General features: G+C 43.0%; 84 protein-coding genes and 2 pseudogenes. 36 read left to right on the top strand and 50 right to left on the bottom strand.

Features of this window, described 5'->3' with window-relative positions; all coding sequences use genetic code 11:
* Positions 1–101: 101 nt before the first annotated feature.
* The 9 genes and pseudogenes from ELZ11_RS19170 to ELZ11_RS19205 form a co-directional block, all read right to left on the bottom strand.
* Entirely contained in the window at positions 102–1,160 is a 1,059-nt protein-coding gene (locus tag ELZ11_RS19170) for a glycosyltransferase family 4 protein (protein WP_137358987.1), read from the bottom strand.
* Positions 1,141–1,338 (bottom strand): annotated as a pseudogene (locus tag ELZ11_RS24120) (helix-turn-helix domain-containing protein); the annotation flags it as partial. The pseudogene ELZ11_RS24120 and the gene ELZ11_RS19170, both read right to left, overlap by 20 nt.
* A gap of 119 nt (positions 1,339–1,457) precedes the next feature.
* A pseudogene (locus ELZ11_RS19175) lies at positions 1,458–2,628 on the bottom strand (sigma-54-dependent transcriptional regulator); the annotation flags it as partial.
* Positions 2,629–2,764: 136 nt separating this feature from the next.
* Positions 2,765–5,047 (bottom strand): ATP-binding protein, encoded by a 2,283-nt coding sequence (locus tag ELZ11_RS19180; RefSeq protein WP_137358989.1) that lies wholly within the window; start codon positions 5,045–5,047, stop codon positions 2,765–2,767.
* Between the two features lie 18 nt (positions 5,048–5,065).
* Positions 5,066–5,875, bottom strand: coding sequence for a phosphate/phosphite/phosphonate ABC transporter substrate-binding protein (locus ELZ11_RS19185; RefSeq protein WP_137358990.1), 810 nt, complete (start codon positions 5,873–5,875; stop codon positions 5,066–5,068).
* A gap of 33 nt (positions 5,876–5,908) precedes the next feature.
* The gene (locus ELZ11_RS19190; RefSeq protein WP_137358991.1) at positions 5,909–6,598 is read right to left on the bottom strand and encodes a CpsD/CapB family tyrosine-protein kinase; all 690 of its coding nucleotides are present in this window, start codon (positions 6,596–6,598) and stop codon (positions 5,909–5,911) included.
* Complete coding sequence (locus tag ELZ11_RS19195) at positions 6,598–8,697, bottom strand: SLBB domain-containing protein (RefSeq protein ID WP_137358992.1); 2,100 nt, start codon at positions 8,695–8,697, stop codon at positions 6,598–6,600. Before ELZ11_RS19195 ends, ELZ11_RS19190 begins: the two co-directional genes overlap by 1 nt.
* Entirely contained in the window at positions 8,694–9,530 is an 837-nt protein-coding gene (locus tag ELZ11_RS19200) for an OmpA family protein (RefSeq protein ID WP_137358993.1), read from the bottom strand. Before ELZ11_RS19200 ends, ELZ11_RS19195 begins: the two co-directional genes overlap by 4 nt.
* A 69-nt stretch (positions 9,531–9,599) precedes the next feature.
* Entirely contained in the window at positions 9,600–9,920 is a 321-nt protein-coding gene (locus tag ELZ11_RS19205) for an STAS domain-containing protein (protein WP_137358994.1), read from the bottom strand.
* 306 nt (positions 9,921–10,226) lie between these two features.
* Between ELZ11_RS19205 and ELZ11_RS19210 the strand changes: the two genes are divergently transcribed.
* The gene (locus ELZ11_RS19210; RefSeq protein WP_208746725.1) at positions 10,227–11,069 is read left to right on the top strand and encodes a DNA ligase; all 843 of its coding nucleotides are present in this window, start codon (positions 10,227–10,229) and stop codon (positions 11,067–11,069) included.
* Positions 11,070–11,109: 40 nt separating this feature from the next.
* Here the strand turns inward: ELZ11_RS19210 and ELZ11_RS19215 are convergent, their stop codons facing one another.
* On the bottom strand, positions 11,110–12,480 hold the full coding sequence (locus ELZ11_RS19215; RefSeq protein ID WP_137358996.1) for an MATE family efflux transporter: 1,371 nt from the start codon (positions 12,478–12,480) through the stop codon (positions 11,110–11,112).
* Positions 12,481–12,618: 138 nt separating this feature from the next.
* Here ELZ11_RS19215 and ELZ11_RS19220 point away from each other — a divergent pair, with 138 nt between their 5' ends.
* On the top strand, positions 12,619–13,227 hold the full coding sequence (locus ELZ11_RS19220) for a riboflavin synthase subunit alpha (protein ID WP_137358997.1): 609 nt from the start codon (positions 12,619–12,621) through the stop codon (positions 13,225–13,227).
* 51 nt (positions 13,228–13,278) lie between these two features.
* Here the strand turns inward: ELZ11_RS19220 and ELZ11_RS19225 are convergent, their stop codons facing one another.
* Positions 13,279–13,482 (bottom strand): CPXCG motif-containing cysteine-rich protein, encoded by a 204-nt coding sequence (locus tag ELZ11_RS19225; RefSeq protein WP_137358998.1) that lies wholly within the window; start codon positions 13,480–13,482, stop codon positions 13,279–13,281.
* Between the two features lie 43 nt (positions 13,483–13,525).
* Complete coding sequence (locus tag ELZ11_RS19230) at positions 13,526–14,392, bottom strand: fructosamine kinase family protein (RefSeq protein WP_137358999.1); 867 nt, start codon at positions 14,390–14,392, stop codon at positions 13,526–13,528.
* A 225-nt stretch (positions 14,393–14,617) separates the two neighbouring features.
* Between ELZ11_RS19230 and ELZ11_RS19235 the strand changes: the two genes are divergently transcribed.
* The 3 genes from ELZ11_RS19235 (at position 14,618) to ELZ11_RS19245 (ending at position 17,083) form a co-directional block, all read left to right on the top strand.
* Complete coding sequence (locus ELZ11_RS19235) at positions 14,618–15,586, top strand: response regulator (RefSeq protein ID WP_137359000.1); 969 nt, start codon at positions 14,618–14,620, stop codon at positions 15,584–15,586.
* Positions 15,586–16,554 (top strand): sensor domain-containing diguanylate cyclase, encoded by a 969-nt coding sequence (locus ELZ11_RS19240; RefSeq protein WP_137359001.1) that lies wholly within the window; start codon positions 15,586–15,588, stop codon positions 16,552–16,554. The genes ELZ11_RS19235 and ELZ11_RS19240 overlap by 1 nt, the downstream gene beginning before the upstream one ends.
* A 184-nt stretch (positions 16,555–16,738) precedes the next feature.
* Positions 16,739–17,083 (top strand): DUF3802 family protein, encoded by a 345-nt coding sequence (locus ELZ11_RS19245; RefSeq protein WP_137359076.1) that lies wholly within the window; start codon positions 16,739–16,741, stop codon positions 17,081–17,083.
* Between the two features lie 62 nt (positions 17,084–17,145).
* Here the strand turns inward: ELZ11_RS19245 and ELZ11_RS19250 are convergent, their stop codons facing one another.
* Positions 17,146–17,637, bottom strand: a complete 492-nt coding sequence (locus ELZ11_RS19250; protein ID WP_137359002.1) for a C40 family peptidase — start codon at positions 17,635–17,637, stop codon at positions 17,146–17,148.
* Between the two features lie 104 nt (positions 17,638–17,741).
* On the opposite strand from ELZ11_RS19250, the gene ELZ11_RS19255 reads away from it, so the two are divergent.
* Positions 17,742–19,775, top strand: a complete 2,034-nt coding sequence (locus ELZ11_RS19255) for a methyl-accepting chemotaxis protein (protein ID WP_137359003.1) — start codon at positions 17,742–17,744, stop codon at positions 19,773–19,775.
* Between the two features lie 64 nt (positions 19,776–19,839).
* Here ELZ11_RS19255 and ELZ11_RS19260 read toward each other — a convergent pair whose 3' ends face one another.
* Positions 19,840–20,655 carry a sterol desaturase family protein gene (locus tag ELZ11_RS19260; protein ID WP_137359004.1) on the bottom strand — a complete coding sequence of 272 codons (816 nt, stop codon included), beginning with the start codon at positions 20,653–20,655 and terminating at the stop codon, positions 19,840–19,842.
* A gap of 75 nt (positions 20,656–20,730) precedes the next feature.
* Here ELZ11_RS19260 and ELZ11_RS19265 point away from each other — a divergent pair, with 75 nt between their 5' ends.
* Complete coding sequence (locus tag ELZ11_RS19265; protein ID WP_137359005.1) at positions 20,731–21,471, top strand: tRNA-uridine aminocarboxypropyltransferase; 741 nt, start codon at positions 20,731–20,733, stop codon at positions 21,469–21,471.
* 153 nt (positions 21,472–21,624) lie between these two features.
* Entirely contained in the window at positions 21,625–22,533 is a 909-nt protein-coding gene (nagK, locus tag ELZ11_RS19270) for an N-acetylglucosamine kinase (RefSeq protein ID WP_137359006.1), read from the top strand.
* A gap of 105 nt (positions 22,534–22,638) precedes the next feature.
* Here the strand turns inward: nagK and ELZ11_RS19275 are convergent, their stop codons facing one another.
* The 6 genes from ELZ11_RS19275 to ELZ11_RS19300 form a co-directional block, all read right to left on the bottom strand.
* Entirely contained in the window at positions 22,639–22,902 is a 264-nt protein-coding gene (locus ELZ11_RS19275; RefSeq protein WP_137359007.1) for a DUF2960 domain-containing protein, read from the bottom strand.
* 68 nt (positions 22,903–22,970) lie between these two features.
* Entirely contained in the window at positions 22,971–24,752 is a 1,782-nt protein-coding gene (locus ELZ11_RS19280) for a bifunctional molybdopterin-guanine dinucleotide biosynthesis adaptor protein MobB/molybdopterin molybdotransferase MoeA (protein WP_137359008.1), read from the bottom strand.
* Positions 24,752–25,336 carry a molybdenum cofactor guanylyltransferase MobA gene (gene mobA, locus ELZ11_RS19285; RefSeq protein WP_137359009.1) on the bottom strand — a complete coding sequence of 195 codons (585 nt, stop codon included), beginning with the start codon at positions 25,334–25,336 and terminating at the stop codon, positions 24,752–24,754. Before mobA ends, ELZ11_RS19280 begins: the two co-directional genes overlap by 1 nt.
* Positions 25,314–26,033 carry an energy-coupling factor ABC transporter ATP-binding protein gene (locus ELZ11_RS19290; protein WP_137359010.1) on the bottom strand — a complete coding sequence of 240 codons (720 nt, stop codon included), beginning with the start codon at positions 26,031–26,033 and terminating at the stop codon, positions 25,314–25,316. The genes mobA and ELZ11_RS19290 overlap by 23 nt, the downstream gene beginning before the upstream one ends.
* A 9-nt stretch (positions 26,034–26,042) precedes the next feature.
* Positions 26,043–26,741, bottom strand: a complete 699-nt coding sequence (locus ELZ11_RS19295) for an ABC transporter permease (protein WP_137359011.1) — start codon at positions 26,739–26,741, stop codon at positions 26,043–26,045.
* A 32-nt stretch (positions 26,742–26,773) separates the two neighbouring features.
* A complete protein-coding gene (locus tag ELZ11_RS19300) occupies positions 26,774–27,580 on the bottom strand; it encodes an ABC transporter substrate-binding protein (RefSeq protein WP_137359012.1) in 807 nt (268 codons plus the stop codon).
* A gap of 301 nt (positions 27,581–27,881) precedes the next feature.
* Here ELZ11_RS19300 and ELZ11_RS19305 point away from each other — a divergent pair, with 301 nt between their 5' ends.
* The gene (locus ELZ11_RS19305; RefSeq protein WP_137359013.1) at positions 27,882–29,348 is read left to right on the top strand and encodes a sigma-54-dependent transcriptional regulator; all 1,467 of its coding nucleotides are present in this window, start codon (positions 27,882–27,884) and stop codon (positions 29,346–29,348) included.
* Positions 29,335–31,359, top strand: a complete 2,025-nt coding sequence (locus tag ELZ11_RS19310) for a sensor histidine kinase (protein ID WP_137359014.1) — start codon at positions 29,335–29,337, stop codon at positions 31,357–31,359. Before ELZ11_RS19305 ends, ELZ11_RS19310 begins: the two co-directional genes overlap by 14 nt.
* A 65-nt stretch (positions 31,360–31,424) precedes the next feature.
* Here the strand turns inward: ELZ11_RS19310 and ELZ11_RS19315 are convergent, their stop codons facing one another.
* From ELZ11_RS19315 to ELZ11_RS19325, 3 genes are all read right to left on the bottom strand, one after another.
* Positions 31,425–32,345, bottom strand: coding sequence for a LysR family transcriptional regulator (locus tag ELZ11_RS19315; RefSeq protein WP_137359015.1), 921 nt, complete (start codon positions 32,343–32,345; stop codon positions 31,425–31,427).
* Positions 32,346–32,493: 148 nt separating this feature from the next.
* A complete protein-coding gene (locus tag ELZ11_RS19320; protein WP_137359016.1) occupies positions 32,494–33,375 on the bottom strand; it encodes a mechanosensitive ion channel family protein in 882 nt (293 codons plus the stop codon).
* 1 nt (position 33,376) lies between these two features.
* Positions 33,377–35,722 (bottom strand): ATP-binding protein, encoded by a 2,346-nt coding sequence (locus tag ELZ11_RS19325; protein WP_137359017.1) that lies wholly within the window; start codon positions 35,720–35,722, stop codon positions 33,377–33,379.
* Positions 35,723–36,020: 298 nt separating this feature from the next.
* Here ELZ11_RS19325 and ELZ11_RS19330 point away from each other — a divergent pair, with 298 nt between their 5' ends.
* A complete protein-coding gene (locus ELZ11_RS19330; protein ID WP_137359018.1) occupies positions 36,021–37,613 on the top strand; it encodes an ABC-F family ATPase in 1,593 nt (530 codons plus the stop codon).
* Positions 37,614–37,704: 91 nt separating this feature from the next.
* On the opposite strand, the gene ELZ11_RS19335 is transcribed toward ELZ11_RS19330, so the two are convergent.
* A complete protein-coding gene (locus tag ELZ11_RS19335; RefSeq protein ID WP_137359019.1) occupies positions 37,705–39,591 on the bottom strand; it encodes a methyl-accepting chemotaxis protein in 1,887 nt (628 codons plus the stop codon).
* Between the two features lie 412 nt (positions 39,592–40,003).
* Here ELZ11_RS19335 and ELZ11_RS19340 point away from each other — a divergent pair, with 412 nt between their 5' ends.
* A complete protein-coding gene (locus ELZ11_RS19340; protein WP_137359020.1) occupies positions 40,004–40,822 on the top strand; it encodes a glycerophosphodiester phosphodiesterase in 819 nt (272 codons plus the stop codon).
* Entirely contained in the window at positions 40,800–42,446 is a 1,647-nt protein-coding gene (locus ELZ11_RS19345; protein WP_137359021.1) for a phosphoethanolamine transferase, read from the top strand. The genes ELZ11_RS19340 and ELZ11_RS19345 overlap by 23 nt, the downstream gene beginning before the upstream one ends.
* 99 nt (positions 42,447–42,545) lie before the next feature.
* On the opposite strand, the gene fdhD is transcribed toward ELZ11_RS19345, so the two are convergent.
* Positions 42,546–43,379 carry a formate dehydrogenase accessory sulfurtransferase FdhD gene (fdhD, locus tag ELZ11_RS19350; protein WP_137359022.1) on the bottom strand — a complete coding sequence of 278 codons (834 nt, stop codon included), beginning with the start codon at positions 43,377–43,379 and terminating at the stop codon, positions 42,546–42,548.
* A gap of 196 nt (positions 43,380–43,575) precedes the next feature.
* Between fdhD and ELZ11_RS19355 the strand changes: the two genes are divergently transcribed.
* Positions 43,576–44,055 (top strand): DUF3305 domain-containing protein, encoded by a 480-nt coding sequence (locus ELZ11_RS19355; RefSeq protein ID WP_137359023.1) that lies wholly within the window; start codon positions 43,576–43,578, stop codon positions 44,053–44,055.
* On the top strand, positions 44,045–44,665 hold the full coding sequence (locus ELZ11_RS19360; protein WP_137359024.1) for a DUF3306 domain-containing protein: 621 nt from the start codon (positions 44,045–44,047) through the stop codon (positions 44,663–44,665). The genes ELZ11_RS19355 and ELZ11_RS19360 overlap by 11 nt, the downstream gene beginning before the upstream one ends.
* Before the next feature lie 244 nt (positions 44,666–44,909).
* On the opposite strand, the gene cydX is transcribed toward ELZ11_RS19360, so the two are convergent.
* The 8 genes from cydX to ELZ11_RS19400 all read right to left on the bottom strand — a co-directional run bounded on the left by cydX (position 44,910) and on the right by ELZ11_RS19400 (position 51,418).
* Entirely contained in the window at positions 44,910–45,011 is a 102-nt protein-coding gene (gene cydX / locus ELZ11_RS19365; protein WP_137359025.1) for a cytochrome bd-I oxidase subunit CydX, read from the bottom strand.
* A gap of 10 nt (positions 45,012–45,021) precedes the next feature.
* Positions 45,022–46,158 (bottom strand): cytochrome d ubiquinol oxidase subunit II, encoded by a 1,137-nt coding sequence (gene cydB / locus ELZ11_RS19370; RefSeq protein WP_137359026.1) that lies wholly within the window; start codon positions 46,156–46,158, stop codon positions 45,022–45,024.
* A 10-nt stretch (positions 46,159–46,168) separates the two neighbouring features.
* Positions 46,169–47,749 carry a cytochrome ubiquinol oxidase subunit I gene (locus ELZ11_RS19375; RefSeq protein WP_137359027.1) on the bottom strand — a complete coding sequence of 527 codons (1,581 nt, stop codon included), beginning with the start codon at positions 47,747–47,749 and terminating at the stop codon, positions 46,169–46,171.
* Between the two features lie 108 nt (positions 47,750–47,857).
* Positions 47,858–48,466: an HvfX family Cu-binding RiPP maturation protein gene (locus ELZ11_RS19380; protein WP_137359028.1), complete on the bottom strand. Its 609-nt coding sequence runs from the start codon at positions 48,464–48,466 to the stop codon at positions 47,858–47,860.
* Entirely contained in the window at positions 48,463–49,233 is a 771-nt protein-coding gene (locus ELZ11_RS19385) for an HvfC/BufC family peptide modification chaperone (RefSeq protein ID WP_137359029.1), read from the bottom strand. The genes ELZ11_RS19380 and ELZ11_RS19385 overlap by 4 nt, the downstream gene beginning before the upstream one ends.
* Positions 49,226–50,128: an MbnB/TglH/ChrH family RiPP precursor modification enzyme gene (locus ELZ11_RS19390; protein ID WP_137359077.1), complete on the bottom strand. Its 903-nt coding sequence runs from the start codon at positions 50,126–50,128 to the stop codon at positions 49,226–49,228. The genes ELZ11_RS19385 and ELZ11_RS19390 overlap by 8 nt, the downstream gene beginning before the upstream one ends.
* A 14-nt stretch (positions 50,129–50,142) precedes the next feature.
* The gene (locus ELZ11_RS19395) at positions 50,143–50,457 is read right to left on the bottom strand and encodes a hypothetical protein (protein ID WP_137359030.1); all 315 of its coding nucleotides are present in this window, start codon (positions 50,455–50,457) and stop codon (positions 50,143–50,145) included.
* Positions 50,447–51,418, bottom strand: a complete 972-nt coding sequence (locus ELZ11_RS19400; RefSeq protein WP_137359031.1) for an MBL fold metallo-hydrolase — start codon at positions 51,416–51,418, stop codon at positions 50,447–50,449. Before ELZ11_RS19400 ends, ELZ11_RS19395 begins: the two co-directional genes overlap by 11 nt.
* 491 nt (positions 51,419–51,909) lie before the next feature.
* Between ELZ11_RS19400 and ELZ11_RS19405 the strand changes: the two genes are divergently transcribed.
* The 9 genes from ELZ11_RS19405 (at position 51,910) to cobB (ending at position 61,949) form a co-directional block, all read left to right on the top strand.
* Positions 51,910–53,571 carry a 4Fe-4S binding protein gene (locus ELZ11_RS19405; RefSeq protein ID WP_137359032.1) on the top strand — a complete coding sequence of 554 codons (1,662 nt, stop codon included), beginning with the start codon at positions 51,910–51,912 and terminating at the stop codon, positions 53,569–53,571.
* 12 nt (positions 53,572–53,583) lie between these two features.
* Positions 53,584–54,225 (top strand): TorD/DmsD family molecular chaperone, encoded by a 642-nt coding sequence (locus tag ELZ11_RS19410; protein ID WP_137359033.1) that lies wholly within the window; start codon positions 53,584–53,586, stop codon positions 54,223–54,225.
* A gap of 46 nt (positions 54,226–54,271) precedes the next feature.
* The gene (locus ELZ11_RS19415; protein ID WP_137359034.1) at positions 54,272–54,472 is read left to right on the top strand and encodes a twin-arginine translocation signal domain-containing protein; all 201 of its coding nucleotides are present in this window, start codon (positions 54,272–54,274) and stop codon (positions 54,470–54,472) included.
* A 9-nt stretch (positions 54,473–54,481) separates the two neighbouring features.
* A complete protein-coding gene (locus ELZ11_RS19420; RefSeq protein ID WP_137359035.1) occupies positions 54,482–57,337 on the top strand; it encodes a formate dehydrogenase subunit alpha in 2,856 nt (951 codons plus the stop codon).
* A gap of 11 nt (positions 57,338–57,348) precedes the next feature.
* Positions 57,349–57,957 (top strand): formate dehydrogenase FDH3 subunit beta, encoded by a 609-nt coding sequence (fdh3B, locus tag ELZ11_RS19425; RefSeq protein WP_137359036.1) that lies wholly within the window; start codon positions 57,349–57,351, stop codon positions 57,955–57,957.
* A gap of 14 nt (positions 57,958–57,971) precedes the next feature.
* Positions 57,972–59,003: a formate dehydrogenase subunit gamma gene (locus ELZ11_RS19430; RefSeq protein ID WP_137359037.1), complete on the top strand. Its 1,032-nt coding sequence runs from the start codon at positions 57,972–57,974 to the stop codon at positions 59,001–59,003.
* Positions 58,987–59,403, top strand: coding sequence for a hypothetical protein (locus ELZ11_RS19435; RefSeq protein WP_137359038.1), 417 nt, complete (start codon positions 58,987–58,989; stop codon positions 59,401–59,403). Before ELZ11_RS19430 ends, ELZ11_RS19435 begins: the two co-directional genes overlap by 17 nt.
* 403 nt (positions 59,404–59,806) lie before the next feature.
* A complete protein-coding gene (locus ELZ11_RS19440; RefSeq protein WP_137359039.1) occupies positions 59,807–61,027 on the top strand; it encodes an ammonium transporter in 1,221 nt (406 codons plus the stop codon).
* A 187-nt stretch (positions 61,028–61,214) separates the two neighbouring features.
* Complete coding sequence (gene cobB / locus ELZ11_RS19445) at positions 61,215–61,949, top strand: Sir2 family NAD+-dependent deacetylase (protein ID WP_137359040.1); 735 nt, start codon at positions 61,215–61,217, stop codon at positions 61,947–61,949.
* A gap of 52 nt (positions 61,950–62,001) precedes the next feature.
* On the opposite strand, the gene ELZ11_RS19450 is transcribed toward cobB, so the two are convergent.
* From ELZ11_RS19450 to potA, 6 genes are all read right to left on the bottom strand, one after another.
* Positions 62,002–62,799 carry a GGDEF domain-containing protein gene (locus tag ELZ11_RS19450; protein WP_244291686.1) on the bottom strand — a complete coding sequence of 266 codons (798 nt, stop codon included), beginning with the start codon at positions 62,797–62,799 and terminating at the stop codon, positions 62,002–62,004.
* Positions 62,800–62,897: 98 nt separating this feature from the next.
* The gene (locus tag ELZ11_RS19455) at positions 62,898–63,935 is read right to left on the bottom strand and encodes an extracellular solute-binding protein (RefSeq protein ID WP_137359041.1); all 1,038 of its coding nucleotides are present in this window, start codon (positions 63,933–63,935) and stop codon (positions 62,898–62,900) included.
* A gap of 144 nt (positions 63,936–64,079) precedes the next feature.
* Positions 64,080–65,114 (bottom strand): extracellular solute-binding protein, encoded by a 1,035-nt coding sequence (locus ELZ11_RS19460; protein ID WP_137359042.1) that lies wholly within the window; start codon positions 65,112–65,114, stop codon positions 64,080–64,082.
* Between the two features lie 94 nt (positions 65,115–65,208).
* Positions 65,209–65,979: a spermidine/putrescine ABC transporter permease PotC gene (potC, locus tag ELZ11_RS19465; RefSeq protein ID WP_137359043.1), complete on the bottom strand. Its 771-nt coding sequence runs from the start codon at positions 65,977–65,979 to the stop codon at positions 65,209–65,211.
* Positions 65,979–66,836: a spermidine/putrescine ABC transporter permease PotB gene (gene potB / locus ELZ11_RS19470; protein WP_137359044.1), complete on the bottom strand. Its 858-nt coding sequence runs from the start codon at positions 66,834–66,836 to the stop codon at positions 65,979–65,981. The genes potC and potB overlap by 1 nt, the downstream gene beginning before the upstream one ends.
* Positions 66,820–67,935, bottom strand: a complete 1,116-nt coding sequence (gene potA, locus ELZ11_RS19475) for a spermidine/putrescine ABC transporter ATP-binding protein PotA (RefSeq protein ID WP_137359045.1) — start codon at positions 67,933–67,935, stop codon at positions 66,820–66,822. Before potA ends, potB begins: the two co-directional genes overlap by 17 nt.
* Positions 67,936–68,267: 332 nt before the next feature.
* Between potA and ELZ11_RS19480 the strand changes: the two genes are divergently transcribed.
* From ELZ11_RS19480 to ttcA, 4 genes are all read left to right on the top strand, one after another.
* Positions 68,268–69,071, top strand: a complete 804-nt coding sequence (locus ELZ11_RS19480) for a DUF2189 domain-containing protein (RefSeq protein WP_137359046.1) — start codon at positions 68,268–68,270, stop codon at positions 69,069–69,071.
* Positions 69,064–69,906 carry a glucosaminidase domain-containing protein gene (locus tag ELZ11_RS19485; protein WP_137359047.1) on the top strand — a complete coding sequence of 281 codons (843 nt, stop codon included), beginning with the start codon at positions 69,064–69,066 and terminating at the stop codon, positions 69,904–69,906. The genes ELZ11_RS19480 and ELZ11_RS19485 overlap by 8 nt, the downstream gene beginning before the upstream one ends.
* Before the next feature lie 19 nt (positions 69,907–69,925).
* Positions 69,926–70,579, top strand: a complete 654-nt coding sequence (locus ELZ11_RS19490; protein ID WP_137359048.1) for a DUF2987 domain-containing protein — start codon at positions 69,926–69,928, stop codon at positions 70,577–70,579.
* Between the two features lie 212 nt (positions 70,580–70,791).
* Complete coding sequence (ttcA, locus tag ELZ11_RS19495; protein WP_137359049.1) at positions 70,792–71,685, top strand: tRNA 2-thiocytidine(32) synthetase TtcA; 894 nt, start codon at positions 70,792–70,794, stop codon at positions 71,683–71,685.
* An 89-nt stretch (positions 71,686–71,774) separates the two neighbouring features.
* Here the strand turns inward: ttcA and uspE are convergent, their stop codons facing one another.
* From uspE to ccoN, 10 genes are all read right to left on the bottom strand, one after another.
* Positions 71,775–72,722: a universal stress protein UspE gene (gene uspE, locus ELZ11_RS19500; protein ID WP_137359050.1), complete on the bottom strand. Its 948-nt coding sequence runs from the start codon at positions 72,720–72,722 to the stop codon at positions 71,775–71,777.
* 133 nt (positions 72,723–72,855) lie between these two features.
* The gene (locus tag ELZ11_RS19505) at positions 72,856–73,602 is read right to left on the bottom strand and encodes an FNR family transcription factor (protein ID WP_137359051.1); all 747 of its coding nucleotides are present in this window, start codon (positions 73,600–73,602) and stop codon (positions 72,856–72,858) included.
* Between the two features lie 86 nt (positions 73,603–73,688).
* Positions 73,689–74,369: a sulfite exporter TauE/SafE family protein gene (locus ELZ11_RS19510; protein WP_137359052.1), complete on the bottom strand. Its 681-nt coding sequence runs from the start codon at positions 74,367–74,369 to the stop codon at positions 73,689–73,691.
* Positions 74,366–74,539 carry a cbb3-type cytochrome oxidase assembly protein CcoS gene (gene ccoS / locus ELZ11_RS19515; protein ID WP_137359053.1) on the bottom strand — a complete coding sequence of 58 codons (174 nt, stop codon included), beginning with the start codon at positions 74,537–74,539 and terminating at the stop codon, positions 74,366–74,368. Before ccoS ends, ELZ11_RS19510 begins: the two co-directional genes overlap by 4 nt.
* Positions 74,539–76,911, bottom strand: coding sequence for a heavy metal translocating P-type ATPase (locus tag ELZ11_RS19520; RefSeq protein ID WP_137359054.1), 2,373 nt, complete (start codon positions 76,909–76,911; stop codon positions 74,539–74,541). Before ELZ11_RS19520 ends, ccoS begins: the two co-directional genes overlap by 1 nt.
* A gap of 2 nt (positions 76,912–76,913) precedes the next feature.
* A complete protein-coding gene (locus ELZ11_RS19525) occupies positions 76,914–77,393 on the bottom strand; it encodes a FixH family protein (RefSeq protein ID WP_137359055.1) in 480 nt (159 codons plus the stop codon).
* Positions 77,394–77,476: 83 nt separating this feature from the next.
* Positions 77,477–78,451, bottom strand: coding sequence for a cytochrome-c oxidase, cbb3-type subunit III (gene ccoP, locus ELZ11_RS19530; RefSeq protein ID WP_137359056.1), 975 nt, complete (start codon positions 78,449–78,451; stop codon positions 77,477–77,479).
* Positions 78,451–78,624 (bottom strand): cbb3-type cytochrome oxidase subunit 3, encoded by a 174-nt coding sequence (locus tag ELZ11_RS19535; RefSeq protein WP_137359057.1) that lies wholly within the window; start codon positions 78,622–78,624, stop codon positions 78,451–78,453. Before ELZ11_RS19535 ends, ccoP begins: the two co-directional genes overlap by 1 nt.
* Positions 78,625–78,633: 9 nt before the next feature.
* Positions 78,634–79,254, bottom strand: coding sequence for a cytochrome-c oxidase, cbb3-type subunit II (ccoO, locus tag ELZ11_RS19540; RefSeq protein ID WP_137359058.1), 621 nt, complete (start codon positions 79,252–79,254; stop codon positions 78,634–78,636).
* Positions 79,255–79,266: 12 nt separating this feature from the next.
* On the bottom strand, positions 79,267–80,694 hold the full coding sequence (ccoN, locus tag ELZ11_RS19545; RefSeq protein ID WP_167494725.1) for a cytochrome-c oxidase, cbb3-type subunit I: 1,428 nt from the start codon (positions 80,692–80,694) through the stop codon (positions 79,267–79,269).
* 258 nt (positions 80,695–80,952) lie between these two features.
* On the opposite strand from ccoN, the gene ELZ11_RS19550 reads away from it, so the two are divergent.
* The 3 genes from ELZ11_RS19550 (at position 80,953) to ELZ11_RS19560 (ending at position 84,311) form a co-directional block, all read left to right on the top strand.
* The gene (locus ELZ11_RS19550) at positions 80,953–81,333 is read left to right on the top strand and encodes a hypothetical protein (protein ID WP_137359060.1); all 381 of its coding nucleotides are present in this window, start codon (positions 80,953–80,955) and stop codon (positions 81,331–81,333) included.
* A 73-nt stretch (positions 81,334–81,406) separates the two neighbouring features.
* Positions 81,407–82,588 (top strand): FIST signal transduction protein, encoded by a 1,182-nt coding sequence (locus ELZ11_RS19555; protein ID WP_137359061.1) that lies wholly within the window; start codon positions 81,407–81,409, stop codon positions 82,586–82,588.
* A gap of 1 nt (position 82,589) precedes the next feature.
* On the top strand, positions 82,590–84,311 hold the full coding sequence (locus tag ELZ11_RS19560; RefSeq protein ID WP_137359062.1) for a response regulator: 1,722 nt from the start codon (positions 82,590–82,592) through the stop codon (positions 84,309–84,311).
* 144 nt (positions 84,312–84,455) lie between these two features.
* Here ELZ11_RS19560 and ELZ11_RS19565 read toward each other — a convergent pair whose 3' ends face one another.
* Positions 84,456–84,824, bottom strand: a complete 369-nt coding sequence (locus ELZ11_RS19565) for a DUF3693 domain-containing protein (protein WP_137359063.1) — start codon at positions 84,822–84,824, stop codon at positions 84,456–84,458.
* A gap of 135 nt (positions 84,825–84,959) precedes the next feature.
* Here ELZ11_RS19565 and ELZ11_RS19570 point away from each other — a divergent pair, with 135 nt between their 5' ends.
* Genes ELZ11_RS19570 through ELZ11_RS19590 form a run of 5 tightly spaced genes read left to right on the top strand, consistent with a single transcriptional unit; the run spans position 84,960 to position 87,502 of the window.
* A complete protein-coding gene (locus ELZ11_RS19570) occupies positions 84,960–85,547 on the top strand; it encodes a 3'-5' exonuclease (RefSeq protein WP_137359064.1) in 588 nt (195 codons plus the stop codon).
* A 2-nt stretch (positions 85,548–85,549) separates the two neighbouring features.
* Complete coding sequence (locus tag ELZ11_RS19575; RefSeq protein WP_137359065.1) at positions 85,550–85,750, top strand: hypothetical protein; 201 nt, start codon at positions 85,550–85,552, stop codon at positions 85,748–85,750.
* A complete protein-coding gene (locus ELZ11_RS19580) occupies positions 85,740–86,855 on the top strand; it encodes a replication initiation factor domain-containing protein (RefSeq protein WP_137359066.1) in 1,116 nt (371 codons plus the stop codon). The genes ELZ11_RS19575 and ELZ11_RS19580 overlap by 11 nt, the downstream gene beginning before the upstream one ends.
* Positions 86,843–87,181: a DUF1293 family protein gene (locus tag ELZ11_RS19585; RefSeq protein WP_137357505.1), complete on the top strand. Its 339-nt coding sequence runs from the start codon at positions 86,843–86,845 to the stop codon at positions 87,179–87,181. The genes ELZ11_RS19580 and ELZ11_RS19585 overlap by 13 nt, the downstream gene beginning before the upstream one ends.
* 3 nt (positions 87,182–87,184) lie before the next feature.
* Positions 87,185–87,502 carry a hypothetical protein gene (locus tag ELZ11_RS19590; protein WP_137359067.1) on the top strand — a complete coding sequence of 106 codons (318 nt, stop codon included), beginning with the start codon at positions 87,185–87,187 and terminating at the stop codon, positions 87,500–87,502.
* The last annotated feature ends 128 nt before the right edge of the window (positions 87,503–87,630 follow it).

Here is an 87,630-nt window from a genome sequence, read left to right on the forward strand (position 1 = left end):
TTACAAGGTAAATGAATTTTTAAAATGAGAATCAGAATGGAAAGGCATTACGTGGTGGAATTTTCGGTCATTCATAGGATTGAACAAAAAAGATTCAAAGTTCAATGGCTAGGGAAGTAGCATTCAACGAGCTTGGGGATAACAGCTTGTGGCGAATATTCTGAGTGGATGGTTTTTATCGCATTTTGCCTAATATTACATTGGTCATGTTCAGGTAGTTGTAACCAGTATTCGACCCAATGTTTCAGTTCGTCCATGTTATTCGCGAGAAAACCGTTCTCCTTATGATCAATTAGATTAGGTAGGTTACCAACCGAAAGCGATATAACTGGTATTCCTCGTCCCATCGCTTCAAGTGCGGCCATTGGTAGGCCTTCAAAGCGAGACGTAATAATCAGCACTCCAATATTATGCCAAACATCAGCCATATTACTTTGATGTCCGTGGCAGCGCAGGTTAGATGTTGCTTGTTCTTGAACTGCGGATAGCTCAGGGCCGTCTCCATATATATCAAAGGTGTAATCTGTAAAAACATTGGCTAGCGCAACGAACCTATCTGGTCCTTTTTCATGACTCAACCGGCCCACGAAGCCTATGTGGTCTGAATACTTGCCCGGCGTTGAGCATTGGGCGACGAAGTTATTGAGTAACGTAGATTGAGTGGGGATCTTAGCGCGGATCTTTTCACTGACGACTAGCGAGTGGTTAGAAATAAAACTCGTGTAGCGGTCACACCAGTCGTATACCCAAACTCTTCCTGTTGGCGTTTCACCAGCATGATAAGTTGAAACTTGCTTGGTTTGCTTTAACACTCCCATCACTTTTGCCACTTTACTGTATAAGCTAGCCTTGTAGCCATGGGCATGCACGAGTGTTGGGCGGTAGCGGTAAACGGCACTAGTAAATCGTTTGAAGGAACTTTGACTGTGTGGTGACAGGTCATTTAAGTAACTGTAGGGAAGATCAGCTTGAACCAATCTGTCCAAAATAGGGGGAGTGGGGTGGTATCGGTTGATCAATATAATTCGAACGGGAAACTGATGGGAAATTAAGCCGAGCGCTAACTCAAGAACGTGCGACTCAATCCCACCGTAGATTTGGCTGTCCAATAACAGCCAAATCTCATTGGTGTCGGGAAGATCAGGCTTGGCTGCACTCATCTTCTGATTCCCACGCTTGCTTCTTCCTATAAACGGTCGAAGGGCTTAGTTCTAAAAGAACCGCAGCGTTCAATACGTTGCCATCACAGTAACTGATCGCGTTTTGAATGGCTTCACGTTCGATTTTCCACATAGGTCGAATAGAACCATCAGGATTGGTAAACGCTGAAGTGCTAGGAGTGCTGGCTTGACTTAACTCACTAACTTCTACTTGTGGTTGCACTTGAGCCTGAATTGCTTCCGCCGCTGGTGGAGGAGTATCCACACGCGGTTTTGATGATGCAGTGCCGGATGCTTTCGCGCTATTTATTGGAGGTGGAAGCATATCTTTCGTAACGCTAGATTCATTATTCAGCACCACGATATTGCGAATAATGTTTTGCAGTTGTCTTACATTACCTGGCCAAGGGTAACGTTTCAGTAGAGCTTGAGTTTCTCTGTCTATTGCATTGAAACGTTTTTTATCTTGTTTAGCGTAAGACTTTAAGAAATGCGTTGCTAGGGTGACAATGTCACTTCCTCGCTCTCGTAATGGTGGCATTTCAATTGGTACAACGTGAACTCGGTAGTAGAGGTCTTCTCTAAAGCGACCTTCTTCAACTTCGACTAATGGATCTCGGTTAGTCGCACAAATAATACGAACGTCGACCTTAATTTCTTTATTGCCGCCAAGTGGAGTGAAAGTCCCTGTTTGCAAAAAGCGTAGCAGCTTCTTCTGCATCTCCAGTTCCATTTCACAGAGTTCGTCGAGAAACAGAGTACCGCCATGAGCTTGCATCGCGGCACCTTTACGGTCTGTTGTCGCGCCGGTGAATGCCCCTTTTACATGGCCAAATATCTCACTTTCCATTAAATCGCGAGGAATAGCGCCGCAGTTAATTGCGACAAATGGCTTGTCGCGGCGTTGGCTTTCCTGGTGAATGGCTTCAGCACAGACTTCTTTACCCGTACCGCTTTCACCGTTGATAAAGACACTTGCCGTAGTAGGGGCAACTGAATCGATAGTTTTGTACACGGCTTGCATTGGTAAGCAAGAACCAATGAAGTTATGAAAGCGCTCACGGTCAAACTTTGTTTGAATATCATCTACCAAGTGTTCGAGTTTCGCGCGCTTAAGGTGAAGGCGAACGGAGGTTTTTAAGCGATCGGCTTGGATAGGCTTTTCTAAGAAATCTTCAGCACCCCGCTGAATTAGATCAACCGCAATATCCACAGAACCATGTGCCGTAGCAATAACCACTGCCGTTGGGATTTCATTTTCTGTGATCCAATCTAAAACTTCTTCACCAGACATATCTGGCAGCTTTAGATCCAGTATCACTAGCTGAGGCGCGTGTCTTTCTATAAAGCTTTGTGCTTCTTTACCTGTTTCTACATGGAAGATATCGTAGGGCTCATCTTTCACGTACTGCTTATATAGAATCGCGAGCGAGGTTGAATCTTCTACTAATAAAACTTTTGGTCGCATGTACAATTCCTTTTGAAACCAATAACTAAACAACAAATAGCATAAGCGAGCGGTGGCAGCAATATTTAGAGTCCGTAGTTGCTGTGTTCTACATAAATTGCTACCAAATTAGAGAACGCTCTTAATTCTCAGCAAACTAAGCAGGTGACTCAAAACCAATTTCTTTTCGATCTAAAATCGCTCTTAAAGACGTGTCCGCTAGCGGTTGTAACTCTTCGACCAATAGGAAAGCTTGCTCAGATTCACCACTTTGACAAAGCTTTTCAATTTTACGCGCAAGAGTAGACAAAGAACGATTACCTAGCGCAAGTGCAGAACTGCCAAGCGTATGTGATTCAAATTCTAAAGCATCAGCATCGTGGTCCTTAAAGGCGGTTTGGATCTTGTCCATCCTTTTCTTGGTTTCATCAACGTAATGGTCGATAAGCACCGGAATGATCTCTACGCAGGTGTCTTCAATCATTTGCTGTAGGATTTGCTCGTCCACTAACTGGGATAAGCTTTCTAGGTCTACCGAACTCACTGAGTGTTGCGTTTCTTGAGTTTGGCTCATATCAGGCACATCCTTATGTTCTTCATTGTCGATATATTTACTAAGCATGGACACGATTTGAGACATTCGCATTGGTTTCGACAAGTAATCGGTCATTCCCGCGTTAATGAACTTTTCTTTATCGCCGGTTAGGGCATGAGCGGTCAACGCGATAATTGGGATAGAGGCCTTGTCGGTATCGTCAAATTGACGAATTTCTTGGCTCGCGACAATGCCGTCTTTTTCCGGCATTGAGATATCCATGAATATTAAGTTGTAGTCATTATTTCTCGACATATCAACTGCTTGCTGCCCATTTTGTGCGATATCTATTTCCATACCGACATTTTTGAACATATTCATGATAACCAGTTGGTTGGCGGTGTTATCTTCAGCCACGAGAATCTTGCTACTAAGTATTTTGTTACTTAGGTTTGATGATGGTTTTGCTTCAATAACCTTGTTAGTTTCCGTTTGGGTATCGACTTCTAACGTTACGTTGAATGAGAAGGTGCTGCCATTGCCTTGTTCACTGGCGACGGAGATCTCACCATCCATTAGCTCCGCTAAGCGTTTGCAAATGGCTAAACCTAGCCCAGAACCATCACGACTGCGAGAGTAACCTTGATCGACCATTGTAAATTCATCGAATAGATAACTCATTGCTGTATTTTCGATGCCAATTCCGGTGTCGCTAACTTTGCAGTGCAAGCTGATCTTTTTGTCATCAATTTGTTGAGTAGATATTGCAACTTCAATAGACCCTTCAGAGGTGAATTTAATCGCGTTACCTATCAAGTTAAGTAGGATTTGCTTGAAGCGGTGGACGTCACCTATGACAACGGCAGGTATTGAGTTTTGATAGGTAGCGACGAGCTTTAGGTTTTTATTGGCGACACTAGGACCAAAGCTTTCAATGGTTCCATTGATGCAATCGGTAATTGAAAATGGTTTTTGCTCAAGAATTAGGGTATTTGCCTCCATTCTTGAGAAATCCAAAATGTCGTTAATGATTGAAAGCAGTAATTCTCCAGAATCGGTCGCAGTATTCACTAAATGATTCTGTTGTTGGCTTAGTTTGGTTTCTTGGAGCAAGGTTAATATGCCAAGAATGCCGTTCATTGGCGTTCTGATCTCGTGAGACATTGACGCTAGAAAACGACTTTTAGATTCACTGGCTTGCTCGGCTTCGCTGCGAGCGAGCTTTATTTCTTCATAGTTACTGTGCAGTGATTGGGACATCTTGTTGAAGGCGCTAGCCACTTCCCCCAATTCATCTTTTTGGCTGACCTCTAATTGATACCCAGGTCCTTGTTGTTTAACTTGTTTGGCAGCGTCGCTCAGTTTTTTCAGGTTACGGGTTAGATAAGTGCCGAGTAGAAAAGAGAATATCGCAACAAAAACCACTTCAATAAAAGCGATAGACATGATGGTGTTCTGAGCTTCGTATAGCATCATATCGATGGCAGACGTAGCGAAACCAATTGAGATAGCCCCGTAAGTGACGCCCTTGCTTTCTATCGGCTGGACAATATCAAACACGCCGTCGTCGATATTTTTTAGGCTGGAATCGGATTGAATATGACGTTCAAGCAGTGCCTTGTCACCGTCGCAACTGATTGGCACACCGTGTTGCTCGACCTTTACATAGAGCACGTCTTCAATGGTCATTATGTCTTTGACGATGTCATCAAGGGTTGCGATGTCAGTCGAAAGCACAGCGTCTTTGGTTGCACGAGCGAAAATCAATGATGTTGCCTGCGCTCTCTGAATTAATTGCTTCTCATTCGAATCGGACAGGAATGACATTGCACTGAACACTAACGCCATTAACAAGACGATTTCTATCGTAGCGATCCCAAGAATTGTTTTGGTTCTAAAAGTCATGAGCCTGTCCTCGGTCGATTATTTGGATTTGTGCGAAAGCAAATCGATATTTAAGGCACGAACATCGTCCCAATCTTTACTTTCTGCAGCCTCAAACGCCTGTATCTTCAACGGTTGTAGCAGGGCTTTACCTTGCTCAGTATTTGCCAGTTCGATGAGTGCGAGTTGTACATCTGCAACGATTTTTTTGTCGACGCGAGGATGGTGCGCAATGGCATGTGGCGTATAGCCTTTAGTGGTGTAAATCGTAGTTAGTTGTGAACGAACCGATTCGTCTAGTGCATTAAAGGTTCTAACAATGCCTCCACCTGCAGGGTAGAAACCACGTGCAACCGATAAATACACAGAGTCGTGTGACGATACGTAGTTTGGTTGAAATTCTACGTTTTTCTCATTAAGTGAGGAGCGCGTTAAGATGCTTGCTGCGAACGCGGCCGGAGCCGGAAAAGCTAGAGTTGTATCATTAAGCTGTTCTAACGAAGTAATGCCGCTGTCTTTTTTGGCCACGATTATGCCTTTGAGTTGCTTCCCTTTGGCTTTTGAAATTGGTAAATAACCTACTGAGCTATTGAACTCAACAAGGTGGTAGGGGTTCATGTAAGCGAAGTCATACTTTTCTTTGGCCAAGTTATCTTCAAACGTGGGGATATTTTTAGCGGTTGTGAATACGATATCATGACCAGTCCGTTCACTAAGAAGCTTCATGATCGGTGTCCATTGCGCAGCCAGACGACTAGCGGATTGCTGCGGAACAATACTGAACGTGAGTGTTTGACTAATCGCTTGGCTTGACGCTAATGCTAGCAAAGTAAATGTTAAAATTTTCATGGCTAAATCCTTTTAGTTGTCGTTATGTAACGGCTAAAGTGGCAAATTCAAAAACTCGTTTTGATACAAGCGATTGGCTATTTTTTCGCGCCAGCGTTTAGGCATGAATTTCACTTTGTTAAGTTGACGCACTAACTCCTGTGTAAAGCTAGGGGTATGCTTCATATTGAGTACGGAACCCATCAAATTGATAGTCTGGGCGGTGAGTAGTGCTTTAGCGTGGATTAAATGGTGAGAGGACGTCTCTCCATAAGCCACAACGATTAGCGTCGCTTCACATGCGCTAGCCACACTTTGTGCGGGGATATTACCTCGGTTAATGTTTAGCAAAGGTGAGGTATCGACGATCACTCGGTCATAGCTATCTAACCACTTTTCAATCACATTACTTAGCGTTGTAGGATCTTTATAAGCCAATTGGGTGGAAGCCTCGCGTGGGGCGGGAACACCAACAAACGTTTTATGGCTTTCGATATGTTCAATCAATTGGCCTTCAGAACCTTGGCTGAACAGCTCTAAGTCTTTAAAAGCTGGGTTGAATAAATTCAAATCCACGTAAAGGGTAGAGTGGCCAGCTAACAAATAACGTTCTGCCAACGCGGTCGCTACTGATGTGACACCGTCACCTGAATGGCACGAGGTAATGCATATCGACTTGTGGCCATTTAACTCGGTTGCCAAGTAGAGCTGCTCAATTTCAGCATGGGTTGCAGGAATAGACATCATAGCGCTCCTATCAAAACAATGGCTGTGGTAAGACGTAAGATGTCTTCAAGACCAACTCGCGCTTTCTCTAGTAAGCTGTCACTTTTGTCAGGAATAAAAATGGTGTCGCCTGAGCGGATAACGGGTAGGTGGTAGATGTTGGCTGTTTTGCTGAATTCAATTAAATCAAATGACCTTGCTTGGCCTTGGCAGCACGACATGTTAACCACGGTGATTTTTTCTAGGTAAGCACTATTCGTAGGGCCACCCGCTTCAGCTAACAGATCAAGAATGGTCATATTGTCGTTGAACTCGTAACGACCCGGGTTTCTGATAGCACCCAACACGCGAACTGTTGATTCTTTCGGTGTATCTAACCAGTTTTTTTGTTTCTCAGGGATGTAGATAGTATCGCCCGGAACAACAATCGGTAGGATAGATTCATCTCCGGTTTCAAAATACAGCGATAGGTTGAGCTTACTGACTTTCGAATAGCTCTTATCACGATGAGTCACTCGGATATTATGAATATCAGCGTCTTTAGTTGGGCCATCTGCGGCTGCTAAGATGTCTAAGAAATGCATATCTTTGGTAAAGCGATAACGGCCTGGCGAGTTAAGCTGACCAAATACATAGATTGATGCATCTGAACTTTGACGAACCCACTGAGATTTATTGTCAGACGGATCTTCTGGAAGATCATGCAAGCGAACAATAGCACCAGCACGGATTACGGGGAGTTGGTCACGCGGAGCGCCATTTCGAATAAATGCATCTAAATCGAAGACTTCCATTCTACGACCAGAAACCACCTCGATTTTAGTCGTATCAGCTCGTAAAGTAGGGCCGCCTACATGAGCAAGTAAAGCCATGAGGTCCATTTCATCAGACCATTCAATACGTCCAGGGCGAACTACTTCACCTATCACATTCACCGCTCTATCTGGCGCGATTTTCAACCAAGATTTTTCGTTCATATCGGTTTTTTCGGGTACGAATATCGCGTCGCCTGAACGAATAGAAGGTGGAGTGACGCCGTTTAGGCCCTCGGTATATGCAGTTAAATCAAACTTAATAACGGTTCCGTTAGCTTTGATCACTCGGATCTGGCGAGACTCAGCAAATCGCGTAGGGCCTCCGGCATTGGCTAAAATGTCCATAAAAGTCGCGCCTTTCTTACCTTCATAAGCGCCTGGGTCCGCGACTTCACCCATGATGTAAACGGTATTAGCACCTGATTTGATTTCTTCTTCTTGCTTGGGAACGAAGATGGTTGAACCTGGTTGTAGTGGCGGTAACAAATCTTGGTCGCCGGAATCAAGGTACTGTTTCAAATTGAAGAGGATAGGGGTATTGTTGGAAATGACACGGATTTGCTCAACGCCCGCATAACGAGTCACACCGCCAGAACGCATGATGATATCAACCAAATCAGTGTTCTCTTTGTAAGAAAAAGAGCCTGGAGCATTCACTTCTCCGAACACTTTGATCGATTGGCGTGAGTCAGCGCTATCGCCCGAGTTAGCAAGTTTTGACGCATCGAACTCTTGTTCAATATTACCCACTAATGGTGACGCGGGAACAAACAATGAATCCAATGATTGCAGGCTTGGTAATACAGCATCGTTACCCGAATCTAAAAACTTCTTATAGTTGAACTCTTTTTTAACCGCGCCACGTTTCAAGATAAGTTTGTCTAATTGCGCACCAGAGCGTAATCCACCGGCAGCATGTAATGCCATTTGAATGCTAGCGCCTTGGTTTAATGTGTATTCGCCTGGTTTTTTTACATAGCCTTGTACCGATATCAGGATCTGCTGCTGTTTCACATAAACTTGTGCGTTAGAAAGGTCACGATAAGCTTTTGCGAGTGCTTCTAAGATAACGCTACTTAGTTGTTCGTTGTCGTAGCCAGCGACAAACACGCTACCTACTTCTGGAAGAGTAATGCGCCCGCGCTTGTCTACTTGGAAGCCTTGGTTAAGGCTCTCTTCGCCTGGCACATTTACTTGAATTAAGTCGCCGACTTGAACGGCATCATCAAAGTTTTCTTCGGCATTAGATAGGCTGACCCAGCTAACGAATATAATGAGAACGATGGTAGTTAACGTATTCATAATGTATCTCCTATTCCATAGCTCGATGAGTCTGGAGAGATAACTTCAATACTTACACGGCGGTTAGTGAGTCTAACTCCATCTGAGTCACCTTCGAAAAGGGGAACCGCTTCACCTAACGAGAGTGTTTGAATGCGTTGAGGGCTTAACCCGAAAATGGTGAGGTAGCGCTCGACTTGCTTAGCACGCCCAAGCGCTAAGCGATCGTTATATTCATCTGTACCTGTTGCGTCAGCATGCCCGGTTACTACGAGAGTGAGCTGGTTGTACTCTTTAAGAATGTTTGAGGCTTCTGCCAAGTGACCCATGTATTTAGGGTTAATTTCAGTAGAGTTATGGGCAAATTGGTTGTCTACATTCAATAAGTCGTAAAGGTGTTGAACCACCGACAACTGAATGTGGAACTGTTGTTCGTTTTTAGGTGGAACGCAGCGTGTTTGTGAGGTGACATAATCCAATTGAACTTCTAATTTACTTAGGCGCTTTCTTTGAATTACTAGATCGTTTGCTGCATCAAGTAACAAGCCACCTTGTAGCTCACGAGCAATTCGGTTTTGTTTTTCTATCGCTTGCACAACGGCGGCAGGGAAACACCATTTAGCGCCTTCACGTATGAGTGAATCTAGGTGTAGTTTCGCAAGTTGCCAATCAAAGCGAAGGCCGTGCTCTGGGCCAAGAGGTTCGTCTGGCATGACTGGTGAGAAGTCAGAGTTTTGATAGTTAATCGAGTCGTAGCTCTCAGCAAGTCCACCTGTGCCTTGCTCAGGGAAAATACTGCACCCTGCAGCAAGGCTAGACAGAACAATGGCTATGTATTTAGTGAATGTATTCATGCCAACTTCCTTTGAATCGATTTATTATTGTTATTATTTAGTTACTTAATAGATATTCAGGTATCGCACTTAATCTGCACGTGAATTAACCGGAATAGCGTGGCCAATACGAAGTAAATTCATGATTTCTAGTGGCTGGCCTTTCACGTTTTCTAAACGCATGTTTCTTTCGCGCTCAGTTAGGCGTTTGAACATGTAAACAATTGCTCCGACACCAGAGGAATCTAGAAACTCCACTTGGCTAAAATCCAATTCAATTTCAGGGTGGACGTCATTTGAGATCACATCGTCAATGTCGGTTTGTGCGTCACGACTGCCTACCGCATCTAAGTCACCGAAGATGGTAAGTGTCAGTACTTCTTTGCTTGCTTCAATTTTACGTAGTTCCATTGTTCTATCTCCTTGGGTGTCTGATATACAAAGAGCAGAAACTGTGCCAGATATTAAATTAATTAAAATCAACAACTTACGATGTCGCGATTGTGTTTTCTCATTTTGAGAAAAGGTTTATTCTCTTTTTGACAAGGTAAAGTGGGCAAAGAAACAGGAAGTCGATCGTAGAATTTAATCAATCACGATGAATTTTGAGTAAGTTATGACTGATAGGTCGCATTGATGTAATGATGCTTACTATTGGTTTGATTAATAATGATACAAACTAGGTAAGAGTTATGAAAATGATTAGGTTCAATGAAAATAAAACTTAGCAAGATCGCTTTGGCGATATCACTTTCTTTACCATGTTCTGCTGCGCCAGTTGGACTTCCACCAGAGCAGCTGGTCCTCGCAAATCAGTACGAGCAAGGAGTCAATGTCGAACATTATTGGCAGAGTGAAAAGCTTGATGGAATCCGAGCGCTTTGGGATGGAGATAAGCTTTTCACCAGAAATGGGAATAGAATCTACGCACCTAGGTGGTTTACCGAAAATTTGCCCAATATAAAGCTTGAAGGAGAATTGTGGGCAGGAAGGGGCAACTTCCACATAGTTCAAGCTACGGTACTGGACCACACACCTTCCGATGATGCATGGCGCAACATCGACTATATGCTCTTCGATATGCCTGGCGCCGCGGGTGATTATCAAAAAAGGTATTACAACATCATCCATTGGGTCGATATTATTGGCGACTCCCACATCAAATATATTGAACATACACCTATCAAGAGTGAGCATGCCTTATTTCATAAGTTAGACAATATCGATACTGATAAAGGTGAAGGCATTATGCTTCGTAAAGTGTCAAGTCGATACCAAGCGGGCAGAAGTAACGATCTATTGAAACTCAAACGCCATAGTGATGCAGAGGCCTTAGTCATTGGCTACAAATCAGGTACGGGAAAGTACAAGGGAATGATGGGGTCAGTGCTAGTGAAACTTGAAAATGGATCTGAGTTTTACATCGGGAGTGGATTCAATGATGAGATGAGATTAGATCCGCCCGAGATAGGAAGTACCATCACATTTAGGTATAACGGTTACACGCAAAATGGGATTCCTAAGTTTGCCCGCTTTTTAAGAGAAAGAGAGGGATTTTGAATGAGCCCCTATTTCGAGCTCATTCAATACAGTAAATAGATTAGCGGTTAGCAAACTCTAATTGAACCGAATCATCTTGCTTATGCATCCAACGTAAGCGCAAACCTAACATGATTGCTGCCGCAGATAACCCGACAATAAAGCCTACCCAGAACCCATGAGCGCCTAGTGGTTCTACGATCCAATCTGTCATACCCAATACGTAACCAATTGGTAGACCTAACAACCAATACGCGATAAATGTACGGTTGAAAATAGACCTCATATCTTTATAACCACGTAGCGCACCTGCTGCGATAACCTGAATAGCATCAGTACATTGGTAGATAGCTGCAAACAATAGTAACTGCATGGCGATGGTAATTACAGTGCGGTTTTCTGTGTAGAGTAGGCCGATTTCTTCACGTAATAGAACCGTTAGTGCTGCAGTGATCAGAGCAGTAGATAGACCGACAATGATACCCACGTGCGTTGCGATTTTTGCGCCTTCTATATCGTTTTCACCAAGCTTATGACCAACACGAATACTTACAGCGGCACCAATACTCATTGGAAGCATGAACACCAGCGATGAGAAGTTAATCGCGACTTGGTGCGCAGCAACGATCAATGAACCTAAAGGTGCGACGAGTAAGGCAACTACAGCAAACAAGGTCACTTCAAAGAAAATAGCCGCTGCTACCGGAAAACCAAGTTTGAAAAGGCGAATTTGAGCTTTTAGCTGAGGTTTATGGAACTCACCAAAGATGTTGATCTTTGCTAATCGTTTAGATGTAATCACGTAGGCTAAAAGTAGCGCAAACATAATCCAATAAACGATGGCTGTCGCAACACCACAACCAACGCCACCAAGCGCTGGTGCACCAAGCTTGCCGTATACGAACATCCAGTTAAGCGGGATATTCAGTAGTAGTCCAAGGAAACCGATCACCATAGCTGGTTTAGTCAGTGACATACCATCGGTAAAGCTTCGCAGTGTTTGGAACAACAAGAATGCAGGTACGGCGAACATTACCGCATTCATATAGCCATTGGTTTTTTCGGCCATTAATGGCTCAACATCCATTAGATTCAAAATGGATTGAGTTTGAAACAGCACGCCCACTATAGGCAGCGACATGATCAAAGCCAGAGTGATTCCTTGTTGAATTTCAAAAGGTATTTTCACTTGGCGGCCCGAGCCATTTAATTGAGCAACGACTGGCACTAGAGCCATTAACAAGCCGACTCCGAATAGAATCGTTGGTAGCCAGATGCTTGCAGCGATGGATACCGCTGCCATATCGATAGCACTAACGCCACCCGCCATAACTGTATCAACGAAGCTCATGCCTGTTTGTGCTACAGAAGCAATAAGTACAGGTGTTGCCAGTTTGATTAAATTTGATGCTTCTTTCTTATAACGATGCACACAGCACTCCGAAAAATAGAGTAGATAAAAAGATTATTTGGAGGGGGAGAGAGTAGGAATGAAAAATTCAGAGTTCCCCTAGGACGAATCATAAAGAAATGTAACAATAACTGCTACGAAAAACTGCGAGAACTGAAGATGTTTACAGGAATTGTGCAAGGACTAGCGACTGTAGTTGCGATTGAACAAAAAGAAAAGTTTCAAACTCACGTAATCGAATTGAGTAGTGAAATGAATCAAGGACTTACTATTGGTGCGTCAGTGGCACACAATGGTTGCTGCCTAACCGTTACCCAAATTGATGGAGAGCAGATTTCCTTCGATTTAATGCAAGCGACCCTTGCTCTTACCAACCTTGGAGAGTTGAAAGCGGGCGATCAAGTAAACATCGAACGTGCAGCGAAGTTTGGTGACGAAATTGGTGGTCACAGCATGTCTGGCCATATTTCTCAAGTTGCAGAAATTGTCGACATTATCATTACCGAAAACAATCGGACAATCTGGTTTGAACTACCTGAATCAGTAATGAAGTATGTGTTAGCGAAAGGGTACATCGGGATTGATGGCTGTTCATTGACTATTGGTGAAGTTGAAGATAATCGTTTCTCTGTTCACCTGATTCCAGAAACTTTAACTCGAACATTGTTTGGCAAACGAGTGGTGGGTGACAAGGTAAACATTGAGTTCGATCCGCAAACTCAAGCGATAGTTGATACCGTTGAGCGCGTATTAGCCAATCAAAAGTAGAAATGAGAAAAGAGCACGTTATGTGTATGCATTCCTAGCGTGCTCTTCTATTTAAAAGACTTGCTCGTCATCTGCGTCAATGAATAAGTTAATCGCGTTATTGGCTTCATCGACTTGCATGTCTAAATGTATGGCGTTGCAACAGGCAGGGCAATCATCATAGAAATCTTGACTGCCATTAGTGGCATCTAACGTTATTCCAATTGAGTGCCCGCAGTGCGGACACGTCACCCTTTTCTCTGTGTAATTATGCATAGAGTTAATCCTCTTACTTCTTAACTAATTACCTTCCACAAAGTCAGAATGCTTGGATTGTTTTTATACAAGCTTCGGTCTGAGCGAGATAATGCCCGCCAAATTGATTACAGTGATTTAGCAGGTGGTATAAGTTGTAAATACCTTTTCTCTCAGTATAGCCAATATCGAGCGGTGCTACGGACTCATAGCCTTGATAAAATTCTGGCTGAAACCCTTCAAATAACTCAGTCATGGCAATGTCGCATTCGCGGTCACCCCAATAGCAAGCTGGGTCGTAGCAGATAGGGCCAAATGCAGAGTTTGATACGTTTCCGTGCCATAGGTCGCCATGTAATAGGGAAGGCCTAGGGTTATGCCCAGCAAGTTTGGTATGGACTAAATCGACCATCTCATCAATTCTTCCGAACTCAATGCCTTTCTCTTTTAACAGCTGGAGTTGCCATCCAATGCGTTGCTCAGAGAAAAATCGTGCCCACTTTTTGTGCCAAGGATTCAACTGAAGAGTATTGCCTAGGTAGTTGTCTTGGTCGCAACCGAACTCTTTTTGCTCGCCCCAAAGGTGGAGTTTGGCCAGTTGAACGCCAAAATCAAAACTGCATTTATCATTCTCAAGCGGCTTAGTCGGTAAATAGTTAAGAATAATAAACGCAGAATCTTTGCTAGTGCCGATGTGAACCAATTCAGGTACAAACACGGTAGACGTTTCACGAAGTAAGCGAAGGTTCTCCGCTTCTATTTGAAATTTATGAATAAATTCCTTGTTATTCACTTTGACGAAATAGCGCTCATTGCCATCGCTGATCATATAACAATCATTGATATCGCCACCTGGCACTTTAACGCGCTCAGAAATATTGAAACTGAACATTAGAGTATCTGACAACTGTTGAGAAATGGCCTGCCACATAGGAAATCCCCAAAGTGAATATGGTTTCTTAGCAATAGTTTAGGATATTTTTGAGTGAATAATAGACGACAAGCTCAATGTTCTGCTGTGAAAAGAGGGCCGTAGTGAAATTATTAGCCTAAATGTGACTTTGGTCGCTTATAAACTGAAGAAGGAGTATTGATAGATATAACAAGCATATACAATAAACAGTATGTTAGGTTTTTATACAACAAGTAACATTTTATGAAGATCCTCATTTGCGATGATTCTGCCGTAGCGAGAAAGTCGATAGCTAGAAGCATCTGTCAAAGTGTTCAAAATACGATTTGTTTTGCCCAGGATGGGCGTGAAGCATTGAGTATCATTAGTGAGCAAAACATAGATCTAATGTTCCTCGATTTAACCATGCCGGTAATGGACGGTTTTGAGGTATTAGCAGCCTTACCAGTAAGCCACTATCCAACAAAAGTGATTGTTGTATCAGGGGATGTACAACAAGAAGCCAAAAGTCGATGTTTAAGCCTTGGGGCTTATGAATTTGTCGCTAAGCCATTTTCAAACAAGATCATCGAACCAATCTTTGAAGATCTAGGGTTGAAACTTCATCAAAGTCGACCTGCAATTCAACAAGATGCCAAACCTACGAAAGAAGAGTGTTTAGCTAAGTTCAAAGAGCTAACTAACATTGCTCTTGGTAAAGGGGCCGCAATTATGGCCGATCACCTAAACGAATTTATTCAACTACCAATCCCAAATGTTGGCCCGCTGAGTTTTGGTGAACTGAGAATGGCAATGTTGGACGTGCTGCAACGTGAGGGCTCAGTTGCGGTTTCACAACGTTTCGTTGGAGGTGGACTACATGGAGAAGCACTAGTATGTCTTCGTGGTAATGATATTGAGGAGATAGGTCGTCGATTGGGTTATCCGCTTGAACACAGTACCTATAACGAAATTGTTCTCAATATTTCAAACTTGTTGGTGTCCTCTTATCTCGTTTCTTTAGGCGGTCAAATAGATAAAGACATTTCTCTTCGCCAACCGACGGTGATGGACATGTCGTCACTTACCAATGCAGCGACATCAGATAGCGAAACCATGTTTACAATTGAATATACCTATACCGCGGAGCGGTTAGACTTTGAGTGCGAAGTGCTGTTTTTACTCGATAAAAAATCAGTCGAACTTATTCATAGCATTATGGAGATTTTGTAGTGTCTGATTTAACGCTTGATATGGCAGACTTCCATTGGGTTATGCAAATCATGGATACCATGGATTCAGGTCTATTGGTTATCGATAGAGAATACAATGTATGCGTGTGGAACAGCTTTATGCAGTCCTATAGCGGTATATTGTCTCAGCATATTATGGGAAAAAATCTGTTTGAGGTGTGTCCAGATTTACCTGAAAGTTGGTTGAAGACAAAAGTAGAAGCCGCGGCAGATTTAGAAACGAAGTCATTTTCTAGCTGGGAAGACCGTTCTTACCTTTTCGAGTTTTGTAACTTTTCTCCTGTGTCTAACGGTGAAGAACTAATGTATCAAGATGTCGTGATTACTCCATTACGCTCTCTGTGTGGAGATATTTCCCATCTTTCCATCATTATTAATGACGTGTCTGATATTGCTAAAAATAAGATTCAAATGCGTGAAGCAAACTTGCTGTTGTCTAAAGCAAGCAAGACAGACGGGCTGACTGGGCTTTACAACAGAAAGTTCTGGGAGGAATGTCTCAAAGAAGAATTTAACCGTACTTTGGCGGTAGATTCTTCGTCATCAATTGTTATCTTCGACATCGATCATTTTAAGAAAGTTAATGATACTTACGGGCATACCGTAGGTGATGATGTGATACGAAAAACAGCGCAAATAGTACAGCAAACTGCACGCGGCTCAGATGTTTGTGGCCGTTATGGTGGTGAAGAGTTTACGGTCTTGTTGCCAGATACAACTTCAGATCAGGCTCAATACTTTGCCGAGCGATTGAGAAAGCGAATCGAACGAACTGTCGTGGAATCCGATGGACATGAGATTCAATTTACGGTAAGTCTTGGCGTATGTGAAACCAGTCTTTATGTTACAGATTATATGGATTGGCTTAAACAAGCAGATAACTGTCTATATCGCTCAAAAGAAAATGGCCGAAACCAAACCACAGTTTTTATGCCAAGTGATTCATAATCGAGCCTTTGTGTTGCGATTCCTGATGGAATACTATTCATCATATCGTTCAAATAATTACCATGTAGTAAACCTGTGCTAGGTTTTTCGAAATATATTGATGACAAATGTCAGAGTTGTCTTAGTATTACTATTGACGGATGTATTTCGATATCTAGTACTAGCTCAGAAATGGAGAAGTAAAGTGGTTGTAGAAACCGATGGTTATTTAGCGTTAATTGAGCACTTGGCGTTTAATTTAGATGTGTTTGCTAAAGAGCAAGGTGACACTGGTAATGAGAGTGTAGAAGATATCGTAACTGATATGATTTCTAGCAACATTATGGCTATTTTCGAGCAAAACCCTGAATTGCATTCAAGTGTACGCTTTCAGCTGTTGAAAGAAGCCGATTCTGTTGCTGAAGATTTAGGTGAAGTGCTAGCCGGCGCTTGGAATAAAAAAGCAACCAACGAACAAATCGAATTTCTAGACGAGTACATCGCTCTAGTTAAGAATTTATTCGATTCTGCTGTCGCGAAATATGATTAGTGACAACTGGTTAAAGTGCGTTTATCGCTAACCAACCAGAAACTAAGTAAAATAGGGCGGGGTCATACTCGCCTGAACTGCCAAAATACTGAAGCCCAGTACGGGTTATCCAGCCTAGAAATAATCACCCCCTTCGATGTTGATGCATGTAAAAACTGCATATTCCCTAAATAGACTCCAACGTGATTGGTTGTTCGTGATGTTTTAAAAAACACCAGGTCACCACTTTTCGCATATTCATAATTGATCGACTGGCCAACTCGGCTCTGTTGCTCAGTCGTTCGGGGGAGAAGTTGCTGCGTTGCATCTCGTACGATAATTTGGACAAAAGCGGAACAGTCTATTCCGTTAAAGGATGAACCTCCATACAAATAGGGAACGCCTTGCCATTGCTCATACAATGCATAGTATGCTGCGTTAGTTTTCATCTCTGCATTAGATAAGGTGACGTCACTAAGACGAAGCGCCTTTTGCATGTCCGCACCCTTATTGGTGCTGCACCCGCTTAAAAGAGAAAACAGGAGGGTAAACCCAAGTGTAGTAAAGGATTTCATCTGTCACTTTTCTGAAATTGGAATGAAATAAAACCGTCATCTGCGGATTCTAGTATACGCCTTAAATTAAGGGGTCTCCCTTGTTGAGTCAAACTGGATTTTATATGACCAATTTAAAACGTCCTCGCAACTCTTTGTCGTTGATCCAAATGATCAGTGTCATCTTCGTCTCTATCATTTTACTCGTCGTTATTTTGTCTTTCACCAGTGTTCGTGGTGTAGAGCGTGTAGGGAAACACTTCGAGACTTTATCAGAACAAGCGTTACCACTCGCAATGCACAATGCTGATTTAACCCAGAGCATTTTGGAACAAGTAAAGTTGCTCAGTTATGGAACTCAAACTGAAGACATGACTTCGTTGAGCGACATTCAACAATCTATTACAGCCATTAACGAGCATTCCAATTCAGTCATACAGTCGCTATTTTTAATCGCCGACAACTTTAGTGCCGCAGTGTCAAAAGAGCAACAGCTTGCATTGAAGGATGATATTGAACAGCTTCAATCACTGTCACTGGAGATATTGAACACCCAAATGTCGATTTTACACCGACAAGAGCGTATCAATAGCGATGTAACCGAATTTCGCTATGGTTTAAGTTCGATTGGTCCAGAGATGAACCGAATCAGTTCTTTCCTTGTTCAAAACAATCCAGAGGCTTACGACGCAGCAAACCGATTTACGGCAAGCGCAAGTTCAATGGAAAGCACGTTCCTTGTATTGATGATGCAGGAGAACCTGGCAAGTGCTGAGCGCGAATATAAAGAAATGCGCAACCGTATTGCCGGCATTAACTTAGCGTATGATGATTTCTCAGAGTGGCATCCAGATATTAAAGATTTTGCTAGCTTAACAGCGCCTTATGAGATGGTACAAAGTGGGTTTGAAACGCAAGGTGTGCTTAAACAAATCCTGAGCAAATTAGAGTTAGCAGAAAAGCAGAAGCAAGATCTAGCATTACTTACTCAGGTTGCCGACAGAACCATCACAACGCTTAATGATGTTTCTAGTCAAGCATCTTCTATTATCGGTAGTAGCGAGCAAGTCGTAACCTCGACGATCTCTACGATTGTTAAAGTGATATTGATGAGTGGCCTGGTAATCACACTGGTTGTGTTCGTGTCTTGGCTTTGGCTACGTGCATGGACCAACAAAGGCCTTAAAAACATTACTCAGCAGCTTACTCAGCTTTCCAACCACGACTTCTCTGGTGATGCTAAGCAAGTCGGCCCATATGAACTAAAAGAGATTGCGCGTAAGCTAAACCTTGTCATCAGTGCAACGAATGACTCACTTTCTACAGTGACGAGAAACTGTGAAACGTTATACCAAACTGCAGAGGTAAGCCATGAAGCAGCAGAGCAGACTAATTACAGCTTAGTTCAGCAAAATGATTCGCTCCAAAGCATGATCACTACCATCACACAGTTAGAAGCCTCAATCGGCGAAATCGCTGCAATAACGAATGCTTCGAATGACGATGCCGTTACGGCAGCTAAGCAATCGTCACAAGGTAGTAAGGTGATTGGCTTAAACCAAGCTCGACTTCATTCATTAGAAAATACTTTGAATATCAACGAAGAGTCTATGGTTGAGCTTGATTCGCGAGTAAAAGAGATTCGTGAAATGGTGGATATGATCAGTGGTATCGCTGAGAGCACCAACCTGTTGGCATTAAATGCAGCCATTGAGGCAGCACGCGCTGGCGAGCAAGGTAGAGGCTTTGCGGTTGTCGCTGATGAAGTTAGAAAACTAGCAAGCGGCACATCGCAGCAAACGACGAATATTCGCGAAATGATGAATGAGCTTGTCGCGGCGGCAGATAAATCTCGTGACGCTGTCACTGAATCTAGAAAGGAAATGTCGAACGCACTAGAAACGAGTGATGATGTAAAAACAACATTTGAGGAGATCGCGCAAGCTGTCGAGAAAATCAGAGGCAGAGTTGAGCAGATTATGGTTGCAACCGAAGAGCAAGAAAGGGCGACGGCCGATGTATCGCGCTCAATTAGCTTAGTCTCTGATCGTGGTGAAAGTACCAAGTATCAACTTGAATCCATGGTGGAAAGCTCTCAACAGGTTGCACAGATTGCGGGCAATCAGCAAACCATGCTCCACAAGTATGTATTAAAGTAGATAACAATAAGGCGCTGTATCTTGTGAGAGATACAGCGACTTTATCAAATTCATTAAAGCGTGCTTATGATTTGGGGTTATCGATAGAGTTTGGATGACGAACAAACGGTTGGATTAGCATTCTTTGTAACTTTTGCGCTTTTGAATCTCTAATTTCTGGAACGCCAATTACCACTTTATCGTGTCCTAGTTTAGGTTGGTCGCGATAGGTTTTGAACATTAAGTCCCAAACCGATAAAAAGAACCCAAAATTTGAATGCGTTTCTTTAACTTCAACCGAATGATGAACCCGATGCATGTCGGGTGTGACTATCCATCTCCTTAGGCGCTGATCAATCGCTAACGGCAACCTAGCATTGCTATGGTTGAACATCGCGCTGGCATTGAGAATTACCTCAAAGATAACAACTGCAATGGCGGGAACCCCTAAAGTAATCACGATGCAAACTTTTATTAGCATCGACAAAATCATTTCTATTGGGTGAAACCTGCTTCCGGTCGTTACATCAATATCCAAATCGGCATGATGAACGCGGTGCAATTTCCAAAGCCAAGGTACTCGGTGAAAAATTAGGTGTTGGAAGTAGATAGCTAAATCGAGCAAAACGACACAGACAATGATTTTAAGCTCATTTGGTATTTGTAAGGCGTTGAATAGTCCCCATTGATTATTTTCTGCGATTAGTGCTGCTTGAAAGGCTGCAATTGGAATTAAGGTTGCCAAAAGCACGCTATTTAATGCAACTAACGCAAAGTTGTTACCCCAGCGGTACCACTTACTCTGAGTCAGGGCTTTTCTCGGTAAACGGTGCTCCCATAACGCGCATAGCGTAAAAACGACCACAAAACAAACAAGGCGCAACATTGACGGGTCTTGCATAAAGAATTCCTTCTATCATTCTCATGTCACTGTAAGTACAATCGTGCCACTTTTCTAGACCTATCGTTATCGACCATGAGAATCCACGCGTTTCACGACTTGTATAAACACCGACTTTCCCTTTCAACTAAGCCTTTTAAAGCTCGTGGCTGTAAGGTTGTCCGTTGCGAATATTGCAAAATTGAACAGGGGCATTGTATTTGCGAACATCAGCCTGATATTGAAAGTAATGTCGCAACCATGTTGATTTTGTCAGATAACGAAGTGCTTAAGCCTAGTAATACCGGGCGTTTAATCGTTGATACGGTAAAAGACAGCCATGTGTACTTGTGGCATAGGACAGAACCTAACCAGCAGATGCTTAATGTACTGAAGGATGAAAAGTATCAGCCAGTTATCGTTTTCCCAGAAGATTACACAGATGACAAATCTCGCGTTGTTGAGAGTTTGCCTAATCTACGTGACCCAAATAAAACATTGTTACTAATCTTTATCGATGGCAGCTGGAGAGAAGCTCGTAGAATTTTCCGACGCTCCGAGTACCTCCAAAATCTTCCTGTTCTCTCGATTGAGCCAGAGTCTGTATCGCAATACATGATGCGTAAATCGGATAATGATCAGCACCTTTCGACGGCAGAAGTGGCGAGCTTAGTCCTAAAACAGGCTGAAGAAACCGAAGCAGCAGAAACACTTCATTTATGGTTTGAAGCATTTAGAGAAAGCTACATGCTAAGTAAAACACGCTACAAATCGGATCAAACTAAGCCAAGCCTCACTGCTTTCATTGAACACAGTAAAAGTGAGACTTCACTCTAAGCTTTGATGACTCAGTGCTGACATGTTGCTCAACCAAACTCACTGAGCAAATAAATACGCTTCAGGTCACGGTTTGTGGGGGGAGGGATATGGATAATGCCCCTAGTTTAGTTTAAAACTCCCATTTTTAGGGAAGAATCAGGAGAGAGTTACATGTATTACGGCTTTGATGTTGGCGGTACTAAGATTGAATTTGGTGCCTTCAATGAAAATCTAGAGCGAGTTGCTACCGAACGCGTACCAACACCAACAGACGATTATTCAAAATTGGTTGATACGATCGCAGCTCTAGTTAACAAGTATGATGCCGAATTCTCTTGTGAAGGTAAGATTGGCTTAGGACTTCCTGGTATGGAAGACGCTGAAGATGCAACGGTTCTTACCGTTAATGTACCAGCAGCAAAAGGTAAGCCATTACGCGCTGATCTAGAAGCAAAGATTGGCCGCTCTGTAAAAATAGAGAATGACGCAAACTGTTTTGCTCTATCTGAAGCTTGGGATGAAGAACTGAAAGACGAACCATCGGTTGCTGGCCTAATCCTTGGTACTGGATTCGGCGGCGGACTCATTTACGATGGCAAGGTATTCTCTGGTCGTAACCACGTTGCTGGTGAACTAGGGCACATGCGTTTACCTTTAGATGCATGGCTACACCTTGGAGACAACGCGCCATTATTAGGATGTGGTTGTGGTAAAAAAGGCTGTTTAGATAGCTACTTATCAGGGCGAGGCTTCGAGCTATTGTACGAACACTACTTTGGCGAGAAGAAGAAAGCCATTGAAATCATCGAAGCTCACGCACAAGGTGAAGAAAAAGCGTCAGAGCATGTAGAACGCTTCATGGAATTACTGGCGATCTGTTTCGGTAATTTGTTTACTGCGCTTGATCCGCATGTCGTAGCTCTAGGTGGCGGTCTATCGAACTTTGAATTGATTTATGAAGAAATGCCTAAGCGTGTTCCTAAATATCTTCTTTCTGTTGCTAAGTGTCCAAAAATCATCAAAGCAAAACATGGTGATTCAGGTGGCGTTCGTGGTGCCGCTTTCTTAAACATTAAATAGTTCTAGCTACTGCTTTACTTTAAGAGTAGCCATGACTAAGAATAGAAAAGGGTTGATGCATGGCATCAACCCTTTTTAGTTTTCTCGGAAATAACCTATCAATTGTTATTTCTTTTTACCAACACCCAAGTTTTCCTTTTGCTTTAACGTTAATTTGCTAAAGCCTAACTTACGGAAGTAGTTGTCTTGGTAGTTACGAACCGCTTTGGTATCAGAGATAAGTTCAAGCTGTTGTTCTGTCTTTAGGTACTCAGTAATGTCGATGCCTTCTGCCGCTGCAACCGCTTCTTGAATTGTGCGGTGCTCTTGGTAAGAAAACAGTAATTCTTTGTCTTCATCTTTGTACGTGTAAAGAATTGTGCGTGCCATAGTAATCTCTCTAAATGCTCATATTGAAAGGCCAAATAACCATAATCCGGCCCTCAAAATCTAATGGGCTAGATTCTGCCTTGAAGTGGGATAATTGTCACGCTTTCACCCGCTTTTACTGTATCTACAGAGAGTGAAACTTCAATTAAGCAGTTTGCTTCACTCATTGAACGTAGAATACCAGAGCCTTGTTTACCAGTAGTACGAACTTCAAGCACGCCGTTATCATTCATGCTAAACACACCGCGGCTAAATTCGGTACGTCCTTGGCGTGAACGAATTGATTCAGTTGCTACTGCATTAGCCTTAACAGGTAACCAATTTTCCTGACCTTGTAGTTTACGAATGGCAGGCTCGACAAAGTTGATAAATGAAACCATAACAGCAACAGGGTTTCCTGGTAGCCCAAAGAAAGGGGTTTGTTCTATTTTTCCGTAAGCCAATGGACGACCTGGACGCATGTTGATACGCCAGAAATCAATTGCTCCAAGCTTATCTAGTGCGAGTTTAATGTAATCAGCATCACCAACCGATACGCCACCGGATGTGATCACCATATCTGCATCAATAGAAGCGGTATGTAAAACATCGAGCATTTTACCTTCGTCGTCTTCGATAATGCCGTAGTCGACAACATCACAGCCAAGGTTTCTTAACATGCCCATAATGGTAAAGCGATTCGAGTCATAGATAGAATTGCTTTTCTGCGGCTCACCAGGAGCTTGGACTTCATCGCCTGTAGAGAAAATCGCGACTTTGACCTTACGTTTCACTAAACAAGTGCCAAAACCAAGCGATGCAATCATGCCCATTTCAGGCGCTTCAACGCGGGTTCCTTTGGTAAATACCGCTTGGCCGACGGCAAGATCTTCACCTGCTTGACGAACATTCTGACCAATAGAAAATTTAGCGTTCGGGAACTTAACAATATTGTGCTCTTGTTGAGCTTGTTCTCGCATGATTACCGTGTCAGCACCTTTAGGCATCGGTGCCCCGGTCATGATTTTTACAGCTTGGCCGTGCTCTACAATGCCTTCGAAAGCATAACCTGCCATTACTTCAGCGACCACAGTAAACTCGTCGCTGTCATCGTCACCACGAATAGCGTAACCATCCATAGCAGAGTTAGTATATTGAGGTACGTTAATCGGAGAGATAATGTCGTCGGCTAATACTCGCTGATAACTATCATTCAAGTTTACCGTTTCACTCAATTCAGGTAGTGAAATACTGTCGAGTATTTTTTCCTGACCTTGACTCACACTTAAACCTGCTGGTGAGAAGGAGTCACAACACGCAGCGGGTGATGTGCTTTCTACTTTCACATCAACGTTCTGAGCATATTGGATAACAAATTCACTTATCGCCTGTAGATCATTAATCGACATTTGCGGCAATTCACTGTCCACCTGAGTATCGGCCGCAATCGCAACAATGTTGCTATCGTTTGGGTATAACCAAGGCTTTCCGACTTCTTCTCGATGAAGCTCAATTTTAGGAAAAGCGATGTTTTTACAGCCTTCAACTAAGATCAAATCCAGTTTATCCGAGTCGAAACGAGTCAACAAATAGTCGAACTCCGCCTCAGAGTCTGGTGTCTCGGTCATTAACGCATGGCGGTTACGTGAAGAAATTAGCATTTGGCTTGCGCCAGCTTTTCTTAAACGATGGCTATCTTTGCCCGGCTTATCAACATCAAAGTCATGGTGCGCATGCTTTAAAACGCCAATGCGTAATCCAGACTCTGTTAATAGTGGAAGTAAGGCTTCGAGTAATGTGGTTTTACCTGTACCGCTGTATGCCGCGAAACCAAGAAGTGGCAGGCTAGGGTGGCGTTTAATGTTTGTCATTACTGGATAGTTCCGAATTGTTTAAGTTCTTCTGGCGTATTGAGATTAACAAAGCAATTTGGTGAATCGCTGAAATCCACAAAGCTGGTTTGGCATTCTTTATACAAGAGAATGATTTTTCGATCTCCGCGCGCTAAAAAAGCTTCAAGCTTGGGTAACACACGTTTATGGAAAAGAGTGAAAACAGGTTGTTTATATTCGCCATCGTGAGCGACCAGAATGTCGCTGTCGGCTTCAACTTGTTGGCAGAATCTCTCAACTAAATCTTCATTGATCTGAGGGCTGTCGCATGGCACAAACCCCACCCAATCATGTGAAGCATGCTTAAGACCAGCATGGATACCGCCTAGTGGTCCCGGAAAATCAGGAAAAGCATCTTCAACAACAGGTGCGAACTGACGATACCAATCTAAGTTACGATTCGCGTTGATGAGAATTGAATCGGTTTGTGGGGAAAGCTTATCAATTACGTATTGTACGAGTGGCTGACCGTTCAGCTCAACTAAGCCTTTGTCTTTTCCGCCCATACGGCTGGCTTGTCCGCCTGCCAAAATAACCCAACTAGTTTGCGTTGGAAGCAACATATAATTTCTCTTGTGCTTTGTGTTTCTGAATAACGTGCAACATTGGTGATTCGGTTAAGGTATTGTCCTTAATCCACCATTGTTTTTGGCATAAATCAGTAAGGGCATTGGTTTGGTGACTTGTGATCACTAAACTAACGCCGCGTTGCAGCAGATCTTCTGCCATTACGACCAATCTTTCAATAGATTCTTTGTCTAAAGAAGCGCTTGGCTCATCCATCAACAAAATAGATGGTTTTAGAATCCAAGCTCTTGCCATTGCGACACGCTGACGCTCACCTCCTGATAAAACAGAAACGTGTTCGTCGGCCAATGTTTCCAAACCTACCATCCTCAAAGCGTTAATTATTTGCGCTCGCTTATCTTTTTGGCACTCTTTTACAAATCGGATGCCATAAGCGACATTTTGGTAGACGCTTCCATCAAATAGATAAGGAGATTGGTGCAAGTAAATAATGTCTTTAAACTTTGTTCGAGAAAATAGCTTAGCTTTCCAGCCAGTATTTGCGCCTTGGATACAACCAGTAGTCGGCTTGGTTAAGCCCGCTAATACTTTTAGCAAAGTGGTTTTACCAACACCATTGTCACCTTTGAGATAAATGGCGTCGTTTGGCCCAATACTCAACTCAGGTATATGGAATAAAACACGTTCTTTAAAGCGTACCGATAATTGCTTCGTGGTGATTTTTATACTCATTCCGCTTACCTATGTACGTAGATAGCCTTTTCCTCTCACGCTAGAGAGAAAAAAGTTCAATGCTAAAGCCAAACACAACAACACCATTCCAAGCGCAACACCTTGAGCAAAAGCACCTTTATGACTTTCCATTGCGATAGCTGTTGGGATATTACGAGTCATGCCCATAATGTTGCCGCCAACCATCATTGAACACCCAACTTCAGTAACGATTCTTGAGAATGCTGCAATGGTTGCAGCGAGTAGTGGAAAGCGAGTTTCCCAGACTAAAGTGGCAGCAACTCTTGTGGTGGAAACGCCAAGCGTTACGGCTGTCTCTAGGGCACGTCTATCACTAGCTTGTAATGCTCCGTGCATCATCGACACCAAGATAGGAAAACAAATTAGCATCTGACCAAATATCATGGCCTTTTGGGTGAATAGCATTTGCCAATCACCCAAAGGGCCAGATCGAGAAAGCATCATATAAAGAAGTAACCCGATAACAACGGTAGGGATAGCTTGAAGCGTATTGATAATGGACAAGACCGCCCACTTACCAGGGAAGTTCGTATACGCGAGTAAGAACGCCATAATGATCGAAGGCAGAATCACTAACGAAATTGCAGAGAGTGAAACGCTGAACGAAACAGCAACGATCTGCCACAGTTCGTTATCGAAGTTTACCAACAGGTTTAGCGCGTCAAGCGTCGTCTGCCAAAGGGTCATGAAGTTTCTCGTGTTAGTTAGCCAATCGTGTGTTATTCAGCGCTAGCGACAAATAGCTGCTTACCATGCAATTTGAATTCGTTAATCAGTTTTTGGCCTTTTGGGTTAACCAACCAATCACTAAACACTTTTGCACCTTGATAGTTAATGGCAGGGTAACGTTCAGGGTTCACCAAGATCACTTGGTAAGGGTTAAATAGGTTCTTGTCGCCTTGGAAAAGTACCGATAGGTCCAATTTGTTTTGATAGGCCAGCCAAGTACCGCGGTCAGTCATGGTATAGCCTTGCATTTCTGCCGCCATGTTAAGCGTTGGCCCCATACCTTGGCCTACAGAGCGGTAACCACCAAAATTTGGCTCCATCTCAGTTTGCGCCCAAATCCCCATTTCTTTTTTGTGTGTGCCGGAGTCATCACCGCGAGAAACGAAGGTTACGTTGTTTGTCGCAATTGATTTAAATACTTCAGCAACCGTTTTTTGAGATTCGATTTTTGCAGGGTCGGTGACTGGGCCAACAATCACAAAGTCGTTGTACATCAACTTGCGTGGAAGTACGCCGTAGCCTTTTTCTACAAAATTCGCTTCAGCTTTAGGTGCGTGGGTCATCACCAAATCAACATCGCCGTTTTGGCCCATGCGCAATGATTTGCCTGTACCTGCTGCAATGACATCAACTTTGTATCCGGAGTCTTTTTCAAATTCAGGCAGTAGGTAGTCAAGTAAACCTGAGTGATAAGTGCTGGTTGTGGTGGCAAGTTTGATATGTGAAGTATCTTCTGCGCTACTAGCCGAATAGCTGACGATAGAAAGGGCTGCAATTGTTAAGGGGATTGCTTTCATTATTATGTCCATTCTGATTATAGATAGTCGATAAGGGCCTTAAGAAACTCCGCTCTTTTTGACCTTTTTCTTTTGAAATACAGGTGTCTGCATATCGTAATAATCGTTAAAGCAATCTTAGTGCCAAGAATGGACATATCTGCAGTTCTAAAAAATGACGTTAATTCAAACAATTAGCGTGCAGCATTGACAAATAACACAAGTAAAGTTTGAGCTAGGACAAAATGTCGCATATTAAACCTATTGAACTTACTTATACTTGGTACACTCTGTCTCATTACTCGATAACCATAAGAATATTATGTCTACTCTCACTCGTAACGATCAAAGCAATGAGCATTCCCTACCTAATCAATACCAAGCTTTTTCAGTATTGGTTGTTGATGATGAAGTAGGAATGCAGGCAATTTTAAAGAAGGCGTTAGGTAAATTCTTTGGAAAAGTAGAGTGCGCAGGCTCAGTTGAAGAAGCTGAAATACTCAGATGCAAAGATCATTTTGATCTTATCGTGCTTGATATCAACTTGCCTGGTCGTTCGGGAATCGAGTGGGAAGAAGCGTTTAATGACCCGGATAAACGTTCAGACGTAATATTCATGACGGGCTACGCGGATTTAGATATGACCATCTCGGCGCTAAAGCTTGGGGCTTCTGACTTCATACTCAAACCATTCAATCTAGAGCAAATGATTCAAGCAGTATTAGGTTGCATGGACAAAAGACTAGAGCAACGTATGCAGTATGCTCTAAAAAGAGATATCAGCCGCCATATCACTACTGAGATCATTGGAAGTTCCGATAAAACCAAACAGCTTAAACAGTTAATTACTCAGTTTGCTCCTTCACGAGCTTCAGTACTTATAGAAGGGGAATCTGGTACGGGTAAAGAGTTGGTGGCGCGTGGTGTTCATGAAGCTAGTAAAAGAACCGGACCATTTGTGCCTATCAACTGCGGAGCAATTGCGCCTGAGCTTTTAGAAAGTGAATTGTTTGGTCACACTTCAGGGGCGTTTACTGGAGCGAAGAAAAGCCGGGAAGGTTTGTTTCGAGTCGCAAATGGCGGAACGTTATTTCTCGATGAAATCGGTGAGATGCCACTTCCTATGCAATCAGCGCTACTACGAGTATTAGAGCAGCGCACGATTCGACCTGTGGGCAGTGAGCGTGAAATTTCAGTTGATGTACGTGTTGTCGCAGCGACTAACCGCAATTTGCAGGAAGAGGTCGATAAAGGTACATTCCGACGCGATCTTTATTATCGACTCAACGTACTAAAGGTTGATGTCACACCATTACGTGAACGACTTTCAGATCTCATTGAATTAGTCCCACATTTCACACGCATTTTATCTAGTGAGCTAGGAATGCCTGAGCCAATGTGGGCGCATGAAGACATTTTGGCGATGAACGAATACAACTGGCCAGGGAATATTCGTGAACTGAAAAACCTAATGGAACGATGCATATTACTTGGCAAGCCACCAGCACACTATTGGCGAGAACTAAGTGGAGAAGTCACACCCACTCATGTTTCGGTGACGGTGTCACATACTGCAGAATTACCGAGCATAGATGTAAAGGATGGCGAAGAAGGCTACCCAAATGACTGGACGCTAAAAGAGGTTGAGAAAGCTCATATAGAACAGCTGGTTGCCCATCATGATGGTAATAAATCGGCTGCTGCTCGTGATCTTGGAGTTGCTCGTAAAACTTTAGAACGAAAATACAAAGAGTGGTACGCAGAAGGTTCGGAATATGCCGATTCATAATTTAGCTTCCAAATGGCGATTTCGATTCAAAACGATGGTGCGTTATCGCCTGCTGTTCCTCACTTCAGCCCCAATTATATTGACCTTGTGTGCTCTGATCGCGATTACTATGTATTGGTCGGTTCATTACACGTGGCAAGGGGCTTTGGTTGATGTATCTGAACGTTTGGACGTTGCCGATAACAGCATCAACCTTATCCAACATCAACAAGCAAACAATGTAAAAGCTTTTGCTGATTCTTATGATTTTCGCTCCAGACTCGAAAGTGAGTACCAAGACACCGATTTCGCTTTATGGGTAACCGACAACCGCAAGCGTTATCAGTTGGACTTTTTACGCTGGCACCGTGTTAATACCATGGAGAACAAGTGGAAGTTCCTCGATCTCACACGTAAAGAGTCCTTCTTCGATGTGCTCAATGAAAAAGAGCTCGACGCGCTCGATCATGAGCTAGCCATTCGGGCTGAAGTCCCATTATTAAATGGAAATGGCGTCGAAACTCGCGGCTTAGTGAGCCGAACCGTGATTCCAATTACCAACAAATACAACGATATTATTGGATTCTTGGACGGTGGGATCCTATTGAACAACTCGACGGTACTTGTTGATCAAATTCGCAACTTAATTTACCCACCACGCGAAGGTTCTATACGTAGAACAGGCACGGTTACAGTGTTTCTCGATGATTTACGGGTTAGCACTAATGTTCCGTTAGATAGTGACGAGCGTGCTGGACGCGCAATTGGTACGCGAGTTTCGCACGAAGTGCACTCTAAAGTGCTTAATAAAGGGCAAGAATGGCACGACAGAGCTTATGTTCATGATGCTTGGTACATTACTGCGTATCAGCCAATTCGGGATCAATATGACAACGTGATCGGCATGCTTTATACGGGCTATTTGATCTGGCCGTTGATCAAAACTTACCTAACCAATTTAGGTGAAATCAGTTTAACCATACTGACGTTGTTATTAGTATCTGGTCTTATTGTGTATAGAGGGGCAAGAGACTTATTCAACCCAATCGAACGTATCCACAAAGTCGTCAAATTGGTTCAGATGGGGCAAGACAAACGTATTGGTACGTTAGGGCTCGATGATAAACATGAACTTACTCAGCTCGCGAAACAGTTCGATAAAATGTTGGATTTACTTCATCAACGTAATAAAGAAATCAACGACGCGGCACTAAGACTAGAATGCAAAGTCACTGAAAGAACGGCCAGTTTAAAAGAGAAGACCGAGCAATTAGAGCACCATATTAAACTGCTCAACCAAGCGAGAGATAAGTTGGTCGTGAATGAGAAACTGGCGGCATTAGGTGAACTTACCGCAGGCATTGCTCATGAGATCAACAACCCAACTGCCGTGATCCTTGGCAATGTTGAGTTGATGAAATTTGAGCTTGCCAATGATGCTGAGCGAGTTGACGAAGAAATCACGGCGATTATGGAACAGATAGACCGTATCCGAAACATCACACGGAGCTTGTTGCAATACAGCCGACAGGGCGGTGTGCAAGACGAAATCACGTGGCAGCACATTAATCCAATCGTTGATGAGAGTATCACCTTGGTTAAGACCGGAGCGAAGAAGAAGAATATTGAATATATTTCTAAGCTCACGGCTAAAACATCGGTAGAAGTGAATCGTAATCAGTTGCTGCAAATTTTAGTGAACCTGCAGATGAATGCCATCCATGCGATGAATGGAGAAGGGCGTTTAACAATATTGTCTGAGGACTGGATAGAGCACGGAGAAATTCAAGGTGCGGTCATTCATGTTGAAGATGAAGGTTGTGGGATCCGTGAAGAACAATTGAGTCGAATATTCTCTCCATTTTATACAACAAAGCGTGACGGTACTGGGCTTGGGCTGTCTGTATCACAGAGCATCTTAAGTCATACCGGCGGCGAGATTAAGGTGAGATCAGAAGTAGGTAAAGGGAGTTGTTTCAGTGTTTACCTGCCAAACAAGGCTGAAAAAGAGCTAATGATCGCCAATATTTAAAACCACTTAATTTGACTGAGAAAGCCCTCAATCTTCATAGAGCGAGGGCTTTTTTACAAACCTCGCTAGGAACTTGTGCTGCTGATGATTAATTCTCGTAACCATTTGTGGCTTGGATCATTGTCGAAATGCTTATGCCAAACTAAGGCTAGTCCGCCAGATTTCAGGTCAAGTGGTAGGGACTTTGCGACCAATTCTGAGCTGCTTTGAAAAGAGTCTACCGATGAGGCTGGGCAACATAAAAATAGATCACTTCGAGCACACAACTTCATAGCGCTGTTAATATCTGGCATGTTTACCGCGGTATTAAGCTGCTTATGCTCTAAAGACAACACTTCATTAAGTAGCCAACGTTCCATTCCGCCAATCTTTAGCTCAATGTGACGATGTTTTAAGAAAGTGTCCATGGTCCATTCTTCGGCAAGTGCCGGGTGGTTCTTACGCATCAAACAAACCGAGCTATCCCGCATCAGCTCAACGTAATGCAATTCATCAGGAATATTGAGATAGTGGGTTTCTGCACGTTCATCCCATTCGAAAATGCCAACACCAAAATCGACTTCACGTCTTAATAAACGATTAACGCTATTATCCGACCAAGGTTGGTTTAGCACTTTAATGTTTGGCGCTTGTTCCAACAGCGGAGGCATGAAGTCGAGAAATATTGATGAATAAGCGGTTTCACATAAGTCGAATTGAAAGGTCCTCTGGCTATGCTGAGGCTCAAACTCTAATGGGATAGCCAATTGATCTAATTGATTGAGTATCTCAAACACACGGGGCGCGAGCGAGAGTGCTTTCGGAGTCGGGTTTAAATGCGTAGCTTGGCGTTCAAATAACGGGTCATCAAACGTTTCTCTCAGTTTACCAAGCTGTTTACTCACTGCCGACTGGCTTTTATACAGACGCTCAGCGGCGGCTGTTACGCTGCGTTCTTCAAGTAATACTGCAAGAACTCTTAATAGGTTGGCATCGAAGTTTTTCATGTGAGTGATCTACGGGTCTGATTCTTAGTTGGAATATAGCTGATTTGTTAAAGAAAATGAAAGAGTTAGAAAACAAAAGCCTGTAAAAATAACAAGGTGACGTTAATAAAGCCACTTACGCCAATTGACCTTAAGTGGCATCTTTGGGTTATTGGGTCGTATTGAATGCTATGACTGGTGGCTTAATACCGTGTTTCTTGAACTCTTTCATTACTCTAAGGGTAATATCTGTCTCAAAGAGCTTTTCATAAGTCGTATCAACGACATACGCTTTACACGTTAGTTTAATCGCTAGGTAATTATCAGTGATAGTTTGCTGAACTAAAACAGTTACAGGTTTAGGCAAGTGAATATAGCGACTAGACGAAGCGGCTTCTTGAATCAAATCGCGGGCTAGCGTTATGTCTTCGTCCATCCCAATATAAAAGGGGATAACCACTTGCATGTCTAGAGCCCCATAGTTGCCACTGGTGGTAACTTCATTTAAGAACTTATTGTTAGGAATGGTGATGATGTCATCATTTAACGTTCTCATTCGAACCGAACGTAAACCTATCGTAATAATGTCGCCATAATTGCCCTCGAATGTGACGCGGTCACCTACTTGGAACGGTCGGTCAATCATGACGGTCAACCCAGCAATAAAGGACGCGGCAAGGTCTTTTAGCGCAAAGCCAACAGAAACAGCAAGCGTGCCTCCGATTAAAGCAAGAATATGGTCATTGATTCGAAAGCTCATCATGAATACCACTAAACCAGCGGTCATATAGATAAAGAATTGAAGGAAGGACTGAACCTTCTGCAGAAGCATTCGATATTGCACAAATTGACGACCGATGCTTTCAACCATTGAATTCATAAACTTAATCAGTAGCCAAGTAACCCCAACCACGAGTACAGAGAAAAATACGCCACTCCAACGAATCAAGCTCGCGAATTGCTGGATGTTATCGAGATTTGCAATGTCTTCGGCTGCGCTTGAATTAAACGAAATAAAAATGGCCGCTAATAGTAAGAAAATCTTTGTCATCTTATTTCACCAATAAATGTTGTCGATCTAATACGTTGGTAATGTGTCTAAACCAATGGTCTGAAACGCGAGCTTTGTCTTCGCTCCAGTCGATAAACCCACGACTTTGGAAGTAACGGAGCGTACCAACCACTTCTGCAATGGTGAGTTGCGTACATTCGGACAGCTCTTCTGGAGAAGCGATTTCTAGCTGTACGATGGAACGCAGCACCGCCAACATAGGTTTAGGCATTTTTTCTAACTCTTCGGATTCAGGTGCATAGAACAAACGAACGTAAACTTGCTCAGTTTCTTTATGGCGGTTAAGTGATAAACGAAAGAAACGCAGCGCAACCGTCGGGTTACCATCTGAATAGTGCCAAAGTATCCGGTAGAAGCCTTGCTTAGCACGCTCTTCTTCAGAGACTTCTTGTTGGTCCCATTGCTTAGGTACGGTGAGCCCCTCAAAGCTAAGAGGGAAGTCTTCATTCTGATTGATGCGTGTATTGAGTAGTGCCTCGATTTGAGTTTCTGTCCACTTAGGGAGGAAAGTGACTAAGTCAAAAAGTAATCGCTCGCCTCGAGCTCTATCAACAAAACGCCAGCTTGATTTTTCTATAGCAAAAAGGGCACGGTGATTTTTCTTAGAACGTCTTAATAAGTTGGTTAAACGAATCAGGTCGTTCAAGCCTCCTACCATTGGTTTAACTAAGCGCTGAGCATTATCAATCGCGATTAGATAAGTGGTTTGACTTGATCTTAGGTGAGAAAGCACTTGGATTTCCGTTGCTTCTTCATTTAGTCCAAGGCTCACTGCAAGGTGTGCGAGCAATTCGGAGTAACCAGAGTAAGGACAACTTAAGTAAATAGGCTCGGCATTTTTCGTTTTGTGTAAGATCTGTTTGAGCATCGTGGTGGTGCCGACGCCACGTTCTCCAGACACAACGCAGATAGCAGGGCTATCGGTAAGCAGATATTTGGAGAGCTGTTTTATCTCTGGCGTCGCATAATCAACGAGTTCGCTGTAATCATTCCCCGGAAGCACATATTGAAAGGTCTCATCTCCTTTGACTCGAACAAGCTGCTGATTAGATGAAACGTTGCCTTTCTGCTTCGCGACTTCAATCTTAAACAAATAAGCAAGGGCTTGGCTGAACAAAGTAAAGTTAGATAACCCAGAGATTAAACGAAGTTTACAGTTGTGAACGATCACCCAAGTCGCTGCGATGGCTGTGGCCAGGATTCGGACGATGAAAACATCTTGTTTGTTGATAGCCCAGATCATCCACCAAGGTTTTTCAGAAATCTTGCTTGTTGCTTCGAATACCTTAGCTCTCCACAGTCGAAGTACCGATACGGTGACTAAGACAAACCAGAAGAATAGGGCGCTAGAAATCCAGTTGTAGATAGTCCCTTCGCCTAACGTCCTAACCGATATTTGTAATATCACGCCAGCAACAATAACGCTCCATACGTATCGGCGAATTGTTGATAAGCGAAGCGCGATACTTTCTTTGCTTGAAGCTCTACTATTTCTATACGCAAATTCAAGAATAAAGCTAATCGCAATTGAGCCACCTAGCACCCACCAAGTGAATATTTCGAGATAAATGAGATGTTGAAGGCTCGGGATCTCAGACAAGATTCTCAGTGACAATGTAATGGCGATTAGCCAAGCGATCGCTTTATTGGCTCGACCTACATACCAAATTAAACGAACCCATAATGGCGGCAAAGTCTGCGCGTCGAGGATATTACTTTTGAACGCTCGAATTAAACGCTTACTGTTGGCTAGCCACCACGTAAGAGCTAAATAGGTAAAGAATACTTTTGTACCAGCCCAAATCACCGGGATAGGTGAAATTAGCAAATCATTCACTAGAGCTTTAAAGCTACGTAGTTGGAAATACAGCGCGTATTGAGCATTTAGCTGAGTAAGCGTCAATTCTTGTTTAAATTGAGTCACTCCCTGTGGTCCAAATCCCGTTAGAGCTTCACGCGTCTTCTGAGTCGTTAACTCAAGCAGCCTTTGCTTGCTTTGGCTAATACTCGTCAAGGTAAGGTAACTGGATTCAACTTGTTGCCATTGTTCATCATCGAAAGTATCGACATACGCTGAGAGACCATTAGAAAAGACATCCCCTTGAGCACGTTGCTCATCTAGAGTTGCCTCTAACAGCTGACGCACTTTCACTTTGTCGGTTGAAGACATAAACAGTGGATCAGGAATTTTTGCCACTTCATCCCTGATACTGGCAGCAACGTTTGCGATCGTGGGTTGGTTGTCTGGCAGGTATTGCCATTCTGACAAAACGTGAGAAGAAAAAATGACTGATAAAGCAACCAGCATTTTTAATAGATAGCGCATAAAGTTCACTTTTAACATCCTGTTTAGATTGAATAAGTGTAGTGCGTTTAATCTGAATAGTCTTTACAAAGTGCAGTTCGGTATTGATAGAACAAGTGATTGGACAATTATTAAACGAATCGTTGTCATATTCGTGAGGTTTCGCAACGCTATAATGTGATGGTACTCAAACGAAAGTCAGTATTAGCTTATCGGTCGGTATTTGTTTTAATTGCGTGGAGAAAGCAAAACAACGCTTGCAGTTCGAGCGCTGAACAAGTACCGTTGCGGCGTTTTTCATATTAATAAGGTAAAGGTTTTGATCTCTACAGCGAATATCACCCAACAATTCGGCGCTAAGCCACTTTTTGAGAACATTTCTGTTAAGTTCGGCGAAGGTAACCGCTACGGTCTGATTGGCGCGAATGGCTGTGGTAAATCGACTTTTATGAAGATTCTGTCTGGCGAGCTTGAGCCATCTGGCGGTAACGTAAGTTACGATCCAAATGAGCGCGTTGCTAAGCTAAACCAGGATCAATTCGCCTACGAAGAATTCACAGTAATCGACACGGTTATCATGGGCCACAAAGAGTTGTGGGAAGTGAAGCAAGAGCGTGATCGCATTTACTCTTTAGCTGAAATGAGCGAAGACGACGGCATGAAAGTAGCCGACCTAGAAGTTCAGTTCGCTGAAATGGACGGTTACATGGCGGAAGCAAAAGCCGGTGAACTTCTTCTTGCTGTAGGTATTCCAGAAGAGCAACACTTCGGTTTGATGAGTGAAGTGGCTCCGGGTTGGAAGCTTCGTGTTCTATTGGCTCAAGTTCTGTTTGCAGACCCGCACATCATGCTACTTGACGAACCAACGAACAACCTGGATATGGACACAATTCGCTGGTTGGAAGAAACACTGAACCAACGTAACTGCACAATGATCATCATTTCGCACGACCGTCACTTCCTAAACAGTGTTTGTACACACATGGCTGACTTAGACTACGGTGAATTACGTTTATTCCCTGGTAACTACGATGAGTACATGACTGCTGCGACTCAAGCTCGTGAACGCCTATTGTCAGATAACGCTAAGAAGAAAGCACAAATTGCTGAACTTCAAACTTTCGTTTCTCGTTTCTCAGCTAACGCTTCTAAAGCTAAGCAAGCAACATCTCGTGCTAAACAGATCGACAAGATTCAACTTGAAGAAGTTAAAGCATCAAGCCGTCAAAACCCATTCATCCGTTTTGAACAATCTAAAGAGCTATTCCGTAATGCTCTAGTTGTTGAGAATCTGTCTCAAGGCTTTGAAGAAGATCTATACGCTAAGTTTGATGCAATTTTCGAAGTAGGTGAGCGCGTTGCGATCATCGGTGAGAATGGCGTGGGTAAAACGACACTATTGAACACATTAGCTGGCGCACTAGAGCCTCGTACTGGTGAGTACAAGTGGTCTGAAAACTCAAACATCGGTTACTACGCTCAAGATCATGCTCATGACTTTGAAGAAGACATGAACCTATTCGACTGGATGAGCCAGTGGCGTCAAGAAGGTGAAGACGAGCAGGTTGTTCGTAGCTTCCTTGGTCGTATGCTATTTGGCCAAGACGACATTAAAAAGTCAGTTAAGGTTATCTCTGGTGGTGAACAAGGTCGTATGCTTCTAGGCAAGATCATGATGCATAAACCAAACATCCTATTAATGGATGAACCAACTAACCACATGGATATGGAATCTATCGAAGCACTTAACTTAGCGCTTGAGAACTACAAAGGCACATTGTTCTTCGTATCTCACGACCGTGTATTCGTAGACTCACTAGCGACTCGTATTCTTGAGATCAAAGACGGCAAGATCCACGACTTCCGTGGCACTTACGCTGAATTCTTGAAAGCACGTAATATCGAAGGTTAATACTCGATACTATAACGCTATGAAAAAAGGCTCCCGATGGGAGCCTTTTTGCGTTCTACAGATAGTTAAAATCTAGGTGGGGTTAGGAGCGCTAATATTTGAATTGAGCGACCACTTTTTCCAACTTCCGACTAACACCGATAACTTCTTGGCTTGAAGTGCCTGTTCTTGCAACTTGAACGGCTGTGCTTCCCGCTAAATCTGCAATTTGCGTGATATTTCGGTCGATGTCTGCCGACACCATAGATTGCTCTTCGGACGCCGTCGCAATTTGTGCGTTCATATCAAATACTTCACTGATCTGATCAACAATCTTTTGAATTGAATCTACAGCAAGCACGGTTTGATCATTAGTCGCGTTTACTTGTTCTAGGCTGTTCTGCATCATGGTCACTGTATTTTCTACGCCAGACGTAAGCCCATTAATCGTGTCTTCGATTTGTTTGGTCGATTCATTGGTCTTCAGTGAGAGTTGTCTTACTTCATCTGCAACGACTGCAAATCCACGGCCATTCTCGCCAGCACGAGCAGCTTCTATCGCTGCGTTAAGTGCAAGTAGGTTAGTCTGCTCGGCAATCCCTGTAATTGTAGAAATTACAGTACGAATTTCTTGGCTGTGTTGTGACAACTCATTAACTAGCTGTTGCGAATCAGCAATGTTACTTGTCAGTGATTGAATGCTTTTTCCTGCGGTATGGGTAACTTGCATACTCTTTTCCGCTTCGGTCTTAACGCGTAGTGCGTTTTCCGCGGCGCTCTCGATATTGGCTGTGATTTCGTTACTGGTCATCACTAATTCGTTAACGGCAGTTGCGACTGATTCGGATTCTATTTTCTGTTGTTCTGCGTTCGCAATACTTTGATTCGCAGCTTGCTCGGATGTAGCCGCGCATTCAGATAGGGTATGCATAACTGAAGCAATCTCAGAAATGTTGTTATGAAGCTTCGCGATAAATACATCAAACGAATTCGCCAATTGAGCTAATTCATCATTGCCTTTTGCGTTCATTCGAACGGTAAGATCGCCATTTCCTTCCGAAATCTCCTTCATTAAAGCGGTAATTTTTCCGATTCTAGAGGTAATGCTTTTGCCAATAATCAGTAGTAGTGAAGAAACAGTAAGAGCAATCGCAAGCCCCATGACTTGAAGTCTAAAGGTGACTTGTTCAGTCAACTCAGCATTAAGCGTTGTGATTTTATCTTGCAGATTGTGAATGGCTTCTTCAGTTTTGTGTACGTTCGTTCTAAGCGCGCCTTGTAAACCTTGGTCTGCGCTTAGGCCAATTACCGTGTATGACTCTGCCAATGCAAGTGCAGCGGATTTATACCCAGAAAAAGTATCCGCTAAGAAGCTGTAACGGTTAGCTTTGCTTTCAAACACATTTAATTCAGTGATGTAGTTCTTGAGCGATTCATCATTCGGGTTTTCAACAAATCGCGTACTTTTCGATAGAAGCTTGGTGTAAGCCGATTGAAGCTCAAAATCGCCTAATTGGTTGATCTCGGTAGACAGTTGTAATCGAGACTCAACCACAGCCTGACTTAACCCCGTTGCGTCTTTCGAGCCTTGGGCTTGTAATTGGCTCGCCAGTTGATGAAATTGGGTTTGATAAAGGGCTAGGGTATCTAAAGATAAAGACACAGAGTCTTGAACTTTACTGCTGTGTTCATTGAGTAGACTTTGGATATTTCGAATGCGTTTTTCTAGCGTCGATAAAGTGGTATCAAATCGCTCTAAATACTTTGGATGCTGACGGGCAAGAAAATCCTTTTCATGCCTTCTTAAAGTCAGGAGATCAATCTCACTGCTTTGGTTTTCGTGGTCTGCATGTTTGAGTTGCCCCAATTGCTGGAAACTATACTGTTCGTACAGGCCATAACTCGCAATTCCCACCAACAAAAAGCAAGTAATTAGAATGAGTTGTGCGCGAATCGAAAGCGATTGTAACAAGCGAGTTATAATAGGTTGCCTAGTCATGGATACCTCCTAGGTAATCTGACGTTAAATAACCGCTGAATTATTAAAGTTCTATGACGTTTTTATTACAGCGAGTCTTTAACTAATAGCAGTTGCCACTTGTTATGCAAGTTGTTGTTTATTTTCGCAAAGCAGGTTTAGCGTGTAATTTACTAATTAAAATATCGATAACTGCATCCGCTATGATTTAACACATTGATTTATATGTTTTTTCTTTAGGATTTATATCCACTTCAGTAGAGTGGCTATTACTGAGCATTAATCATGAACTTTTTATAGTTACGAACATTCCCAATTATTGGACGTATTAATATATCTACTAATAACAATCGTGTTGCACAAAACACTCTTGGTGGTGAAATCTTTCCTATAGTTACTTATAGGTAACCCACGGATTTATGAGGTGATTTTGTTGCAGACACATGTAGCACACCGCTTTAAACAAATGTTAGTGATCGCAATGACACTGGTGCTGTTTATTCCTATTGCTGTATATACGGCTTCCATCGCGAAAGGGACAAGCTCTGATATTCTTCATCAATGTCAGCAAGTATGGGCGCACCGAGGGCTAACGACTCACGAGACAGAAAACTCACTTTCTGCCTTTGATGCCGCTTTTAAGCAAGGAGCACGTGGGATTGAACTAGATCTGTTCTTTTATAGCGATCAAAATCGATTTGTCGTTACTCATGACAAGATAGATGTGTATACCCCAGAGTTACTAACCCTAGAACAAGTTTTCAAAACCTTTGGCCAAGATAAGTACTACTGGCTCGATTTCAAAAACCTTTACCAATTGGATTCAAAAGAACGGAAATTAGCATTAGCAAGACTCGAAACCTTATCTAGCAAGCTCGTTCCTAAATCGCGCTTTGTGGTTGAATCAATAGATGTACACGCATTAAAAACGTTCACCGAGGGAGACTTCATCACAAGTTACTGGGTAACGCTTACTAATGATTTCAGCACTTTTTCTTATTTTATTCATACATTTAAAATAAAGATTAAATACCTATTGGGTCAATTCACCGCAGTTTCCACGGATCTAGACAATTATTCTGACCGATTCCAATTCCAACTGTCTTCAATACCAACGTTGTTGTTTACAGTGAACGAACAAGCCAAAGTAGGTCAGTTGTTTGAACGAGATAATGTGAGAGTCATATTGAGTGACTTGCCAATCTATCAATCAACACAGGGATGTACAGATGATAAAGACCAGCGATCGTAAAGCTCATATATCCCACTTACTAGCCATATTGAGCTGCTTAGCGGTGAGCGGGGCTTTGAGCTTAGATAAGTTATCAGAGTCTCTCGTGAAAGGATCGATACACGTATTATTGCTCGCTATTCTCATTTACGCGATTTTGCGCTGTCTATCGTTTTTTAAACCTCTTCAATTTATTGTCGCCTTGTTTATTGGGATTGAACTCTTTGTTCAACTGACGTACCAATCGTCATTGTCGATAAGCATAGTGATGAGCGTAATCAATGCACCGCTTGGGGAATCTGCCAGCTTTGCGTCGACTTACTTAATAGAAGCATTACTCGCGGTATTATCAGTACTGTTTATGGGTACAGCTCAGTTTACAGGAGGAAGGTTGGTTGGCTTTACTACTGCGAGCGTAGGATTTGCGTATCTTTTAATACCGTTGCTGATACAGATGCCCGGTGTGTATAAAAATGCGTTTTATGAAGACTACTTGAACAAAGGTACATCAAGAGGGAATTCCAAGACGTTCAGCACCATCGAGTACACTTTTCATAAATTGTCCCTACGGTTTCCTCCTTTTGAAAGCCTGATCGCAATTGTCGATTCAGTGAAGCTATTAACCATGCAAGTGAATTCTGAAACATCTTGGACTGGCGTAAGCGTTAGCAAGCAAGCGCCGGAGTTACTTGTGATCGGTATAGGTGAATCTTTGCGAGCCGGTAATATGGGAATCTACGGTTACGATAGGGAAACCACTCCCAAGCTTAATGCACTCCAATCGAGTTTAACGGTGTTTGACCAGGTATACGCAGCAGGTAGTAATACATGGAGCTCGATCCCTGCTATTTTGACAAAGACCAAAAGCCTTCCCGACTTATCTAAATCCATTATCCATTTGGCTAACGATGCTGGTTACGAAACCTATTGGCTGTCTAATCAGGCTGAATTCGGGCAATGGGACTTTTCGATCACGAGTTTAGCCAACCAAGCGCAAACAACATACTTTACTTCGCAAGATGAAGGCGGCAGCCAATTGGATGAGGCCTTATATAGTCAACTTGAAAAGGCGATAAATCTAAACACTAATAAGAAGCTGATCATTCTTCACTTTTATGGCTCCCATATGAACTTTGAAGACAGATACAGTGCAGAATTCTCTGTATTCGACTCAGGAGCCCCAGACCTAGACCATTATGACAATAGCGTTCTTTACACTGACTCTTTGCAAGAACAGTTAATTCACTTGGTCCAAAGCAAGGGAGGGGAATACATGTTTTTCTCAGATCATGGTTTGGGTAAACCTAATGGTGAAATGTCGTTAAAACATGACGTTAGAATCCCGCCTGATCTTGATTCCTTACAGGTGCCGTTGTTGATGACTGGATCATTAGAAGCGCTAGCTAACCAAGAAATAGTGATAGACTCAAACCGACCGTTTTCACTCTTCTATTTTGAATGTTTGTTTTCTGCGTGGTCAGGTATTTCTGCTAATGAGTTGGAGCGAGAAGAATATTGCGCAAACAGCCTATCTAACCAAGATATGATTTACCTAGATGCAAACATGAGTCTAAGAAAAGAGCAGGCCCCGAAACAAACTAAAGAGCAAAGCGCCCTCAATACAGTGTTAGCGAGCGATGGATAAAACAATCTACATTCGGAAATAAAAAAGCGGAAGGTTTATCCTTCCGCTTTTGATTGCTTCCGAGAGGAAAAGAGCTCGGTAGTTGCTCTCAACCCAATATTAGTCGTCTTTTAAATGACCTTTTACATCAAAATCAATCTTGTCGGCACCAGTAAAGATTTGGAACCTCAAACCTTTAGCACGCGCAATTGTGGTAATGCCAAACTTCTGTGCTAAATCTAGCCCCATTTGAGTAACGCCAGAACGTGATAACAACACTGGAATGCCCATTTGTGCGACTTTTATTACCATTTCAGATGTTAGACGCCCTGTTGTGTAGAAGATTTTATCGTGGCCACTTTCACCATTAATCCACATTTCACCTGCAAGTGTGTCTACCGCGTTATGGCGACCGACATCTTCTACAAAGGAAAGGACTTGGTCATCTTTACACACCGCACAGCCATGTACAGCGCCGGCTTTTTTATAGGTATCGTTATAATGGGTTAGAGCTTCAAGCGCCGTATAAATTTCAGATTGCTTAAGCTTTGTTTGAGGAACTTGGTAATCTTCAAGCTGCTTCATGACGTTGCCATACATGGTGCCTTGCCCACAGCCCGAGGTAACGGTTTTCTTTTTAAGGGCAGCATCTAAATGGCCAGTGTCTTCAGTGGTCACGACAGCCGCGCTGTGCGTCTCCCAATCAATAATGATAGATTCAATGGCCTCTGGATCGGAAAGAAAACTCTGATTCTTTAAATACCCAAGCACTAAAGACTCAGGACGCGAGCCTAGCGTCATTAGGGTCACGATCTCCTTCCAGTTCAGCATTACGGTGAGCGGGCGTTCGCAAGCGATTTGCTTAGTTAGCTTTTCACCATATTCATCAAAGACCTCGACTTCCATTGTTTGGAATGGGTTCTCACTCGTTTTAATTATGTTGGGTTTAGCCACTATCGTGATCCTTGTTGTTACTTATACATTGGCTTGTGAACGCATCAGCGCTACAGATCTTATCTCAGATTAAAGCAAGTCTTGTTCCAAGTAATAAGCGCTGGGAAATAGTACTCGTTAAGATGGCTCAGAACTTGCTTTATCGACTTTAACAAACTGTAACTCAGCGACTACAAACTATAAGAATGAGGATGTAATGACTATCTCAAATCAACAAAAAGATGACATTACCACGCAGGATAAAACAGAGACCATTTGGCCAATTGAGTGTCAGCTTTTTGCACAAGAAATTTCCCTTGGAATGTGGACTACCACTCAATGGCAACTAGAAGGCTTTGTCCTTCGAAGTGAAGATAACAACAACCAAGCCAACCGAGCAATTTTGGAACTACATCGTGACGAGCGTACCGACTATCGTTTTAATTTAAGTTCTCAAAGCCCGAAACTCTTTGTTGTTTTAGATAACTTAGAAAGCGACGAACAACCAAACATTGTTGCGCTTACTGCATCGCAAAGTATCGCAGGCCAGTATATGGATGGTGACTACTTAGTGCTTTCAGATGACATGCCATTACCCGTTCAAGCATGGATGGAAGCCTTTATAGGACGTAACGGTGAGTTGATTGAACAGCGACGTAAAAAACGTAAAGGAGCGGGGCGTTCGAGTGGCAAGTAGTTTCTTATCTCGTTGGTCTCAAAGGAAATTTGAGCAAGAGAAAAACCAGAATGAACCAGAAGTTCCCGATCAATTAGATGTTGATTCAACAGCTAGCGTTAGTACTTCAACGATTGATATTCAAGCTGATACTTCAAATGCCGAAGACGCGCAACTGGTGACAAACAATGGTGAAAAAGGTGATGAACTTGATTCTGAACAGCCAGGCTCAGTCGCTGCATTACTGGCGACAGGCGCAGAAGCAGCAGTAAAGAAAGCCGCGCTAAGAAAACTATTCCTCAGTGGTGAGTTTAGTGAAGTCGATGCGCTCAACGACTACGACCACGATTACAAAGCGGTAAAATCATTGTCATCAGACGTTGCAAGTAAACTGCGTGGTTGGGCGAAAGAACAAATCGAAGAAGAGCCAGAGCACAACGTCGAACATGTTGTCTCTAATGAAGATACGAATCAACCAACAGATATTCAGGCATCAACTAATCAAGAACAAACTTCTTGCTCCGTTGAGCCACAAACTAACGAAACTGAGTCGCTAGAACTGATAAAGAGTAGTGAAACAACACACGCTGACACAACAAACTTCACTGTTAATCGGAAGGTTGACCCCTAGTTAGATTCATATGCCCATCTACTAATTGGTATATTTTGACCAAGTAGGCATACTATAAATAGGGACAAATTGTCTCATGAGACAATTGGGACATCACTGAGTCAGAATATTGCTGAACCCAAGTTTCAAAAAAGATACGAAAAAGCCTTCACGATACCTGGAACTGTACCAGTTAACATGAAGGCATTTTTTCTTCTGTCGTTAGTTAATGACAGGGGAAAACACTCATATTAAGGTGAACACATCAGTTCTTTTCGAACCATTCTGATTGTTCAAGCCATAGTGCATTAATAATTCCAAACGAGCAGGCAAGCAATACGCCTAAGACCCAACAAAAATACCACATAACGATTTCCTTAATATAGCGATGAACTATTGTCGTGAATGTACTGATTGTTTAAGCGTCCAAACATTTTGTAGTAACACCAAGCGGTGTAGCCAAGAATAATTGGCACGACGATAACCGCCACCACAGAGATGATGGACAGCGTGAGTTGGCTTGATGTCGAATCCCATAACGTAAGACTGTGCGACGGCATGATGCTCGACGGCATAATCATCGGGAATAACGCAATACCAGCCGTGAGTATCACGCTCGCAATAGAAATGCTTGAAAACACGAAAGCTAATCCCGAGCGCTGGGACAAAGCCGTTATTGAACACAAGAATAAGCTCGCCACACCGGCTGCTGGTATTAACCAAAGTAACGGGTAGGCTTCGTAGTTGTGTAGCAGCAGGCCATCAAACTTCGCTACGTGCTTTAATAGCGGGTTAGAGGCAGCATCAGTCGCCATTGGGCTAGTAATGATGTAGCCAGGCTCTATCGTTGAATATAAACCGCCAGCGATAAACAAGAAGGCCGTTATGGTTGCAACAATGACCGTCAGCTTACGAGAGCGCGCACAGAGCTCTCCATCTGTCTTTAAGCCTAAGAATGCTGAGCCTTGTGTAATAACTATGCCTAAGCTCACCAAGCCACACAGGATAGGGAACGGTGTAAGTAAGTCTAAAAAGCCTCCCTTATAATTCAGCATTAAGAGTTCATTGAATTCAAACGGAACCCCCACCATTAGGTTGCCAAAGCCTACGCCAAATATAATTGGTGGAATTACGCCACTAACAATCAACGCATAGTCGCAAGCCTTACGCCATTGCGGGTTATCAATTTTCGCTCGGTAATCCATTCCAATAGGGCGCAACCATAGCGCTGCAAGCACAAGAATCATGGCAAGATAGAAACTAGAGAACGCAGCGGCATACACCGACGGCCAAATAGCAAAGATTGCACCGCCCGCGGTAATTAACCAGACCTGGTTACCATCCCAGTGTGGAGCAATCGAATTGATCATCACTCGGCGTTCGGTATCGTTTTTTCCTAGTACAGGGAGTAGCGCTGCAACGCCCATATCAAAGCCATCGGTAATAATAAATCCAATCAGCAGCACGCCGATGACAGCCCAAGTGAATAGGCGCAAGTTTTCGTAATCAAACATCATTCGCTCCTTAGTGAAGATCAACCAATCGGTCTAATTGATTTTCCGATTGCTCAAAGTGATAACGTCCCGTTTTTAAAGCGCTAGGCCCGCGTTTCGCAAACTTAACCATTAGGTACATTTCGATAATGAGGAAAAGGGTATACAAGATGTAAACAGCCGCGAGTGATAACCAAATACTTGAAGCTGGTAAGTTAGAAGCCGCCATATTAACTGGAAGTACTTCACCAATTGCCCAAGGCTGTCGACCAAACTCAGCCACGAACCAGCCTGCTTCACATGCAATCCACGGTAATGGGATTGCTAATAATGCTGAACGTAATAGCCAGCGGTTGTTAGCGATCTTTCCTCTGCAAGTTTGGATAAATGACAGGCCAACCACAGTGAAAATTAACATTCCACATGCAACCATAATTCGGAAACTCCAAAATAGGGGGGCAACCGTAGGGATTGTGTCTTTCGCGGCTTGCTTGATTTGTTCTTCAGTCGCATCGGTTACTTTGTCGGTATACTTCTTCACTAAGAAGCCATAGCCCAAGTCTTTCTTAAGCTCGTCAAACTGCGCTAATGTTTCCGGTGATTTATTTCCTGAACGTAACTGCTCTAATAAGCCATACGCTTGGATGCCTCGGCGAACACGAGCCTCATTATTTGCCAGCAAATCTCGTATACCTGTCACTGGTTCATCCAAAGAACGTGTCGCAATAATGCCCATTAGGTAAGGGATTTTAATCGCGTAATCCGTTTCCATGGTTTCTTGATTAGGGAGGCCAAATAGCGTGAACGACGCTGGCGCTTCCTCGGTGTGCCATTCAGCTTCAATCGCGGCCAATTTTACTTGCTGAACTTCTCCTAGTTCATAGCCGGACTCGTCGCCAAGCATTAGAGTAGACACAATCGCTGCCATACCGAATGCGCTAGCAATCGCGAATGAACGCTTAGCGAAAGGTAAATCACGACCTTTTAGCATGTAGTAGGCACTGATACCCATGATGAATAGTGCCCCGGTGGTGTAACCAGCAGCCACGGTGTGAACGAATTTCACTTGAGTGACGGGATTAAAAATAACGTCAACGAAGTTAGTCATTTCCATACGCATGGTTTCGTAATTAAACTCGGCTCCGACAGGATTTTGCATCCAACCGTTTGCCATCAAGATCCATAACCCCGAGAAGTTAGAACCAAGAGCGGTTAACCACGTAATAGATAGGTGCTGCCTTTTAGAAAGCTTGTCCCACCCAAAGAAGAACATTCCCACTAATGTTGACTCAAGGAAGAATGCAACCAGAGCTTCAATGGCGAGCGGCGCACCAAAAATATCGCCTACGTAGTGTGAGTAGTAAGCCCAGTTGGTACCAAACTGGAACTCCATGGTTAAGCCAGTTGCGACACCAACCGCAAAGTTAATTCCGAACAATTTTCCCCAGAACTTGGTCATATCCTTATAGATGGTTTTTCCGGTCATCACATACAGTGACTCCATCACCGCGAGCAAGAAGGAAAGGCCAATAGTCAGGGGAACAAAAATAAAATGGTAGAGTGCGGTACTTGCGAATTGAAACCGCGACAGATCAACGACATCTGTAAACATAAGAACTCCTTCCCGCCACAAGTGTGACGGGTAAGATGATTGAAAATAAGATGAATAATTAGGAAGAGCTAATTGGAGATTTAGCGCTAGACTTGAAGAGGGCGCCTATTACCAACGAAGTGTTTTATTTTGCTTTTTATCAAGCTGTTTACGTAGCCAGTAATCAGCGCTGACATAACGACCACCACCGTAAACTAAAAGAACAAGTAGCATGACAAAGTAAGTGCCTGCGAATTCCATACCGTTGTTTAGCATTACAGGGTCACCTAATTCGGTGATGTAGTTGTAGCGACCAGGGAAGTTAACAGCTAACCATTCAATAAAGCCATTCAAGCGTACTGTTGCTTCCATACCGCTGGTCGCAATTGCGTCCCAACCGTGCTTCCAGTGAACCATTGCACTTGCCACACTCATCATGAAGATCATTGGGATAGAGATAACGCGTGTAAATAAGCCTAATGCAATGCATATGCAGCCAAGCACTTCTGTTGCAGCGGCAAAAAAGGCAAGTAATTCTGGAAAAGGTAGGTTTAGCCCGCCATCAGCGGCTGAAGCTCCAAACCATGCAACGGTTCCAGAAAATCCAAGAACCTTAGATCTTGCACCCACATAGATAACAGGGATCAGGTAAAGGCGAACAGAAAGTAATACTAAGTAATCGTATTGTTTGCATTTGTCGACACATGCGTCGAACCAATTAAGGGCTGACTTAATCATACTATTTCTCCTACAGGGCGAACGCTAATCAGTTCTAGTTGGCAGAACCGTTCGACCCAATCAATAAAATCAAAACTAGCGGCTTGTTGAGCGATGTTTTGTTGTAGCCATTCTAGTGTTTGAACTGGTTCTTGTTGGATCATTTGGATGATCGCAACGTCTATTTCTTGCAAAGCAAGCGTCATCACTTGCTGATGGGAGTCTCGATACAAGGCGTAATAAACATGGTCACGCTTGTGGGTTAAAAAAGTCACTGACTCGCAATGAACGATGAAAGGCAGTGCTAGTAAATGGATAGTTGGATTGAGTTCTACAGCGAATCCAAAACATTCATTATTTTCAAAGTGCCACTTAACGAAGTCGGGTAGAACAACCGGATCAACTTCTGCAGATAGCGCCGCCCATTCATATTCAAGTAACGCGACTTCATTGCTCGACAAGCTTTTAGGGTTGTAAGCAACATCAACACAGTGTTCAACATCACTTTGCTGAGATCTCTGTTGGATAAACTTGGCAAACTCAGTGGCGATGTGATGAAACTGTGGCTCGGTTGCATGGTGAACATCGATAAATTCTTCAATGAGCGCATTCAGTTGCTCGCTAGGTAGTTGTCTACAGAACAACGGATAAGTGTTCATGAGTACACCCATTACATTGTCTCTAACGAGCTCCCCATATCGGCATGCGGAACGATCAAAACTCGATGAGCGGATGGTTGCCGTGAGCGCTTGTGTTTGACTCACCATTTTGTCTGGTGGGTTAAGCACAGTTTGCCTCCACTGTATTTAGCCGAACTGAGCAAGTTGGCATCAGAATTTGATCGTGAATCTCACGTAACTCTTCCGTTAACACCAACAATGGCGGTACGTTGTTGTCTCGCTCTAGCAATAGAGGCTTACTTCCATGTATCGCGATGGTCTCTTGAGCCAATTCAATTACACTTTGCTGCACTTGTTTTCCGTGTGTATCAAGAAGGAAATGATCGCTTTCCTCTAAGTGTCCCGCTATGTGGTAATAGCGAATGGCATCACTGGGTAGTGTTCGCAGCATCTCTTTTGCATCAAAACCGTGGTTTCTGCTGTTTACGAAAGCATTATTGATATCCACCAACAACTCACACCCACTGCGCTTTACGATTTCCGCAATAAACTCACCTTCAGGCATTTCATCTTGGTAGTCGTGGTAATAAGAAATATTCTCTAGCACTAGTGGCCTTTGAATAATCTGCTGTACGCGCATGATTCGTTCCGCAAGAAAGGGAATGTTCTCTTTGTAACGAGGAACGGGTAACAGCTCATACAGATACCCTTGGCTATCGCGAGAAAAGCTTAAGTGATCGCTGTAAATATCGATTCGAAACTCTTCTAGAAATCGAGCCACCTGTTGAACAAAGGTTTCATTCAAAGGCAAGCAATCACCAATTGACAGGCTTAACCCGTGCGCTACCAATGGATACTTGCTAGCGATCTCTTGTAACTGTTCGCGCCTGGCTCCACCAATATTCATCCAGTTCTCAGGCGCTAACTCTAAAAAATCAATATCAGGGTGTTTTGGTAGTTCGCATAACGCATCGATATGCTCTTGGCGTAAACCAATCCCTTTAGAGTTAGAGTTAATACAGGGCCGCGGCAGAGTGTTATTTCCCTTTAAGCTCTGAGTCATTGATGACATGGCGTTTATTGGCCGCATACACCACCTGTGATCTTGCTGTTAGATAACACAACTTGATGTTCGGTTGGCGCGATACCTTGCGCGTTCAATCCACATTTGCCATCGCGAGCTCTAACTAAACGACCTTGAGGATCACTAGTCAGTTCCTGTTTCTCAAATCGCTTCTCCGTACCACATTTACCTGCTGCACATTTACCACCGTGGCCAGAAGACTGTTTCGCTTCTACCGGAGCTTGTGGCGTTGTATCGGCAAGCACCATTGCTGAATTTAAGGTAATGACAGAAGTCATAGCGATTGAAAGCACTAATTTATTGTTCATGAGATACCTCCTGATTTGAGAGCGCTTTTGCTGCACTAATTGGGTAGCTAGAGAGATCGCGTCCCGCCACGATTTCACCGTTGAAGAATTGTTTGATGACTTTGATTGATTCAGATTTATGTCTGACACCCACGCCCATCCAGTGGTTTAGCACGAGCAATTTAGGTTGAACTTGCTTAGCAATGTTTCCGATAACAGAAGGCTTAGCGTGCATGTAAGAGGACACACCATCCGCTTCTTCGTGAATTGCCATAGGCATAACGAGAATGTCTGCGCCTTGAGCAAAATCGACAAACGCTGGGTTACTGCCATTTTGGTCTGCTGAGATTACGATCACGCCTTCTTCACTTTCGATGCGATAAGCGAGGCAAGGCACATCACCATGAGGTATGCCTAACGCATAAACCGTAAGCCCATCTTGTTCATACACTTTGGTTGGTTCATCGGATTGGTAATTCACATCAGTTAGTGTGATAGGAAATAAGCCGTCACTGCCGTCGTATAGACCATTGAGATAAGCATACGCGCCGTCTTCTCCATTGAAGTTGGCATTGATGTATCCAGTTAGGCTTGGGAATGCAGATCCAGCCATTGGGCCAGAGATATCAAGATCGTCTTCACGGTTAAAGAAGTAGCCACCTTTTAACAGTGCAGGTAAATCTGTCACGTGATCGGTGTGAAAATGGGTGATTCCGAGAAAGTCTAAATCTTCGAGCTTAGCACCAGCTTGTCCAAAGCGAAGGTAAACACCACCACCGGCATCGATCATGACTCTGGACTTTCCTTTCCACCAAATGATCTCTCCTGAAGATGCGCGTAAATCGTCAGAGATAGGGCCGCCAGAACCAAGTAATTGTAAAGTGAAATCCTTCTCTACTGGTTCCATCGTGACCGCGTAACTATTTGCTGCACCGAATGTTAACCCGAGTGCTAGCACAAGTGCTTTTAAAGGCTTGTTCATATTAGATACCTAATTATTTGATTTATATATCTATTAGCTTTGGTGAGCGCCAAAGCTGTGAAACAAAATAGGCAGGGAGCATGAAATATTCGCCGCCTTAAGTTCACGGCGAAAAGATAGTGAAAGCTGCATGTTTAGTAAATCAAGTAAAAATAAACATAACGTTTAGTTTTAATTAACACACAATGATTTACGGATAATAGAGGGCGATTTAAGCACATCGTGGAAACGAGACTTCGACGCGATAACTTTCAGTATTACGTCAAAAAGGTGAGACAAATTATCCCACACATAAAATAGGTACATTTTGACTAAATCATCAACATGACCGATGAGACATAATGTCGCATATGTTTTTAGTAACGATACCTAGTTTATAAAACAAACAAATAAAATTCATAAGATACTGATTTTAAACAAATAAAAAGTTGGAATACTATTTGCTATGACTAGCTCAATTCACAGGAATTCGTTCTAACTGGAACTGAGCAATGTTAAAACAATTATTACAACAAACATCATCTACCGATGGTCAGGCTCGACTTTTCGCATTTGAAAATACAGTCGAACTGTCCAATTTGATCCCCCCAACAGTGAGTTACGAAAGTGGTGGGAACACGCTAATTATTGGTCCAACTGCGATCATTATTAGTGCGGCAGAACAATTAAAAGAAATGAACTCACTAACTCTTTTGTCGACTGACGGGGAGAAGGCGGAGTTTGCAGACCTCTATTTTGCTAACTCGATTGAAGTTTCTGGCTTTCTAGGTGCGTTTAAAATTGAAGTTGAAAGCAATGGCGCGTTGACCAACCTTGCTAAAGTCGCGATTAATCATGATTGCTTCGATGTGGTTCTCGACCTTTCTCTTAATGGATGTATGACCGAGGAAGTTCCGGTTCCGGGCTACTACCCTGTAGGCCGTGGTTATCCGAAGCTCGCGGAAGCATTGGAAGAGATTCCAACACTAATGGGGACATTCGATAAACCAAAATATTTCCGCCTAGATACTGATTTATGTGCGCACAGTTCACGTGGCGTAAAAGGATGTGAGCGATGTGTAGAAGCTTGTCCGGCGGGCGCGCTCTCAAGTGAAGGCTCAGATCAAATAGGACATAAAATCGAAATTAACCCTTACCTTTGCCAAGGTGTCGGGACATGTGCAACGGCCTGCCCAACAGAAGCGATTCATTACGCTTTGCCAAACCCACAAGACACACAAAAATTCATTGAACGAACGCTGACCAATTACGAGCAAGCTGGCGGCGAAGACCCAATTGTTCTGATTTGCAGTTCGCGCCATGAAACTTACAACGTGATGGCATTAAAAGCGCTACCGGATAACGTTATTCCGGTAATTGTCGAAGAATTACCTTCTGTTGGAATTGATTCATGGTTTGCGGCACTGACTAATGGCGCGACTCAAGTTTTATTCGCAGCAAGCCGTCATATGCCAGCAACGATTCTAAGAGTTTTAAATAGTGAAGTTGGCGTTGCTCAGGATCTGTTAGAGCAATTAGGTATTGAGAAAGAATGTATCGACATCCTTTACCTAGAGGATTTACGAGAGGGTCTACCGACGCTTCAAACAAAGAGTTTTGATCTTTGGATCGGTGAATTGGAAGGAAATAAACGTCAGCGCCTATTTACTGCATTAGACGCACTGGTCAGTAATCGAATTCCGGTAGAAACCATTCAACCACTTTCTACATCGGCTCCTTATGGTTCTGTGTCTTGTGAATCGAAAGATTGCACTCTATGCATGGCTTGTGTAGCGGTTTGTCCGACATCAGCAATTCATACTGACGGGCAATCACCAAGTATTCAATTTATCGAACAAGATTGTGTTCAATGTGGCATGTGCGAAAAGGCATGTCCTGAAAACGCTTTATCGTTAGAGCCTCGTATGAACTGGGATAAACAGTCTCGTACTCAAGTTGTCACACTTCACAAAGAACCAGCAGCGGAATGTTTGCGCTGCAAAACTCCATTTGCACCTCAATCCATGATCACCATGTTGCAATCTAAGCTCCGTAATCATTCTCAGTTTTCAGATGAATTATCGATTAATCGAATCGCTATGTGTGAAGACTGCCGTGTGATCGACATTTTTGAAGCCATGGCAGAGCAGCCTGAACAACAGCTTAAATATTAGTAAGGGTATCCAATGGAAGCACAGCAAGAACAATCACTGAGAACGGATATTTACCTGTTAATCGCCAGTCTATTACGACAAGAGCCTTCAGCAGAGCTATTAACTTGGCTTGCAAGTTTGGAGGCGTCACTAAGTCGCGATGATATGTCTCAGGCTTGGGCAAGTCTCAAGCAAGCTGCCGAAGATAATGAGCTTGAGCAAGTTTCGGAAGAATATCAAAACCTATTTATTGGAATTGGCCGAGGAGAAGTTGTTCCTTTTGCCTCATGGCACTTAACAGGCTCACTAATGGAAAAGCCGTTGGCGCATATTCGACAAGACTTACTCAACTTAGGCTTTGAACGAAACGAACAAACCAAAGAACCAGAAGATCACATTGCCGCATTGTGTGAAGTGATGGCTCTTCTTAACGCACACCCACAAAACGTTCAGCAGCAATTTTTCAATACACATATCGCTACTTGGTTTTCTAAGTTGGTTTCGCAAATTGAATCGGCGAATAGCGCACAGTTCTATTTAGCCGTCGCAAAGCTAATGAAAGCATTTTTCACTTACGAACAAGTGAGCTTTGTTGAAGCACCAACAAACACTAAAGCCAAGAACAAGATTGAAGTAAAGAACATTGTCGACAGTGAAGTGAACTCATCACATTAAGAGATGCATAAGCATCCAAACTACCGTAACGGTAAGGGAAGCAATAATGAAAGATAACGAAAAAGTAAACACAAGCCGTAGAGACCTGCTTAAAGGATTGAGTACTGCGGCAGTAGCGGGGGCGGTTGTAGCAGGAACGACCAAAGTTGCATCTGCCAACGAGCCGTCTGCGCAAATTTCAGAAGACACGAAAGAGCAGGGTTACCATGAAACTCAGCATATTCGCGACTACTACGACTCTCTATAGGAGCAAATAATGAAATTAACTAAACGCTCCGATAGCGTGACGAAACATGAAAACCAATTTGGTATTAGCCGTCGCTCATTTATGAAAAACAGTTCACTGGCCGCTGGTGGTGTAGCTGCGGGCGCATGCATGTTTACTCCTGGAATGATCAAAAAGGCAGAAGCTAAATCTGTTGATCCTTCAGCAAAAACAGAGATCAAACGTACGATTTGCTCTCACTGCTCAGTAGGTTGCGGTATTTACGCTGAAGTTCAAAATGGCGTATGGACAGGTCAAGAACCCGCTTTCGATCATCCATTCAACGCTGGTGGACATTGTGCTAAAGGTGCAGCTTTGCGTGAACATGGCCACGGTGAACGCCGCTTAAAATACCCAATGAAGCTTGAAAACGGCAAATGGAAAAAACTAAGCTGGGATCAAGCAATTGAAGAGATCGGCAATAAGGCACTAGACATTCGTAAAGAATCTGGCCCAGATTCCGTTTACTGGCTTGGCAGTGCGAAACACAGCAACGAACAAGCGTATATGTTCCGAAAAATGGCGTCTTTATGGGGTACTAATAACGTCGACCATCAAGCGCGTATTTGTCACTCCACAACAGTGGCTGGCGTAGCGAATACTTGGGGCTATGGTGCAATGACAAACTCGTTCAATGATATGCACAACTGTAAATCGATGCTATTCATTGGCTCAAACCCCGCTGAAGCACACCCAGTTGCGATGCAACATATCTTGATCGCAAAAGAAAAGAACAATTGTAAGATTGTCGTTGCCGATCCGCGTCGTACTCGCACGGCTGCTAAAGCTGATCACTATGTATCCCTTCGCCCAGGCTCAGATGTCGCGTTCATTTGGGGCGTTCTATGGCATGTTTTCGCAAACAAATGGGAAGACAAAGAATTCATTCGCCAACGCGTGTTTGGCATGGACGAAATTCGAGAAGAAGTAGCCAAATGGTCACCAGCAGAAGTAGAGCGCGTTACCGGTATTTCTGAAGAAGAAGTGTATCAAACCGCTAAATTACTTTCTGAGAACCGCCCGGGTTGTGTTGTTTGGTGTATGGGAGGAACTCAGCACACCACAGGTAACAACAACACTCGTGCCTACTGTGTGCTTGAATTAGCACTAGGCAACATGGGTAAATCTGGTGGTGGTGCGAACATTTTCCGTGGCCACGATAACGTACAAGGTGCTACCGATTTGGGCGTACTTTCTCATACTTTACCGGGGTACTACGGGTTATCTGATGGCGCTTGGAAACACTGGTCAAAAGTGTGGGACCTAGATTTTAACTGGGTTCAAAATCAATTCGATCAAAACACATACCGTGGCAAGAAACCAATGAATAACATGGGTATTCCTGTGTCACGTTGGATAGATGGCGTTCTCGAAAACAAAGATAACATCGAGCAAAACGACAACATTCGCGCCATGTTCTACTGGGGACATGCGGTTAACTCGCAGACTCGCGGCGTAGAAATGAAAAAGGCGATGCAGAAGCTCGACATGATGGTTATCGTCGACCCATACCCAACGGTAGCGGCGGTTATGAATGATCGTACCGACGGTGTGTATTTGCTTCCTGCGACGACTCAGTTCGAAACAACAGGTTCTGTAACGGCTTCAAACCGTTCGATTCAGTGGCGCGACCAAGTTGTTCAGCCTTTATTCGAGTCCAAGCCAGACCACGAAATCATGTACTTGCTGACTAAGAAACTCGGTATTGCAGACCAGTTGTTCAAGAACGTGAAAGTGGAAAATAATCAGCCGCTCATCGAAGACATCACTCGCGAATTCAACCGAGGCATGTGGACGATAGGCTACACAGGACAAAGCCCTGAGCGTATCAAAGCGCATCAACAAAACTGGCACACTTTCCACAAAACATCGCTTGAAGCTGAAGGTGGACCTGCCCACGGTGAAACGTATGGATTGCCTTGGCCATGTTGGGGAACGCCTGAAATGAAGCACCCGGGCACTCACATTCTTTATGATACGTCGAAGCCAGTTGCAGAAGGCGGCGGTAACTTCCGTGCCCGTTTTGGTGTCGAGTTCGAAGGGAACAATTTGCTAGCAGAAGATAGCTACTCAAAAGATTGTGAACTTGAAGACGGTTACCCAGAATTCAGCGCGAAACTATTGAAGCACCTTGGTTGGTGGGACGACTTAACGCCTGAAGAGAAAGTAGCCGCTGAAGGTAAAAACTGGAAAACGGATACTTCGGGCGGAATTCAACGTGTAGCAATTAAACACGGTTGTATGCCTTTTGGTAACGCTAAAGCACGTGCAGTTGTGTGGACCTTCCCAGACCGAGTACCACTTCACCGTGAGCCTCTATATACACCGCGTCGTGATCTGGTTGCGGACTACCCAACATGGGACGACAGCGAATCAATCTACCGTCTACCAACCATGTACAAGTCTATTCAAGATCAAGATAAATCCGGTGAATATCCAATCATCTTAACGTCTGGTCGTTTGGTTGAATACGAAGGTGGCGGTGAAGAAACACGTTCTAACCCATGGCTTGCAGAGCTTCAGCAAGAGATGTTTGTAGAAGTAAACCCGAAAGACGCTAACGACCTTGGTTTTAAAGACGGCGAGATGGTTTGGGTGGAAGGCGCAGAAAAAGGGCGCATTCATGTTAAGGCAATGGTTACACGACGTGTTAAACCAGGTTTAGCGTTTATCCCATTCCACTTCGGTGGCAAATTCCAAGGTGAAGAGTTACGTGATAAGTACCCAGAAGGTACCGACCCATACGTAATTGGCGAGTCAGCTAACATCGCAACCACCTACGGTTATGACCCTGTAACGCAAATGCAGGAAACCAAAGTCACCCTCTGTAAAATTAGCAAAGCGTAAGGAGTCACAAGATGGCTAGAATGAAATTCCTTTGTGACACCAAGCGTTGTATCGAATGTAACGGCTGTGTCACAGCATGTAAGAACGAAAATGATGATGCGTTAGAATGGGGCATTCAGCGTAGACGCGTTGTCACGTTGAACGATGGCGAACCAGGTGAAAACTCCATATCGGTTGCGTGTATGCACTGTACCGACGCACCGTGTATGGCTGTTTGTCCTGCAGATTGCTTCAAGCAAACTGAAGATGGCATCGTTCTCCACAACAAAGACCTATGTATTGGTTGCGGTTACTGTTTGTTTGCTTGTCCGTTTGGTGCACCACAATTCCCTAAACAGTCAGCGTTTGGTGAACGTGGAAAAATGGACAAATGTACTTTCTGTGCAGGCGGACCAGAAACCGAAGCAGGCTCAGACGAAGAGCGTCAGAAATACGGGGCAAACCGTATCGCCGAAGGCAAGCTACCAATGTGTGCATCACTTTGTTCAACAAAAGCTTTAATAGCAGGTGATGCAGAGAAAGTCTCTGAGATCTTCCGCCAACGTGTAGTAGAACGCGGTGCGAAAGGGGCTGGCTGGACAAATGGTGAAGATTTGTCTTATGACGCGTCTAAAAGCTAAGTTGGGGGAGACGTATGCTTTCACTGTTTAAACGTCTCTCAGTTGTAGTGCTGCCTCTATTGGCGGCACTCACTATGCTAGCTCCCATGAGTCATGCATCTGAGACTAAGGCAAACACTGCTGAACGAGAAATTACTCAATTAGCAGGCACAGAGTTTTGGCAACAAGTAAGGGCAGGGGAAGAAGGTTATACCACTTCTCAGTTTCCTGAACATGGAGTGCTGATCAGTACACCAGGACAAACTTGGTACATTCTAAAAGAGAAGTGGATGTCGCCAGCAGGTTCGGTCGCTATTTTCGGTAGTATCGCTTTTGTTACCTTGATGTACATTGTGATCGGTCCCTTGATGCTAAGCGCGCCGAGAACTGGGCGTAAAATCAAGCGTTGGTCGCGCCTAGATCGAGCTCTACACTGGAGTATGGCGTTTACGTTTCTTACGCTAGCGTTCAGTGGTTTGATGCTGGTTTATGGTAAACACTTCCTTAAACCGTATATCCCAACTGATTTGTGGGGCTTCATCATTCTGCTTGCGAAGCAATATCACAACTACATAGGTCCAATTTTCTATGTACTTTTGATGTGCGTTCTCGTCAAGTGGTGGCGTAAATCGATATTCAAAAAAGTCGATCTTGTTTGGTTTATGAAACTCGGTGGCATGGTTGGGAAACATAAAGGTTCTCATCCATCGGCAGAGTTTTCTAATGCCGGTGAAAAAGCGCTGTTTTGGTTACTAATCGTAGTGGGTTCTGTGGTGGCATTAAGTGGGCTAGTTTTGGATTTCCCAATTTTTGGTCAAACACGACGTGATATGGAACTTTCAAACTTAGTACACATGTTAGCGGCGCTTATTTTAATCTGTGGCTTTGTCTTCCACATTTATATCGGCTTGTTCGGTATGGAAGGTGCGCTAGAAGGCATGGTAACCGGTGAAGTAGACGAAACTTGGGCTAAAGAACACCACGACCTTTGGTATGAAGAAGTGAAAGCTAATGAACAACAAGCGCAGGTAACCAAAGGAAGTGAAGTAAATGAACAAACATCATAATGGTATTTGGTTTGCGTACATCGCGAGTCTATTAACTCCTTTCACTTGTCTGATTTCCGGAGTTATCGCGATTGTTTACGCGGGTTACCGTCTAGATAAAAACGAAGATAGCGAAGTAGTGAATTCCCATTACTATGGGTTAATTCGTAGCTTCTTCTTATACTTAACCTTCTTTGTGGTCCTCATTGTAACGGTAGCGACTTCAAACGGATTACTAATCGGAGTTAACGACTATTGGTACAAGAGCTCTTTGATTGACAGTATTGCTTACTTTATTCCTTACGTCGGGATGCTATTTGCTTTGATTGCCATCGCGATTTGGTTTGTACGTATGGTTCAAGGAATGAATCAGTTGAAAGCCAACCAACCGCATCAACCTTCTAAAGGCCCGAACTTGTAGAGTAATGCTGTTTTAACCTATTAAGACTAAGCCCCGTCATGTTGCGAACATAGACGGGGCTTTCTTCTTTGGTGCATATGCTTATATTTTAATAACCAATACCCATCAACGCTCAATAAACGTGCAAACCAATTCACCAGATCGTGCATCGCGATGGTGCACATAGCTTCAATATGGTGCGCTGTATCAAGCTCCCTTTCCTAAATAGTATATCAACCCCAATAAAATCCATTTAAAAACAAAAACTTATAATTTACATATCGCTGATTGATGATCCCTTTTTATTGGAACGGTACTTGCTCTGTCAGGTAACAGAATTATCAACTCACTAAATTGGTTCAACTAATTACATAAGCACAGTGAAAGTGCATAACGACCAATTCGCAACGGAGACTGCAATAAAATGAGTGAAACGGTTACTCAAGTTCATAGCGCTGTACAAAGCCTAACCCAAAGTTCAGATACTCTATTTTTATTACTTGGCGCCATCATGGTATTTTTGATGCACGCAGGTTTTGCCTTTCTAGAAGTAGGGACAGTTCGTAAGAAAAACCAAGTGAATGCGTTAGTCAAAATCCTTGCCGATTTTGGTGTGTCTGGCATCGCGTACTTCTTCATAGGTTATTGGATCGCTTATGGCGGACATTTTTTCGCAGATGCTGAAACTTTGTCTCAGGCTAATGGCTATGAGTTAGTGAAGTTCTTCTTCCTGCTAACTTTTGCCGCTGCAATTCCAGCCATCGTTTCGGGGGGAATTGCAGAGCGAGCGCGTTTTTATCCTATTCTCATCGCAACATTCTTTACCGTAGGGCTCGTTTACCCACTATTTGAAGGCATGATTTGGAATGGTAACTTTGGCTTACAAGATTGGTTTGAAACTAACTTTGGCTATGGCTTCCACGATTTCGCGGGCTCAGTTGTCGTACATGGAGTGGGTGGCTGGATAGCATTAGTTGCCGTATATTTCCTTGGGATGCGTAAAGGCCGTGTTCGCGCGGGCAAGCACACTAACTTTGCGCCTTCCAACATACCATTCTTAGCCCTTGGCGCGTGGATCCTTTGTGTCGGTTGGTTTGGTTTTAATGTAATGTCCGCGCAAGCGGTAAACGGGATCAGCGGCCTAGTGGCGATGAACTCTTTACTTGCGATGATAGGCGGGATCTTGGCAGCTCTCATTGCGGGTAAGAATGACCCAGGGTTTATTCACAATGGACCGTTAGCTGGCCTAGTTGCAATATGTGCAGGATCGGACCTCATGCATCCAATTGGCGCTCTCATCACAGGTGGAGTAGCTGGCGCGTTATTTGTTTATCTGTTTACCTACATGCAGAACAAAACCAAAATTGATGACGTACTTGGTGTTTGGCCACTTCACGGCGTCTGTGGCGCTTGGGGTGGAATCGCCGCAGGTATCTTCGGCCAACAAGCACTTGGCGGGCTAGGTGGCGTTAGCTTAACTGTTCAAGTTTTAGGAACTATTGCAGGTATTGTCGTTGCTTTAGCTGGCGCTCTGTTGGTATACGGAATCTTAGACAAATTAACAGGGTTACGTCTAAGTGAAGAAGATGAGTTCAATGGTGCGGATTTAGCAATCCATAAGATTTCTTCAATCAACGAAGATTAACCTCGTTTCAAACATTATCGAGGCGGCTGATGTCGCCTTTTTCTTTTCCATGCACTCTCTTAAACGCTTTAAATCACATATCTTTAATGATTCCATAAAGTTACGACTATAGTCTAAGCCCTAACGCTATTGTTGGTATTTCAACAATGCTAAGCTTATTTCTAGGCTAGTTAGATAAGGATGTTGTATGAACTTCCCATATAGAAATATTGTCATTTTAACCGGAGCAGGGATTTCCGCTGAGTCAGGGATTCAAACATTCCGCGCTCAGGATGGTTTATGGGAAAACCATAAAATTGAAGATGTTGCGACACCTGAAGGCTTCGAGAGAAACCCTGATTTAGTGCAGGAGTTTTATAACCAACGCAGAGAAAAGCTTCAGCAAGAAAGCATACTCCCGAATGCAGCACATAAAGCGTTAGGAGAACTCGAGGCTAAGATCGATGGAAAAGTCACCATCATTACACAGAATATCGATAACTTGCATGAACGCGGTGGGAGTAACAACATTATCCACATGCATGGTGAATTGCTCAAAGCGCGTTGCAGCGAGTCAAATCAGGTTATAGAGCATAAAGGTAAAATCGAAACAGGCGAGCTATGCCATTGCTGCCAAATTCCGGCGCAAATGCGCCCACATATTGTCTGGTTTGGAGAAATGCCGCTGAGGATGGGGGATATCTATTCATCTCTTGAAGAAGCGGACCTGTTTGTATCTATCGGTACATCTGGCGTAGTGTATCCGGCTGCTGGGTTTGTTCATGATGCCAAAATGCATGGCGCTCATACTATTGAAATTAACTTAGAACCGAGTGCGGTAGAAAGTGAATTCGAAGAAAAGCGTTATGGTAAAGCCAGCATAGAAGTGCCTAGATTGGTTAATGAAATCCTAGGCGTGGAAACGGAATCAAAAAGCGCTTAACTCAAATTAAAAAGACACCGAATTGGTGTCTTTTTGTTTTTAAAGCTGGAAATCAAGAGGTGCTGTGATGATTGTCAGTCTTCATCGATTTCTTCATTTCATACATTGCTTTGTCAGACTTATCTAATGCCTGATGGAAATTTTCACGCGACGTATGTTCGACTCCGTAAGAAAAAGAGATTTGCTCGCCATCGAGTAAATTTTTCACCTGAGCTATTAGTTCTTCAGCTCGCCCTTCATTAGCCGTAATCACAAACTCATCGCCACCGACTCGAAATGCCATTTCATTTCCAACGGTACACTGAGCCAAAACTTGTGAAAAACGAACTAACATTAAGTCGCCAACACTATGGCCTTTACGATCATTCACGAGTTTTAGGCCGTTCAAATCAAAGTAGATCAGATCAAAAGATTTTAACTTAATATCAGTGAGCTTCTTGCGGTTGTATAAGCCTGTAAGCTCGTCGATAGAGTTCTGCTCTCTAAGTTTGAGCGTAATTTCCGTTAGGCCGAAAGCGATAAGTAGGAAAGAGATCTGTAGTAAACCATCTTCTAAGAAGGTGTCGATGAACTCGTATTGGTCGGCAACTCTATCTAAGTAGGCTATCTCGGTGATGACGTCATAAGTTTTATTGAAGAGAAGCAGCCATGCTCCGTACTTCAATTTCTTATTACGGCCGATAGATTTCTTTGCCACTGTACAAATGTATAAGACGATCACTAACGTGTTAGTTTCAAAGAAAAGGTCGTAGTTCGAATCTATATCGGTAATGGTGCTTACCCCAAGCATTATGAAAGATGCAAGGAGCATGAATGTCACGATGATGAGCAGCGGGTGAGTGTGGGACATCTATATAGCGTACCAAATATTGTTTAAAAGGAAGCCTATATAAAGTGTAGATAAAAATAAAGCGGCATGCGCCGCTTTATTCATCAATCAAAAGTAAATCAGTTGTTTACTTTAAGTTTTTGGAAGTACTCGTCATAAATGACGCTCGCTTCACCTACTTCATCTTGCCAAACACCGCTATCCATTACTGATTGAGGTGGGAAGATGTTTTTGTCGTTTGCAAATTCTTCAGGAAGTAGAGGGTATGCCGACTTAACTGGCGTTGGGTAACCAATCTCTAGAGCAATCTTAGCCGCATTTTCAGGACGCAATAAGAAATCAATCATCTTATGTGCTGCGTCTACGTTTTTAGCGCCTGAAGGGATCGCTAAGCTATCCATCCAGAAGATAGTGCCTTTTTCAGGCCAAATGATATCGATTGTCGCGCCTTCTTGACGAGCCATGTAAGCTGAGCCATTCCACAGCATGCCAAGAGACACTTCGCCCGCTAAATAAGGGTTAGCTGGGAAGTCAGAGTTAAATACCAACACGTTTGGCATTAGCTTTTTCAACTCTTCGTAAGCGGCTTTGATTTCGTCAGGGTTAGTCGTGTTAGGCGAGTAACCTAGCTTGCTCAGTGCAATGTGAAAAACTTCACGTGAGTCATCCATCATCATTAGCTGGCCTTCCCATTGTGTATCCCACAGGTCATCCCATGAAGATACTGATGAGCTATCTAGCATGTCAGAATTGATACCAATACCTGTTGCACCCCAAATGTAAGGAATCGAATAGCTGTTGCTTGGATCGAAAGCCTTATCTAGGTAATTAGGATCAAGATCTTCAAAGTGGCTAAGCTTCTCTTTATCTAGTTTTTGTAGCATCCCTTCTTTACGCATTTTAGAAACAAAATACGTAGAAGGAACCACTAGATCGTAACCTGAACCCTGAGTTTTAAGCTTGGCGTACATGCTTTCGTTGGATTCGTACGTCGAATAGATAACCTTAATGCCAGTTTCTTTAGAGAAATCTTCAAGAACTTCGTTAGGAATGTATTCAGACCAATTGTAAAAATACAATTCTTGGTCAGCTGCGAAAGAGGGAGTTGAGATTAAAGTAGCAGCACACAATGCGCCGGTATACAGTGCTTTTTTCATTACTGTTCCGTTCATTTGTTTGGTTTGAAGCTGGGTAGCGAACCCAAAGTAAAACTGATTTATAAAAATTTGGTCCGGATTATATCAGCAGATAAATAAAATAGGCAGCCTTAGCTGCCTATCAAGTCAAAAAGATTGCTGTACTTATTGGCCAGCTTTCAATTTCATAAAGTACTCTTCGTACTTAACTGTTTTATCACCGACAGCTGATTGCCACTCAACGCGATCTAAATCTTCTTGCGAAGGGAACAGAGCAGGGCTGTCCTTGAATTTTTCGTTAGAAGCTTTAACAGCAGTTAGATAACCAGTATCGCGAGAAATTTGCTCTGCAATTTCAGGGCGAAGTAAGAAATCAATCATCTTATGTGCTGCTTCTACATTTTTGGCACCAGAGCTAATCGCAAAGTTATCTACCCAGCCAATTCCGCCTTCTTTAGGGAAAACCAGTTTAATCGGTAAACCTTCGTTTTGAGCTGCAGCAGCAGAACCATTCCACAACATGCCGAGACCCACCTCGCCAGACATATATGGTGCACCTGGGTTGTCAGAATTGAAAACAAGTACGTTTGGCATTAGTTTTTGTAACTCGGCATATGCTTCGTCGATCTGCTTCTCATCTGTTGTGTTGCCCGAATAGCCTAACTTACGTAATGCGATGTGGAACACCTCACGAGTGTCATCCATCATCATTAGTTGGCCTTCTAGTTCAGGCTTCCACAAATCGGCCCAGCTCTGAAAGTCTTCTGGGTCATACATGTCGGTATTTACCGCTAGCCCAGTAATCGCAACAACGTGAGGGATAGAGTAGTCATTACTTGGGTCGTAAGCCTTATCTAAGTAATTTTCATCAAGATTATTGAAGTTGCTTAGCTTAGTCTTATCGATTTTTTGTAGCATGCCTTCATCGCGCATCTTCGAGACAAAATACGTCGATGGCACCACTAAGTCGTAGCCCTTGTTATGAGTTTTTAGCTTCGCGTATAAAGTTTCGTTCGACTCGTAAGTCGAATAGATAACCTTGATACCGGTTTCATCCGTAAACTGCTCTAGAAGCGAACTATTGATGTACGGCCCCCAGTTCATAAATACGAGTTCATTATTCTCGTCCGCTGACACTGCTCCTGAAAACATTGAAAGCGCACATGCACTACCAGCTAATAAAGTAGCCCATTTTTTCATTGACGTTAGCTCCAAACTAAACGTTGCCATAAAGGCAGTAGATAGAAAAACAGAATGGAACATTCCATTCTGTTTATGTAATTCGATGCGAAGTCTACTTTATTTTGTCTCTTGCTAACAACTGCGAAGTGACAACAAGTACCAAAGAAACCACAAGCATGACAGTTGCGAGCGCGTTTACCTCTGGGGAAATACCGACTTTAACCATCGAATAAATCTTTAACGGTAGAATTTCGTATGTTGGCCCAGTAACAAATGAGCTAATAATTACGTCATCGAGCGACAAGGTAAAACTCAATAGCCAGCCAGCTGCGACCGCAGGCTTTGCTAGTGGAAGGATGATCTGTTTCAAAATCGTCCACTCGCTTGCACCTAAATCTTTGGCCGCTTCTAACATCTTCACATCAAAACCGTTGAGTCGGCTGTATACGGTTACCACAACAAACGGTAAGCAAAACGTAATATGCGCGACCAATAACGTGAAGAAGCCAAGCTGTACACCCATGACTAAGAATAGGGCAAGTAACGAAATGGCCATTACAATATCTGGCGACATCATTACGATGAACAGCATGGTGTTAACTGCGCCTTTGCCTTTGAATTTGTAGCGAAATAAAGCCACTGCAGTCAGGCTGCCAATTAAGGTAGCAGCTGTCGCGGAAAATATCGCAACGTTCAGTGAATGCCACGCCGCTTGCATCAAGCTATCGTTATTAATGAGCGCATCATACCACTTAGTGGTAAAGCCACCCCATTTCATTCCAAACTTGTTGGAGTTAAAAGAGTTCGCTATCAAGACAATAATTGGCAAGTACAAAAACGCGTAAACTAAAGCCATGAAGCTAATTTTAACTGTACGGCCCATTAGTCTAGCTCCACTTTTCTATTCATCAGCTTTCCAGCTCGGTAGTAGGCGTAAAGCATGATCGCCATTGCCATAGTAAGCGCTATGCTCGTTGCCGCGCCAAAAGGCCAATCTCTGGCGTTAAGCACTTGGCTCTTAATCACGTTACCAATCAGTAAGTTCTTCGCTCCACCTAATAGATCAGCGATGTAGAACATACCAAGCGCCGGTAACAGCACTAATAAACAGCCCCCAATGATACCCGGCATAGTTAAAGGCAATACCACTTTAATCAGTGTTTGCAACTTGTTAGCACCTAAATCTTTAGCTGCTTCTAGATACGTATCGTCCAATTTTTCTATAGCCGAATACAAAGGCAAAATCATGAACGGTAGAAGGATATACACTAAACCAATCATCACTGCTGTTTCGCTGTACATGATGCGTAAAGGCTTATCGATAATATCCAGCGCCAATAAGCTTTTATTTAAAACGCCTTGTGTACCTAGTACGATCTTCAAACCATAAGTGCGAATCAAAGAGTTCGTCCAAAATGGAACGATCACCAAAAACAGCATAATTGGACGCCATTTTTCAGGCATTTTGGCAATGATGTAGGCAAATGGGTAACCAATCACTAAACACAGTAACGTCGCAACGATCGCCATGTAAAAAGAATGCCAAAGCACTTTTATGTACAGTGGATCCGCAAGGCGAATGTAGTTATCGAGAGTAAATGTCATCTCGATAAGATTGGCTTCATCACGAGTTAGGAAGCTTGTGCCAATAATCATCGCGTTAGGGATTAACACGAAGAGTGCTAGCCATCCGACAATTAACGTGATGATGGCTTTTTGCAGATTAAATGCTTTGCTCATCTTTCAACACCACTTCCCAGCTTTCTACCCATGTAATCGCGACTTTTTGACCTAATGAGTGATCCACATCTGGATCGTCTTCATTAAAGAACTCGCTGACCATTACACGCATACCTGACTCTAACTCGACAACCGAATCCAAAGTCATACCTTTATAGGTACGCTCGACAACGTGACCGACAATGCCGCGTTGTTCTGATTCTTTAATTTCTTCAATACGTAGATCTTCTGGGCGAAGTAACACTTGAAGCTTTTCACCTTCGAAAATATCTTGATCGTGATAAACGACACTTTCGATACCTTCGATTGTTGCCGAAATCTTTTTGTCATCAATGCGTGACTTAACAGTGGCATCAAAGACGTTTATCTCGCCGATAAAGCGCGCAACAAAAAGATTTTTAGGTTCTTCATAGATCTCTTTCGGCGTTCCGTCTTGCTCAATAACACCATCGCGCATAACGATAATGCGGTCAGACATCGACAAGGCTTCTTCTTGATCGTGAGTAACGAAGATGAAAGTAATACCAAGTTGTCTCTGCAGCTGTTTTAGCTCAATCTGCATCTGCTTACGAAGTTTGTAATCAAGTGCTGAAAGCGATTCATCAAGTAACAAGACTTTTGGTTTGTTAACTACTGCACGAGCAATAGCAATACGTTGCTGCTGTCCACCTGATAATTGGTGCGGCTTACGTTGGGCCATTTGTTCAAGGCGAACCATTTTAAGAGCTTCAATTACTCGAGGCTCTATTTCATTACTTGGTACCTTTTGCATTTTTAGACCAAAAGCAACGTTTTCAAATACGGTCATATGCGGGAAGAGCGCATAGCTTTGGAATACAGTATTGACGTGCCTATGTTCAGCAGGAGTTTGGGTTACGTTTTGATCTGCCAATAGTATTTCACCACTATCTGCGGTTTCAAAACCTGCAATCATTCTAAGCACCGTGGTTTTACCGCAACCAGAAGGGCCTAATATAGTGAGAAACTCACCGTGATTTACATTTAAATCAAGATTGCCGATGACTTCCTTACCATCGAAACTTTTACTAATACCAGTTAGCTCGACAACTGGTTTTCCTACTGATTGATTAGCGTTCAATGTCTGTTTTTCTCCACCTTGGTCCTAATAGTTCGACCGGTTGCTATACACTTTTGAGGCGCGCATCATAATCACCAAAAGTGTGAAATCAAAGCATTTTTTCTTGTTGAAAGATAAAAAATTTTACAGGTAAAAGTAAACATTCCTTACCATACTGTAATTAACGGGTTTGCTAGCTTGTTAAGTGGTTAATTATCAATCAAAAAGACGATAAAGCAAGGCTTGTTACAGAATCAGATTTTAGTTTGGATACGACATATGCGTATAATGAAGCCAAATTTTTATCAACAAGTTAGGTGGCTTCTAATTAGTAAGCAAACCTAGGAAGTAATATGAATAACGATATTGAAAAAGATTTCAATTTGGGCGGAAACATTGAGCGCGCTTTGTCTGGCGATTATGAGCTAAAAGCAACGGCTGTATTTCAAGAAGCTTGGAAGCATACTGTTAGCAATTTCTTATCTTTTTCGCCAGCAATCATCGCGTTACTGTTCGTTCAACTCGCCATTTTCTATATTGCGTTACAACTGCAACTTGGCGACCCTGGCATCATTCTAGAGGCATTTAAGGATCCTGAATTATTTGGGCCTCATATCGTCGAGTCTATCTTTATTGCCAACTTCAGCTATGAAGTGGTGAGTGCTCCTATTTATGCCGGCATCAGCCTAATGGCAATGAGCCATGCGGCAGGACTTAAAACAAAGATCCGCCACATCGGTAAAGGTCTGCAGTTTACCGTCCCTGTAATTATGGCCACGATGTTCAGCTTAATGCTGCAAGGGCTATCAGGAATGCTATTACCATTCTTGTCTATGTACTTTTCTCTGGCGTTCAGTCATTCAATTCTTTTGATTTGTGAAAAACGTGTTCCACCAATGCAGTCGTTACTTCTTTCGCTACGAGCGGTAAACAAGAAAATTTTTGTTGTCGCAACAGTATATTTAGCTGTGATGCTGATGTTTATTGTTGCTGCAATGATGTATGGGATTGGTCTAATTTTCGTTTTACCTTTCTTCTTCCACGTAAAAGGTATTCTTTATCGCGAGATGTTTGGTATTAAATTGCAAATTGTTGCTTCAGAACGACCAAAAGACGACGATGACGAAGATAAAAACCCGCAGGTGTTTAATGCCTAAAAATGATCTAACTAAGGCAGGAGCTCGCATTCTCGCGATCTCCGCCTTTGGTGCACTTTCAGCCGTCGGACCATACCTCTATGAATCTGAAGAAAGGCGCCAAAAGAAACAAGTAGAAACTGAAACGGCTTCTGAGCAAGTTACGTCAACGCCACCAAAACTGCCAACCAGCACTCCAGATTTCTCCGCGATTAAAGATACAAAACAGAAAAAGCAAGCGTTCTTCGACTATTTGCGCCCTAGTATTACTATCGAAAACAACCGCATATTGAAAGAAAGGGCATTCCTAAATCGCTTGCTAGAAACTGAAGAAGCTTGGACATCGGAGCAAACGCTCTATGCTAAACGATTAGGAAAGCTATACAGTTTACCGCTACCTCAAAACAAGATTGATTCTGAGTGGATTCAAGAAATGCTTGCTCGAGTCAATATACTTCCTGAAGCACTCGTATTAACACAAGCTGCTAACGAATCAGCTTGGGGCACATCTCGGTTTGCAACAGAAGCCAGTAACTTCTTCGGCCACTGGTGCTATACCAAAGGCTGTGGACTGGTTCCTTTACAACGAAATGAAGGAAGCACGCACGAAGTCGCGAAGTTTAAGTCCAGTCAAGAATCGGTCCACCGGTACTTCATGAACGTTAACCGCAACCGCGCTTATGTTGATTTACGTAACATCCGCTCAGAGTTAATGGCGAACAACGTAGATTTAACGACTCCTGAAACGGCAACTAAATTGAGCAACGGCTTATTAAAATATTCAGAAAGAGGTGTAGATTATGTCACTGATCTTCAAGCAATGATCAGACATAATTCGTCTTTCTGGGTCCAATAATTTAAATAGAAATCTAATAATGAAAAAAACAACGCTAGCATTACTTACTATGCTTGGATTTACCTGTGCCTTGCCTGTCGCGGCTCAGGAATATATGTTCACCTATTCAAAGCTTTACACCCAATTAAAGAACAACGCGAAAGAAGGGCACGATGACGTGAAAGTCGGCGTGTTTTTCGTTAATGCTGAGACTAAACAGATCTGTACCATCGAAAAAGCATGGATGGAAAAAGAAGAGCATTATGAAGAGTTCGTGATTCCAGACAACAATGAACTGCCTCTGCCAGTGGATAACAACCTTCGCTCAGCGAATCCACTAGTATTCGTCCAAACTCAAGCAGAAGGCCAATGTGACTACTCGCTGGTAGTAATGACGAAAAACAATCTAGAGGGTACGGTGACATACGAGCAAGTAGAAACCTTGCTACCACAAATGCAAGCAATGCTTGAAGATCTAAGTGGTATGTTTTCAAGCTGGTTTACCCCCGACATTACCGGTGTAACGCTAGAATTTGCTAATCGACTGAATGGTCAAATTGAATTATCAAATGGCAAAGTTGTACCGATTGAACAAGGCAAAGCGCAGCTAACATTAGCTGAAATTGGGCAAGGAGGCTCTATGGTTCTACCAGAGCCGACACAACGAGTTTTACCTTACATCTCTCCGCAATAAATAACTTGAGTTTTATTTTAATGGGTAGCATTTGCTACCCATTTTTGTAAGTAACAACCAACACACTGCAGTGTTGCCCTATATCAAGTAATTACCAATCTTTATGTCAGCAGAAGGTTCCCACACCATTCAAAAAACCGTATAATCCGCGCCCTATAAAGAATCCATCTAGGAATCAACCGTCGTTATTTTCGACAGTATGAGAAGTCGCAATGAATCAAAAAGATACAAGAAAAGAAACACTTGAATTCAACAAACTCCAGAAGCGTCTTAGGAGAAATGTTGGCAATGCTATTATCGATTACAACATGATCGAAGAAAATGATGTAGTAATGGCATGTATCAGTGGTGGTAAAGACTCATTTGCGATGCTAGATATTCTACTTAAGCTTAAGCAAGCTGCGCCAATCAATTTCGATGTAGTAGCAGTAAACCTAGACCAGAAGCAACCAGGCTTCCCAGAGCATATCCTTCCAGATTACTTTGAAACTCTGAATATTCCTTACTACATCGTAGACAAAGACACATATTCAGTAGTAAAAGAGAAAGTGCCAGAAGGTAAAACAACATGTGGCCTGTGCTCACGCCTACGACGCGGTACTTTATATTCGTTTGCTGAGAAAATTGGCGCTACGAAAATCGCTCTGGGCCACCACTTGGATGATATTGTGGAAACTATGTTCCTAAACATGTTCCATGGCGCTCGCCTAAAAGCAATGCCACCAAAACTTCGCTCAGACGATGGCCGTAACGTGGTGATTCGCCCGCTGACTTACTGCCGTGAAGAAGACTTAATTAAATACGCAGAGCACAAAGAGTTTCCTATCATTCCTTGTAACCTATGTGGTTCACAAGAAAACTTACAGCGCCAATCAATCAAAGCAATGTTAATCGATTGGGATAAAAAGACTCCAGGCCGCGTAGAAAAGATCTTTAAGTCGATTCAAAACGTTAGCCCGAGTCAACTCGCTGATAGAGAGCTATTCGACTTTGTGAACTTACCGATTGATCGTGAAGGTAATAGGGAAGAGTACGAATTTACTGAAGCAACAGTATCTTCGACCAATATTGACGAATCGATGTTCATCGATGTGACGAATATTTAAAACGCAGATTTAGAATAAAAAAACCAAGCTTAAGGCTTGGTTTTTTCTTTTTAGGATACGCTTGACACCGTTAAAGCTAGATTAACGAACTACGCCACATGGTTAGGATCGAGCGGGCTAACATAGCCTTTCGGTTTGAGTGCTAGCACATCACAGTTAATCTTATCGATAACATGTTCTGCGGTGTTCCCAATAAAGACAGCAGAGAGCCCTGTACGTCCAGTAGTGCCCAAAATAACCATCGCTGCATTATGTTTTTGTACGGCTTCAGGAATCACATCTTCCGGTAAGCCTTGCTCAACAATAGTCTGTTCTTCATCTACACCATGTTTTTGTCTTAACGCTTTCATTGACGTTAAATGGTGTCCGCGAACGGCATCAGTGTACGAGGTTGGGTCAAACTCTGGAAGTTCAATCGTAATATTGGCAGGCGTAACAGGGTAGGCATTAACGATAAATGGCTTGGCATCGAGGCGACCAGAGATTTCTAACAAACGCTCTACCATAGTGTCGTTCAGTTCGACATGAGTGTCACTTTCTGAGCCTACATGAACGGAAGCCAAAATGTTAGCTTGTTCTGGCCAGTAGGCATTCTTAACCAACAGAACAGGGCATGGGCATTTTCTTAGTAAATGCCAATCCGTTGGAGTAAAGATGACGGATTCAAGCGTGTCATGTTTTCGCGTGCCTTTAATCAAAACATCATGCCCAGAGCCAAACACCTCAGCGATGATCGCTTCATAAGGGCGGTTATGCCAAACAACCTTCACCTCAAATTCAATAGAATCATCTATATAAGGCTCAGCTACCTTTTTCATCCACTGCTCACGCTGACCGATCACACCGCGCCGCATAGCATCGCGTTCATCAATGGAAAGCATGGAAGTCATTTCATAGGAAAAATCGTAAATAGACAGAAAGAAAGTCACTCGACTCTTAGATACACTTTTTTTTGCTAGCTGAATAGCACGTGCAAGAGCAGGTTGCTCATCATCATTAATATCGGCAACAACAAGGATTTTACTATAAATACTCATAACTAAGCCTACTATAGGAACGAAACCATATAGTTAATGTAGCTTAGATGATTTAAGAAGAAGAGAAATAAAAGAGGATTTAGATAAGAAACTTGATGTAGCTCATTATAGAGCTACATCATTGATAAATAAGTTATTCTTTTGAAACGCCAGCCAACTCCATTAGAGCATCGTGATCTTCAATAGTAATATATTTACCTTTCACACTTAGAATGTCGGCTTTTTGGAAACGACCAAGTAGGCGGCTGATTGTTTCGACAGTCAAACCTAAGTAATTACCAATGTCACCACGAGTCATCGTCAAACGGAACTCTCTTGGGCTAAAGCCACGCTGAGAGAAGCGAGTAGACAAGTTATATAGGAAAGCCGCTAAGCGCTCTTCTGCATTCTTCTTCGAAAGCAGTAGAATCATTTCTTGATCGCCTTTGATCTCGTTACTCATCAAACGCATGATCTGCTGGCGAAGTTTTGGCATTTTTCCTGATAAGTCATCTAAGATTTCGTAAGGAATCTCACAAACCATTGAAGTCTCAAGAGCTTGAGCAAAACTAGGGTGGATGTCTTCTGTAATAGCGTCAAAACCAACTAAGTCGCCAGCAAGGTGGAATGCTGTAATTTGCTCATCACCTTGTTCGGTGATTGTGTAGCTCTTAATTGTGCCAGAGCGAATAGCATATAGAGACTTCAATTCGTCTCCTGCTTTAAATAGCTCTTGGCCTTTTTGGATAGGCTTCTTACGCTCGATGATTTGATCTAACTGATCAAGCTCATTTTCGCTTAGAGTAAAAGGGATACACAGTTGGCTGATGCTGCAATCTTGACAATGAATAGCACAACCACCTGACTGAACACGTTTCGTCACAGGCTTTTCAGAAATCATAATAATCTTTCACTATTTGATATACGTCAATATTTTAGCATCCATTAATACTAATGGATAGTAAAAAAACAGCATTAAAAGAATGGTTATACGGTATAAAAAAGAAGCGTTAATGCGTCATAACCGGTGTATAAACCATAAGACAAGATTGCTAAAGCACCAGCTTGGCGAAATAATTGAGATTGTTGCAGTTTTTTAAGAAATGAAGCGCCGTACCCAACTGTCAACATAGCTGGTAGGGTGCCTAAGCCGAAAGCAAGCATGATCGATCCACCTTCTAGCCAACCTCCAGACACAGCAGACCAAGTTAAAGTTGAGTAAACTAACCCGCAAGGCAACCATCCCCAAATAAACCCAAAAGGTAAGGCATGGGTAGGGTGCTTCAACGGTAAAATAGATTGCCCTAAAGGTGAGATAACCTTCCAAACAAACTGGCCTATTTTCTCAACGGTCAGTAAACCATGCCACCACTTCCCGATATAAAGCGCTAGCAAGATCATAAAGACAGCTGCGACTAAACGCAGCCACACGAGAGCACTATTGATTTCACTAAACTGAGAAATACTGGAAACCGCCCCGCCAATTATTGCACCGATAATGAAATAACTGAGTAAACGGCCTGTATTATAAAAGAGTGGGGTAAGTACTTTACTTTGCGTTGATTGATTACCAAGGGACAATACAGACGCAATGCCACCACACATCCCCATGCAGTGGCCAGCGCCGATCAGGCCAACAAAAAATGCTCCGATCCAATCAGGGTTCATTTCTTAGCTGAAGCCTTAGACTGATCGCTATCTTCCTCATCGAACAAGATGTTATGACCTTGACGCTCTAAATCCTCAAATTGTTCACTTTTAACAGCCCATAAAAATACAGCGACAGCTGCACATACGAGAATAATAGCGATTGGAATCAATATATATAAACTTTCCATTACTTACCTTGTTCTTTAAGCAGCCTTAAAGAGTTGGAAACAACAATAATTGAACTTGCGGACATACCTACAACTGCAATATATGGAGCGACTAAACCAGCAACCGCTAACGGCAGAATTAAAAGATTATACCCTAATGACCACGCTAAGTTCTCTCGAATAATCTTGCGAGTTTTTAGAGCAAGCTGGCGAGCTTCTAAGAGCTTATCTAATCGGTCACCGAGCAAAACCATATCAGCAGATGCTTTCGCCACATCGGTACCACCGCCCATTGCAACAGATAAATGCGCACCAGCCAACGTCGGCGCATCATTAATACCGTCTCCAACCATCATAGTGATATCACGGCCATCAGTGCTATTAAGGTACTTCAATTTATCCTCAGGGCTTGCACCAGCAACAATATCTGTAATACCAATCTTCGCGGCGACTGGCTTTGCATTTGACATAGAGTCGCCAGTCAGCAGGGTAGTCTTTATACCTGCAGCTCGGAATTTTTCGATTAACTCTGCGCTTTCTTTTCGAATAGGATCTTCATAAACAAAAGTCGCAACATGATTGCCTTCGATTGCCAGGTAAATACCATTACATTTGGCATTAACATCGTCACCTAAAATGAATTTCGCACTACCTATGGTCACTTTCTTTCCTTGCCACTCACCTTCGATACCAGAACCAATAATATTTGTTACCGAGTTGACTTTAACGCTTGAGTCAAAGTATTCATCGAATGCTTTGGCAATTGGATGATTAGCATGTTGCTCTAGGCTTGCTGCAACTTTAAAACAGGTATCCTTGTCGAGATCCGAATACAAGATTACATCAGCAATTTGTATATTTCCTTCAGTAAGCGTACCCGTTTTATCAATGATCAGATGATTTACTTTGCACAGCGTTTCGAAAACATGGCCTTTACGCAATAGGATTCCAAAGTTCCCCATGCGTGATGTAGAACAAGTAAGGGCCGTTGGCGTCGCAAGTGAAAGAGCACAAGGGCAAGTCGCCACCAAGACAGACAGCATAATCCAGAAAGCGTCTTCCGGCCTTGCGTCATGCCAATAAAACCAAGTTGCAAATGAAACGATCAAAATGACCGCAACAAAATATCGAGCCACAATGTCCGCTATCTCGGCAATACGAGGTTTAGACAATTGAGCCTCATCTTGGAGGCGGACAATGTTAGAGATCATCGAGTCCGCTTTAGAAGTAGTAACTTCTAACTCGAATGATTCGTCGCCATTAAGAGTACCTGCAAAAACGCTATCACCATGTTGTTTAACAACGTGGATAGATTCACCAGTTAACATCGACTCATCAATATGGATACGCCCCGAGAGAACCAATCCATCAGCTGGGATATGTTCCCCCGGTAAAACACGTATTTTATCACCAACTTTTAATGTCTTAACTGGAATCTGCTCCCCATCTAAGGTTGTCGCCATCGCTGGAATCAGTTTTAACAGGTTACCACTTGCAGCCGCAGCTTTACGGCGTGCTCGCATTTCCAAAAAGCGCCCCAGAAGCAAGAAGAAAGTAAACATTGAGATAGACTCAAAGAAGACTTCTCCTTTGTCGGTCACTGTCGCAACCAAGCTCGCGAAATAAGCGAACAATAAAGCAATCGAAACCGGGACATCCATTCCAAGCGTGCGGCCTTTAAGGCTGCGCCAAGCATTGATGTAAAACGGTAGAGCAGAATATAAAAGAACAGGAGTTGCGAAGATTAAACTCACCCAGCGAAAGTAGTTTCTAAATTCAGGCTCTAAACTACCAAAAACTTCAAGGTATAAAGCAACAGCAAGCATCATCACTTGCATTGTCGCTAGGCCAGCAACACCGAGTCGATATAGGTACTGCTTCATCGAATGATGATACGCAGCTTCTTGCTTGTCTGCTTCAAATGGAGCCGCTTTATAGCCAAGCTCATGAATAGAAGAAAGCAACGCACTCAAGCGTACTTTGGAATTATCCCAAGATAATAGGGCGCGGTTTGTCGTTGTATTGACACGTATCGACACAACGCCAGGTTGAGCCGCAACTTTCTTTTCGATTAACCATGCACAAGCGGCACAAGACACTCCTTCTAGTGAAAGGGAAACTTGCGCCGAATCTTCTACATGTCTTACGAACTCTTGTTGGACATCAGCATTGTCATAATGGGCAAGTGAGCGAAGTTGCTCTGGCACTAAATCAGCTTTCTCAGCTGGAGCAGTACGATACTGGTAATAGGAGCTCAGCCCGCTGTCTATAATGGTTTGAGAGACACTTTCACAACCAGGGCAACACATGGTTCGTAGTTGCCCTAAAATCTCTACTTTAAAATCCGTATTTACTGGTACTTCTTCACCGCAGTGATAACAGGATTCACACATAATTAGTTCATTAAGTCAGTAGTAGTTTCAGTTGGAAAGTTTACGCGGCCTTGAATCAACCACTCTTCGTTATGAGGGGTGATTTCAATAAACCATGGGCCTTGAATTTCTTGAGAAGGAGTCACACGATAGTTACCTTTAGCATCTGCTGTCAGTAGCTCGGTGAAGTCACGATCTGGAAGTGTTCTATGAACGAACATTGCTTTGATTGCAGGGAAGTGAGGTAGCTCACCTTTATCAAGCTTAATAGTAATTGAATTGCTTTCTGATTCGATTGAAGCTTTTAAGCCCAACTCTTCAGATACTTTGATTTTAGAAAGGTCAATATTAATGCCTTTACCTTTTTTATAGTAATCCTCAGTCACTAAGTGAACAGAGTTTTGCGTAAACACAGTTACAGTGATTACAGTCCAAACAACAACAGTCATAGGCAGGGCAATAAGGAACCACGGCCAGAATTGTTTATACCAAGGCTTTACCATAAAAAAGATCTCAACAGCTAAAATAAGAAAGTTTATAAACTATAGGAAAGACAGCCCCTTAGAAAGGGGCTGTTATTGAAATGTTACTTATTATCTGAGTTGCTTAAGCTCCACACATACGCAGAAACTAATTGAACCTTGTCTTCGCCTAGAATGTCCTTCCAAGCTGGCATTACACCAGAACGACCGTTCATTACAGTTTCAGTTACGTCTGCACGTGAATCGCCAAACAACCAATCGCGGTCAGTTAGATCCGGCGCACCAACTGCTGGGTTACCTTTACCATCTGTACCGTGACACGCTGCACAAACAACGAAACGAGCTTTACCTGCTTCTGCTTCACGAGCATTAACCGAACGACCCGATAGGCTTAGCGTATAGCTTACAACTTCCTTAACGCCTTGCTCACCTAGCGCATCTTTCCATGCTGGCATTTGGCCAACACGACCATGCAGAACAGTAGTTAAGATTGCTTGTGGTTCACCACCGTATAACCAAGCGTCATCAGTCAGGTTAGGGAAACCTTTCTGACCACGAGCATCCGAACCATGACACTGAGAACAGTTTTGTAGGAACAGACGTTGACCAACTTTAATCGCTTCAGAATCTTTAGCGATTTCAGGTAATGGGCGTAAACCGTCTTCGTTGTAGGCAAGCTGCTTAAATGCTTCACCGAAGTAGGTATCTGCATCGTCAAGCTCTTTCGCATACTGGTCAAGTTGCTTGTTAGACTGAGAAGCCGCAACAGAAGCACGAGATTCTTCAACAGTACGAACCGTTTGGTCTGAACTTGTCCAACCTAAAACACCCTTGAAGTTACCCAAGCCAGGGTAAAGGATGAAGTAAACCACTGCGAAAAAAAGTGTGCTAATAAATAGGTATGTCCACCATTTAGGAAGTGGGTTATTAAGCTCGCGAATACCATCGTATTCGTGGCCCATGTCATGACCTTCTTCTACACCTGTTTTATCGTTGGAACACCAACGAAGTAGGGCTGCACAGCCAATCAGCGTACCGATTGTGATTACTGTTACCCAAATACTCCAGAATGTACTCATTACTTCGTCACTCCTTGATTTTTATTTTTCGCAGGTGCTTCGTCAGCGAACACTAGGTTTGCATCTTCGTCGAAACGCGACTTACGGTTTTTACCGAAAGCCCACCAAACGATACCAATGAAACAAGCAAAAACGGTAACAGTCCAAATACTTTGAAAAGTAATAATATCCATAGTTATGCCTTATTTCATTGCATGACCAAGAGACTGAAGATAAGCGATGATTGCATCCATCTCTGTTTTACCTTCAACATCTTGTTTCGCATTTGCAATTTGCTCATCAGTGTATGGAACACCAAACTGATTGCGGAAAATTTCTAATTTCTGCTGAGTCAATTTGCCATCTAGTACATTATCTTCAAGCCATGGGAAACCAGGCATGTTCGATTCTGGAACTAGTTCGCGAGGGTCAATCAAGTGAACACGATGCCATTCATCAGAGTAACGATCGCCTACACGTGCTAGGTCAGGACCAGTACGCTTAGAACCCCATAAGAATGGGTGTTCCCACACACTTTCACCAGCAACTGAGTAGTGGCCGTAACGCTCTGTTTCAGAACGGAATGGACGGATCATTTGGCTGTGACAAACGTTACAACCTTCACGGATGTAAATATCACGACCTTCCATTTCCAAAGCAGAGTAAACGCGTAGGTTTTCTACAGGTTCAGTAGTTTGCTTTTGGAAAATTAGCGGAGTGATCTCTACTAGTGCACCAAAGCTGATCGCAATAACAATTAGGATAGCTAGTAAGCCAACATTTTTTTCGACTAATTCATGGCGATTGTTTGAATTTGAGCTCATTCTTTAATCTCCTTATGCCGGCTGTTGGATAGCTTTTAGGCTACCTTTAGATGCAGTAACAGTTTTGTACGTGTTGTATGCCAATAAGAACATACCAGATAGGAAGATGAATCCACCTAAGAAACGTACAAAGTAGAATGGGTAAGACGCTTGTACAGATTCAACGAAGCTGTACGTCAGTGTGCCGTCAGAGTTAACTGCACGCCACATCAGACCTTGCATTACACCTGAGATCCACATTGCAACAATGTAGAAAACCGTACCGATAGTTGCTAACCAGAAGTGAATATTGATTAGAGATACAGAGTACATACGTTCTTGACCAAATAGGCGAGGAACTAGGTGATATACAGAACCGATTGAAACCATTGCAACCCAACCTAACGCACCAGAGTGAACGTGGCCGATAGTCCAGTCCGTGTAGTGAGAAAGTGCATTAACCGTTTTGATTGCCATCATTGGGCCTTCGAAAGTCGACATGCCGTAGAATGATAGAGAAACGATTAAGAAACGTAGGATAGGGTCGTAGCGCAGCTTATGCCAAGCACCAGATAGAGTCATAATACCGTTGATCATACCACCCCAAGAAGGAGCGAATAGAACCAAAGACATAACCATACCTAGAGACTGAGTCCAATCTGGAAGTGCAGTGTAGTGAAGGTGGTGAGGACCAGCCCAAATGTACAGTGACACCAATGCCCAGAAGTGAACAATAGACAAACGGTAAGAATAAACTGGACGCTCTGCTTGCTTAGGTACGAAGTAGTACATCATACCAAGGAAACCAGCTGTTAATAGGAAACCTACCGCGTTGTGGCCGTACCACCATTGTACCATTGCATCTACCGCACCTGAGTAAATTGAGTACGACTTAGTCAGAGAGACAGGGATAGCAAGGCTGTTTACGATATGTAAAACAGCAACGGTGATAATGAAGGCTCCGAAGAACCAGTTCGCTACGTAAATATGAGAAGTTTTACGCTTAATCATAGTTCCGAAGAACACGATGGCGTAAGCAACCCATACTAAGGTAATAGCAATATCGATCGGCCATTCTAGTTCTGCGTACTCTTTACCTGAGGTAATACCCAAAGGTAGAGTGATTGCAGCGGAAAGAATAATCGCTTGCCAACCCCAAAAGGTGAAGGCGACAAGAGGGCCACCAAATAAACGCGTCTGACAAGTTCTCTGCACAACATAATATGATGTTGCAAACAGGGCACTCGTACCGAACGCAAAAATAACCGCATTAGTATGCAGGGGACGTAAACGACTGTACGTCAACCACGGCGTATCAAAGTTTAGCTGTGGCCAAACTAATTGAGCGGCAATCAAAACACCAACAGCCATGCCAACTATACCCCAGAGAATGGTTACTAAGGTAAACTGACGAACGACTGTATAGTTGTAGTTTTGTTCAAGCTGCTTTTCTTGGCTCATTTGCATGCTTCCAATTTCTAATTAACTACACTTTACTTCCAACACGACAAACGTCGTAATGCCACCCAAATCTACAAAAGAAAGTGAGCTTATTCATAACTTTATTTCTGCTTGCTGATTTTGAAAAAAAGTGGCATTTTCAACGCGACACTATACTTGAATTAACAAATCAATGACAGAGTAGTAACCTTACCCTTGGTCTGGATTTGTAAATTTATTTAAAAACTTTGAAGTTTGTTACAAGGAGTAAGCGATAAAATGGCAGCACAGAAGTTAACAAAAGGGCGACTTGTTCAAATAGTGTTCATGATGGTTATTTTGTTAGCAGCATTCACTTGGAGAACAGTGACATACGAACAAGAATCAAATTGGCAGTGCGATGCCACTTTACCTTGTGAAATAGAAATTGATGACTGGAATATTACGATTTCTAACCATAGCGATGGCTTTTTGATTGAAACATCAAAAAGTGAAGATCTTGATATTTCAGTTGAGCAGCCTACTCAAATTAGCCAAATATCTAAATCTCGCTGGTTGGTTCAGTCTAATGATGCAGATCCAGTAATATCTGTTACATGGGCGCAACAAGAAAAGCCGTTAGTAGTACAGCTCACAAAACCAAATCACAGCCAAAACTAATGCATCAAATCAATATCAACACAATAGTTAAGTGTTATAAATTCAACTTTGGTCTTACTAACTGAATCAGCGAATGAAGTTTAAATCTTTAACATCCACAGCATTAAATGAAGACAAAGTGGTCGCTGAGTTTTGCTCATCTCTATCTACTCACCACCTTGCTTGCCTCATTTGCTACTGCACCGAAGAATACGATGCGTCGGCTTTACAACAAGAACTGGTGAAACGCTTTAATAACGTTCCCATTCACGGGTGCACCACGTGCCAAGGCGTAATGACCGAAAAGGGGTTTCAGAAAGGCCCTGTAGTAGGTCTACTTGCTGTTTATGACAGTGGCATCAATGCCTATGGAACAGGAATAGGCGAGTTTGGCGAGTCAATAAGTGACACTGTATCGCATGTTATCGACATGGCGCTATTAAGTGCAGATCGTGTTGGTGAAGTGCCCGACTTAATACTTATGCATTCAACTCCAGGCGATGAAGAGAAAGTCCTAAATGCGTTGGACCAGAAATTTGGTACTCAAGTACCTTTAATTGGTGGCAGCGCTGCAGATAATATGGTTTCTAAATCTTGGTCGGTATTCACAGAGCAGAAGTGCTCTAGCAATGCACTGTCTATAACTGTCTTCTTTGCATCGCAGGCTATTTATTCATCCTTTAGCGCAGGCCATGCACCAACAAAATTTTCAGGTATAGCATCCAAGGTAAACCAACGAGTGTTGCTAGAAATTGATGATAAGCCGGCCACACAGGTCTACCATGCATGGACGAATGAACATATTAAAGATGACAACAATACTTTCCTATTCGAGCGAGCGACTGTATACCCATTAGGTCGGCATGTGGGGACAGATCATACTCAACCTTATTTCAAATTATCTCACCCGATTCGCGAAACAGACAATAATGGAATAGAGCTGTTCACTGACTTGAGTGAAGGTGACACTGTCTACCTAATGGCTGGTTGCAAAGATCAGTTGATCAGCCGCGCGGCCCACGTAATTAAGTCTTCATATTATGAAGGGGTTGAAGTTGAAGAGAAACTTGGGGCCATAAACATATTCTGCGCGGGGCCAATGCTATACCTTAAACAAGATATGCAAGACGTGTGTGACAAAATCAACATCGCACTCGAAGGGCAGCCATTCATCAGCCCCTTCACGTTTGGTGAGCAAGGAAGGTTGTGCGGCGGAGAAAGTGCGCACGGAAACTTGATGGTGTCTTCTGCAACGTTTTATAGGTTAAAGGCATAGAATGAGCACCTTAGATACGGAAAAACTCAACGAGGCTCTAATCGAGTTAGAGCGAGTTAAAGCAAGAGAAGCTCGTACCTCTGAAGAGAATAGGGCGATCCTATCAACTATATCTGAAATTAGCCGAGCCTCTTGTCGTGAGCAGATATTTCAAAGCCTGAACACCGTTCTTAGGAAGTACATTGACTATGATGACTTCATTGTACTCTCTCGAAAGTCAGAACAACAAAGCTTCAAGACTCTACTTTCAACCAACACTATTTTCCTTGACCAAAACTGGACGCATGTCAGTAAGTTTAATAGAACTATTAACGGCGAATGTTCAATACTCTTTGAGCCTCATAAACTTAAAGAGTTTAGCGATTTAAACTCTATTGTTTTAAACCAAATAGGGACCGTTCTACTAACTGGCATTGACACTGGATTAACTCAATCTGTCATTATCTTAATCGGTTCTCACGCAAAAAACTTCAGTGTAGAGACCAAACATACACTGATGCGCTTTCGACCAATCATTGAAAGGGCTGTCATTGATATTGAAAGCAAAGAAAGGCTTGAAGAAACGGTTAGGCAAAGGACTCAAGAATTATTTGAAGCCCAAATAGAAGCAGAAAAAGCTAACAGAGCAAAATCTGAATTCCTTGCTATGATGAGCCATGAAATACGAACACCACTCAACTCAGTTATCGGGCTTTTTGACATTCTTCAGCGATCGTCATTAACCAAAGAGCAGGCAGATATTATTGCAAAAATGGAGTTTTCCTCTGAGCTCCTTTCTACCATCATTAGCGATATTTTAGATCTATCCAAAATAGAAGCAGGCAGCTTTACTCTATCACCACAGTGGGTTGATGTTAATGACACTGTAACGTTTGTTATCGAAGAACAACGCAGGCTCGCGCGTCAGAAGAATCTTACGTTATCACTAACGAATAATATTGAAGCCAAAACATTTTATTATCTAGACTCAACACGTGTCGCTCAAGTGTTATTCAATTTAGTGGGGAACGCAGTCAAGTTTACGCAAGTTGGTGATATTGCAGTAGAGGTGGTGGCTTCAAACACTAACTTATGTATAAAAATAAAGGATACCGGGATCGGAATTAGTGAGAAGCAACTGACTCAATTGTTTCAGCCTTTTAAGCAAGCCGATAGTTCCATAACAAGGCGCTTCGGAGGAACAGGCTTAGGGTTGGTAATTACAAAGCATCTGATTCATCTCATGAACGGCTCAATATCTGTTAAAAGTGAACTTAATATTGGAACTGAATTCCTAATTAATTTGCCCGTTAAAGCTAAATCTGTAAATGATGTAAAACATACATCTACGATAGACGCGATAGAAGAAACTCCAAAAGAGCTATCCATTCTAGTGGTTGAAGACAACCCAACGAATCAAATGGTCATAAAGCTAATTTTAAATAGAATGGGTCACAAAGTACGAATAGTGAGTAATGGCTCTGAAGCCGTGAAATTTGTGAAAGAACATCACCAGAGCTTAGATCTAATCTTTATGGATTTATCTATGCCGGTAATGGACGGTTTAACAACAACCAAATATATTCGGAAAGAATCTATCAACAACCCAATAGTTGCCTTAACAGCCCACACAACAGACAGCGACAAACAAAAATGTTTAGATGCCGGAATGAACGCGTTTGTCGGAAAGCCGGTACGAACGGCAGAGATTGATAAAGCAATTAAGTCAGTAGGCTTATCTTAAGACTAATAATTGTATTCTTAATCGAAGATTAGGATATATGATTATTAGGTATTTTATGGTAAATAGGTTATGTTCAATAGAACCAAGCTAATTAAATCAATAAAGAGGTAGAGGGCGCATACTATAAGATATCGTACCTTTAATTTAACATAATACACATAATACGCACTGAGCTAGAGCCTTATTTGGTGTGATCACCATCAACGCAAATCCCGCGCAAGTCATTGAAATCGCTTTTAATCCTAGCCCGTTGCACTTTTTTGCTATGTGTTCCCACAACTGTTTAATCTCTGGATTTTCGTTGCGATCAACGTGACATCCCACCAAAGCAATCTCAGGGTCTATTCCTGAATTTTCCGCAAGAAAAACTGCTTCTGAATCAGATATATAGCGTGTTCCTTTACGCATTTCACCGATTCGCTGTCTCGGCAGATTCAAATCATGTGCAATCTGCTTATCTTGTACGTAGTTTTTCGCCTTTTTATAGGCATCTAACAGCTCATTTTGATACATATTGAATTCTCCCTTTGTCTTTATTCTAGCTGATTAGGCATGATTTTCCGTGCTTAACAGGCACAGTTAATCGTGCCTATAATCCTCACCAACAGATTCAAACCTGGTCACTCTCAATCAAGTCATGGTGGTTTTATGAAAAAGCTAAGCACTCACAACGCTATTATTTTAGATACGGAAACCACTGGCCTAGATAGGTTTGCTGAAGTGGTCGAAGTTTCTTTAATTTGCGCTAACTCTGGCAACATCTTATTTAGCTCGCTAATTGACCCTGTAAAACCAATTCCTTGTGATGTTTCAGCTATTCATGGGATTACTTCATCAGATGTTATTGGGCACCCGACTTTCCCTGAAATCAAATCAACCATTGAATCTTTGCTTTCTGAATGCGATTCCTTGCTCATTTATAACAGTTCTTTTGACCTGCGACTCCTATTTCAATCCTTCAGTTATTCCGGCGCTTCGTCTGACGCTATTGAATGTTTCCGTTCATTTCTTCGCGCCATCAGACCTAAAACATATTGCGTTATGCGCTGGTACGCTGAGTTCTATGGCGAAATGAATGAACACGATGATTTCAAATGGCAGTCCTTATCCAATGCTTGTTCACAACAGAACATCAATGTTTCTGATTTAACAGCACACCGCGCAACAGCTGATTGTGAAATGACTCGTCGCCTAATTGATGTTGTAAACACCAAGATTAAATCATCAGAGGTTTAATCATGGATTCCATCTACTTCGACAACGAACCCAATCACGGTATCAACGCGTATTTTCCTTGGGGTCATAACTTCTTTAAGACGCAACGCGACTTCTTCCAGTTCCTAGAGGTTCATTACGGCATGGTCTCATTTCAAATTGTTGAGATAACGGATGACAACTACCAAGAGCTTTTGGTTAAGGGCGTGTTTCATGCCATCTAAAAAACCGCACAAGTTCCATGATGAAGTTCGTCCGGTTCAAGTGGATCACTTAGCGTTTTCATTTTCGTATGGCTCGCTTCGACACTTGGACAGCTCTAACGACCAAGATTTTATCAACTTGCAATTTCCTGAATTTAAAAAGGTTCGCGTTGATGGTAAGCAAGATTCGCCCGCTGCCATCGAGAAATCTATCGAGTTACACCGTAACAAGTGCCGTAAGGTTTTGTCCCATAGGTTTGATGAGTTCATGTCGAAAGTCTTTAACTTCCGTCTGTCTCCTATGCGTGGCCGTGGCTTGCATGGTTATCAAGATTCGATGGTGATTTTGGATTCGACGGGCACCGTTGAATGTGGCTTGGTTGGGATTGGCGGCAACAATGACACCGTATTTGTTCAAGTAAACGGTACAGGTTGTAAGAAGCTGTTTGAGTTTACGACCCATGAAAAAATCCATTGGTGGTTGGCCTCTTGCCTGGGTATCACTCGCCTCGCCCGCTTGGATTTATGCGTCGATGATTACACGGGTAACTTTGACTGTAAGTACGCTGAGAAATGTTTTTATGAGGGAGCGTTTCGCACTGCTTCTCGTGGTCGTGGTCCGACAATGGTCCCTCATAAGCGCGTTTCCCAAACAGGCGAATTGTCTGAAGAAGCGGTCTTGGTTGGCTCTCGTACGTCTTCTATTTACTGGCGTATCTACAACAAGAAATTCGAGCAGAAAATCACTGACCCTGAAGTGATTTGGTACCGCAATGAAGTGGAACTGAAAAAGTGCGACGTTTCATTGATGGCCTCTCCTGCTTCTGCCTTTGCTGGCCTTTGCGATTTCTCAGCCAGTATCGACCCAGCTGAACCTATGAAGATTGAACTCAACAAGAAGAAAGCCGGATTAGAGTTCATGGCTCGTATTGCTTGGGTTCGTCGCCAATGTGGAAAAGCGCTATCTGAAATCGTGGCCATGACTGATGGTGATTTAGGTGAAGCATTTGGAATGCTCATCCCTACACATCATCGACGTGCCAATTTTGAAACCTCGTTGGGCGTTCCCGACGAATACACAAGACAAAAAGTCGAAATTTTGGAGTCAAGAATATGCCTACAATAACTGGAATCTCTATCAAACGTTTCCCTAAATCGGGAATGGAATTCGCTGAACTGTCAGTACTTCGCGCGGTAGAAGAAGTCGACAATGAAAAGTTTCAACAAACGGGCATCGGCTTCTCAACCGACATTCCTTACAACAAGCAAGCGCTGAAAATCGACGTGGATTATGCGCGTCAGCTTATCCAGTCGCGTGCGTTCGTGGCCAACCGCGAATACCAACTGAGCTTTGGTGCTAACCCGAATGATCCTTTAGACATTTTGGTGAACAAGCTTGAGCCAGTGGACGACGAAATCAAAAAGCATTTCCAAGCGTCACTTAAGGCTTAATCCATGGCATTTGTTACAGGGTACTGCGCCAGTCTTCTCTCTTTTGATGGGGCTAACTCAACAATCATCTTGGAGTACAACACGACCAATATCGTGAGTACAAACAAGAGCAATTGTGATTGGGCGGTATCGGTAACAACCGAGTTCTTGGAATCTCAAAACAATTATTACTTTTTAGAATCACAACCTGCGGCAGTAAGCAGCGATTACCAACTCAACATTGATTCGGAAATCTACACCACGGTTTCAGGTTGGATTCTATTTTCATTCGTTTCTGGTCACGCACTGGGGCGAATACTCAAAGCGCTTGGCAGACGCTAAGCATTTAATCTTTATATACATTTTAGGAAATAAAACTTATGAAACGTTTACTTTTGGCTGGTGCAACTCTTGGTGTTTCTTCTGCGGCTTTTGCTGAAGACAGTGCGGTGACTACAGCGCTTAATGCG

Origin of the sequence: Vibrio profundi (genome assembly GCF_005281835.1) — a bacterium.
GTDB classification, from domain to species: Bacteria; Pseudomonadota; Gammaproteobacteria; order Enterobacterales; family Vibrionaceae; genus Vibrio; species Vibrio profundi.

Excerpts from the sequence above, each read along its gene's own strand:
- ELZ11_RS19170 (WP_137358987.1), bottom strand. The coding sequence starts at position 1,160 with ATGAGTGCAGCCAAGCCTGATCTTCCCGACACCAATGAGATTTGGCTG.
- ELZ11_RS19180 (WP_137358989.1), bottom strand. The coding sequence starts at position 5,047 with ATGACTTTTAGAACCAAAACAATTCTTGGGATCGCTACGATAGAAATC.
- ELZ11_RS19185 (WP_137358990.1), bottom strand. The coding sequence starts at position 5,875 with ATGAAAATTTTAACATTTACTTTGCTAGCATTAGCGTCAAGCCAAGCG.
- ELZ11_RS19190 (WP_137358991.1), bottom strand. The coding sequence starts at position 6,598 with ATGTCTATTCCTGCAACCCATGCTGAAATTGAGCAGCTCTACTTGGCA.
- ELZ11_RS19195 (WP_137358992.1), bottom strand. The coding sequence starts at position 8,697 with ATGAATACGTTAACTACCATCGTTCTCATTATATTCGTTAGCTGGGTC.
- ELZ11_RS19200 (WP_137358993.1), bottom strand. The coding sequence starts at position 9,530 with ATGAATACATTCACTAAATACATAGCCATTGTTCTGTCTAGCCTTGCT.
- ELZ11_RS19205 (WP_137358994.1), bottom strand. The coding sequence starts at position 9,920 with ATGGAACTACGTAAAATTGAAGCAAGCAAAGAAGTACTGACACTTACC.
- ELZ11_RS19220 (WP_137358997.1), top strand. The coding sequence starts at position 12,619 with ATGTTTACAGGAATTGTGCAAGGACTAGCGACTGTAGTTGCGATTGAA.
- ELZ11_RS19225 (WP_137358998.1), bottom strand. The coding sequence starts at position 13,482 with ATGCATAATTACACAGAGAAAAGGGTGACGTGTCCGCACTGCGGGCAC.
- ELZ11_RS19230 (WP_137358999.1), bottom strand. The coding sequence starts at position 14,392 with ATGTGGCAGGCCATTTCTCAACAGTTGTCAGATACTCTAATGTTCAGT.
- ELZ11_RS19235 (WP_137359000.1), top strand. The coding sequence starts at position 14,618 with ATGAAGATCCTCATTTGCGATGATTCTGCCGTAGCGAGAAAGTCGATA.
- ELZ11_RS19250 (WP_137359002.1), bottom strand. The coding sequence starts at position 17,637 with ATGAAATCCTTTACTACACTTGGGTTTACCCTCCTGTTTTCTCTTTTA.
- ELZ11_RS19255 (WP_137359003.1), top strand. The coding sequence starts at position 17,742 with ATGACCAATTTAAAACGTCCTCGCAACTCTTTGTCGTTGATCCAAATG.
- ELZ11_RS19260 (WP_137359004.1), bottom strand. The coding sequence starts at position 20,655 with ATGCAAGACCCGTCAATGTTGCGCCTTGTTTGTTTTGTGGTCGTTTTT.
- ELZ11_RS19265 (WP_137359005.1), top strand. The coding sequence starts at position 20,731 with ATGAGAATCCACGCGTTTCACGACTTGTATAAACACCGACTTTCCCTT.
- nagK (WP_137359006.1), top strand. The coding sequence starts at position 21,625 with ATGTATTACGGCTTTGATGTTGGCGGTACTAAGATTGAATTTGGTGCC.
- ELZ11_RS19275 (WP_137359007.1), bottom strand. The coding sequence starts at position 22,902 with ATGGCACGCACAATTCTTTACACGTACAAAGATGAAGACAAAGAATTA.
- ELZ11_RS19280 (WP_137359008.1), bottom strand. The coding sequence starts at position 24,752 with ATGACAAACATTAAACGCCACCCTAGCCTGCCACTTCTTGGTTTCGCG.
- mobA (WP_137359009.1), bottom strand. The coding sequence starts at position 25,336 with ATGTTGCTTCCAACGCAAACTAGTTGGGTTATTTTGGCAGGCGGACAA.
- ELZ11_RS19290 (WP_137359010.1), bottom strand. The coding sequence starts at position 26,033 with ATGAGTATAAAAATCACCACGAAGCAATTATCGGTACGCTTTAAAGAA.
- ELZ11_RS19295 (WP_137359011.1), bottom strand. The coding sequence starts at position 26,741 with ATGACCCTTTGGCAGACGACGCTTGACGCGCTAAACCTGTTGGTAAAC.
- ELZ11_RS19300 (WP_137359012.1), bottom strand. The coding sequence starts at position 27,580 with ATGAAAGCAATCCCCTTAACAATTGCAGCCCTTTCTATCGTCAGCTAT.
- ELZ11_RS19305 (WP_137359013.1), top strand. The coding sequence starts at position 27,882 with ATGTCTACTCTCACTCGTAACGATCAAAGCAATGAGCATTCCCTACCT.
- ELZ11_RS19310 (WP_137359014.1), top strand. The coding sequence starts at position 29,335 with ATGCCGATTCATAATTTAGCTTCCAAATGGCGATTTCGATTCAAAACG.
- ELZ11_RS19315 (WP_137359015.1), bottom strand. The coding sequence starts at position 32,345 with ATGAAAAACTTCGATGCCAACCTATTAAGAGTTCTTGCAGTATTACTT.
- ELZ11_RS19320 (WP_137359016.1), bottom strand. The coding sequence starts at position 33,375 with ATGACAAAGATTTTCTTACTATTAGCGGCCATTTTTATTTCGTTTAAT.
- ELZ11_RS19325 (WP_137359017.1), bottom strand. The coding sequence starts at position 35,722 with ATGCGCTATCTATTAAAAATGCTGGTTGCTTTATCAGTCATTTTTTCT.
- ELZ11_RS19335 (WP_137359019.1), bottom strand. The coding sequence starts at position 39,591 with ATGACTAGGCAACCTATTATAACTCGCTTGTTACAATCGCTTTCGATT.
- ELZ11_RS19345 (WP_137359021.1), top strand. The coding sequence starts at position 40,800 with ATGATAAAGACCAGCGATCGTAAAGCTCATATATCCCACTTACTAGCC.
- ELZ11_RS19355 (WP_137359023.1), top strand. The coding sequence starts at position 43,576 with ATGACTATCTCAAATCAACAAAAAGATGACATTACCACGCAGGATAAA.
- cydX (WP_137359025.1), bottom strand. The coding sequence starts at position 45,011 with ATGTGGTATTTTTGTTGGGTCTTAGGCGTATTGCTTGCCTGCTCGTTT.
- cydB (WP_137359026.1), bottom strand. The coding sequence starts at position 46,158 with ATGTTTGATTACGAAAACTTGCGCCTATTCACTTGGGCTGTCATCGGC.
- ELZ11_RS19375 (WP_137359027.1), bottom strand. The coding sequence starts at position 47,749 with ATGTTTACAGATGTCGTTGATCTGTCGCGGTTTCAATTCGCAAGTACC.
- ELZ11_RS19380 (WP_137359028.1), bottom strand. The coding sequence starts at position 48,466 with ATGATTAAGTCAGCCCTTAATTGGTTCGACGCATGTGTCGACAAATGC.
- ELZ11_RS19390 (WP_137359077.1), bottom strand. The coding sequence starts at position 50,128 with ATGACTCAGAGCTTAAAGGGAAATAACACTCTGCCGCGGCCCTGTATT.
- ELZ11_RS19395 (WP_137359030.1), bottom strand. The coding sequence starts at position 50,457 with ATGAACAATAAATTAGTGCTTTCAATCGCTATGACTTCTGTCATTACC.
- ELZ11_RS19400 (WP_137359031.1), bottom strand. The coding sequence starts at position 51,418 with ATGAACAAGCCTTTAAAAGCACTTGTGCTAGCACTCGGGTTAACATTC.
- ELZ11_RS19405 (WP_137359032.1), top strand. The coding sequence starts at position 51,910 with ATGTTAAAACAATTATTACAACAAACATCATCTACCGATGGTCAGGCT.
- ELZ11_RS19410 (WP_137359033.1), top strand. The coding sequence starts at position 53,584 with ATGGAAGCACAGCAAGAACAATCACTGAGAACGGATATTTACCTGTTA.
- ELZ11_RS19415 (WP_137359034.1), top strand. The coding sequence starts at position 54,272 with ATGAAAGATAACGAAAAAGTAAACACAAGCCGTAGAGACCTGCTTAAA.
- ELZ11_RS19420 (WP_137359035.1), top strand. The coding sequence starts at position 54,482 with ATGAAATTAACTAAACGCTCCGATAGCGTGACGAAACATGAAAACCAA.
- fdh3B (WP_137359036.1), top strand. The coding sequence starts at position 57,349 with ATGGCTAGAATGAAATTCCTTTGTGACACCAAGCGTTGTATCGAATGT.
- ELZ11_RS19430 (WP_137359037.1), top strand. The coding sequence starts at position 57,972 with ATGCTTTCACTGTTTAAACGTCTCTCAGTTGTAGTGCTGCCTCTATTG.
- ELZ11_RS19435 (WP_137359038.1), top strand. The coding sequence starts at position 58,987 with ATGAACAAACATCATAATGGTATTTGGTTTGCGTACATCGCGAGTCTA.
- ELZ11_RS19440 (WP_137359039.1), top strand. The coding sequence starts at position 59,807 with ATGAGTGAAACGGTTACTCAAGTTCATAGCGCTGTACAAAGCCTAACC.
- cobB (WP_137359040.1), top strand. The coding sequence starts at position 61,215 with ATGAACTTCCCATATAGAAATATTGTCATTTTAACCGGAGCAGGGATT.
- ELZ11_RS19450 (WP_244291686.1), bottom strand. The coding sequence starts at position 62,799 with ATGTCCCACACTCACCCGCTGCTCATCATCGTGACATTCATGCTCCTT.
- ELZ11_RS19455 (WP_137359041.1), bottom strand. The coding sequence starts at position 63,935 with ATGAAAAAAGCACTGTATACCGGCGCATTGTGTGCTGCTACTTTAATC.
- ELZ11_RS19460 (WP_137359042.1), bottom strand. The coding sequence starts at position 65,114 with ATGAAAAAATGGGCTACTTTATTAGCTGGTAGTGCATGTGCGCTTTCA.
- potC (WP_137359043.1), bottom strand. The coding sequence starts at position 65,979 with ATGGGCCGTACAGTTAAAATTAGCTTCATGGCTTTAGTTTACGCGTTT.
- potB (WP_137359044.1), bottom strand. The coding sequence starts at position 66,836 with ATGAGCAAAGCATTTAATCTGCAAAAAGCCATCATCACGTTAATTGTC.
- ELZ11_RS19480 (WP_137359046.1), top strand. The coding sequence starts at position 68,268 with ATGAATAACGATATTGAAAAAGATTTCAATTTGGGCGGAAACATTGAG.
- ELZ11_RS19485 (WP_137359047.1), top strand. The coding sequence starts at position 69,064 with ATGCCTAAAAATGATCTAACTAAGGCAGGAGCTCGCATTCTCGCGATC.
- ELZ11_RS19490 (WP_137359048.1), top strand. The coding sequence starts at position 69,926 with ATGAAAAAAACAACGCTAGCATTACTTACTATGCTTGGATTTACCTGT.
- ttcA (WP_137359049.1), top strand. The coding sequence starts at position 70,792 with ATGAATCAAAAAGATACAAGAAAAGAAACACTTGAATTCAACAAACTC.
- uspE (WP_137359050.1), bottom strand. The coding sequence starts at position 72,722 with ATGAGTATTTATAGTAAAATCCTTGTTGTTGCCGATATTAATGATGAT.
- ELZ11_RS19505 (WP_137359051.1), bottom strand. The coding sequence starts at position 73,602 with ATGATTTCTGAAAAGCCTGTGACGAAACGTGTTCAGTCAGGTGGTTGT.
- ELZ11_RS19510 (WP_137359052.1), bottom strand. The coding sequence starts at position 74,369 with ATGAACCCTGATTGGATCGGAGCATTTTTTGTTGGCCTGATCGGCGCT.
- ccoS (WP_137359053.1), bottom strand. The coding sequence starts at position 74,539 with ATGGAAAGTTTATATATATTGATTCCAATCGCTATTATTCTCGTATGT.
- ELZ11_RS19520 (WP_137359054.1), bottom strand. The coding sequence starts at position 76,911 with ATGTGTGAATCCTGTTATCACTGCGGTGAAGAAGTACCAGTAAATACG.
- ELZ11_RS19525 (WP_137359055.1), bottom strand. The coding sequence starts at position 77,393 with ATGGTAAAGCCTTGGTATAAACAATTCTGGCCGTGGTTCCTTATTGCC.
- ccoP (WP_137359056.1), bottom strand. The coding sequence starts at position 78,451 with ATGAGTACATTCTGGAGTATTTGGGTAACAGTAATCACAATCGGTACG.
- ELZ11_RS19535 (WP_137359057.1), bottom strand. The coding sequence starts at position 78,624 with ATGGATATTATTACTTTTCAAAGTATTTGGACTGTTACCGTTTTTGCT.
- ccoO (WP_137359058.1), bottom strand. The coding sequence starts at position 79,254 with ATGAGCTCAAATTCAAACAATCGCCATGAATTAGTCGAAAAAAATGTT.
- ccoN (WP_167494725.1), bottom strand. The coding sequence starts at position 80,694 with ATGAGCCAAGAAAAGCAGCTTGAACAAAACTACAACTATACAGTCGTT.
- ELZ11_RS19550 (WP_137359060.1), top strand. The coding sequence starts at position 80,953 with ATGGCAGCACAGAAGTTAACAAAAGGGCGACTTGTTCAAATAGTGTTC.
- ELZ11_RS19555 (WP_137359061.1), top strand. The coding sequence starts at position 81,407 with ATGAAGTTTAAATCTTTAACATCCACAGCATTAAATGAAGACAAAGTG.
- ELZ11_RS19560 (WP_137359062.1), top strand. The coding sequence starts at position 82,590 with ATGAGCACCTTAGATACGGAAAAACTCAACGAGGCTCTAATCGAGTTA.
- ELZ11_RS19565 (WP_137359063.1), bottom strand. The coding sequence starts at position 84,824 with ATGTATCAAAATGAGCTGTTAGATGCCTATAAAAAGGCGAAAAACTAC.
- ELZ11_RS19570 (WP_137359064.1), top strand. The coding sequence starts at position 84,960 with ATGAAAAAGCTAAGCACTCACAACGCTATTATTTTAGATACGGAAACC.
- ELZ11_RS19575 (WP_137359065.1), top strand. The coding sequence starts at position 85,550 with ATGGATTCCATCTACTTCGACAACGAACCCAATCACGGTATCAACGCG.
- ELZ11_RS19580 (WP_137359066.1), top strand. The coding sequence starts at position 85,740 with ATGCCATCTAAAAAACCGCACAAGTTCCATGATGAAGTTCGTCCGGTT.
- ELZ11_RS19585 (WP_137357505.1), top strand. The coding sequence starts at position 86,843 with ATGCCTACAATAACTGGAATCTCTATCAAACGTTTCCCTAAATCGGGA.
- ELZ11_RS19590 (WP_137359067.1), top strand. The coding sequence starts at position 87,185 with ATGGCATTTGTTACAGGGTACTGCGCCAGTCTTCTCTCTTTTGATGGG.